We start from the raw sequence: 115,343 nt of genomic DNA, 5'->3' as shown, positions 1-115,343 counted from the left end.
CGGTCGAGGAGGTGGATGTATAGGGCGCGGCCGTTCGTGCCACACTGGCGGTCCGGTCAGCCACCCACCACGTCCCGCATGGATATCGCCCTGCCCCGCCGCGTCCCGATCTTCTACGGCTGGCGCGTTGTCGCCGTCTGCTTCATCGCCGCCGTCTTCGCCTGGGGCCTGGGTGTTTTCGGCGCCAGCGTCTACCTCAACGAGGTAACGCGAATACATGGCTGGTCGGTCTCCCTGGTGTCCGCGGCCATCACCGTCTTCTATCTCACGGGCGCCCTTTCGCCGACGATAACCGCCAGTCTCATCGGCCGCCTCGGGCCGCGGCCGGTTTTCATCGCCGGCGCCCTGGCCCTTGGCCTGGGAACCGCGGCTGTCGGGCGTGTGGCGACCCCGGGGCAGCTTACCGCCGCCTTTGTCCTGCTCGGTATCGGATATGCCTGCCTTTCGGTGACGGGGATCAGCACCACGCTCGCCCCATGGTTTGAGCGTCATCAGGGCCGCGGCGTCGCCATCGCGTTGATGGGCGCAGGCATCGGCGCGATGCTGGTCGTGCCGGCGTTACTGTCGGCCACGTCGTGGTTCGGCTTTTCCGCCGCCACGCTGGCGGGAGGCATTCTCGCCGTGGTGGTCCTGGTACCCCTGGCAGCTGTCGTTTTGCGCCATCGCCGGCCGCAGGAGATCGGGCTGGCGCCGGACGGTGCCCCCAATGTGGCGATGCCGAAAGCCGGTGAGGTGCCCGGGGCGCGGCCGTGGAGCCGGAGCATGGCGATCCGCACCGTCGCGTTCTGGAGCGTCGCGATCGGTTTCGCGCTGGGCCTGTTGGTGCAGGTCGGCTTCTTCACCCATCAGGTCGTGCTGGCCAAACCGCTTCTGAGCGTGGTCGGTGCCGGATGGCTGGTCAGCGGCACGGGTTTTGCCAATCTGCTCGGACGCCTCGTTCTCGCGCGGATTGCCGATCATGTACGGCTGCGTCCATATACCGCTTCCGTCCTTGGAACCCAGGCGGCGATGCTTGGCCTGATAGCCCTCGTTCCGACCGCGCCCATTCTGGTGGGTGCCAGCCTGGTCTACGGCTTTTGCCTGGGCCAGATCACCACGCTCTCGCCCATCATCATCAGGCGCGAGTTCGGCGCAGAGTCGTTCGGAACAGTCTACGGTGCGGCTGCGACGCTGATCCAGCTGACGTCGGCCTTTGGTCCGAGCTTCTATGGCACGCTCCACGATAGGCTGGGCGGTTACGGTCCGGTGCTCGCCATTGCCGCTGGCATCGAACTCACGGCGCTTGTGGTCATTCTGCTTGGCGGCAGGTCGGTGCTTGCCAGGCAGTCCTGAATCGAGGGACGGGGGCGTTGCGAGGCCGACAGCAATCCGGCGCGCGGAGACGTCACGATACTGGCCTGTCATCCACCACGTGACGATCGACGCCGCCTCGTCCTGACAGCGCCTCGTTCGACAGGTGAGGCCAAGCCGATACCGGCGAACTCATATCCCCTCCACCTGTCCCATGATCCAATCGGCAAATGCCTGGGTGGCGGGGTCGTCGGCCAGCCGCGTCTCATACAGCAGCACGAAGAACCGCCGCGTCGGCCGGGACACCTGGTGCGCCACGACGACTGTCCCGCGCTCCAGATCCGGCCGCAGCAGAGCCTCGATTCCGATCGCATAGCCCAGGCCCGCGGCGGCGGCTTCCAGGGTCAGCCCCAGGCTTTCATAGCTGCCCGCATTGCGCACCGGCACGTTGCCCATTCCAGCGTGACTCAGCCAGCGCCGCCAATCTTCCGGCCGCAACCTCGCATGCAGCATTGGAATGGTCGCGAAGTCCGGACCGCCGTCCGATATCAGGCCCGGCGCGCAGACCGGCACGGTGGAGATCGGCATCAGCCTGTGTGTGCGCATGCCGGGCTGATCGGAGCCATCCGCGACCGCGATCACAGCGTCATGATGCTCTGGCAGCAGGTCCAGCGGATTGGCACTGGTGTGCAAGCCGATTTCCAAGTCAGGGTGGGCCGCGCGCAGGGTCTTCCAACGCGGCAGCAGGAAGCGGGATGCGAAGTGGCTGTACACGCCGACCGTCAGGTGACGATAGCGTGTCATTCGCGCGCCGCTCGTCGCCTCGGCGATCCGATCCAGCGCCTCACCGACGGACCGGGCCAGCATATCCCCGGCAGAGGTCAGCTCCAGGCCGGTGGCGCGGCGCAGGAACAGCGGCGTCTCCATCTGCTGCTCCAGCCCGCGCACATGTCGACTGATCGCGCCGGGCGTGACATGCAGCTCATTCGCCGCGCCGGTCATCGACCGATGGCGCGCGGCCGCCTCAAAGGCGCGGATCGCATATAGAGGCGGCAGCCGGCGTCCAGGCATGATTGAGTTCCGGTCAAAGCCTACGCCGAAATAGTCGTTTGTGCGGCTTTTAAATTCAATCCAATTTGGCCGCGAGCCTACCATCGTGCATGCCAATGGCCGAGCGTTCGGATGCCGGCCGCGTTCGTCAGGGAGAAATGCCGTGAATCAGGTATCTGCAAGGCCGCCTGTCCGTCCTGCCTCGCTGGCCAGCCGGGAAGCCGTCGCCAGGCGCTCGGAATGGCTGGCGCCCGACTGTTCGGGCATGAACTTCTTCGAGGCCGATCCCGGCCTGCGCGGCCTGCTATCGCTGTATATGGACGAACCGCTCCGCACCCACCTGGAGCCGCATTTCAACGAATTGGGGGAACTCGGTGGCGGTCGTCTGGCGGAGCTGTCGGCGGCGGCGGAGCGGCATCCGCCGGAGCTGATCGCGCGCGACCGTTTCGGCCGCGACAACGAAACGGTTGAAAGCCATCCCGCCTATCATGCCATGGAGGCCATCGCTTTCGGCCGCTTCGGGATGCACGCGATGACCCATCGCGCCGGCATCATGGGTTGGCCGGACAAGTATCCGCCGCTGGCAAAGTATCTATTCCATTACATGTTTGCGCAGTCGGAGTTCGGGCTGCTGTGCCCGGTCAATCTCACCGACAGCTCCTCGGCACTGATCGACCGTTACGGCAGTGAGGAGTTGCGTCAGCGCTACCTGGACAAGATCTGGACCCAGGACATGGATCAGCTGCATCGCTGTGCCCAGTTCATGACCGAAAAAGCTGGCGGCTCCGATGTCGGCGCCGCGGAGCTGACGGCGGTGCGCGATGGCGCGCACTGGCGGCTGTGGGGCGAGAAGTGGTTCTGCTCCAACGTCGATGCTGAACTGGCGGTGCTGCTGGCACGGCCGGAGGGTGCGCCGGACGGGGGACGCGGCCTGGGCCTGTTCCTGCTGCCGAAGGTGCTGGAAGACGGCACCCGCAACAGCTACCGGATCACCCGGTTGAAGGACAAACTCGGCAGCCGCGGCATGGCGAGTGGCGAGATCATCTTCGAGGGCGCCGTCGCCTACCAGCTTGGCGAACTGGATCGCGGCCTGAAGCAGATGCTGGAAATGGTGAACTCCAGCCGCGTGTCGCATCTGGCCCGGGCTGCCGGTATGATGCGCCGTTGCCTGAACGAAGCGATGCAGGCCAGCCGGCACCGCTCCGCCTTCAAGAAGCCAGTCATCAACCATCCGCTGATGCAGCGGCAATTACTGAAGCTGATCGTGCCGACCGAACAGGCGTTGTCGGCGCTGTTCCATGTCGGCGGCTTCTCGGGGCGCGACGACAAGCATGCCCGCGCGATGCTGCGGATCCTGACGCCGATCTACAAATATCGCGCCTGTCGCGATAACGTCCCGGTCGCCGTCGGGTCCATGGAGGCACGTGGTGGCAACGGCTATATCGAGGATTGGCCGAATGCCCGCCTGGTCCGCGACGCACCGCTGGGACTGATCTGGGAAGGCACCAGCAACATCAACAGCCTGGACGCGATCCAGCGTGCTGTCGCCAAGGAGCGTGCCCATCTCGCGTTGCGGGAGGACCTGAACGACCGTCTCGATATGGCAACGGGCCTGCCGGGCCAGTTCCGCGACCGGTTGCGCGCCGGGATCGATCGCGCCATCGCCTTTGCCGAGGAAGTGGCCGCGCATCCGGAGCATGAGCGGTTCTGCCGGGTTGCCGCGAACCGGCTGTATCAGGCGACCACAGCCGCCTTGCTCGCCAACGAAGGCGTGCGGCTTGGCGGGGCCGGCGGCGACGCGCGGCGCCTGCTGCTGTCCCGCTTCGTGCTGGAACACCGGCTGGAGGAATCCCGTCAGACCAGCCTGGCCAGCTTTGCCTGGGAGGAGGAGGCGATCCCGCTGCTGCTGAGCGACGCACCCGTGCCGCTGGAACAGGCGGCGGCGTTGGCCGGTTACTGACGAAATGGGGATGGCCGGCCGGTCAATCGGCCAGCTTCCCCCCAAGCCCCGCGAACGGCACCATCACATGCGCGCGATAGGCCTATGGCGTAAACCGCCGGGTCGTCGGACCAGTGATGCCGCTGCTAATGAGTGGTGAGGTAGCGCAGGATTGCGTGGATGCTCCTCGATCATTCTTAGTTATGATATCGTTTTGAACTCTAAGCGCAACTTTTTTGATTCATCATCAGAATCCGCCAATCAATCCGCCAAAAAAGTTCTCTGCTACTGTCCTGATCGATAAATACGTACGCTACATTGATCCTGAGCCTTGCACAAAAGGGGGCGGGAATGTCGAGGGGGCGAACGGCGGTCAGCATCGTGCTGGATGATGCGGGGACCGCGGCACTGACGGCGCTGGTCCGCAAGCATGGCGCGCCGCAGTCGGTGGCGATGCGGGCGCGCATCGTGCTGGCCGCGGCGAGCGGGCTGACCAACAAGGAGATCGCGGCCAGGCTCGACGTTTGTGCCCATACCGCCGGCGTGTGGCGCAACCGTTTCGCCCGCGATGGCATGGACGGGCTGTATGATGAGCCGCGTCCCGGCGCGCCACGCCAGATCGGCGACGACGAGATCGCCGCCACCATCCGCAAGACGCTGGAGACACGCCCGCAAGGGGCGACGCATTGGAGCCTGTGGAGCATGGGCAAAGCGGTGGGTCATGCACCGTCCGCCCTCCATCGCCTCTGGCAGGCATTTGGTCTGCAGCCACATCGTTCGGAGAGCTTCACGCTCTCGTCCGACCCACTGTTTGTCGAGAAGGTGCGCGACATCGTCGGCCTGTATCTGTCGCCACCCGAGCGCGCCGTGGTGCTCTGCGTCGACGAAAAGAGCCAGGTTCAGGCACTCGACCGGATCCAGCCGCTGCTGCCGATGCGGCCCGGGCAGGTCGAGCGGCATAGCCATGACTATATGCGGCACGGAACCACCTCGCTGTTCGCCGCGCTTGACGTGAAGGCGGGGACTATCGCCGGCAAATGCATGCCGCGCCACCGCAGGCAAGAGTTCCGCAAGTTCCTCGATGAGGTCGAGCGCAACGTGCCTGCGCCGCCGAGACCATGCGCGCAGGACCCTGCCGATTGCTCGATGCTGTCGCAGCGCATCCGTCCCTGGCGCCGAGCCATCTATCGGTTCCGGCCGCGTTCAATCGAGGTGACGCGATCGATCTTCTCGTGCGCGGCGGTTTTCCGGAAATCCGGTCTCTCGGCGATCGTGACCGGATCGCCCGATACACTTCGTATATCGGCAGCATCGTCGAACGCGACATCGCGCCCGTCGCCGAAATCCGCCGGCCCGATACCTTGCGGCGGCTGATCAACCAGTTGGCGCACCGCACCGCCGAAGAGTTCAACGTGACGAGCCTCAAGGACGGCGGCTACCGCCGCAATCACCTCCGGCTGCTCGCCCAACGGGTCGAGGTCGAGGACAAAGAGGTCCGTATCATGGGGTCCAAGAATGGCCTGCTGCGGACCCTGACTGCGTCCGCCGGCGTAAGATCGGCGGCCGGCGGCGTTCGCAGTTTTGTTTGAGCGTTCCGACACATAGGTGACAGTTTGTTCCGGACACATGGGTGACGCCTCCTTGGCTGGCTAGCCAGCCAAGGAGGCGTTGATGCCGTGGAAAGTGTGTTCGGTCATGGACGAACGTGTCCGCTTCCTCGCCCGCCTGCTTGACGGCGAGAGCATGAGCGATCTCTGCCGAGAAGCCGGTACCTCCCGTAAAACTGGCTACAAAATCCTCAAGCGATACAAGGAAGAAGGCGTCACCGCGATCTCCGATCGGTCACGTCGCCCTGACCGCTATGCCAACCGGCTGCCACCCCAGCTCGAGGCCATGATCGTCGGTCTCAAGAAGGACAAACCGCACTGGGGCGCCCGCAAGCTGCGTGAACGGCTCCTCCCTCGACTGCCCAACGACATCAAGCCGCCGGCCGTCAGCACCATTCACGCCGTGCTCGACCGCAATCGGCTGGTCAGCCATCAAGGGCGCGCCCGCCGCCGTGCCGAGGGCACGAAGCTGTCCGCCGGTGCCGCACCCAACGATCTCTGGTGTGCCGATTTCAAAGGTGAGTTCAGGCTGGGCAACGGCCAACACTGCGACCCGCTCACCGTCACCGATCACGCCTCGCGCTATCTGCTGCTCTGCGAGGCGCTCGCGTCGGTGCGCGAAGACCCCCACCATCGCCGCCTCCGAGCACTTGTTCCGCGTGCGCGGCTTGCCGGCTGCCATCCGCTCCGACAACGGCGTGCCCTTCGCCAGCCCGAACGCCCCTCTTCAATCTCTCCAAGCTCTCACTCTGGTGGCTGCGCCTCGGCATCGCCATCGAGCGCATCAAGCCAGGCCATTCGCAGCAAAACGGCCGCCACGAGCGTATGCACCTGACCCTAAAGAAAGAGACGACGCGTCCGCCCGGCCAAAACGCCTTGCAGCAGCAGGCCCGCTTCGACGCGTTCGTGCAGGAATTCAATGCCGAGCGCCCGCATGAAGCGCTCGACATGCAGCGGCCGGCCGATCGCTGTACGCCCTCAGCCCGCCCGTATGTTGGCCTGCCAGACCTCAGCTATCCACTGCACCACAAACAATACATGGTCACCGCCTGCGGCCGAGTCTGTATGCACCGCAAGAAGATCAACATCTCAACCGTCTTGGCAGGCCAAATCGTCGGCCTCAAGGACGTCGAGGACGGCATTTGGCTCGTCAGCTTCAGGCACTATGATCTTGGCTACATCGACTGAAAGCAGAAAACCTTGCAACCCATCGACAACCTGTTCGGCACGAGCTTGTCACCCATCTCTTAGGAGCAGCGTGTTACCTGTGCCTCCGGATCGGACGGTTCCGAAGTGGCGGGCCAGGAACGACGAAGATGGGCACTATTCCCGCACCATAGTCACCTGAAGCACGCTATGGCTCTCTTGTGGCCCTCTGGCCTTCCCGTCCACTGGCCTTCCCGTCCACTGGCCTTCCGTTCTGGTCGTCGCCGTCTGGATATGCTACCAAGGCTCCAAAACGGAGGAGTTTTGGAGCCGATGCCTGTAAACCTATCGATCAAGAACGCCCCCGACAAGATCGTTGAGCGTCTGCGCCGGCGGGCAGAGCGGCATCACAGATCTCTGCAAGGTGAGTTGCTGGCCATTGTCGAGGAAGCTGTCCGAACGGAAGGAGAATTGAGCCCCCGCGAGCTTCTCGCAGAGGTCCGGCGCCTCGGTGTCCGCACGCCAGATGATGCGACTGCGATCATTCGGGCGGATCGTGACCAGCGTTAAGGTGGTAGACGCATCAGCGCTTGCCGCGCTGATTTTCTCGGAGCCGGAAGCGGACGCCATCGCCGGGCGGTTGGAAGGGGCCAGGTTGGCAGCGCCCTCTTTGCTCGACTACGAACTGGCCAATGTTTGCCTGGTCAAGATCCGGCGTGCGCCGGATCAGGCGAAGACGCTGCGGGCTGCATATGGCATGGCGCATCGGTTGAGGGTCGAGATCATCGCAGTCGATCCTCTCAGCGTACTGGAACTCGCCGAGACCACCGGGCTGACCGCCTACGACGCCAGCTATCTGTGGGTCGCACGCTCCATTGGCGCGGAGCTGGTCACACTCGACCGCAAGCTGGCGGCAGCCGTAAGGTGAAACCGATGGGTCTCACGGATCGGTGGAGTGCTGCGGGCAGTCACAGGATAGCGTGGCGCGCTGTAGCGTAGTTTGGCGGAGAGGGAGGGATTCGAACCCTCGGTACCCATAAGGGTACAACGGTTTTCGAGACCGCCCCGATCGACCGCTCCGGCACCTCTCCGTCTCGCCAGCGTCGAAGGCCGCCCATCTACAGGCTCCCCTCGCGCCGCGCAAGCTGTTCCCGCGCGCCGCCTACCGTCCAGCCGGCACGATCAGACCGTCCACCGCCGTGATCCGGTCCCCCGCGCAGATCAGCGGGTTCACATCCAATTCCGCCACCGTGTCGCGGTGATCGGCGACGAAGCGGGAAATATCGCTGATCACCCGCGACAGCCGGCCGATATCCACCGCCGGCATTCCACGGAATCCCTCCAGCAGCGCCATGCCCTTCAGCCGACGCAGCATTCCCTCTGCCTCCCACGGCGTCACCGGGGCAGGGGAGATCGCGGAGTCCTTCAGCACCTCCACCAGCACGCCGCCCAGGCCAACCACGATCAGCGGACCGAACAGGGCGTCATTCCGGGCGCCGACCACCAGTTCGACGCCTTGCGGCACCATCGGCTGCACCAGCACGCCATTGATCTGCGGCGGCGGTGAAACCTTCCCCGCATTTGCCATGACCGCCGCATAGGCGTCGCGCACCGCGTCAGCATCCTTCAGCCCCAGCCGGATGACGCCGGCCTCGGTCTTGTGCGGGATGTCCGGGGACTCAACCTTCATCACCACCGGGTAGCCCAGCGCCTCGGCCGCGGCGACAGCCGCCTCGGCGGACTGCGTCAGCCGCTCGCCGACCACTGGCACGCCGTAAAGCGACAGCAGCGCCTTCACCTCGCGCTCGGTCACCGTCTCGCCGGTGGCGGCGGCCAGCAGCGACTGTGCCTCGGCCAGCGTCGCGCCTGGCGTCGCGGGCACCGCCTGCACCCCGGCGGCCCGCTTGTCCGCCCGCCACTGCCAGGCCGCGACCGCCTGGAAGCACGCATTCATCGACCGGAACAGCGCCACCCGCTCACAGCCATTCGCCTCCACCACGCCGGGCCCGTCCTGCCATTCCGTCTGCCAGACGACGCAGGCCATCTTGCCATGCCTGATCGCCAGGTCATTGTAGACCAGCGGCCGCTTCGCCGAGGGCGCGTAGCCGTAGGTCAGCGGGGAGACCAGCACGCCGTATTGCGAATCCCCCAGCAGCGCACCGGCGCAGTCCTGCAGCGATTCCGGATCGCCCAGCACCTGGGCCGTCACGTCGCAGGGATTGCGGGAGGAACCGAATTCGGGGATCCGGCTTTCCAGCACCGCCTTCACCGCCGCCGATGGTTGTGGCATCGGCACACCGTTCTGCTCCGCTCGGTCCGCGCACATGATGGCTGCGCCGCCCGATGCCGCGATGACCGCCGCACCCGGCGCTTTTGGCGCCGGCGGGGCCTTGGCGAAGAACGCGGCGGTTTCCATCAACGTTTCGAAATCATCCACCACCACGGCACCTGCCTTGCGGAACACCGCGCGATAGGAGGCGTGGCTGCCAGCCAGCGAGCCGGTGTGGGACATCGCCGCCTGCGCGCCGGATTCGCCCGTGGCCATCTTGAAGATCACCAGCGGCTTGTCCGCCTTCCAGGCATTCTCGGCGGCCAGCAGCAGCCGGTCCGGCGTCGCCATCCCCTCGAACACGCAGGCGATCGCGCCGCAATTCGGATCGTCGACCAGGTAATTCACATAGTCGGCCATGTCGACGTCGCACGAATTCCCGGAGGTCAGCACGTGGCTGACCGCCAGGCCGCGTACCACGCCCTGGGCCAGCGCCATGCCCAGCGCGCCCGACTGGCTGATCACGCCCACCGCCTTGGGATGTGGCCGCGGGATCGGCGTGATGTCCATGAAGGTGATCCGGGCATCCAGCATGGCATTGACCACGCCGATGCAGTTCGGTCCGACGATGCGCATCCCGCTTTCGCGTGAGATCGCCGCCAACCGCTCCTGCTGCGCGATGCGGTCTCCTTTCCCGGTCTCGCTGTAGCCCGACGCGAAGATGATCGCCCCGCCCACGCCGGCCCTCACGCAATCGGTGACGATGTCCTCCACCGCCTCCCGCGGGGCGCAGATCACCACGCAGTCCGGCACCTCCGGCAGCGCGGCGATGGTCGGGTAGCAGGTCTTGCCGTCGATCGTTTCATAGCGCGCGTTCACCGGATAGGAGCGGCCGTCGTAATGCGCCATGTTGGCCAGTACCGTCTTGCCGAATGCGCCCGCGCGGGTGGAAGCCCCGACCACGGCAATGCTCTGCGGATGCAGAAGACGCGTGAGCTGATCGCGGGTGTAGACCCCGGTGCGACGGTATTGCATGTGTCTGCCTTGATTGACGTTCCTCGGGTGCGCAGCATACTCACCGGTAACAGCGCGGCAAGGTGCCGGCCAGCGCGCCACAGGGCTGAAGGAATGGATATGTCGTCATTGTTCGATCTGACCGGAAAGGTCGCCATCGTCACCGGTTCGACCAAGGGGATCGGCCTGGCCATCGCCACGCGCATGGCGGAGCATGGCGCCACCGTCGTGGTATCCAGCCGCAAGCCCGATGCGTGTGAGGCGGTGGCGGCGGATATCAAGGCAAAGGGCGGCAAGGCGGAGGTGATTCCCTGTCATGTCGGGCACAAGGACCAGTTGCAGAACCTGGTCGACCAGACGGTCGCGCGATGCGGCGGGATCGACATCCTGGTGGAGAACGCGGCGGTGAACCCGTATCTGGGTCCCGCCGCCAATATGCCCGACGATGCGTTCGACCGGGTGATGGGCACGAACATCCGCAGCCAGGTCTGGCTGGCCAACATGGCGATCCCGCACATGGTGCCGCGCGGGGGTGGGGCGGTCATCATCATCTCTTCGATCGGCGGCCTGCGCGGATCGGCGCAGTTGGGTGCCTACGGGATTTCCAAGGCCGCCGACATGCAGCTGGCGCGCAACATCGCGGTGGAGTGGGGGCCGAAGAACATCAGAGCCAACGCCATCGCGCCCGGCTTGGTGCGCACCGATTTCGCCCGCGCGCTGTGGGAGAATCCGGTGCTTTACAAGAAGCGCACGCGCGACACCCCGCTGCAGCGGATCGGTGAGCCCGATGAGATTGCCGGGGCGGCGGTCTTCCTGGCCTCGGCGGCAGGCAGCTTCGTCACCGGTCAGACCCTTGTGATCGATGGCGGAACGACCGCCGGATCGGTGATCCAACCCGATGACTAGGGATTGCTGCGCTCCTCCGGCGGTCGCGCTTGATCCCGCCAGCCGGAAGCGGGAATGATCGCCCGATGCAAGAGATGGATATCTTTATCGCCTCCGGTCTGGCCGGCATGTTGGGTGGGACGCCGGTGCCCCGCCGCGTGGACTGAGTTCGGCGGCTTCGCACCCATGCCCCGCCGTTTCGGACGGGGCATAGCCATCGGCGGCCCTCGTCCATCGGCTTGCTGATGGGAAGGGAATGAGATCGTGGCCCAGAACATCTACGACAATCCCGACTTCTTCGCCGGCTACAGCCGCTTGCCGCGGCAGGTGCTCGGTCTGGACGGCGCGCCGGAATGGCCGGCGGTGGCCGCGATGATGCCGGACCTGGCAGGCCGGCGCGCCGTCGATCTGGGTTGCGGCTTCGGCTGGGCCTCTCGTTGGATGCGCCAGCATGGCGCGGAGTCGGTGCTGGGCATCGACATTTCGGCAACGATGATCGCCAGGGCCAGGGCGGATACCGATGATCCGGCGATCGTCTATCGTATCGAGGACCTGGAGCATCTGGACCTGCCCCGGGCGGCGTTCGACATCGCGTTCAGCGCGCTCGCCTTCCACTATATCCAGGACTTCGCTCGGCTCAGCCGCATGATCTTCGCCGCCCTGACGCCCGGGGCCTGGCTGGTGTTCACCATCGAACACCCGATCTTCATGGCCGCCCCCGCGCCAGACTGGATCGCGGCGCGGGATGGCGGCCGGATCTGGCCGGTGCGGCACTACGCCGAGGAGGGGGAGCGGCGGACCGACTGGTTCGCGAAGGGCGTATTGAAGTATCACCGCACGATGGGGACGACGCTGAATACCCTGATCGACAGCGGCTTCGCCATCCGCCGGGTCGAGGAGTTCGCGCCGTCGCCACGGCAGGTGGCAGCCGATCCAAGGCTGGCGCAGGAACGCGAGCGGCCGATGCTGCTGCTGGTGTCGGCGCAGCGCTGAACGGCGGCCGCCTGCCGGTTATGATAGGCAGAGCGGCAAGACCGCGACGCCGCCTTTCACCGTCTCTCTCGCTGGCGGCCCTTGCTGGCGGATAGCTCAGGCCTACCGCCAGACGGGCTGCCGCCGGCCGGCAATTCCTATTCGCTTCCTGCTGGGCATGTGTCTGACGGCGGGCTGTGATGAAGGCAGGAGAAGCCGCGTTTCGATACCGGAGCATGGATGCGGCCTCGGTGCCTCAGGCCGCCGCGTCCAGCGGCACTCCGTAGACACGCGCCGCCGTGCCGGCGAACAGCGCCGCCTTGTCCGCCGTCGATGCGCCCGCCGCCAGCCGCTTGAACGCGTTCCAGGTCACCGCGTAGCTGCTCCAGCGCTTCTGCACCGGGAAATTGCTCTCGAACATGCAGCGCTGGGCGCCGAACAACGTGATGCTGGTTTCCATCCACGGGCGCCAGGCCTCGGCGATCTCCTCCGATCCGGGCGGCATCGAGCGGTCGGCCGGCGCGCCCGGCAGCCGGATCGGGATCGCTCCCAGCTTCACGGTGACATTCGGCCGGCGCGCCAGCTCCGCCATGCCAGCCTTCCAGTCGGCGAAGACCAGCGTCCGGTCGGCTGCGTAAGGACCTCCCAGGATCGGGCTGCCGACATGGTTCAGCACGATCGTCGTGTCGGGAAAAGCGGCCGCCAGATCGGCCACCTCGGATAGTTGCGGATGATACACCCAGGCGTCGAACACCAGCCCCAGCCGGTCCAGCTGCGCGAAGCCTCTCCGGAACGATGCCTCCGCCAGCATATGCGGTGTCGGCGCGACCTTGTGGATCTTGTCGCTGGCATCCCAGGCGGTGGACTGTCGAATGCCGGCGAAACGTCCGCCGCTGGCCTGGATGTGACGTTCCAGCAATGGTCCCGCCGCGTCGCCCAGGCGCAGGTCGACATTGCCGACCATGCGGGCGCAGAACCGGGTGGTACCGAACGTGCCGCTGGCGCCCATCGCGGCGAAGCCGGTGACGAATTCGGTCTCGCCCAGCGATGCCTCTTCGGCCGGCCCTGCCGCGCGGTACATCGAATGGCATTCTTCGAACACCGTCGCCACGATCCGGTGACCCGACCCAAGATCGGTCAGCAGTTCCGGCAGCAGGTAGGTGTTGTCGTTGCGGACCCACAAATGGTGGTGCGGATCGATGATCGGCAGATCCGGGTACAGGATCGGTTCGATCACGCGATCCAGCCAGACCTGGTCCACCGGGCCGGCAAAGCGGCTGTGCGGCTGCTGCGCCATGGCGGTCGTTTCCTCCGGTTCTTGTCTCGCCACGCAGCTTGGCACGCGGACGGGGCCGGGTCACGTCCGCCGAGCCGCCAGATCGTTTCCGCTCCGCCAGATCGTTTCCACCCGTATGTCTCGCAGGGCCGGTTGTCGGTGGTCACCGCGACGCCCAACTCCAGTGCCGCAGCTATCGGCATGCGGTCCATCTGGTTCTCATGATGCTGCGGCATGATGCTTGGAGCAGCCCGTTTGCGCGGTGTTCCCCCCTCAACGGCAGTGGCGGATGGCCGGCACTGCGCAACCAGGCCCGTCCAGCCCGGTCGCCGGGCGGCCGGGGCCGTGGCGCCGACGACGCGGGCAGCGGTGCAGCGATTGTCCTGCAAGGAAAATCCCTCTCTGCCCATCGCCCCTCGCTCGCGCTACGCTTCGCGCATGCCCGCTCTCTTCAACCCCGCCGACTTCCGCCTGCCGACCGGCGTCACCCATGTCTGCGCCGGCGGCGAAACCGCCGCGCTGCGGTCCCACGACGCGGCCATGCTGCGCTACCTGGCCGACAAATCCGCGGGATTTCCCGGCCGCACCAATCAGGAGGCCGAGGTCGAGGCCGCCCGGGCCGGCATCGCCCGGCTATGGCATGTGCGGCCGGAAGACATCGGCTTCGTGTCCAACGTCGCCGAGGGCGTGTCCATCGTCGCGGAGAGCCTGGACTGGCGGGAGGGCGACGCCATCGCCATCGACGCGGTCGAGTATCCCTCGGTTGTCGGTCCGATCGCGCTGCGCCGCCACCCGCCGGTGCGGCTGATACAGGCGCGTGGCAGCGATCCGGACCGGCTGGTTCAGGTTGCCGGTCCCGGCACGCGGATCATCGCCGCCAGCTATGTCTCCTACCTCACCGGAGAGCGGGTCGACCTCCATGCGCTGCGTCGGGCCGCCGACCGGATCGGCGCCCTGCTGGTGGTCGATTTCACCCAGGCCTCGGGATATCTGCCGATCGAGGCTTCCCTCGCCGATTTTGCCTTCTCCGCCTGCTATAAATGGATGCTCGGCATCACCGGCGTGGCGATCGCCTATTGGAACCGCACGCGCCAGCCGGATTGGGCGCCGGCCTCGGCGGGTTGGCACGCCTTCGCGCCAGGCGGGCGCGGCTACGATGTCCTGCCGCCGCTGAAATCCGACGCCATGCGTTTCACCCGTGGCAACCCGGCACATTGCCCGATCTACGTGCTGAACAACGCGCTGTCCTATCTGCACCGCTACGACCCCGCGACCGTCCAACGCCACGTCCAGGGCCTGACCACCGCCTTGCTGGGTCAATTGCACGATCTGCAAATCCCCACCACGACACCCGCCGATCCAGCCCGGCACGGCGCCAGCGTCTGTATCCCCTCGGTCCGCGCGGCGGAACTGGAGGAGACGCTGCGGGCCCGGGGCGTGTTCACCTGGAACGGGCAGGGCAGGGTCCGCATCAGCTTTCATGGCTACAACGACGCAGCCGATGTCGATCGCATCGTCGCCGCGCTGCGCGCCTGCGGCCCGGTCTGAGCCGCGCTCGGACCGCGTCGACCAGGGTGATGCCAATCACGGTGACGGTGATCAGGGTGACACGGTGCCAGGACCTGCCAGCGGTTGCACGTCGCCGGTGATCTGGTTGGCAGTCAGCGCCGCCGGTGTCTTCGCCGCGTTGCGCACGAAGACCGTGCGCACGGGCATGTCGTTGCGGAACTGGTTGTCGCGGATCAGCAGCCAATGGGTCGGGTTTGTGACCGCCTCCGTGCCGATCGAGATCGCGGTGCCGCGGTTCTCGCTGTTCGGGCCCTTTTCCAGCACAGTATGCTCCACCAGCAGGTCGCCGCCGTTCGGGGTTTCGATGAGGTAGGAGGCGGTGCCGCTGGGCCCGTCCTCGATCCGGCTGTCGCGGACGATGGTGGTATGCGCGCGGGATTTGATGTGATGCGCGGTGCGCGTATCCAGGAACACGCAGCGCTCGATCTCCAGCCGGTTGATCGGGGCGCCGGCGTATATGCCGTGCGCACAGGCAATGATGCAGGCGCCATTGCCGATGAAGCGGCTGTCGCTGACGCGCAGGACGCTGGCCGGGGAGCCGCCGGTCAGGATGCCGTTTTCATTGTGCAGGAACGCGCTGTGCCGGACCGTCAAGTTGTCGCCCAGCATCTTGATGCCGGCGCCGTTCCGGCCGGGAACGGTGGCGTCGCGGAAGGTCAGGCCCTGGATGGTGACGTTGTTGCCGTAGATGACGAACAGCGCCTGACCCAGGCAGCCGGGACCGGTGATCACCACCGGCCGGCCCGGTCCCAGGATCGTCAGCCCGGGCGCGCGCCATACCGCGCAGTCCACATAGGTGCCGGGGTCGATGCGGATCGTATCGCCGGGCCGAGCCGCGGTTGCCGCCTGTGACGGCAGCTTCAGTGTCCGCGTCGGGCCTACATGCAGGGTCCGCGCAAGGGCCGGCGGCACCCACGCCAGACAGGCCATCGCCAGACAGGCCATTGCGATCGAAAAAGCAATCAGGCTATGCCGGGTGCGGATCATCGCCGGCAGTTCGGCGAAAGCAGGGGATGCCGTCAAGGTGACAGAGCAGGCCGCGGCGCGGCAGGGTGAGCATGCGGCGCCTCTGGTCGTTCACATCTTTCCCACCTTTGCCGTTGGCGGCGCGCAAGTTCGGTTCGCTGCCATCGCCAACCATTTCGGCCTCGCCTTCCGCCATATCGTCGTGGCGCTGGATGGCAACACCGCCTGCCGCGAGCGGTTGCGCCCCGATCTGGATATCCGCTTCCCCGTCATCGAGGCCCCGAAGCACGCCATGCTGGCTAACGCATGGCGCTTCCGTCGCCTGCTGCGGGCATGGCGGCCGGACATGCTGGTGACCTGCAACTGGGGCGCCATCGAGTTCGCGCTGGCCGACCTGCTACCCGTCTCCCCGCATTTCCATGTCGTCGACGGGTTCGGGCCGGAGGAACGGGCAGCGCAAATTCCCCGGCGTGTGCGGCTGCGGCGCCTGGCGCTGGGCCGCACGCCGGTCGTGCTGCCCTCCCGCACCCTGGTGCGGATCGCCACCGACATCTGGAAGCTGCGACCGTCCCTGATCCGCTATGTCCCCAACGGTGTCGATCTGGCCCGTTTCACCGTCTCCACGCGGGCCGCCGTCGGGGAGCCGGTGATCGGCACCATCGCAGCCTTGCGGGAGGAGAAGAACATCGCCCGCCTGCTGCGCGCTTTCGCCCTGGCCACGCGCGGCCCGCCGGCGCGCCTGGTGATCGTGGGCGACGGGCCGGAGCGCGCGGCGCTGACCGCGCTGGCGGCGCAACTGGGCATCGCGGAGCGGGTGGAGTTCACCGGCCATCAGGCCGATACGCCCGCCTTCTATCGCCGCTTCGACATCTTCGCCCTGTCGTCGGACACCGAACAGATGCCGCTGTCGGTGATCGAGGCCATGGCGAGCGGCCTGCCGGTCGTGTCCACCGACGTGGGCGATGTGCGGATGATGGTGGCGGAGCGGAACGTGCCTTTGGTCACCAGGCTGGACGATGCCGCCCTGGCATCCGCGCTTGCCGCGCTGGCGGCCGATCCCGATCTGCGGATGGCCATCGGCGCCGCCAACCGCGACAAGGCCTGCCGCGATTTCGACGAGCAGACGATGTTCGCCACCTATGGCGCGCTCTGGCGTGGCAGCGGGCCGGCCAGGTGAAGGCGCCGGCGTCGTGACCGCGATCACGGTCGATGTCGTCCGCGATTTCGACGCGCTGGGTCGGCGCTGGCAGGCGTTGGAGCGGCGGGCCAGCGTCCCGATCTTTCGCAGCTGGACCTGGACCGGCTGTCTGGCCGAGGAGCGCTTTCATGATCCCGTCCTGGTGGAGGCTACGGAATCGGGCCGCACCATCGCCCTGGCGCTGTTCAATCGCGTCCGCTCGACATGGGGCCAGCCGGATCGGCTGTACTTGAGCGAAAGCGGAAATCCGAGCCTGGATTGCATCTATGTGGAGCACAACGGCGTGCTGGCGGAGCAGGGGCGCGAGGCGGAACTGACCCGAACCTGCCTGGCGGCCGTCGCGCGCGGGCATGTGCTGGTATTATCCGGCGTGGGCACGACGGAGCTGCATGCCGCCCGCGTCGTGGCGGGCCGGGTGTGGATCGGCAAGGATGAGGAGGCGCCCTGCATCGACCTGGACGCCGTGCGGCGCACCGGCGACGGCTACCTGGCCTCCATCAGCGCGAATACCCGTCAGCAGATCCGCCGCTCCGACCGTTCCTACGGCGCGCCGGACGGGCTGAGTGTGCGGATTGCCGCATCGGCGGAGGAAGCGCATGCGATGCTGGATCGGATGGCCGCGCTGCACCAGGCCACCTGGATCGCCCGGGGGCGTCCGGGCAGCTTCGCTGAACCATTCTTCGGCCGTTTCCACCATGCGCTGATCGATCGCGGCATCGCATCCGGTCAGGTCATGCTGATGGAACTGCGCGGTCGAGGCCGGCCGATCGGCGTGCTGTATACGCTCCGCGATGCCAGCGGCTGGCGCGCCTATCAGAGCGGGTTCGACTACGCCGTGGTCGATCCCAGGGCGAAGCCGGGCCTGACCTGCCATCACGCGGCGATCGGGCTCGCATTGCGGGAGGGCGCCGCCCGCTATGACTTCCTGGCGGGCGGTGACCGCTACAAGCGCAGCCTGGCGAATGCCTCTGTCCGGCAATACTGGCTGGAGGCTGGGCCCGGATGGGCACCCCGGCTGCTGCGCCGGCGCCTCGCGGATGCGATCCGGCGGCGATAGAGCGCGATCGCCTGAAGCCGGCGGTTGGAAGGCGTGAATCGCGCTCTTGAATTGGCGATAGAGCACGATCGCCTGAAGTCGGCCGCAGACCCGGTTCCCAGCGTGCCGAGCTCGCGGCCTTGGCGCGGAATCCTGATCATGACGGAAAATTTGCTGCCGCGCCCGGACAGGCCTCTGCTAAGCTGGATCCCTGTCTCCGCCGGCCGGGCCTGCCGCCAGGCCCATGGCCGTGGCCGGGGGCCGGTTCGCCGGTCGATCGCAGGAGTCACCGTGTCACGCTTTCGGATCGGTCTGATCGTGCTGCTGGCATGCACGCTGCCGGCCCTTGCCGCCGTTGCCGGACCGTCGGAGCCCGATCTGCGCAAGATCGGCGACATGGCGACGCGCCTGAACGCGGCCACCGATGAACAGGCTCGCGCGACGATCCAGTCGACCTTGGCGCCCATCGATCCCAGCGCGCTGGCGATGACCTTCAGCGGGCCGATGCGTATATATTACGACGGACCCAAGCGGCCGGACTACGCGACGGTCGGCACGGTCGCGGATGCGCTGGGTGACCGGCCAAGCGTGGCGGAAACCGGGGTGAGCGCGTCGGTGAAATACGGCACGCAGGAAGCCGCGCCGGTCGCCGGTTTCTTCGATCGCGTCGATGATTCAGGGGCGCCCCAGGCATCATCCCGCATGGCGGAGCGGCTGGCCGAGATTACCCAGCTTCCGCCCGGGGAGAGTGCCCCCACGGTACGTCCGGCTCGGCCGCCCGTGTCTCCGGCGCTACCCGTGTCTCCGGCGCCACCCGCCGGACGGGATGCGCCCCCGACGGTGGTGGTGACGGCGCCCGCGGGGACCGTGGCGGCGAACGGCTCCCGCCGGGACGGGCCATCAGGGGCCAGCCGGCCGCAGACCGGCGGGTCACAGTCCGTTTCACCGGTGACGGTTCCATTGGGGACGGTTCCATTGGGGACGGCTCCATCAGGGGCCGCTTCTGCATCGGGGGGCGGCGAATCATCGGGGAGTGCCGGGTCGGCAGGCGCTATGCTTGCCATCGAGGGCCAGGCCGCCTCGCCGCCCATGCGCTCCCGCAGCGTCTTCATGGACGCCGCCGGGACTGCCGCGGCGGTCGACGGCCCCGGTCGGGTGGCGGACGTCGTGGCGACCGGCTTCGCCAAGCGCCTGCTGGCGGAATCAGAGTATTTTCCCGGCGGCGCATTGCCGGTCACCCGGCCGCTGAGCGACGTCTTCCCGTTATCGGCCGCCGCCGCCCTGTCCATGCCGCCGCAGGGTACCGGTGGTCCACCCGATGGCGTCGTGATCCTGCCGGTCACGGTCTTCCCGGCCGTGGACGAGGCCCTGCCGGTGAACGTCCGGCTGTTCCGCGACCGGTTGCCGCGGCTGGACCTGGAAGGATGGCTGGACCTGATGATGGAGCGCATCCAGTCCCTGTCCGGGCCGGAAATCGTTTCGCTGGCCGTGGCGGCGATTGCGCTGTTCGGTCTCGCGCAGTTGTGGCGCGGACGACGCAGGCTGAACTGAGGCGGGCCGATCTGGACCGGACCGGCGTCTTTACGGCCGTTGTAGCGGCTGGCACGCTCTTCGGCATCGCGGAACTGCACAGGCCCGTCCCATGAAACTCGCCGACCTCGCCCAGGTCATCCGCAGCAAGAATGCCGGCCCGCGCCGGCTGACGCTGGATATCATGTTCGCCACCGATGCCGATTACCAGCGCGCGGCCCAGTCGCCGGCGCTTGGGCCCGAAGCGATTGGCCGGCTGTATCACCTGCCGCCGGAGCAGGTGACGGTCATTCCCTATCCGGTCGGGCGCGCCATCAAGGTGGTGATGGCGCGCACGATCATGGCGGGTGACCCGGGCGACTTCGACGTCTATGGCGCGCAGCAGCACGGACCGCTGCTGGGGGTGGAGCTGTGAGTGCCTCGGTGCACGCCTCCGGCCGCGTCATCGCCGAATTCCGCCGCAACCGCCGTCCGATGCGCCTGCTGGGGGCATCCGGCCAGCTAGGCTACGGCATTCCCGCCGCGTCCTTCGCGGCCGGCCTTGCCCGACGGCCGGACCTGATCGGCTGCGACATGGGTTCGATCGATATCGGCCCGACCTATCTGGGCAAGGGGGAGATGGCGACGGCCCCCGAATCCACGCGCCGCGACCTGCGCCGCGTGCTGCGCGCGGCGCGGAAGCTGGATGTGCCGCTGGTGATCGGCTCCGCCGGGTCGGCCGGCGCCGGACCGCATCTGGAAGCGACGGTGGGACTGCTGCGCGATATCGCCCGGACGGACGGACTGTCGTTCCGCATGGCGGTGATCCCGGCTGACATCGACCGCGCCTACCTGCTCGGTGCGTGCCGCGCCGGCCAGGTGGAGAGTTTCGACGGCATGCCGCCATTGACCGAGGCCGACATCACCGATGCCGCGCAGATCGTCGGCCAGATGGGCATGGGACCGTTTCGGAACGCGCTGGAAGCCGATGTCGATGTGATTGTCGCCGGCCGAGCCTGCGACACGGCGATCTTTGCCTGCTTGCCGGCGCTGCTGGGTTTTCCCGTCGGCCTGGCGATGCACATGGCCAAGATCATCGAATGCGGCTCCCTGTGCTGCGTGCCCGGCGGTCGCGATCCGATCCTGGCGGAGCTGGACGAGGACGGATTCGTGCTGGAAAGCATGAACCCCGACCGGCGCGCCACGCCGACCTCGGTTGCCGCGCACAGCCTGTATGAGCAGTCGGACCCGTTCACCGTGGTCGAGCCGGATGGCGCGCTGGACCTTGCGCAGGCGCGGTATGAGGCGGTGGATGACCGCCGCACGCGCGTCTCCGGCGCCCGGTGGCGGGACGCGGTCAGCTCGACGATCAAGCTGGAGGGGGCGTTGAAGATCGGCGAGCGGGCCGTTCTGCTGTGCGGCTCCGCCGACCCGCGCTTCATCGCCAACTGCAAGGACCTGCTGCCGAAAGTGGCCGATCTGGTGCGCGACCTGGTCTGCGAGGATCGGCCGGTGGATTACACGTTGCGCTTCCGCGTTTACGGCATCGACGGGGTGCGCATGGTGGTGCCAGAGCATGAGGCGCCGCCCGGCGAGGTCTTCATCATGGGTGAATGCATCGCCGCGACGCGGGAGCGCGCGTCGGAAGTGGTGCGCAGCTGCAAGCAGTACCTGCTGCATTACGGCTATCCCGGGCGGCTTTCCACCGCCGGCAACATCGCGTTCCCGTTCACCCCTCCGGAAGTATCGCTGGGTCCGGCCTATCGTTTCAATGTCTACCATCTGCTGCGCGTCGACGATCCGGATGCGCTGTTTCCGGTACGAATTGAAATGACCTGACACGACGCATCGCGTCATTCCGGTTGACCGCTTCCCGCGCACCTGCCCATGGTAGGTCGCCGGTAATCCCACGCAGAGGGGAATGACCGGCGCTATAATAGGGAGGCTTATCATGATCAGGCTTATGACGCTGCTGAGCGCGGCGGCCGTGGTGCTGCTTGCGTCTCAGGGGCCGCACGCGCATGCGGCAGGTCCAACCCAGGGGGTCACGGATACCGAGATCCTGATCGGTACCGTCACCGATCTGTCCGGTGTCACCGCCATCCAAGGCGTGAACAACGCCAACGCCATCCGGATGCTGTTCGATGAAGCCAACGCCAAGGGCGGCATCAACGGGCGGAAAATCCGCTACATCGTGGAGGACAGCCAGTACCAGGTGCCGCGGGCCGTGCAGGCGATGAACAAGCTGCTGAACAACGACAAGGTGTTCATGACGATCCAGGATGGCGGCACGCCGATGAACAACGCCACCTGGCCGATGGCAATCGAGAAGAATGTCCCCAAGCTCCTGCCGCTCACCGCCGCTCGGTCGATGTACGAACCGTTCCACCATCTGAAGTTCAGCCAGACCTCATCCTACGTCGACCAGATGCGGGCCGGGATCAAATATTTCGTGGAACAGCGCGGCAAGAAGCGGCTCTGTGTGATGTACCAGGATACCGATTTCGGAAAGGATGTGCTGGCCGGCGTGACCCTGCAGGCCGAAGCGGAAAACCTGAAGGTCATAGCGGTGACCGCGCACAAACCGACCGACACGGATTTCACCGCCAATGTCGCGAAGCTGCGTGAGGCGAATTGTGATCTGATCGGGCTGGGAACGATCGTCCGCGACACCGCGATCATCATCTCAACGGTCAAGAAGTCCGGTTGGAATGTCGATCTGCTGGGGCAGGCGGCATCCTATGACACGGCAATCGCCACGGCACCGGGTGGCATTGGCGAAGGCTTCTATTCCATGACGCCCACGCTGTACGTCTATCCGGACGATCCGCGGCCGGAGATCCGGGACCTGATGGCACGCTACAAGGCCCGATACGGGATCGAGATCAACTATATCGGCCAGACCGGCGTCACCTGCGCGGAGATTGCGCTGGAGGCCCTGCGCAGGGCGGGCCGTGACCTGACGGTCGACAGCCTGGTCGCGGCGATGGAGAGCCTGGACACGTTCACGGACATTTACGGCAACACCTACTCCTTCGGTCCGAAGGAGCATCATGGTTCGACCAAGGCGTTCCTGGCCGTCGTCAAAAATGGGCGCTGGGTGCCGGTGGAAACACGGGCCCTGGCGTATTGATCCGCGCGGTCCGCCGGTGCATGCCTGACAGGCACCGGCGGACCCACGTGGCGCGGCTACTTCACCTCGATGAAACGGTAGGGGAAGAAGTTGTCCGCCGGCTGCACCACCTGGACATTCTTCCTGGTGGCCCAGACGATGACCTGCTGGTGCAGCGGGATGTAGCCGACATCGTTCTGCATGATCTTGATGGTCTGGCGAATCATGTCATTCCGCCTGGTCTGATTCGCCTCGACGCCGATCTTTTCGGTCAGCGTGTCCAGCTCGGGGTTGGAATAACCGGCCGAATTGACCTCCCCGCGCTTGCCGTCCCGCGTGCCCAGGATGGTGAACAGCACGTTGTGCGCGTCGTAGGTGGAGGGCGTCCAACCCAGCATATAGAAATCAGTGTCGTAGTTCGGACCCAGGATCTTGGTGAAGAACTTGGTCTTGGTCTGCGCGTTCAGGTCGATCTTGATCCCGATCCGCGCCAGCATCGGCACGATCGCGGTACAGATCTGCTCGTCCATCACGTAGCGATCGTTGGGGCAATCCAGCGTGACCTTGAAGCCATTCGGATAGCCGGCATCCGCCAGCAGCTTCTTCGCCTCGGCCGGGTCCGGCTTCGGCCGCACGTCCAGGGCGGCGTTGTAGCCGTTCACCCCCGGGCCCCACATGATGTTGGTCGGGCGGCCCAGCCCCAGCATGACCTTGCTGGCGATCGCCTGCTCATCGATGGCGAGTTGCACGGCGCGGCGCACCCGCTGATCCTTGAACGGATTCTTGCCCTTGATGTCGGAGCTGGGGAGTTCCGTCCGGTACTGGTTCAATCCAAGGAAGATCGTACGCAGCTCCGGCGTCTGCAGAATCTGCAGCCCGTCGGTCTGGCGGATTCGCGCCATGTCCTGCGGCGGGACCGCATAGACCATGTCGACCTCACCCGACAGCAGCGCCGCCACCCGCGTCGGTGCCGAGGCGATTACCAGCAACTCGACCCGGTCGGCATTGCCCACCGGCTTGTCCCACCAGCCGGTGTTGCGCTCCACCACCGTCTTGCGGTCCGGTTCCCGGGAAACCAGCCGATAGGGGCCGGTACCCATCGCGTTGTGCAGGGCGTAATTGTCGTCCTTGCCGATGATCGCCGGCACGGTGGCATTATGCGCCTCGCACCACGCCTTGGACATGATCAGCAGGTTGGTCTGTTCCTGCGGAAAGATCGGATCGGGCGCAACCGTCTCGAAATCGACGGTGTCATCATCAACTTTGCGGGCTTCCTTGACCACCGACATCGGTGCGCGCAGGGAGGAGGTAGGCTCCTGGATTCGCTTCAGGGAGAACAGGACGTCGTCGGCCGTAAAAGGCGAGCCGTCCTGCCACTTCACGCCTTGGCGGAGCTTGAACCGCCACACCGTCGGACTGATCTGCTCCCAGGACGTGGCCAGCGCCGGCTCCAGCGTCAGGTCGGCCTTGCGGCGAGCCAGCGGTTCGTAAATGTTCGACAGGAAGGATAGTTGCACCGTTTCCTGCCGGGTCGCCGGATCCATGGCATTGACGTCGCCGTCGTTAGCCCATCGGAATGTCGCCGCCCCGGCGCTGCCGCCGGCCAGTCCGACAGCGCCCAGTCCCAGGACCGAGCACAGTAGCAAAGATCGCAGTCGTCTCATATGAAGGCTCCCCACCCCGCACCATTCGCAACCATTCGTAACCCGCCAGCGGGCGCAGTGCCAGTGAGACCAGCATGGAGATCAGCATGCGGATCGATATCGCGCACGATATTCTTGGCCTCGTGGATGTGCAGCCGACATTCATGCCGGGCGGCGAATTGCCGGTGGCCGGCGGCGATGGGATCGTCCCGGTCGTCAATCGGCTGCTGACGACATTGCCGCGTGCCTTTGCGACCCAGGACTGGCATCCGGCCGACCACGTATCGTTCGCCAGCCAGCACCGTGGCCGCGCGCCGTTCGAGATGATCGAGCTGTCGTACGGGCCGCAGGTATTGTGGCCCGACCATGCCATCGCCGGTAGCGGCAACGCCGCGATTCATCGCGATATCGACCAGGGTCCGATCGAGGTTATCATCCGCAAGGGTTGTGATCGCGAACTGGATAGCTACTCCACGTTTTTTGAGAATGACCGACGCACACCGACGGGCCTGGACGGATGGCTGCGCCAGCGCGGGCTAAGCCGGCTGTTCCTGTGCGGACTCGCCACCGATTTCTGCGTCGCCTGGTCGGCCGAGGATGCCGTTCGTCTGGGTTACGAGGTGTTCCTGATCGAGGATGCCTGCCGCGGCATCGGCCTGCCCGCTGCCCCCGGTCGCACCACCATGGATGACGCGCGGCAGCGCCTGCTGGGGCTGGGCGTGACATTCATCAACAGCGACGGCATCGCGTGACCGGCTCCGTGTCGCATGTCGCGGCCGTGGCGGCCCTGCTGGCGGCCGGCCTCGGTCCGGGATCGGCCGGGGCGGAGGATGCCGCCTCCGGTCCGGCCGGGTTGTGGTTGACCCAGGACCGCGGGGGCGTGATCGCCGTCAGCCATTGCGGCGCGCATCTCTGCGCCCGCATCGTGGGGATCGTGCTCGATTCGCCAACGGAACCGACGCCGCGGGATGTCACCGGCCGCTCGCAGTGCGACCTGCCGTTGTTCAGCGACGCGGCGCCGACCGGGCCGGATTTGTGGCGCGGCCACATCCGCGATCCGCGCAACGGATCGATCTGGGACATGCAGATCTGGCTCAACCCCAACGGTACGCTGTCGATGCGCGGCTTCCTGGGTGTCTCGCTGCTGGGCCGGACGGAGACGTGGACCCGCTATCCGGGCCCGGTCCCGGCCGATTGCCGGCTGTCACCGGCGGATGTGCGGGCGGCGGCCGGTCCACGCTGATCGGCCTGCCCCGGCCTCCCGTCTTCGAGCCCCCCGTCTTTGAACCCCCGTCTCGGGTCCGCCGTCGCCGATGTGTTTCGGGCCGATCATCATCGCGCGGCGGGGCGGCTTGCCATGCGCGCGGGAACGGGAGAAACCCCCTGGACCAGACCCCGCTGGACCAGGGCGTAACCACCACGGAGCGGCCAGGGGAACCGGCTGGCAACCGGCCAGGGATCGGCCAGCGACCGGAAGGAGAAGACGATGCAGATGAAAGCCGCCGTCCTGCGCGAGCAGGGGCGTCCCCGCCCATATGCGGTCAGCCAGCCGATGACGATCGAGACGGTCGACCTGGATCCGCCCGGCCCGGGCGAGGTCCTGTACAAGATCATCGGCGCCGGCCTGTGTCATTCCGACCTGTCGACGATCGAGAATCTGCGCCCGCGCAAGCTGCCCACCATCCCGGGCCACGAGGCGGCCGGCATCGTCGAGGAAACCGGGCCCGGCGTCACCGGCCTGAAGAAAGGCGATCACGTCATCAGCGTGTTCGTCACCAGTTGCGGCGATTGCCGCTACTGCAACGGCGGCCGGCCCAATCTGTGCCAAAGCTCCAACAAGTCGCGTGCCGACGGCACGCTGATCTCGGGCGAGCGGCGGCTGGCCTTGAACGGAGAGCCGATCAACCACTACAGCGGCCTGTCGGTGTTCGCGCAGTATGCGGTGGTCTCCCAGAACGCGCTGATCAGAATCCCGGATGACGTGCCGCTGGAGGACGCCACCATCTTCGGCTGTGCCGTGGTCACGGGCGTCGGCGCCGTGCTCAACACCGCCAGGGTTCCTCCGGGCGGCCAGATGGCGGTGGTCGGCCTGGGCGGCGTCGGCATGAACGCGCTGATGGGCGGTGTCGTCGCCGGCGCGGAGAGGATCGTCGCCGTCGACCTGAACCCCGAGAAGCTGAAGATCGCCAGAGAGCTGGGCGCTACCGACACCTTCCTGGCCGGCAATGCCGACGTGGCGCAGGAGATCCGGGAGGCGACGTCCGGCGGCCTGGACTATGTGATCGAGACGGCGGGATCGATCCCGGCGATGAACCTGGCCTATGCCATCGCGGCGCGCGGCGGTGCCGTGGTCAGTGCCGGCCTGCCGGCGACGACGGCCACCTTCTCCTACCCGCACGCGGCCCTGGTCTCCGACGAGAAGGCGATCATGGGCAGCTATATGGGCAGTTGCGTGCCGAAACGCGATATTCCTCGTTTCATTGCGCTCTACCAGCGTGGCAGACTGCCGGTGCAGAAGCTGCGATCGGGATTCATTACATTTGAGCAGATCAACGAAGGGTTCGATCGCCTGTCCGACGGCGCGGTGCTGCGGCAGGTTTTGCGTCCGCACGGCTGAGCCGAGGGGCCGCCCGCCGGTTTCAGCCGTGTCGGCATGCCCGGTGTCGGCATGAGTGTCTGGCTGGTGACCGGCGGGGCGGGCTTCATCGGCTCGCATCTGTGCGACGCGCTGACCGGGCGCGGCGACACGGTCCGGGTGCTGGACGATCTGTCGACTGGTCGGCGCGACAACCTGCCGGACGGCGTCGAGCTGCTGGAAGGCGACGTCGCCGATCCCTCCCTTGTGGCGCGGGCGCTACGCGGCGTGGATGGGTGTTTCCACCTGGCCGCGATCGCCTCAGTGGAGAAGGGGGTCACCGACTGGCCGGGCACCCATCGCGTCAACCTGACCGGCACGATCACCGTCCTCGATGCGGTCAGGCGGTCGGGGCAGGAAACCGGCCGCATGATCCCGGTGGTCTATGCATCCTCGGCGGCGGTCTATGGCGACGTCGTCGCCATGCCGATCACCGAGGCGACGCCGTGCCGGCCGCTATCGGCCTACGGGGCTGACAAATACGGCTGTGAGCTGCATGCCCGCGTGGCGACCCATGTGCACGGGATTCCCACCGTCGGGTTGCGCTTCTTCAACGTCTACGGGCCGCGGCAGGACCCCAAATCACCATATTCCGGCGTGATCTCCATCTTCTGCGAGCGGATTCTGGCCGGCCATCCGGTGACGATCTTCGGGGACGGGCACCAGACACGCGATTTCGTCTATGTCGGCGACGTGGTGCGTGCGTTGCTGGGTGCGATGGATCGCCGCCCGCCGGATGCCCCGGTGTTCAATGTCTGCACCGGGACACCGACCTCGGTGGAGGGGTTGGCGGCTCTGATCGCCGAGCTGGCGGGGTGCGACCCGGATATCCGCAAGGGACCGCCCAGGGCGGGCGAGATCCGACATTCCCTTGGCGACCCCGCTCCGGCCGATACGGCGCTGGGCATTGCCGGCCGGACCAGCCTTCGGGACGGGCTTGCGTCGGTGCTGGCCTGGCTGACGCCGCCGGCGCGATGACCAGCCGGTGAAGCCTCTGCTGCTCAGCCTGGCCATGCCGCCGACCGGGCTGTTGACTCTTCTGCTCGTTGGCTTGCTGCTGGACCAGGCTCGCGATCCCCGGCCACGGCGCTGGGGCCGGGTTTGCGCGTGGGCCGGGGCGATCGGGCTGTATCTGCTGGCGACGCCGCTGGTATCCCAGACCATGCTGGTGGGGCTGGAGCGGCACCTGCCGACCCATCCGCCGGCGGACCATCCGCCACGGGCGATCGTCGTGTTGGGCGGCGAGTTGATCCGCACCCCAAGCATGACCGGCGGGGTGCGGCTGGGCCCGCTCTCGGCGGAACGTGCGCTGAGCGCTGCGGCGCTGGCGCGGAGCACAGGCCTGCCGATCCTGGTCTCGGGCGGGCTGATCCATCCGGATGTCCCGGCCGTGAGCACGGTCATGGCCGAGTCGCTGAAGGACGATTTCGGGCTTGCGCCGCGCTGGACGGAGGATCGGTCCGCCGATACGTGGGAGAATGCCCGGCTGAGCGCCGCGATCCTGAAACAGGCCGGGATCGACTCGATCTATCTGGTGACCACGGCTTGGCACATGCGGCGCGCGCTGCTCGCATTCCAACGGACCGGCCTGATCGTCACCGCCGCGCCGACGCCGCTTGACCGGGAGGTCAGGCCGTTCCTGTCGGACGTCCTGCCGCTGCCCGGCGCTTGGCAGACCAGCTATTACGCGCTGCACGAATGGATAGGGTATGCGTGGTACCGCGTCCGCTGATTCCGGCGCTTCCGGGCCTTCCGCTCTGACCGTGACCGAGGCGGCTCGGCCCGACCGGTTGCCGGCGGATGCGCAGGCGCTGCTGGCGCCGCCATGCCCGCCTGCCGGGGGACCGTCCGGCGGGGTGCTGTTTTCCAGCCGGGTGTGGTGGGACCTCGTGCTGGACCATGCCATGCCGCCGGATGATCGCGCGGCCTTCGTTTCCGTGCGGTCGGGAGACCGCGTCTTGCTGCTGGTGCCGATGCTGCGCCGGACCGCCATGCCGCGGCTGTGCAGCCTGACGACGCCCTATACCTGCCTGTACGCGCCGCTGTTTGCCGCCGGGCTGGACGCGCCGGCGCGGCTGGCCGCATGGCGGGCCTTCGCCCGGTTCTGCCGCCCGGCCGGAGTGATCCGGCTGGACGCCATGGCGGCGTGCTGGCCGGAGCTGCCGGCACTGGAGCAGGCAGCCGCACAGGTCCGGCTGCGGCCGCTGCGGTTCGACCATTTCGGCAACTGGCACGAGGATGTCGCCGGCCTGGGCTGGGCGGGCTATCTGGCGCGGCGTCCCGGCGCGCTGCGCGAGACGATCCGCCGCCGCCTGCGCAAGGCGGAGGCAGTGCCGGATGCCGCATTCGAACTGTTGTCGAGCCCGGAGGAGATGCCGAGGGCCACTGATGCGTTCGAGGCGGTCTATGCGAAAAGCTGGAAGAATCCAGAACCGTTTCCTCGGTTCAACACCGCCCTCATGCGCGCCGCCGCGGCGCGGGGGATTCTGCGGTTCGGCCTTTGGCGGATCGGCGAGCAGCCCGTCGCGGTGCAGATCTGGGTGGTGACGCAGGGTCAGGCGACGGTGCTGAAGCTGGCGCATGACGAGGCGTTCAAGCCCTATTCGCCCGGCACGGTGCTGACCGCGCTGATGCTGCGCCACCTGCTGGACCGGGAGCAGGTGGTCGAGATCGATTTCGGCCGCGGCGACGATGACTACAAGCGCAATTGGGCCGCCAGCCGGCGCCAGCGCATCGGCCTGCTGCTGGTCGATCCGCTGCATCCCGCCGGGCTGATGGCCTATGCACGCCACGCCGCCGGGCAGTTTCGGGCACGCCTGCGCCGTTGAGGCGCGGGCGTGCATGCGGTCCGCCCGCCCCCCGGCAGCCATGCGGTGGCTTGCCGGGAACGCGATGGCGAGACGGCAGTGGCGAGACGGCGGTGGCCGAGAAGGCGACGGCGGAAACCCGATGGCGGGCCTGTTACCACAAGCCGCCTTGCCGAAGCCTGGCTCGCGCGGCATCTACCCGGATCATGATCGAGCCTGTCTCCACGCCTATCCCGCGCATCCGCATCCGTGGCCTGACCAAGCGCTTCGGCGACAAGGTGGTGCTGGACGGCGTCGACCTGGATGTGATGCCGGCGTCCTCCCTGGTGGTCATCGGCGGGTCGGGTTCCGGCAAATCGGTGCTGCTGAAATGCGTCCTGGGTCTGCTGGAGCCGGATGGCGGTGTCATCGAGATCGACGGCGTCGACGTCCTGACCCTGCCGCGCCGGCAGCGGGAGCAGCAGCGTGCCCGCATCGGCATGCTGTTTCAGGCCGGGGCGCTGTTCGACTCCCTGCCGGTCTGGGAAAACGTGGTTTTTGGCCTGCAGGCGCGCCACAAGGTAACCCGCAATGCCGCGCGAACGACGGCGAACGACTTCCTGCAGCAGGTCGGGCTGGCACCCACCGTCGGGGACCTGTATCCGGCGGAGCTGTCGGGCGGCATGCAGAAGCGTGTCGCCCTGGCGCGCGCCATTGCCTCCCAGCCCGACATCCTGTTCTTCGATGAGCCGACCACCGGCCTGGACCCGATCATGGGCGCGGTGATCGATGGGCTGATCGTCGATTGCGTGCGCCGGCTGGGCAGTACTGCCGTCGCGATCACCCACGACATGGCTAGCGCCCGCCGCATCGGCGACCAGGCGGCGATGTTGCTGCAAGGCCAGATCATCTGGCGCGGCCCGGCGGATACGCTGATGGACACCGGCAATCCGGCAGTCGACCAGTTTACCCACGGCCGTCGCGAAGGACCGATTCACATGGAGCTGCGCCGCTGAGAGTTGCGCCCCTGAAAGCCATGCTCCCGAAAGTCATCCCCCCGAGAGTTGTGCAAATGGTGTTCCGGTGCCTGCCATTCCGGTGTCAGCCATCCCGCGGCCTGGTTGTGTTGGTGTTGAGCGCCATGGTGCTGCGGCCGGCCAGCGCGGATTCCGGTGGCGCCGCCGCCAGCGCCGCCGACAAGGCGGCCGCCCTGGCCGGGCTGTTCACTCAAAGCTGCCTGACCTACGCCGGGGATCCGGCCGGGCTGCGCGCCTGGGCCGCCGGCAAGGGCCTGCCGCCGGTGCCGGAGCAGGCGCGCAAGGCGTTTCTGCTGAACGCACCCGGCCAGGTCTTCGATGCCTCGGACGACGAGGGAAAATTCGTCGTCGTGTCCTCGGATGACGGGATCTGCTCCGCCGTGACCGACGTGCTGACCCAGGCGGCGGCCGTTCCGGCGCTGGAAGCGGCCCTGCGCGCCAACAATATCGCGTTCCGGCTGGTGATCGAACGCGATGACAAGGAGATCCCCGAAATCCATGACCGGGAATACCTGGCGACGCGCGATGGCCGTATCTGGCGGATTCTGCTGGCCACGGTAAAGGGCGCCGCCGGCGGCCGGGCGATGATGACCGGCGCGGTGTCGCCGTAACATCCGATCATGGTTGGCGCGCGATGCTCCGCGTCCTGGGGAAGCCGCCAGCCTCCCGGTTTTGCCAGGCGGCTTCGACAGGCGGCTTCGACAGACGACTCCCGAGGGAGGGATCGAGGCTCCGGCACGGTCACGACAGCGTCAGCTTCGTCTGTCCGCATGGCTGCTTTCACGCTGAAGTGCTAAAGAACACAGTGCCGTAGGCGCAACCGTGGCCCGCGTCGCGGCGTTGGTGCCGAACTCTCTTCGAGAGTCTCGAAAAGGAGCATGAGCCATGAATTACACGACCGAGGCGCGAGAGACGTTGAGTGATGCCCAATCGCAGATCGATCGCCTGCGCGAGCAGGTCGAATCGCTGATGAAGGACCGTGTGACGCCGGCCGTGGCGCAGTTCGCCGGCAAGGCCGAGGCGGCGTACGGTACCGCTCGGGACACCGTGAAGCAGCAGGCGGATGTGATGTCCGGCCGGGTGCGGCAACAGCCGCTGGTGGCCATCGCGGTGGCCGCCGCGGTGGGGTGGGTCATCGGCCGCGTGATGCGTTGAGGTGATGCAGCCAGTCCGGCTTGTGCAGATCGCCGCGGAGGCTGAAGCCCTCCGCTGGCATGGATTTGCCGCGCGCACGATGACGCGCGTGTTGTGCGCTGCGATCGGCCTGCTTTTCGCGGCCGGTGCGTTGGCGGTTGCCCACATCGCCGCATGGTACGCGCTGCGCATCGACGCCGGACTGGCCTTCTACTGGGCAGCCCTTCTGATCGGCGGCTTTGACGTCCTCGTCGCGGTCGTTCTGCTGGCCTATGCCTGGAATTCCACGCCAGGCCGGGTGGAGCGGGAGGCGGTTCAGGTCCGCAAGCAGGCATTGGCCGGCGTGGCCGCGACGTTGAGCCTGGTGCAGCTGGGCATGATCGTGATGCGCTTCGCCCGATCGATGGGCAGGCGCGGCCCGAAAGCGTAGCCCGGCTGGATGTCGCGGACCCGGAACAAACCGTTCCGCGCCCGCGCCTGTTCGAGCCGGGGCGGGACCCACAACCCCAGCCGCCGCGCCGGAAGGCAGCGGAACACGGCCGGGCTTTGTGCCGCTGCGATCACACGGAGAAATACTTGGCGTGCGGGTTGATCACCACGATGGCGCTGGTCGATTGTTCCGGATGCAACTGATATTCGTCGGATAGCGAAACGCCGACCCGGTCCGCCCCGAGCAGCGAGAGAATCGGCGTCTGATCCTCCAGCCGCGGGCAGGCGGGGTAGCCGAAGGAATAGCGGCTGCCGCGATAGCCCTGGGCCAGCATCTTTTCCATGTCGCGGTCATCCTCGGCCGCGAAGCCGAGTTCCGCGCGGATGCGCTTGTGCACGTACTCGGCCATCGCCTCCGCCATCTCCACTGACAGGCCGTGCAGGTACAGGTAGTCCTGGTAGCGGTTGTCCTCGAACCATATGCGCGCGGTGTCCGACGCCTTCTGGCCCACCGTCACGACCTGCAGGCCGATCACGTCGCGCTCGGCGTCGTCCACGTCGCGGAAGAAGTCGGCAATGCATTCGCCATCCTCCTTCGGCTGGCGCGGCAGCGTGAAGCGGGTGAGCTCGGTCTCACCGTCCTGGCCGAAGATGATCAGCTCGTTGCCCTGGCCGGCCGCCTTCCAATAGCCATAGGCGGCCTGCGGCCTCAGGATGTCCTGGTCGTCGCACAGCGCCAGCATGCGCCGCATCACCGGTCGCAGTTCCTGCCGAGCCCAGCCTAGAAAGTCTTCCAGTGAGCGGCCTTGCTTGCGGAATCCCCATTGGAACTGGTACAGGCTGCGTTCATTCACAAACGGAACGATCGCCTTCGGCGCCGCCTCGATGACGCGCGAGCCCCAGAACGGCGGTTCCACGACCGGAACGTCACGGGTCAGTCGGCGGCGGCGTGCCTGCACCGCCCCGACATCCACCGGCTGAAAGGCGCGCGTGTCCGCCTGGCCCAGGGTGCGGGACGTGTTGCGCGCCTTGCCGACACGCTTGGCCTGTATCGCGGCCAGGTAGTCGTCGAACCCGTTGCCGGTGACGCGGTCCATCAGGTGCAGCCCGTCGAAGGCATCGCGAGCATAGGCGACGCGGCCGCAGCCATACGCCTTGACGCAGTCATCCTCCACATAGGTGCGGGTCAGCGCCGCGCCGCCCAGCAGCACGGGGATTTCGACGCCCTGGCGCGACATCTCCTCCAGGTTCTCCCGCATCACCACGGTGGATTTCACCAGCAGGCCGGACATGCCGATGGCATGGGCGCGATGCTCCTGCACGGCATGCAGCATGTCGTGCAGGGGAACCTTGATGCCCAGGTTGACGACGCGGTAGCCGTTATTGGTCAGGATGATGTCGACCAGGTTCTTGCCGATATCGTGCACGTCCCCCTTCACCGTCGCCAGCACGATCGTGCCCTTCTCCTGGCCTTCCACCCGTTCCATGAACGGTTCGAGATAGGCGACGGCCGTTTTCATCGTCTCGGCGCTTTGCAGCACGAAGGGCAGCTGCATCTTGCCGGCGCCGAACAGGTCGCCGACCACCTTCATGCCGTCCAGCAGCACATTGTTGATGATGTCCAGCGCCGGCATCGTCTTCAGCGCTTCGTCAAGGTCTTCGGTCAGGCCCTTGCGGTCGCCGTCCACGATACGGTCCTTCAGCCGCCCCTCTGCGGTCGCCGCGCGCTCCTTCTTCACCGCATCCGCGGCCTTGCGCCCTGCGAACAGTTCCAGCAGGCGCTGCAGCGGGTCGTAGCCTTCGCGCCTGCGGTCGAAGATCAGGTCCTCGGCGACCTGCCGTTCCTCCTCGGCGATCAGGTGCATCGGGCGGATCTTGGATACGTGGATGATCGCGCCGGTCATGCCGGCCCGCCGGGCATGGTCCAGGAACACGCTGTTCAGCACCGCGCGGGCGGCGGGATTGAGGCCGAAGCTGATATTGGACAGGCCCAGAATGATCTGGATGTCCGGAAACGCGTCGCGGATCGCCTTGATCCCCTCCAGCGTCCACAGCCCCAGCTTCCGATCATCCTCATTGCCGGTGGCGATGGTGAAGGTCAACGGGTCGATCAACAGGTCGGATTGCGGCAAGCCGTATTTGTTGCAGGCGAAATCGACCAGGCGGCGCGCGATGCGCAGCTTGTCCTCGGCCGTCTTTGCCATGCCGACCTCATCGATCGTCAGCGCGATCACCGCGGCACCGAACTGCCTGGCCAGCTTCAGCCGGTCGGTCGCGTGGCCTTCGCCATCCTCGAAATTGATCGAGTTGATGATCGGCTTGCCGCCATGCAGTTTCAGCGCAGCCGCGATCACCGGCGTCTCCGTGCTGTCGATCACCAGCGGGCTGTTCACCGCGGCGGTGAAACGGCGCACCACCTCGGACATTTCCGACAATTCGTCGCGGCCGACGAAGGCGGTGCAGACATCAAGCGCGTGGGAGCCTTCGCCGATCTGCTCCCGCCCCATGGCGACGCAGCCGTCCCAGTCCTGGGTTTCCTGCAGTTCCCGCCACTTCTTCGACCCGTTGGCGTTGCAGCGTTCACCGATCGCGAAGATGGCGTTTTCCTGCCGCAACGGCTGCGCCTGGTACAGGCTGGCGACACTGGGGATCCAGACCGGGTTGCGCGCCACCGGCGCCGGGCGGAACCCGGCACCGTCGCGCTTGCGCAACATCGAGTCCAGCCCCTGGATATGCGGAATCGAGGTGCCGCAGCAGCCGCCGATCAGGTTCACGCCGTCCTGCTCGACGAAGCGTTCCAGCCAGGAAGCCAGTTCGGCGGCGCCCAGCGGGTAATGCGTGCGGCCGTCGACCAGTTCGGGCAGGCCGGCATTCGGCTGCACCGAGATCAGGCCGGGCCAGTTGGCAGCCAGCCAGCCGACATGCTCCGCCATTTCCTGCGGACCGGTTGCGCAGTTCAAGCCCAGCAGCGGCACGTCCAGCGCGTGCACGACGGCGGCGGCTGCGCTCATGTCGGGGCCGACCAGCAGCGTACCGGTGGTTTCGACCGTGACCTGCACGAAGATCGGGGTATCCGTTCCGGCCTCGTTTCGGGCGATCTTGGCGCCGTTGACGGCCGCCTTGATCTGCAGCGTGTCCTGGCAGGTCTCGATCAGGATGGCATCCACGCCGCCGGCGATCAGGCCGCGGCACTGTTCCGCCAGCGCCGCTTCAAGCGGGTCATAGGCGATGTTGCCCAGCGACGGCAGTTTCGTGCCCGGACCGACGCTGCCCACCACCCAGCGGTCGCGGCCGTCGGCGAACTGCTCCGCCGCCTCGCGCGCCAGTTCGCCGGCGCGCCTGTTCAGTTCGAACGCCTTGTCCGCCAGGTCGAATTCGCCCAGCGTGACCGGCGTGCCGCCGAAGGTGTTGGTCTCCACCATGTCGGCGCCGGCCTCGAAGTAGCCGCGATGGATCTCCCGCACCAGGTCGGGGCGTGACAGCACCAGCACGTCGGTGCAGTTCTCCCGCCCCCAGAAATCCTTCTCGATATCGAGGGTCAGGGCCTGCACGCGGCTGCCCATGCCGCCATCGCATAGCAGCACGCGGTCGCGCAGGGCTTCAAGCAAATGGGGTCGCGCCATGGTGGTCTTTCAGTCGGATCGGGAGCCAAACGGGAGCGGGTCGAACGGAGCAGGGTCCCGTGCAACAGCGCCAGCCGGGACAGGACCATGCCGGCCGGTATCCGGCGCGACGGCAGGGACCGACGCGGTCGCCGGCCAGATGCGGACGGATAGCGGGCCGGGAATGGTAACCGGGGCGGCCGGGGTCAGGGATGCCGCGCCAAACAGCGCGGTGATCGCCTCGTCCGAGAAACCCGGCCAGCGATGCGCCAGCCGGTCCGTCAGGTCCTTGCGGTCATGCTCCGCCAGGTCGACCAGCAGCAGCCGCCCTCCGGGACGCAGCACGCGCTCGGCCTCCGCCAGCGCCAGGCCCGGATCCTCGGCATGATGCAGCACCATCTGCATCACCACGATGTCGAAGGCGGCGCTGGGCAGGGGCAGGCGATACATGTCCGCCAGCCGCACCGAACAGTGGCCCAGCGACGGTTCGGCCAGCCGAGCGCGGGCGAGGGCGAGCATCGCCTTCGAGGCGTCGACGCCGAGACCCTGGCGGATGCGCGGCGCCAGCAATTCCAGGACCCGGCTGGTGCCGGTGCCGATATCCAGCAGCGCGCCGCTGCCCGCGGGCACCAAAGCCAGTAGGGCGTCCTCGGTGGCTTGGGCCGGCAGGCCCAGGGCGCGCATTTCGTCCCAGTCGGAGCCCTTCTGGCGGAAGCTTTCCGACGCAATGCGGGCGCGTTCAGCCAGCACGCGGGCGGCCTGCCGCCGGTCGGCCTCCAGCACCGGGTCGTCCGGCGGCAGGCGGGCGATCAGGTCGCGCGACAGGGCGCCGGCGTCCCCTGGCGGCAGGGTGAACCAGACATTGGAGCCTTCCCGCACCCGTTCCAGCAGCCCGTTCTCGCAGAGCAGCTTCAGGTGCCGGGACAGGCGCGGCTGCGACTGGCCCAGGATGTCGGTGAAGTCCATGACACAGAAGGCGCCGCGCTGCGCCAGGGCGAGCAGGCGCAGTCGGGTCGGTTCGGCGGCGGCACGCAGGCTGGCGAGCAAGGTCTCCATCGTGGCCATCTATGACATAAACATATCCTTATGTCCAGGCGGTCTCAGCGGTGATGGAAACGGGCCACAGCAGAGCTGGTTCGCGCCGCCGGCGCGCGTCCCCCGCCAGCCGCACTGGCGCCGCGATCCGCGCGGACGGCGGCCGCGCGAGCCACATGAACAGCAGTCCGCCCGCGCGACGCGGGCACGGTTGATCAGAGGCTGGCCAGCAATCACCGGCAGTCCGCGCTCATGACGCGGGAACGCCGCGGCGGCGGCTGGCATCACGCGCCAAAGGTGACGCAGACGCACGCGCATGCGGGCGGATGGCAAGGACAGAGGCGTCCGGTTGATCGGCGGAGGCGTCCGGGCGATATGGAAGTCCATGATCAGCGTTGATGAAGCCCGCGACCGCATTCTTGCCGCGCTGCGGCCGCTGCCGGCGGAAACGGTCGGCCTGTCCGCCGGCTGGAATCGCGTCACCGCGGCGCCGGTCGCGGCCAGGCTGACCCAGCCGCCGGCGGATGTCTCGGCGATGGACGGCTATGCCCTGCGGGCCGCCGATGGCGGGCTGGGCGCAACCCTGCGTGTCATCGGCGCCGCGCCCGCCGGCCATCCGTTCGGCGGCCGGGTCGGTGCCGGCGAGACGGTGCGCCTGTTCACCGGCAGCGTCGTGCCGGAAGGCGCCGATGCAATCCTGCTGCAGGAGGATGCGACGCGCGATGGCGATCGCGTCAGCGTCAACGAAGCGGTCGTCGCCGGCCGCCATATCCGCCGCGCCGGCCAGGATTTTTCAGCTGGCGACATCGTCGTGCCGGCCGGCCGCCGCCTGACCGCGCGCGATATCGGCCTCGCCGCCGCGGCCAACCATCCGTGGCTTGTCGTGCATCGCCGGGCGCGTATCGCCATCCTGGCCACCGGCGATGAGATCAGCCTGCCGGGCGAGCCGATCCCGCCGGGCGGCATCGTGAGCTCCAACTCCCATGCCCTGGCGGCGCTGGTGCGCGCCCTGGGCGGGGAGCCGGTCGTGCTGCCGGTGGCGCGCGACGATGAGGCAACGATCGCCGCGACCGCCGACCAGATCCATGGCATGGACATGCTGGTGACGACGGGCGGTGCGTCGGTCGGCGACCACGATCTGGTGATCAAGGCGCTGCGGGCACGCGGCATGACGCTGGATTTCTGGCAGATTGCGATGCGCCCCGGCAAACCCCTGCTGTTCGGTCAACTCGGTGCCACACCGGTACTGGGCCTGCCGGGCAATCCCGTCTCGGCGCTGGTCTGTGCCATCCTGTTTCTGCTGCCCGCCATGGCCCGGCTGGGCGGGCTGCCAGCCGCCGCGCCGCCATCCATGCCGGCCATTCTGGGCGCTGCGCTGAAGGCCAACGACCACCGCGCCGATCATCTGCGGGCGACCGTCTCCTCCGATTCGCAAGGACGGCTGGTGGCGACCCCGTTTCCGGTCCAGGATTCGGCCATGCTGCGCCGCCTGGCGCTGGCCGATGCGCTGATTCTGCGTGCCCCGCACGCGCCCGCCTTGCCGGAAGGGGCGGAGATTCGCGTCATTCGCCTCGATTCGCTGGGCTTGTGAGCGGCTTTTTCGCTGAAATCAGCCGAGAAACCAAAGGGTTCTTGGTTTTTTCCACAGTTTCGCTTGACGAAGATATGCGAACCTACATAGAACGGCATGCAGTTGCCGGTTTGTTCCGACGACGCTGAACGCCGCAAAGGTTCTCGCGATGTTGACTCGGAAGCAATACGAATTGCTCGTCTTTATCGATCGTCATCTGAAACAAACCGGTTTCTCGCCCAGTTTTGAGGAAATGAAGGAAGCGCTGGACCTGAAGTCGAAGTCCGGCATCCATCGGCTGGTCTCAGCGCTGGAGGAACGCGGCTATCTCGCGCGGCGGCACCATCGTGCCCGGGCGCTAGACGTGCTGCGGCTCCCGGAAAATCTGGCCGCGACGGCGCGGGAAGCGCCTGCCGGCATGGCGGAGCCGCAGGCGGAGTTTTCCGCCGCCGGGTTCTCCCCCAATGTGATCCGGGGCGATTTCACCCCGCGCATCAGCGGCGCCCAGGCGGCACAGGAAGCCGGCGCGATCGAGTTGCCGCTCTATGGCCGTATTGCCGCCGGCCTGCCGATCGAAGCGTTGCGCGACCCCAGCACCACGCTGGACGTGCCGACGGCCCTGCTGGGCGCGGGTGAACATTTCGGGCTTGAGGTCGCGGGCGATTCGATGATCGAGGCCGGCATTCTGGACGGCGACTTCGTCATCATCCAGCGCACCGAATCCGCCGAAAACGGACAGATCGTCGTCGCCGTGGTGGACGACAGCGAGGTGACGTTGAAGCGGCTCCGCCGCCGGGGCAACTCGATCGCGCTGGAACCATGCAATGTCCGCCATGAAACGCGGATCTTTCCGGCCGACCGTGTGAAGGTGCAAGGACGGCTGGTTGCCTTGATGCGCAAATACTGATCGCCAGGCGGGAACGACCGGCTGGCCTCACCCCGGCTCCAATAGGTCCGTCTCCTCCGGTGCCGCCGCTGCGGCGCGGGTTTCGGCCGGCGAGGGGTGCCGGCTGAGGTTGAATGCGCTGTTGATCAGCGCCAGGTGCGACAACGCCTGCGGGAAATTCCCCAGCTGGCGCCGAGCGACCGGATCGTATTCCTCGGCGAGCAGGCCGACATCGTTGCACAGGCCCAGCAGCCGCTCGAAGATCATGCGGGCTTCGTTGCCGCGCCCGATCAATGCCAGGGCGTCGACGTACCAGAAGGAACAGGCGAGGAAGGTGCCTTCCTCGCCGCGCAATCCTTCCACTTTTTCCTCGACCAGGTAGCGGCGTATCAGCCCGTCGGCCATCAGCTCCCGGCCGATCGCCTCCACCGTCCCGATCACGCGCGGGTCGTCCGGGGGCAGGAAACCGACCTGCGGGATCAGCAGCAGGGATGCGTCCAGCGCCTCGCCGCCAAAGAACTGGGTGAAGCTGTTCTTGGCCTCACTGAAGCCCTCGCGGCAGACCTTGTCGTGGATGCGCTGGCGGATAGCGCGCCAGCGGGCGACCGGCGCCTGCATCCCGAACCGCTCTGCACCGCGGATGGCGCGGTCGAAGGCCACCCATGCCATGACCTTGGAGAAGGTGAAATGCCGCGGATCACCCCGTACCTCCCAGATGCTGCGGTCGGGCTCGTCCCAGATGCCTTCCAGGTGGCGTACCAGGGCATATTGCAGGTCCCAGGAGGCGGATGGCCGCGCGAGGCCCAGCGCCGCTTCCTGGTACAACGCATCGATCAGCTCACCATACACGTCGATCTGCAGCTGGGTGCTGGCACCATTGCCGATCCGCACCGGCCTGGCGCCGTGGTAGCCGGGTAGCCACGGGACCTCCCATTCCTGAATCCAGCGTTCCCCGCGGAGGCCGTACAGCGTCTGCACCTGGCTGGGCGATCCCGCCACGCTGCGGTGCAGCCATGCGCCCCAGGCCTGCGCTTCTTCCCGATATCCCGCCTGCATCAAGGCCAGCAGCGTGAAGGTGGCGTCCCGCAGCCAGCAGAACCGGTAATCCCAGTTGCGCTCGCCGCCGAATTCCTCAGGCAGGGAGGTCGTCGGCGCGGCGACGATGCCGCCCGTGGGATTGTAGGTCAGCGCTTTCAACGTCAGCAAGGAACGGACCACGGCCTCATGGTAGGGCCCCTGATAGTCGCAGCGGTTGGACCAACCGCTCCAGACCGCGTCGGCCTCATCCAGGGCGGCGTCGGCATGCGGTGGGCGCGGCACCTCCTCGTGGGATTCCGCGTGGCTCAGAATGAAGCGGGTTCGCCGATCCGCCTCCGCGGTGAATTCGGCCCGGGTGGTCATGGCTCTGTTCCGCAGCCGGACTTCGCTGTACAGCACCAGCTGGTCGGGGCCGGCCACCGCCCGGATTCCCTGGTTGAACCGCGTCACCCAGGGCTCCGCGGAGCCGTAGACGAAGCGGATCACCAGATCGAGCCGCATCGGTACCGACCCGCGCCGGCCCTCGACGATCCGGATCAGCGCCTGCTGCTCCACGGCCATGAAGTCGATGATGGCAACCTCGCCGGTAGCAGTCTCATAGACCGTCTCAAGGATCAGGGTGCCGGGCCAGTAGTGGCGCGTGACCTTGGCGTTCGGGTCGACCGGGCGGATCAGCCAGCGTCCGTTGTCCGGCGTCCCCAGCAGGGCGGCGAACACGGCGGGACTATCGAATCGGGGCAGGCAAAGCCAGTCGATCGACCCGCCACGGCTGACCAGCGCTGCTGTCCGGCAGTTGCCGATCAGGGCGTAGTCCTCGATCGCCGCGGGCATCTCGCCGGAGCTGGCGGCACGGCGCCGCTTCACCGCCATCCGTCTATACCCTTTCCGGCATCCGGCCGCCCCCTCACGCGGGGTGGTCCGCGCACGTGCCGCGTTTCAACCGGCATGATCTCGTCATGCGTTCATCCTCGCAGGTCATCGGATGCGCCACTATGGCGGGACGAACGCCGACATGCGAGGGGCCCGTTGCGAGGGAAATCGTCGGGGCCGTGCGGACACCTCGGGGGAACGGCGGCCGGGGGGGCGGCCGCCGCGGCATGTGGGGCAGGCTGGCTCAGGCATGCGATCGGAACGCCGCCTGCGCACAGGCGTTCAGCGGCCGGCACGCTTTTCGTTTTCGGATGACGAATACATCATTTTACGGTCATATTGCGGTGCAGCATTTCTATTGACCCCCGTTTTTAATCGTGCGAGATCGCCTGGTGCTGGCAGCGCGCCTGCATGGTCGCGGCAATGGGTCGGCCGGCCCGATGTGCCTTTGACCAGCCGCAATGGCGGGACGCAGGAGGATCCATATGTCCTCGCCTCACGCATGACAGGACGATGCACATGACCGACCAGACCCCTCACGTCGGCTCTGACCCGCAGAGCTGGTTCGGACCCGCTTCCTTCATGACTTTCGCGAAGCAGGTCTCCGACTACTGGACGGATGCCGCGCAGCGATCGGTGCTGTTCCTGGACGTGCTGCGCCAGCGCGGCAACATCGCGCAGGCGCACAGCGCCCGCCGCGCCCCGAACGTCCTGCACTACCAGGCGGAGCCGCTGATCGACGGGCGGACGCTCGCTCGTCCGGTGAACTATGCCCTGGTGCGGATCGTGCCTCCGGCGGATGTCGTGATAGACCCGCATGCCCGTCCGTTCGTGGTTGTGGATCCGCGCGCCGGCCATGGCCCGGGTATCGGCGGGATGAAGCATGACAGTGAGATCGGAGTGGCGCTGCAGGCCGGGCACCCGTGCTATTTCATCGGTTTCCTGCCCAATCCGGTCCCCGGCCAGACGATCGGGGATGTCTGCGAGGCCGAGGCGCTGTTCATCAGGACCGTCGCCGATCGCCACCCCGAGGCCGATGGCAAGCCGGTCGTGGTCGGCAACTGCCAGGCCGGCTGGCAGGTGATGATGATGGCGGCCGCCAATCCTAACCTGTGCGGACCGATCCTGCTGGCCGGTTCGCCCCTGTCCTACTGGGCCGGCGTGCGGGGCAGGAACCCGCTCCGCTATCTCGGCGGCGCGCTCGGCGGCACCTGGCTGACCGCCCTGGCCGGCGATCTGGGGCACGGCATCTTCGATGGCGCCGATCTGGTAAAGAACTTTGAGCGGATGAATCCGGCCAATACGCTGTGGGAGAAGCAGTACAACGTCTATTCCAAGGTCGACACGGAAGCCGAACGCTACCTGGAGTTCGAGACCTGGTGGGGCAGCCCCGTTCTGCTGAACGCCGAGGAGATGCAGTGGATCGCCGACAACCTGTTCGTCGGCAACAAGCTGACCGCGGGCGAACTACGCACAGGCGACGGAACGCGCCTGGACCTGCGGAACATCCGCTCACCGATCATCGTGTTCTGCTCCTGGGGCGACAACATCACCCCGCCGCAGCAGGCCCTGGGCTGGATCACCGACCTGTATGAGAATGAGGCGGAGATCGTCGCCAACGGCCAGACGATCGTTTACACGACGCATCAAAGCATCGGCCATCTGGGGATTTTCGTCTCCGGCAAGGTGGCGACGCGCGAGCATCAGGAATTCGCCGGCGCCATGGGCATGATCGATCTGGCCCCGCCCGGCCTGTATGAGGCGGTGATTACGGATGTCGGCGAGGATACGGCCAATCCGGAATTGATCCGAGGCCGCTATCTGTTCCGGCTGGAGCGCCGCTCGCTGGATGACATCCGGGCATTCGGCAATAACGATCCGGAGGACGACCTGCGCTTCGCCACCGCCGCGCGCGTGTCGGATGTCAATCTCGCCCTGTACCGGGCCACGCTGGGGCCGGTCGTCCGCATGATGGCGACGAAACAATCCGCCGAGATGATGCGGGCTCTGCATCCCGCGCGGCTCGGCTACAACATCTTCTCGGACAACAATCCGGCGATGCTGCCGGTTCGCGACCTGGCGGAGCGCATCCGCGCCGAGAGGCGGCCGGTCCCGGCCGACAACATGCTCCTCGCAGTGGAAAAAACCGTCTCGGACTGGATCGTCCGCTGGCTGGAAACCGCGGGCAGTGTCCGCGATGCATTGGAGGAACATGCGTTCCTGACGATCTATGGCAACCCGCTGCTGCAGGCGATGGTGGGGTTCCGCGCCGGTGCCGAGGCCACGCTGCGCCGCGCCGACCGCGATGTGGTGCGCGAGGCCATGGAAGCCCACCGCCAGGCGGAGCTGGAAACCAAGTTCGCCGCCGGCGGGCTCGCGGAGGCCATCGTTCGCGCACTGATCTATGTTCGCCTGCCGGATCGCAGCATCGATGAGCGAGGCTTCAATGTTGCCAAGGCGCTATGCGATGCCCAGGCGCAGGGCGCCCGGCTGAGCCAGGCGCGCCTGAAGGACGTGTTCCGTGATCAGTTCCTGTTGCTGACCATGGACGAGGAACGTGCCGTCGCCACCTTGCCGGATCTGCTGCCGGCCGATCCGGCGGCGTGCCGGCTGGCGCTGGCCGATATCCGCAAGGTGCTGGACGCGTCCGGCAGCTTGTCCGAGGAGGCAAGCGGCCGGCTGGCACGGATCGCGGCGATCTTCGAGGCCGGCGCGGCGGCGGCCGATGCACCGGCCGCGCCGCAGCCCGGCGCCGCCAAGGCGGTCCCGGCGGTCCCTGCGGCCGTCCCGGCCCGCGTACCGATGGCGACCAGGCGGGCGCCGGCACGCAACCCGGCCGCCAAGGCACCCGTGGCGAAGCAGGCGGCCGGTTCCAAGGACCGCTCGGATGCCTAACGATCGAATCGTGCCCGCCGATGCCCCCCATCACCGCAAATATGACCGGCTGATCGCCGCCGCTCGGGTGCTGCCCCCCACGAAGACGGCGATCGCCCATCCCTGCGACTTCGTGTCGCTGGAATCGGCGATCGAGGCGAAGAAGCTGGGATTGATCGAGCCGATCCTGGTGGGACCGCCGGCTCGAATCCGGGACGTTGCGGCGCAGTACAAGCTGGATATCGCCGGGATGCCGATCGTCGGTTCAGAGCACAGCCACGATTCCGCGGCCAAGGCCGTCGAGCAGGTCCGGTGCGGCGTGGCCGATGCGCTGATGAAGGGCAGCCTGCACACCGATGAGCTGATGGGCGCGGTCGTGTCGAAGACGGACGGAATCCGGACCGGGCGGCGCATCAGCCATTGCTTCGTCATGGATGTGCCGGCCCATCCCGACCCGCTGGTGATCACCGATGCCGCCGTCAATATCGCGCCGACCCTGGATGAGAAGGTGGACATCGTCCAGAACGCGATCGACCTGGCGCATGCCCTGTCGTTCCCCGAGGTGCGCGTGGCGATTCTGAGCGCGATGGAAACCGTGACCTCCAAGGTGCCTTCGACGGTCGAGGCGGCGGCGCTGTGCAAGATGGCCGATCGCGGCCAGATCACCGGCGCCCTGCTGGACGGTCCGCTGGCGCTGGACAATGCGATCAGTGCCGACGCGGCGGCGGTCAAGGGGATTGTCTCGAAGGTGGCCGGTCATGCCAATGTGCTGGTCGTGCCCGACCTGGAATCCGGCAACATGCTGGCGAAAAGCCTGTCCTTCCTGGCTGGTGCGGATGCCGCCGGGATCGTGCTGGGCGCGCGCGTGCCGATTGTGCTGACCAGCCGTGCCGATTCGCTGACGACACGGCTGGCATCCTGCGCCGTTGCCGCCCTGGTGGCCGAGGCGCGGCGCAGGGCGGTTTCCGTGAGCGGGGATTGAGACCAGCGGCCCGCCCGCATTGACCTGGCACGCGCTTCGTCGCGTGATGGTGCCATGACCGACCACGTCGTTGTCCTGAATGCCGGTTCGTCCAGCATCAAGTTTGCCATCCATGGCCTGGCCGATGGCCCGGCGGCCTATCGTGGCCAGATCGAGGCGATCGGCGTTGCACCGGCCATGAAAGTGCGCGACGCCGCCGGCAAGACGGTGGTGGATGAGAAGCTGGCCGATGTCGGCGGCGACCACAGTGCGGCGGCCAGAGCGCTGGTGCAGGTCATCATCCGGCTGATCGGGGAAGGGAAGGTGGCGGCGGTCGGCCATCGCGTCGTGCATGGCGGCGTCCACTACGCCGCCCCCGTGCGCGTGACCGAGGCGGTGCTCGAGGACCTCGAGAAGCTGGTGCCGCTGGCCCCGCTGCACCAGCCGCACAATCTGGCGCCGATCCGGGCCATCGCGGCGCATCGGCCGGATATGCCGCAGGTCGCCTGTTTCGACACGGCATTTCACCGGCACCAGGCCCCGGTCGTGCAGGCATTCGGCCTGCCGCGCCGCTATTACGACCGGGGCGTTCGCCGGTACGGCTTTCACGGCCTGTCCTATGAGTATATCGCGAGTTGCCTGCCGCCGGAGATCGCCGGTGGCCGGGTCGTGGTGGGACATCTGGGCAACGGCGCCTCGCTGTGCGGCATGCACGATCGCGCCAGCGTCGCCAGCACCATGGGGTTCACCGCGGTCGAGGGCCTCGTGATGGGCACGCGGTGCGGATCGGTCGACCCGGGGGTGCTGATCTACCTGATGGACACCGAGGGTATGGACGCGCGCGCCCTGGAAGCGCTGGTCTATCGCGAATCCGGCCTGCTGGGGGTTTCCGGCGGTCTTTCATCCGACATGCGGACGCTGCGCGCCTCGGAGGCGCCTGCGGCGAAGGAGGCGATCGCGCTGTTCGTTCACCGTATCGTGCGTGAGACGGGATCGTTGGCCGCCGCGATGGGCGGGCTGGATGGCATGGTGTTCACCGCTGGCATCGGTGAGAACGACGGCGCCACGCGGATGGAAGTGATGCAGGCATGCGCGTGGCTGGGTATCGCGCCCGATGAAAGTCGGAACGCCGCCGGCAAGGGAAGGATTACCAAGGACGGTTCCCGCGTCGGGGCCTGGGTGATCCCGACGGACGAGGAGCGCATGATCGCGCGTCATACCAGGAAGGTTATCGGACTGACGTGAGGGAAGGCGGCGGCGCTTGGCCGCCAAGCGTCGGGTCGACCGTCGTGCCGCGGTGGCGATGCGGAACCGCGGAACGCCGGGTCGTTTCTGATGCAGTCCAAATTTGACGATCGTCGGGGTGGCGTGGCCATGGCCGGTCATCGGGGGTGCGACCGCCGATGTCCGCGCACGGTCCCGCCTGAAGACCGGGAAAGGTCCCTGGTGCCCTCGATCGCTCTCGTTTGTCCTCCGTGCTGAATCCTTTACGCCCTGCTTCGCGTATCCTGTGGTGCAATGCGGTATTCACGGTGACCCGGAATCCCCCATTGCACGCGCGCTTCAGGTTCCTCATTGTGCGGGAAAGGTGAAAGGGATCGCGATGAGTATCCTGCGCCGGGAGGAGAAGCGTCGGAGAGATGCAGGAAGCGCTTTTGGATGTGCGTGGCGTAGCGATCCGCTTCGGCGGTGTGGTCGCGTTGGATTCGGTTTCGTTTGATGTTTATCAGGGACAGATCGCAGGTCTGATCGGCCCGAACGGTGCCGGCAAGACGACGCTCTTCAACTGCCTCAGCCGCCTTTACCAGCCGCATGAGGGTGAGATCCTCTTTGAAGGGACCTCGGTTCTTTCGACACCGCGGCATGCGATCGCCAAGCTGGGCATCGGCCGTACATTCCAGAACGTCGCCCTGTTCGATCGCATGACGGTTCTGGAAAACGTCATGGTCGGGCTGCATGGCGAAACGTCCGCCACCTTGTTTGCCAGCGCCTTGCGCCTGCCGTCGGCGCGCCGCGAACAGCAGGCGGCGAAGGAGCGGGCATGGGAGCTGATCGATTTCATGGACCTGCGCGCTTATGCCAACTGGCTGGCTGGCGGCCTGCCGTTTCCGATCAGGAAGCGCGTCGAATTGGCACGGGCATTGGCCGCGCGTCCGAAGCTGCTGCTGCTGGATGAGCCGGCCGCGGGATTGAACCACGATGAGGTCGCGGTGCTGGAAGGCCAGATCCGTCGCGTCCGCGATGAGCAGGGTGTCACGGTGCTTCTGGTGGAGCACCACATGTCGCTGGTCATGTCGGTCTCGGACAAGGTCGTGGTGGTGAATTTCGGCCGCAAGATCGCCGATGGGCGGCCGGATGAGGTGCGCCGCGATCCGGAGGTGATCCGCGCCTATCTCGGCGGTGCGGTCTGATGGCGGCGTTGCTTGAGATACGCGGCGTGAGTGCCTGGTACGGCATGATCCGCGCGCTGTACGATCTGAACCTGACGGTTGAGGAAGGCGGCGTCACCGCGCTGCTGGGCGCCAACGGGGCCGGCAAGACCACGACCTTGCGGGCGATCATCAACATGGTTCGCCGCAACGGCACGATGGTGCTGAGCGGGGACGACATTTCGAAGTGTGCGACAGAAACGATCGTGCGCCGCGGCGTCGCCCAGGTACCCGAGGGGCGGGGCACGTTCGTCGGCCTGACGGTGGAGGAGAATCTGCGTCTCGCGCTGCACACCCGCAGGAGCCGCGCCGCCGCACTGCGTGACATGGAGATGGTGTACGACCTGTTTCCCCGCCTGCGGGAACGGCAGAAGCAGCAGGCCGGAACCCTGTCCGGCGGAGAGCAGCAGATGCTGGCGGTCGGTCGGGCCTTGATGCTGTCCCCGCGCCTGATGTTGCTTGACGAGCCGTCCTTTGGACTCGCCCCTCTTGTCGTCCGCGAAATCTTTCAGGTTCTTGCCCGGATCAACACGGAGCAGAAGGTGGCCATGCTGATCGTCGAGCAGAACGCCGCATTGGCGCTGGAACTCGCGGACACGGTGTACCTGCTGGAGACGGGCCGGGTGGTGGCGTCGGGACCATCGGACCTGGTCCGCAACGACGAAGCGTTGCGTAAAGCCTATCTGGGGTATTGAGATGGAGTTTTTCGTCCAGCAATTGGTTGCGGGGCTGACCAGCGGCTCGATCTACGCCTGTGTGGCGCTCGGCCTCGTCATGATTTACGTATCCACGGACCACATCAATTTCGCCCAGGGCGAAATGGCGATGTTCGCCACCTATATCGCCTGGGCGATGATCAACGCCGGGCTGCCGTACTGGGTCGCGTTCGGCGCCACGATCCTGATCGCCTTCGCCGGCGGCCTGTTCATTCAACGTGTCATCCTGAAGCCGTTGGAGGCCGCCCCCGTGCTGTCGCTGGTGGTGTGCTTCATCGCGCTGCTGTCGATCTTCAACGCGCTGGCCGGGATGATCTGGAGCTACACCATCAAGCAGTTTCCGACGCCGTTCCCGGCCCGCGACCTGTTCGGCAGCGGCCTGGTGAGCGTCCAGCAGATCGGTGTCGTCGGCGTCACGTTGCTGATGCTGGGTCTGCTGACCGTTTTCTTCCACTATACCACGCTGGGCCTGGCGATGCGCGCGGCGGCACAGAACGCCGCCTCGGCGCGCATGATGGGAATACGGGTCTCCTGGATGCTGGCGCTTGGTTGGGGACTCGCAGCCGCGATCGGCGCCGTGGCCGGCATGCTGGTGGCGCCGATCGTGTTTCTCGACCCGAACATGATGACCGGCATCCTGGTCTATGGCTTCGCCGGGGCGCTGGTGGGCGGAATCGGCAGCCCGTTCGGCGCCGTGATCGGCGGCTTCATCGTCGGCGTGCTGGAAAACCTGGTCGGTTCCTATATCATCGGCAACGAACTCAAACTGACCTTCGCGCTGGTGATCGTCGTGGGGGTGCTGCTGGTCAAGCCGGCCGGGCTGTTCGGCCGCGTCGTGGTGAGGCGCGTCTGATGGCGGCGGTGACGAATAGCTGGGTCAACAAGCGCGGCCCGGGCGGCATCGCGATCGCCTTCTGGATATTGCTGGCCCTGTTGCCCTTCGGTGAGCGTTTCGTTGCCGAGGGCAGCTTCGACTATTACATGTTCATGGGCCAGGCGATGCTGATCAATGCCATCGCCATCCTCGGGCTCAACCTGCTGATCGGCTTCAACGGACAGATTTCCCTGGGCCACAGCGCGTTCTTTGCGGTCGGCGCCTATACGGCCGCGATCCTGATGAATTTCGCCGGTTGGCCGTACTGGGCGACGCTGCCCGTGGCGGCGGTCGTCTGTTTCGTCGCCGGGTTTCTGTTCGGCTTTCCCGCCCTGAAGCTTGAGGGCCATTATCTGGCATTGGCGACCTTCACCCTGGCGATCGCCGTGCCGCAATTGCTGAAATACAAGCCGATCGGCAAATGGACCGGCGGCGTCGGCGGCTTGTTGCTGGACAAGCCCGACGCGCCCGGATGGTCCGGCCTGGGTCAGGACCAGTTCCTGTACTATGTCTGCCTGCTGATCGCGATCCTGGCCTTCTGGGCGGTCCGCAACGTGCTGCGCGGACGTGGCGGCAGCGCGATGATGGCCATTCGCGACCACGTCATGGCGGCCGGCACCATGGGGATCGACACCGCGCGCTACAAGACCGTGACCTTCGGCCTTAGCGCGGCCATCACCGGCGTGGCCGGCGCGCTGTCAGCCATCACCGTCGCCTTCGTCGCGCCCGACAGCTTCACGCTGCAACTCGCCGTGTCCTTCCTGGTCGGGCTCGTGGTGGGCGGCATAGCCTCCTTGCCCGGGTGTCTGATCGGCGGCGCGTTCATCGTGCTGATCCAGAACTCATCGCAATCGATATCCGACTGGATGAAAGCGACGTTCTCCATCAGTTACGACGTGCCGGCCTGGGCCATCTATGGCGTCCTGCTGATCGCGCTGATGTATTTCATGCCGCGCGGCATCATGGGCGGCGTCGAGGCCGTGACTCAACGCATCGTCAACAGAAGGGGAACGTAACCATGAAAGCGACACGACGCACCGTCCTGGCTGGCGCCTCGCTGGCGATCCTGTCCGGACGGGCCCGGGCGGCCGGGAAATACAGCCCGGGCGCGAGCGATACCGAGATCAAGATCGGCCAGACGATGCCCTATAGCGGCAATGCCTCCGCCTATGGTGTCGCCGGGCGGCTGCACGCGGCCTATTTCCGGATGCTGAACGAAACCCAGGGCGGCATCAACGGGCGCAAGATCACGTTCATTTCGCTGGACGATGGCTACAGCCCGCCAAAGACCGTCGAACTGACGAGGCAGCTCGTCGAGCGCGACCAGGTTCTGATCGACTTCTATCCGCTGGGCACGCAGTGCAACACGGCGATCCAGAAATACATGAACCAGAAGAAGGTGCCGCAGCTTTTCGTCGCCACCGGCGCCTCGAAATGGGGCAAGCCGAAGGAGTTTCCGTGGACGATGGGCTGGCAGCCCGACTACCACACGGAAGGCGTCATCTACGCCAAGCACCTGCTGGCGAACGTCAAGGACCCGAAGATCGCCATCCTGCGGCAGAATGACGACATGGGGAACGACTACCTGGATGGCTTCCATGAGGGGCTGGGGGAAGCGGGGAAGAAGGCCATCGTCGCGGATGTGACGTATGAAGTCACCGATCCGACCGTCGATTCCCAGATCCTGCAGCTGCGCAACTCCGGCGCGAACACGTTCTACAACGTCACGACTCCGAAATTCGCGGCACAGGCGATCAAGAAGGTCGCCGAGATCGGCTGGAAGCCTTCACATTACCTGGTCGCGGTCGCCGCATCCCTGGGCGCGGTGATGCGGCCCGCCGGGTTCGACAATAGCCAGGGCATCATCACCTCCCAGTTCCTGAAGGATGTGACCGATCCGCGCTGGGACAACGATGAGGACGTGAAGACCTGGCGCGTATTCATGGCGCAGTGGAATCCGACGGCCAACGTGCTGGAAGGGTCCAATGTCAGCTCCTACGTCGTCATCAAGGGGCTGGAGCACGTGCTGAAGAATTGCGGCGACAACCTGACGCGCGAGAACATCATGAAGCAGGCCGCCAGCATCAAGGACCTGGAGCTGCCGCTGCTGCTGCCCGGCATCAAGGTGAACACCAGCCCGACGAACTTCTATCCGATCAGCCAGCTGCGCATGGCGAGGCTGGAAGGCGAGCACTGGGTGCCGTTCGGGGAGACCATGACGCGCGACGGGGTCTGAGCCGGCGGGTGGCAAGGCCCAGCGGACCTGTACGAATGCAGCACCCTCCCGGCGGGAGGGTGCGACCCCGCTGCGGCGTGATCCCTGAACCGCTAGCGTCCAGCGACCGCACTGTACAATACTTCGAGAGGTGATTTCTCGCTCTTCGCCCTCCGCTGGCTTCGGGCGACCGTGCTTTGAGAGCGTGATTCACGCCCTCCGGCCGCTGGCCTCGGGCCATCGCATTCTATGATGGTGACTGAAATGGTCGGAGTGAGAGGATTCGAACCTCCGGCCCCTGCGTCCCGAACACAGTGCTCTACCAGGCTGAGCTACACTCCGAACCGGAGGCGCGCATATAGCCGCCGGCCGCCCTCTCGGCAAGGCTCTTTCTGCGCACGCTGTCATGCCTCCGCCGACGGCCCCGTCGGGTCGGGGGCGGATTTGCGCCGCTCGTGCCAGGCCTCCATCAGCTGCAGGACCGTCGCGGCGGTTTCCTCGATCGACCGCCGGGTGACATCGATGGTGGGCCAGCCCTGCGCCGTGCAGAACCGCCGAGCCCAGAGCAACTCGGCCTTGACCGCGTCCTCGTCGACATAGTCGCTGCTGTCCTGGCGCATCAGGCCCGTGGTGCCGCCGCCACCAATCAGGCGCAGACGGTGGCGTCTTATGTCGATCAGCGCCTCGGGGGCCAAGGTCAACCCGATGACCGGGCATTTCACCTCCAGCAGGCCGGGCGGGACGGGCACATTCGGCACCAGCGGCACATTGGCGGCCTTGATGCCGCGATTCGCCAGATAGAAGCAGGTCGGGGTCTTCGAGCTGCGCGATACGCCGACCAGCACCACATCGGCCTCGGCGAGGCCCGGCTGGGCCTGACCGTCATCATGTGCCAGCACATAGTGCATCGCATCGATGCGGGAGAAGTAGTCGGCGTTCAGCACGTATTGCTTGCCGGGTCGAGCAGACGCCTGCGTGCCGATCCGCTCCTGCAGGACGTCCATGACCGGGTCCAGCACGTTCACGACGCGCACGTTCAGGCGCTGGCAGGCCGTGTCCAGCTCGCCCCGCAACGCGCGGTCCACCAGGGTGGACAGGACCGGGCCGGGCTCCGATTCGATGCCTTCAATCACCCGATGGAGTTGAAAGCGGGTCCGGATCAGGCTCCAGCGGTGGTAGGTGATATTGGCCTGGTCGAACTGCGCCGTGGTCGCCCGGACGATGGCGTTCAGTGTCTCCCCGGTCGCATCGGAGACCAGGTGCAGGTCGAGGCGGTTATTCTCCATCCCGCGACCATAGACCGGTTGGGTCAATTCGCGATACGGCACGTCTTCTCATGACCTTTTCTTCCGATCACGTCCTGCTTGGCCCGCTGCTGGTCATCCTGACGGTCCTGCTGGACCTGGCGACCATGGCGCGCATCCTGCTCCGCCGGCACCGCGATCCGGCGGCGCGGATCGCCTGGCTGATGGTGATCGGGACGCTGCATATCCTTGGCGTCATCGCCTATCTGCTGGTGGGCGAGGTCCGGCTCGGCCGCAGCCGCTCCATCCGCCGCCAGCGCGCCTTCCGCGTGTGGGAGGAGACGGCCGATCCCGGGCCTGCCCAAACGCCCGATTTCGCCGCCTCGGCGCCGGAGCGGTACCGCTACCTGTTCCAGCTTGGCCATGCGATCAGCGGTTTCGCCCCGGTGTCGGGCAACGCGGCCCATCTGCTGCCGGACTCGAATGCCACGATCGACGCGCTGGTCGCCGACATCGACGCGGCGCGGGACCATGTGCACCTGCTGTTCTACATCTGGCTGACCGACCACAATGGCCTGAAGGTGGTCGAGGCGCTGAAGCGTGCGGCGGCCCGCGGCGTGTCCTGTCGTGCCATGGCGGATGACCTGGGGTCGCGCGCGCTGATCCGGTCGCCACAGTGGCAGGCGATGCGGGATGCGGGGGTGCATGTCGCCCCCGGGCTGCCGATCGGCAACCCATTGCTGCGGGCGTTCAAGGGGCGCATCGACGTACGCAACCACCGCAAGATCGTGGTGATCGACAACCGCATCACCTATTGCGGCAGCCAGAACTGCGCGGACCCGGAATTTCGGGTGAAGCCGCGCTTCGCACCCTGGGTGGACGCGGTCATGCGCTTCGAGGGGCCGATTGCGCACCAGAACCAGGTGCTGTTCGTCATCGACTGGATGACCAGCGTCGAGGAGGATCTGACACCGCTGCTGCACCTGCCGCCCGCCCCGCCCTGCGGCGACATGACGGCACAGGTGATCGGCACGGGGCCGACACAGATCTATTCGGCGATGCCGGAGCTGTTCGAATCCCTGCTGTTCGCCGCTCGGCGCGAGGTGGTCATCACCACGCCCTACTATGTGCCGAACGAGCCGTTGCAGAATGCGCTGTGTACGACGGCGCGGCGCGGCGTGAAGACGACCATCATTTTTCCGGCGCGCAATGACTCATGGGTCGTTGCCGCGACCAGCCGCAGCTATTATTTCGATCTTCTGGATGCCGGCGTGCGCATCTTCGAATATCATGGCGGCCTGCTGCATACCAAGTCCATGACCGTGGATGGCGGCGTGACGCTGATCGGGTCGGCCAACATGGATCGCCGCAGCTTCGACCTGAACTTCGAGAACAATATCCTGTTCCATGACGAGACGCTGACCGCGGTGATGCGGCAGCGACAGGCCGCGTATATCGCGCGATCGGTCGAGGTCTCGATCCGGGACGTGGAGGCCTGGCCGATCTGGCGGCGGTTGTGGAACAATTCCGTGGCGATGGTGGGACCGGTGCTGTAACGGCGGCCGTTTGCATTGCGATGTGACGGACGATCCCCCATGTCATGCCCGCCAGTCGCTGCCCGCCTGTCGTGGCGGGCATTGGTCCGCCTCGACAGGCATGTCCATGAGTTTATTGATTCGCGTTTGAATACGGATAAATGATCTCCCCGTTCTTCAGGCTGGGAGGGTACAGGACGACTTCGGTTTTCGGATCCTTGAACTGCTCCAGATCATTCGGCTTCACGTGCTGGAACTGCACTTCCATCACCCGAGACTCGGTCCATTCGCCATCAGGGCCGAAGGTGATGTCGCCCGCCACCGTCCTGAAGCTGTGGGAGCGCATGTAGTCCGCCAGTTTCTGCTGATCCAGGCTGTGGGTTCCCTCGATCGCCTGCTGCAGCACCTGCATGTCGGCATAGGCAAAGGGCGGCAGGTAGAAGCCCAGCGCGTCGACGCCGGCCGAGGCCGCTTTCGCCTGGTAGGTCTTCAGGAAGTCCAGAGCTGCCGGCGTCGCGTAGGGGCCGACTGGTAGCCAGAAATCGTAGTCGACGATGCCATTGAGCAACGGACCGAGCTGGGTCTTTATGGCGGTGGCCTGCAGGCCGACCATGCCGCCGCCGAACAGTTTTGTCTTCAATCCGATTTCATGCGCGGCCCGGATCATGCCCACGGAATCGGGCGGATAGGATGCCACGAAGATCATGTCGGGGTTCGCCGCCTGGATGGCCCGCACGATCGGGGTGAAATCCGCCGTGCTGGGCGGATAGGTCTTGTCGTAGACGATCTTGAAGCCGGCTTCCTTCGCCAGTTCGCGCACGCCCTCGATCGCGTTGCGCGGGAATTCGGCGTCGGCACCGATGATCGCCAGCGTCTGCGGGCGGGGGTTCTGTTGTTTCGCAACCTCAAAGAAACCCTTGGAGAAGGCCTGTTTCGGCTTGTCGCCGCCGGTCGGCGCGATGGAGAAGAAATTTGGGTAATGGAACTCACTGTTCGCGGCGAGGCCAAGCAGGCCCAGGAACATCATGTTGTGCTGCATGGCGATCGGGATCGCCGGCGCCACCATGTTGGTGGCGTAGCCGCTGATGATGATGTCGGCCTTATCGACGTCCAGCAGCTTGGTGTAGATGCCCGGCACGGTGGCGGGATTTGACTGGTCATCGTAATAGATCAGTTTCACCGGGCGCCCCAGAAGGCCCCCCTTGGCGTTGACCTGTTCCTCCCAGATCTGCATCGCCAGCAGCGCCGCCTTGCCGTTCGGCGCCAGGCCGCCGGTCAGCGCCATGCCCAGGCCGATCTTGATGGGCTCCGCCGCCCATGCGTTCAGGATCGGGTTGACGAGCAAGGCGGCCGCCAGCAGCCCCCCGCGCAGCGTTTTCAGCATGTCCCGGACGTCCCTCTTTATGGTTTGCGGGCAGCAGCTTAAGGCAGGGCCGGCGGGTGGCAAAGATCAAAGCTTTCGGATAGGACTCGCTTTGAAAGCACTCAATGCGGAGGATCGCCACGATGCGGGATCTGGACGAATTCACCGTCACCGATGAGGCGTTGGCGCAGATGGCGGGCACGGCCAATCCGCGCCTGAAGGAGATCCTCGATGCCGCGGTGCGCCATCTGCACGCATTCGCCAGGGAAGTGAACCTGACGCCGCAGGAATGGCTGCAGGGCATCCAGTTCCTGACCGCGGTGGGGCAGGCTTGCACGCCGATCCGCCAGGAATTCATCCTGCTGTCGGATGTGCTGGGCCTGTCCGCGGTGGTCAATGCCCTGCACGACAAGAAGGCGAGGGAGCTGGGGACGCAATCCTCTCTGCTGGGGCCGTTCTATCGGGAAGGTGCGCCGGAAATGAAGCTGGGCGAGCAGATCGTGCGCGAGCCGACGGCCGAGGAGATCGTGATCTACGGCCGTATTACCGACAATGACGGCAAGCCGGTCCCGAACGCCACGATCCAGGTGTGGCAGACCAGCGAGCGTGGCGGGTACGACCTGCAGGAACGCAAGGGTGACGACATGGACATGCGCGGCAATTTCCGGTCCGCGGCGGATGGCACGTATTACTTCCGCACCGTCCGGCCCCTCGGCTACTCCATTCCGATGGACGGCCCGGTCGGGGGATTGGTGAAAACCCAGGGGCGGCATGGCATGCGGCCGAGCCATATCCACTGCCTTGTGGGGGCCGATGGATATCGGGAACTGGTGACGGCGCTGTATTTCGGCGACGATCCCCATATCGACAGCGATACGGTCTTCGGGGTGTCGGAATCCCTGGTCGTGCAGGCCAAGCCGGACCCTGGCTGCCCGATCCCCGGCTTGCGGGCCGTGCATTACGATTTCCGGCTGGCCAAGGCCGCGCCCGGGGAGAATGGGCGTGTCGGCGCCGATCCCACCAGGCTGGCGAAGGAGATCGCCTGAATGGCCCGCCGCATCGTCGACATTTCGACGCCGCTGATGGCCGGAATTCGCAGCGATCCACCGCACATGCTGCCGAAGATCCGCTATTCCGACCATCACCAGACCGCGCCGCAAATGGCCGAGTTCATGGGAATCCGCGTCGACCAGCTGCCCGAGGGCGAATACTGCGCTCGGGAGGATGTGGAGATCACCACGCATAGCGGCACCCACATGGACGCACCCTATCATTTCTTCAGCCGGATGAATGAGGCTTTGAAGCCGGGCGGCGAACCGTCCTGGACGATCGATGAGGTGCCCTTGGACTGGTGCTTCCAGCCGGGCGTGAAGCTGGATTTCCGCCACCTGCCCGATGGTTACGTCGCCACCCCGGCTGACGTGGAGGCGGAGCTGAAGCGGATCGGGCATGTGTTGCGGCCACTGGACATCGTGGTGGTGAATACCGCCGCCGGTGCCCGCTACGGTCATGACGACTATATCGACCGTGGCTGCGGCATGGGGCGGGCCGCGACGCTGTACCTGCTGGAACGCGGGGTCCGCGTCGTCGGCACGGATGGATGGAGTTGGGATGCACCGTTCTCCTTCACCCAGAAGCGGGTGCGGGAGACCGGGGATGTCAGCCTGATCTGGGAAGGCCATCGCGCGGGACGCGATATCGGCTATTTCCAGATGGAGAAGCTGAATAACCTGCCTGACCTGCCGGGGAACGGGTTTCACATCGCCTGTTTTCCCGTAAAGGTGCACAAGGCTTCGGCCGGCTGGACGCGGGCGGTGGCGATCTTCAACGATTAGCCGGCCCGTCCGGTCTGACGCGACCGTGTTGCGCTGGTTGAAGCGAGGTGCGTCCGGCTCTACACCGGGCGCATTGCCGCTTCCGGAGAATCCCGATGGCCTCATTGACCGGAAAGACCGCCTTCGTCACCGCCGCCGGGCAAGGCATCGGCAGGGCCACCGCGCTGGCCTTCGCCGCGGCCGGAGCACAGGTGATCGCCACCGACGTGGATACCGCCAAGTTGGCTGGACTGGAGTCTGGCCAGATCCGGACCGCGCCCCTGAACGTACTGGACGCAGACGCCATCAAGCGCGCCGCCGAGGCCGCGGGTACGGTCGATATCCTGTTCAACTGCGCCGGATTTGTTCATCAGGGCACGCTGCTGGAGGCGACCGAGGATGAGTGGGCCTTCGCCTTCGATCTGAACTGCCGGTCCATGTTCCGCACGATGCAGGCCTTTCTGCCAGGCATGCTGAAGCGGGGGCGTGGCGTGATCCTGAACATGGCGTCGGTCGCGTCCAGCCTGAAGGGCGTGCCGAACCGTTTCATCTACAGCGCGACCAAGGCCGCCGTCGTGGGCATGACGCGGTCGGTCGCCACCGACTATGTAGTGCGCGGTATCCGCTGCAACTGCCTGTGTCCCGGCACGGTGCAGACGCCCAGCCTGGATGAACGGATTGAGGCGAACGCCTCCGGCGCCGGGTCGGCCAGCGCCGCCCGCGCCGCCTTCGTTGCCAGGCAACCCATGGGCCGCCTGGGCACACCGGAGGAGATCGCCGGCCTCGCGGTCTACCTAGCCGGCGACGATGCCCGGTTCATCACTGGCCAATCCATCGTTATAGACGGCGGCCTGACGCTGTAGTTCTTGGGAGAAACGCACGATGAAGCTGCTTCGTTACGGTCCGGCCGGCGCCGAAAAGCCGGGCCTGTTCGCCAATGACGGGACGATCCGCGACCTGTCCGCCTATGTGCGCGACATCGACGGTTTCGCGCTGTCCGATGCCAGCCTGGCGATGCTGGCCGGGATCGACTGGGAGAAGCTGCCGGTGGTGCAGGGCAATCCCCGCCTGGGCCCCTGTGTCGCGCGCCCGGTGAACTATGTCTGCATCGGGCTGAACTATGCCGATCATGCGGCCGAGACCGGTAATCCGATCCCGAAGGAGCCGATCATCTTCCTGAAGTCGCTCAGTGCCTTCAACGGCCCGAATGACGACGTGAAGCTGCCGCGCGGGTCGGTGAAGCTGGACTGGGAGGTCGAGCTGGGCGTCGTGATCGGCAAGCTGGCGCGCTATGTGCCGGAGAATGAGGCGATGGATCACGTCGCCGGCTACTGCGTCTGCAACGACGTCAGTGAGCGTGACTTCCAGACAAACCGTGGCGGCACCTGGGACAAGGGCAAGGGCTGCGAGACCTTCGGTCCGACCGGCCCATGGATGGTGACGAAGGATGAGGTTTCCGACCCGCAGGACCTGCCGTTGTGGACCGAGGTCAACGGCAAGCGGTACCAGGATGGCTCGACTCAGACCATGATCTTTGGCGTGCGGGCGCTGGTGAGCTATGTCAGCCATTTCATCACCCTGTACCCGGGCGACGTGATCGCAACCGGTACGCCGCCTGGCGTGGGCGCCGGCATCAAGCCGGAGCCGGTCTTCCTGAAGGAGGGCGATGTGATGCGGCTGGGCATCGAGGGGCTGGGGATTCAAACCCAGCGGATCGTTGCAGGCTGAGCCGCGGGCTGACGAGACAGAGACTCCGCGTCGGCGGAGCCTCCTGATCCGCATGCGCCTCATCCGCACGTGTCTCAGCGACCGTGACCGTGTCGCGCGGGCAGCGGAGTGAGGCCGATCTGCCGGCCGGTTGAGCGCAAGCTATGACTCCTGGTCCGGCAGCGGCACGCCGGCGAGCGGGCCGAACCGCTGGTGCCGCAGCTTCAGCAGGGTGACGTAGTCGGTGACGCCCGGCAGCACCGCGGCGATCCCGCAATGCGGGCAGGTCGGGGTTTCTCCGTCATCGATCCAGTCGATGACCTCACCCGGGTCGAAGGTTTCCAGGCAGCAGAAGCAGCCGCAGCGCATGGGATCGTTGGCGGTGGATGTGCTCATGCCTTCGATTTAGGGCAAACTGCCTGCGGATCGACAGGGCCAAGGCATCATGATGTCGCACTTCGCCATCCCGACACTGCGGACGCCGCGCCTGCTTCTCCGGCCCTTCAGCGCCGCTGATTGGGATGGCTTCGCGGCGTTGAACGCCGATGCCGATTTCCGTCGCTTTCTGGGGGATGGGCGCGTGCTGTCGCGTGACGAGGCCTGGACGCAGATGGAACGCATTCTGGGCCAATGGGCGTTGTTGGGCTACGGCCTGCTGGCGGTCGAACATGAGGGACGGTTCGCCGGCCGCGTCGGGGTCCTGCGCCCGGCCGGATGGCCGGAGCCTGAGTTGGCCTGGGGCATCGCACCGGCCTTCTGGGGTTTCGGCTTGGCTGCGGAGGCTGCCGCCGCGGCGCGGGATTGGGCGTTCAAGGCGTGCGGCTTCACGCAACTGGCCAGCTTCATCCTTCCGGCCAATGCCCGTTCGGCGCGTGTGGCGGAGAAGCTGGGCGCGACCCGCGCCGGCGAGATCACGATCCTTGGCCGGACCGTCGATCGGTGGGTGCACCGGCGCGGCACGTAGCCGGGATCGCCGAGGCGGATAGCCGGTTTCCGGCCCTGGCGTTGTGAGCGTGCCACCGGCGAGGCGCGACCTCGGCGTTGCCGTCTTCGCCGGTCCGCCGCGTGGCTGCGGGCATCCGCCCGAGGCGCCTGCCCTGTACGCCGCCAGCGAAATGGCGTTGTCCGCCGATCCCGCGGGGCGTGGCGCTGTCCGCAATGGAGAGTGGGATTTCCCTATGCCGCCTCCGCATGGACGACGCCCAGCAGGCGGGTTTGCAGGGCTTCGTCCTGCTCCAGCGCGCGTGCCGTTCCTTCGAAAGCGACGCGCCCGTTGACCAGGACATAGGCGCGGTCCACCAGCGGCAGCACGGTTTCGGCATGATGCTCCACGATCACCATCGCCACCCGGCCCCGGAGTTGCGCCAGCGCATCCATCACCTCCTTGACGATGGTCGGCGCCAATCCCTCGAACGGCTCGTCCAGAAGAATCAGTTTGGCCGGCACGACCAGCGCTCGGGCGATCGCCAGCATCTGCCGCTCGCCGCCCGACAGGCTCTCCGCCTTGGATCGTTGCAAAATCCGCAGTTTCGGGAAGAGGGTGAACACTTCCTCCAGGGAGGCGCCGCCCGGCCGCGTCGCGAGCTTCAGGTTGTCCAGCACGGTCAGGTTGGGGAACAGGCGCCGGCCTTCGGGCACCAGGGAGACGCCGCGCCGGTTGATCTCGTAGGACCGCGCATTGGTGATGGGGGCGCCGTCGAAGGTGACGGCTCCGCCGGTGCTGCGGACGGTGCCGGTGATGGCACGCAATGTCGTGGTCTTGCCGACGCCGTTGCGTCCCAGCAACGCAACCGCCTCGCCCTCGTGGACCGTCAGCGACAGATCCTCCAGCACGACGCTGCCCGCATAACCGGCCCGCAGACGGTCCAGCACCAGCAATGGCTTGCCCGCGGCGTGCTGGCGCTGTTCCATGTCAGACGGCGGCGGCGGTGCCAGGATCCGCTCCGTGCCCAGATAGGCGGCGACGACGTCGGGATTGGCCGCGACCTCATGCGGTTTGCCGTCGGCGATCAGACGGCCCTGGTGAAGGACGGTGATGCGGTCGGACAATGCCAGGACGCGGTCGATATCGTGCTCGATCAGCAGCACCGCATGGGTGTCGGCCAGCTTGCGGATCAGCGCTCCCACCACCTCGCGGTCGGCTTCGGCCAGGCCGGCCAGCGGCTCATCCAGCAGCAGCAGCTTGGCGTCGGTGCCCAGGGTGATGGCGATCTCCAGCAGGCGCCGCTGTCCGTGGCTGAGATTGGCACAGGATTCGGCCGCCCGGTCCTCCAGGCCGACGGCGGCCAGCAGCGACCAGGTGCGGGCGTTCAGATCCTCATAGCTGTAGGCGTCGCGCCACAAGCCCCAGCGCCGCGCCTCCTGCGCCTGGACGGCAATGCGCACATTCTCGAACGCCGTCAGGTTCGGGAACACGGACAGGATCTGAAACGACCGTGCCAGGCCCAGGCGGATGCGCTTGTGGACCGGCAGGGCGGTGATGTCGTTTCCATCGAAACGGATGCGTCCGGCGTTCGGCTTCAGGATGCCCGTCAGCATGTTGAAGAAGGTTGTCTTCCCCGCGCCGTTCGGTCCGATGAAGCTGTGCAGGCGATACGGATAGACCTGCAGCCCGATATCGTTGGCCGTGACCAGGGAGCCGAACCGTTTCGACAGATGCTCCACCGCCAGGATCGGCGTTTCCGGATCCATCTTCACGTGGTCGGCATAAAACGGTTCGATCCGCCCTGGCCGGGGCGGTATGCCGCGCCGCGTCAAGGTCCAGTCGCTGCGGCCCATCAGCCGGAACACCAGGCCCTGGATACCCTCGGGCGAGGCGAGGGCGAACAGGATGACGATCGGCGCGAATATCAGCCACCAGCTTTCGGTGATGGCGGACAGCCGGTCCTCCAGCAGGATGAAGGCGATGGCACCCCATAGCGGCCCGAGGAAGTGGTGCACGCCGCCCAGCACCGCCATCAGCAGCGAGTCCCCGGCGTGCTGCCAGGACAGGTTGTCGGCATAGGCGCCCTTCAGCATGAAGGACAGCAGGCCGCCAGCATAGCCGATGAAGCCGCCCATCAGCACGAAGGACACGAATTTCAGGCCGAACGTGGAATAGCCTAGGCTTTGCGCCCGCTGTTCATTGTCGCGCAAGGCCTGCAGGGAACGGCCGAACGGCGAATGCGCGATGCGCCACAGCAGCCACATGCCGATCGTGACGGTGACGACGGTAAAGATATGGAACGACCAGTCGGAGGCGAAGATCGGCCGAGCGACGCCCTGCAGGCCGTTTTCGCCGCCGGTGACGGAGGTCCACTTGTAGCTGATCTCGAACGCGATCTGGGAAAATGCCAATGTCAGCAAGGAGAAATAAAGACCGCGCCGGCGCAGGATGATCAGCGCGATGATCGCCGCCAGAATCAGGGAGAACACGATGCACCAGGCCAGGGCGGCGAATTCGCTGCTGCCGCCGCGCAGCATGAAGAAGGCGACGGCATAGGACGCGCAGCCGAAGAAGACCGACGCCCCGAATGGGACGAGGCCGGTGTAGCTGACCAACATGCAGACGCCGGCGCCATATAGCATGTAGATGGCGATCTGGGTGATCAGCGTGATCGGCGCGCCGATCATGGTCCACAGGGCGCTGAGCGCGATGAAGACCAGAAGGATCAGCAGGATGGGATGGCGGAGCGGGGTCATTCGAAGCGCTCCCACCGCTCACCCAGCAAGCCGCGTGGCCGCAGCAGCAGCATGAGCGCCATGAACAGGTACATCACTGCTCCGGACATATCGGGTTCGAACTGGATCGTCAGGGCGATGACGACGCCGACCATCAACCCCGCGATCACCGCACCGGCGAAGGAACCCAGGCCACCGATGGCGACGATGACGAAGGCCGGCATGATGGCGTTGGTGGCCATGGCGGGTGTCACGGTCCATAGCGGCGCGGCCAGCAGCCCGGCGATGCCGGAGATGGCGCAGCCCAGGCCGAATACCCAGGTGAGGACGCGCGGCAGGTTGATGCCCAGCAGGCCGACCATTTCCGGGTCGCGGGACCCGGCGCGCAGGATGCGGCCGAACGGCGTGTATTCCAGGAACAGCCACAGCGCGATCAGCACCGCCGCGGTCGTTGCCAGCACGAAGACCCGGTATTTGGTGATCAGCACCGGCCCCCAGATGTAGAAGCCCGCCAGGAAAGGCGGCGGGCTGAAGGGTTGGCCGATGCCGCCATAGATCAGGCGCACCGACGCCTCGATCAGCAGGGCCAGGGCGAATGTCACGATCAGGCTGATCAGCGGCTCCTTGTCGTACAGGCGCCGGATCAGCAGTCGTTCCGCCACGATGCCGACGATGCCGACCAGGATCGGCGACAGGATGACCGCCGGCCAGCCGAACAGCTGGTACAGCGTCAGCGCGAAATAGGCGCCCAATGTGAAGAAGGCGCCGTGCGCAAAGTTCACGATGCCCAGCAGGCCGAAAATGATCGAGAGGCCGATGGCGATCAGCACATACAGCCCGCCCAGGACGAGGCCGCTGGCGATCTGGGACAGCAGGATTTCAAGCATCGCGCGGCAAGTCTCCCCTGGCGGGAGCAGGACAGGGGCCGACAGGCCCTGTCATGCTCCGCAGCTCCTTGGTTGGAGAACACGATTGGCGCCTTCCGTCCGCGGCGACCGCATTCTCCGCCGGCACCCGCCGGTGGCTCATCTCAATCGGTGGGTGCCGGCTTGTCCCGTCATTCGCGTTTGTTTTTGGGCCGGAATACATCGGCCTGGCCAGCCAAGCCGGACCTTGCCACCAGGTGGCGACGGCAGGCCGGTGGTTGGGAACACGCGGTGGCCGTCATCGCGACGGTCGTTCGCGATCGGCCCCAGGGCGATGGATGGCGCCCCGGGACCGCCCGCTGCTGTCCCTATCCCATCTTGCAGCCGACTTCCTCCTGCGTCCCGAACACCTTGTCCAGTTCGGCAGGGTCTTCCGGCAGCGTGGCCTTTACGTCGAAATAGTCCCATTTGTCGGTGATCTTCGGCTTCACCGCCACCGCCAGGTTACGCACCAGCATCTGGTGGTCGAACTTGCGATAGCTGTAGGAGGACGGTCCGACCTGAACTTTCCAGCCCTCCAGCGCTTCGATGATCGGCATCGCCTCGGTCGACTTGGCCGTATCGATCGATTCGAACAGGGAACGTGCCGTGATCCAGCCCATCCAGGCCTTGTCGGCGGCCGGCTTGCCGTATTTCTTCTCGTACGCCGTGGCGAAGGCCTGTTCTTCCGGCGGATTGGCCGGGTTCTTGTAGTACCACATCTTGGTGAAAGTGCCCGTGGCCGCCTCCGGTCCGACCGACCAGATGTCGGTGTCGCCGATGGCGATCTCCAGGAACGGGATCTTGTCCTTCATCCCCAGCTCGTTCCATTGCTTGAGAAATGTGGACAGATCGCCGGCCGACAGCCCGCCCATCACCACGTCCGGCTTCGCCTGTCGGATCTTCAGGATGAAGGAGCTGAAATCGGCCGTGTTCAGCGGCACTTCGTCGGACCCGACCTCGGTCCCGCCCGCGGCCTTCAGCAGTTCCCGCGAGTTGCGCAGGATGTCCTGTCCGAACGCATAGGATGCGGTGATGTTGTACCACTTCTTGCCGTATTTCAGCGCGTATGGCGCCAGCATGCGCATCTGCACCGCGACCGGCGTATTCAACCGGAACGTGTAACGATTGCAGTTCTTGCCAGAGATTTCCGTCGCCGCCGCGTTGTTGCAGACGAACGGAATCTTCAGCTGCGCGGCCGTCGCCTCCTCGGCCAGCGCATTGGACGACAGCGAGCCGCCCAGCACCGCGCACACCTTGTTCTCCTGCACCAGCTTTTGCATGTTCTGTGTTGCCGCCTGCGGGCTGGGCTCATCCAGCCACACGAGTTCCGCCGGCTGGCCATTGATCGTGTTGTTACGCTGTTCCAGCGCCAGATAGGTGCCATTCGCCAGATATTCCGTCTGCCCGGCGATCTGTCCCGTCTTTGCCAGCAGCAGGCCGATGCGGATCGGTTCCGCCGCCCTGGCGATATGCGGCGCCGCCAATGGCGCGGCGGCGATCGCCGCTGCACCCTTCAGCAGGGTACGGCGCGGCAGATACAGGCTGGGCTTCGGCAAGGTCATGACGTTTTCCCCTGGTGCAATCTTGATTCTATCGAAGGCTTAGCGCGGCCCGGTCGAGCCAGCAATCATCATTTCCCGGCGATCATCATTTCACCGTCCCGCCCCGCCGTCAGCCCATCCGTCATCGTCCGCTCCTCATCATCCGCCCCCTCATCGTCCCCCGTCATCGTCCCTCGTCGTCGTCTCCCGTCATCATCCCGCTCGGCGTTTCGCTTGCGCGGCCATCCGCACCGACGCATTGGCCGCGCCATACTGGTTATAGCCGCCGATGCGCTGGACGATCTCGAAGAAGAAACGGTCGTCGAACGGGTCGGTATAGGCGTGCAGGAACTCGCCGTTGCCGTCACGATCGTAGAGCAGGTTGTGCTGGCGCAGGACGGCGACGCGATCATCATCCAGCCCCCAGCGTGCGGCCACGTCGTCATAGTAATTGCGGGGGATCGGCAGGAAGCGGGCGCCGCGGGCCGCCAGCACGGCCATCGTCGCCTCGATGGCGTCGGTGGCGAAGGCGACATGCTGCACGCCGGCACCGGAAAATGTCGTCAGAAACCGGCCGGTCGCCGTTTCCCGGCTTTCCGAGATGTTCAGCGGCAGCCGCACCGATCCGTCCGGACTCGTCATGGCCCGGCTTTGGATCAGTCCCATCGTGTCGGGGATTTCCCAAAGCTGCTCCGGCTGGAAGCCGAAGATCGCGCGGTAGAACAGGATGAAATGATCCATCCGCCCGACCGGCAGGGCCTGGGCCACATGGTCCACCGCCACTAGGCCGCCGGCCTGCGTCTCCTCTGGGACCAGCAGGAAATCGGCATCATAGATGGTGTGGCCCGGCGCGGCGGGTTCGATCAGATAGATCAGTGTGCCGTCCGGTGCGCGCAGAGCCGGAATACCGGCCTCGCCAGGGCCTGTCCGTTCCCGCCATTCGGGGCACAGCAAGGCCTCGGCGCGCGCGACCGCCTGCTTCGCGTCATCCACGCGCAGGGCCATCGCGCAGACGGAGGGGCCGTGGAACTGGAAATGTTCGGCGGCGGCGCTGTCCTGCTCACTGTTCAGGATGCAGTTGATGCCGCCCTGCCGGAACAGTTCCACGGCCTTGGAGCGATGGCGTCCGGCATAGCGGAACCCCAGCGCACGCAGGGTCTCACCCAGGCGGCGGCCGGCCTCATCGTCAACGGCGAATTCCAGGAACTCCACCCCGTGGAAGCGGGGCGGGTCCGGCAGGGCAGTCAGGCCCGCCTCGGCTTCGGTCAGCAGCAGGGAGCGCAAGCCGTCGCGTGCCATCAACCGGGCGGGCGCGGCGCGGAACTCGTCGTTGAAGATTTCCAGGGACAGCGGACCCCGATAGCCGGCGGCCACCAGGTCGCGGACGAAACCGGCGACCGGCAACTGGCCCTGACCGGGAAAGTTTCGAAAATGACGGCTCCAGGACAGCACGTCCATCGACAAGGACGGCGCGTCGGCAAGCTGGGCGAAGAAGAGTTTATCGGCAGGGACATCGGACAGGCCGGCCAGGTCATCGTGGACCGCCAGCGTATGAAAGGAATCCAGGATCAGCCCCAGGGCGGGATGGTCGGCTTGTTGAACGATCTTCCAGGCGTGACGCCATCGGTTGACATGCCGCCCCCAGGCCAATGCCTCGTAGCCGATGCGCAGCCCACGCCGCGCCGCGTGTTCCGCCATCTCATGAAAATCCGCGGCGGCGCGCGCATCGTCGTCCAGCGCCGCCGGATGGGTGTTGCTGCACACCAGCAGCAGGCTGGTACCCAGCGCCTGCATCACGTCGAATTTCCGTTCAGCGCGCTCCAGGTTGCGGCCGCGCTGTGGTTCCGGCATCGCCTCGAAATCACGGAACGGTTGAAAGCAGGTGATGGTCAGGCCCAGGCTTTCGGCGAGATAACGCACGTCCTGCGGCGACCCCTCATACGTCAGCAGGTCGTTCTCGAAGATTTCGACCCCGTCGAAGCCGATCGCCGCCGCGGCCTCCAGTTTCTCCGCCAGCGTTCCGCTGAGGGAGACCGTGGCGATTGATTTCGGCAGCGGAGGAAGCGAGGCCATCTCGTCTCCGATCAGATGTCCAGGAACACGGTTTCGTTCTCGCCCTGCAGCCGGATGTCCAGGGTCCAGGCATCCACCCCCGTCGGCGCCGCGATCAGCGTCGCGCGGTCGGCCGGACTCTCGATCAGCGACAGGACCGGATCGGTGTCGTTCAATGGCTCGTCCCGGAAATACAGGCGGGTGGTCAGGCCACGAAGCAGCCCGCGCGCCAGGATGGTGATCGCGATGTGCGGCGCCTGCTGCGCATTGCCCAGGCCGGGAACCGGGCCAGGTTTCAAGGTGCGGAAGCTGAACCGGCCATCGGCATCCGTGCGGCAGCGACCATAGGCGGGAAAGCTGTCACTGACGGGCGGGCTGGCCTGCCAGATCTCCACCGCCGCGTCGGTGACCGGCTGGCCGGCGCCGTCGGTGATCCTGCCGGTGACGGTGATTGCCGGCCCGCTCGCGCCAAAGCGCAGCAGGTCGGCCATCTCCGGCTGCTCGATCAGGTGCCAATAGGGACCGATGGTCTGGCTGGCGGTTGCGATCAATGGCGGAGCAGCCATCAGCGATTCTCCATCGGCGTGGCATTGCGCCCCCGCAGCACGAAATCGAACCGGTAGCCCAGCGCCCAGCCGGGGCGTGTGGTTGCCAGATCGAAGCGGGCGATCAGCCGGTCGCGCGCCGCGGCGTCGGGCGTGGCCAGGAAGATCGGGTCCAACGGCAGCAGCGGGTCGCCGGGAAAATACATCTGGGTGATCAGGCGCTGGCCGAAGCCGGTGCCGAACAGCGAGTAGTGGATATGGTTCGGCCGCCACGCATTGTCGTGGTTGCCCCAGGGATAGGCGCCGGGCTTGATCGTGGCGAATTGGTACCAGCCATCGGCATCGGTGAAGACGCGCCCTTCGCCATGGAAATGCGGGTCCAGCGGGGCGTCATGCGTATCCCCCGGATGGTCGTAGCGGCCGGCTGCGTTCGCCTGCCAGATTTCGACGATGGTGTTAGGGATCGGCCGCCCGTCCTCATCCATGACCCGGCCACGGATGATGATCCGTTCGCCCATGGCCGGCGCGCCGGTCACGGTCGACAGGTCGGGCATCGGCGGGAAATGCGCCGGGGACAGCACAGGCCCGGTGGCTTCCGTGACCGAATGCGGGATGCGCACGGGTTTGCGGGTGGGATGACGCAGGCGCGTGCTGCCATAGGCCGGCGTGTCGTTCGCCGGCTGAGTCCCCGGTTGCAATGGCCGGAATCCAGTGCCGTCCACGGTCATCGGTTCAGCCTCCTCCTGTCGGTCCGCCGGTTGGCCGGTGGCTGCGTGTTTGGATTAACCAGTTAGTTAATAGATCTGTCCCACCTGGCGCAAGCAGGCCTTCCCGATGATTCACGCGCCAGGACGTATTGCCAAGTGCCAATGACACGCGCCATCGGACCGTCGCGGCTACCGCCCGTCGCCCGCCGGCGTGTCGCCGCGTAGCCCGAACCGGCTGCCGCCTGGGTGTGTCATCCCGACTTCAACCAGGTCAGGATCATGTCCGTCACCAGGGCGCGGTGGGCGTGCCGCATCGGTGGCGCATCCAGGTCGCGGCCGAAGATCGCGCCAAATGTGTGCCGGTTGGACACGCGATAGAAGCAGGGTGCGCTGATCATCATGTGCAGATCGACCGGGTCGACCGCGCGCCGGAACACGCCGGCTTCGCGGCCGCGCGCGACAATGTTCTCCAGGGAGCGGATGATGCCCGCATTCACCTCGCCGATGGTGCCCAGCTGCTTCAGGTAGTTCGCCTGGTGGATGTTCTCGATCGATACCAGGCGAACGAAATCGGCATGGGAATCATGGTAGTCGAAGGTCAGGTCGATCAGCCTCCGCATCGCCTTCTCCGGGTCCAGATCGTCCAGCGCCAGGGCCGCCTCGGCCGCTCGGATTCCGGCATAGGCCTGCTGCAGAACGGCAGAATACAAGCCCTCCTTGCTGCCGAAATAGTAGTAGATCATCCGTTTGGTCGTCGCCGTCCGCTGCGCGATCGCGTCGACGCGCGCGCCGGACAGGCCGTGTTCGGCGAACTCGGCCCTAGCGATGTCCAGGATGTCGCGGCGGGAGCGTTCGGCGTCCGGCCTGCGCGCCGGTTCAGCCTGGCTGCTTGCCGTCATAGCCTTCGATGATCAGCATGTCTGCTTCCGCCCTGCCGTCCCGCTTCGCCTTGGCGGCGGCATATTCGGGGGAGTGATAGCAAGCGAGCGCGGTATCGTAGTCCTTGAACTCCAGCACGACGTTGCGGCTGCGCGCGGTGCCCTCCGGAGCCTCGAACCGGCCGCCGCGCACCAGGAAACGGGCCCCGTATTTGCTGAAGACGGCGGCATTGGCGGCGATATACTCCTGGTAGCCGTCAGGGTCGGACACGTCGACGCGGGCGATCCAATAGGCCTTGGGCACGATGTTTCCTCCGATTGCCGGGTTGGGTTGCGGATCAAACGCCAACGACGCCTGAACGCCAAGAGGGGGACGCCAAGAGGGGGACGCCAACCAGGCACATCCGCGCACGGCGATGATGGCAAGGCCGGACTGCCCGGTTCAGCCGTGCGGCCGGTCGCCCAGCATGGCCGACAGCACCGGCTCCATCGTCTGTGACATCAGCGCCTGCCCCTGCGCGGTGGGATGCAGCGGCGCCTCGGGCGGGCTCAGCAGCGGATCGTAGAACAGCGACCGGTTCAGGGTGTTGCCCTTCATGAAGATGGGGGTCAGGTCCAGATAGGTCACCATCGGGACGCTTTTGTAATTCCGCGCCAAGGCCTTGTTGATCGTCGCCGTCTGCTCCGTCACCCAGGGGGAACGGTCCGATGGCAGCACGCCCAGCAGCAGGATCTTGGTGTCCGGCAGGCGCTTGCGCAGCTCGCCGATGATGGCGTCGATGCCCTGGACGGTTTCCTCGGCATCCCAGTGGACCCGGCCGAAATTGTTGGCACCGATCAGGACGACGGCGACTTTCGGCTTGATGTTGGCGACCTCGCCGTTGCGGATGCGCCATAGCAGGCTGGCGGTGGTGTCGCCCTTGAAGCCCAGGTTGACCGCCTTGCGATCGCCATAAAAGCGCTTCCAGGCCTGCTGGAACTCCTGCCAGTCGGGCGGCCCCGACTTCTCCCAGTTTTCGGTGATGGAATCGCCCAGGAAGATCAGCGTCGGCTGGGTGTCCGCCAGTTCCTTCAGCTTCTCTTCATGGCGCTTCCGCCACCAGGGCAGGTCCATGCGAGAGATCGGCGCGGCCGCCAGGACCGTCCTGGTGGCGCCGAAACCGGCCGCCAGTGGCGCGGCAGCCGCCAGGGTGAAGGCAGCGGCGCCGCGAAGGGTGGAACGGCGGGACAGAATGTTCATGCGCTTGGCCTTGCTGACGTGCCGGATCGCGGCGTGTGCGGTCCGCCGCCACTCCTTGACTGCTGGGACGGTGACTATCGGAACGGTGCGTGTGTGAAAAGCGGCGGTGCGGAGATCGAAGCGCCCGGGCGCCTAGGCGTGCACGTGAGGCGGGGTCGCAGAACGGGGGCGGCGGATCCGGCGCGGAAACACCAGTGGCAGCAGGACGGTGACGCCGATCCCCCACAGCAGATACGCCATCGCGCTGCGGGCCATCGGGGCGACGTCGCCGCCGAACGCGATCGGAAGCCCCTTCAGCGGCAGGAACACGAACCAGGACATCGCCAAGGCCGCCAGGCCAAGCGGGATGCCGTACCAGATCAGACGGCCGGGCAGGCGGATGCTCACGAAGCCGAACAGCGCACCGTAAACCGCGCCCCAGAAGGTCAGGCTGACCACCATCGGCATGAAGAACGGGGGAACATGCGCCAGCCGGAACGCCGGTTGCGGGGCAAGGCCGATCCAGAACAGGATTTGCAAGCTGGTCTGATGGAACAGCAGGACCGACAACGCGCCGGCCACGCTGCCGAGGAAAACGCGATTGGGCGATCGGTTCATGAGCACTGCTCCGCACAGACAGTGGCGAGAGGTTTTTCCGTAATATAGGCCGCCGTCAATCGTGCAACGCACAATTTTAAGGCATTGTAATCTTGATGAACGCGCTTGGAAATCGCTCTCGTTTCTTCAAATCCACATCATCCTTCGCCTTGTGCGGACCTGCCGCCATGATGTCGATCAAATACGATCGGCAACAGCCGGCAGCCTCGACATGGACACGGAGAACAGGCGTCAGATCAGGGGGGCGGGTTCGGCGCAGCCATCCCAGCGCGATCAGGCCGATACCCAGCAGGATGGCGGCCGCGGTTCCGGCACCGGCGCGAAGGCAATGCCGCGCACGCTGGCGTCGGCTGGCGCGGTAGATGGCGCTGAACACCTCATCCGATGGCAGGGTCAGCGCCGACAGTGAATCGCTGATGGCATAGACATAAGTCTGGTCAAGGTCGCCCAATGTGGCGTTGGTGGCGAACAACTCGACCAGATCGCCGATCACGTCGCCGGCCAGGCCGATCAGTCCCGTCGTCCCGTAACCGATCTGGTGCGACCCGCAGGCCGTGGTGTCAGGCATCAGATTCAAGCCGGCGGACAACGTGTAGTCCAGCACCCAGACGCCGTTGACGAGGGACCATTTCTGCAGGCCGCCATCGCTCAACCCCTGCATGGTCTTGCCGCTGCCGTTGTTGTCGTCCTTCGGGTTGCCGCTATCCGCCACATACAGCGTCATGGCGTTGGCGAAGAAGTGGTTCTCGAGCGTGTCATCCGTCCTGGTCGGCAGGTTGGCGGTGGTCCCGAGGCTGGAGACGTTCTCCGGCACGCCGGACCTCATGGTGGCGTCGGTCCAGGCGACCATGGACCCTGCGCCCAATGCCGTGTCGGGTGCCATATCGAGGGGTGAAAGAATCCGCTGGACAGCGGGGGCGCGGGCGCCTATACGCGCCGCTCTTTGGAACGCGGGAGACCGTGGGCCGCCGCTCGGGCGCCTGGTCGCATGCACCGCGGTCCCTTGGACCAAGGAGCCAGGGATATGGCGAAGAAGATCGTCGGCTATATCAAGCTGCAGATTCCGGCGGGCAAGGCGAACCCATCGCCGCCGGTGGGCCCGGCGCTGGGCCAGCGCGGCCTGAACATCATGCAGTTCGTCAAGGAATTCAACGCGGCGACGCAGAATGTCGAGCCGGGGACGCCGCTGCCGGTGGTCATCACGGCCTATGCGGACCGCACCTTCTCCTTCATCACCAAGACCCCGCCGAACACCTATTTCCTGAAGAAGGCGGCCGGCATCGACAAGGGCAGCACCAATGTCGGCAAGGGCGCCGCGGTGGGTCGGGTGACGATGGCCCAGCTGCGTGAAATCGCGCAGACTAAGATGAAGGACATGAACGCCAACGACCTGGACGGGGCCGTGCGCATGCTGATGGGCAGCGCCAAGTCCATGGGCCTGACGGTGGTGGAGGGCTGATCGATGGCGAAGAACAAGCGTCTGGCTGCCGCGCAGGCCCAGGTCGACGGCAGCAAGGCCTATCCGCTGGCCGATGCGCTGAAGCTGATCAAGTCCCTGTCGAAGGCGAAGTTCGATGAGACGGTCGAGATGTCGATGAACCTCGGCATCGATCCGCGCCATGCCGACCAGATGGTCCGCGGCCTGACCAGCCTGCCGAACGGCACCGGCAAGACGGTGCGTGTGGGCGTGTTCGCCCGCGGCGCCAAGGCCGAGGAAGCACTGGCCGCCGGGGCCGATGTGGTGGGCGCCGAGGACCTGGCCGAGAAGGTGCAGGCGGGCGACATCCAGTTCGATCGCTGCATCGCGACGCCGGACATGATGGGCATCGTCGGCCGGCTGGGTAAGGTGCTGGGTCCGCGCGGCCTGATGCCGAATCCGCGCCTGGGTACCGTCACCATGGATGTCAAGGGCGCCGTGGGTGCCGCGAAGGGTGGCCAGGTGGAGTTCCGCGCCGAGAAGGCCGGCATCATCCATGCCGGCATCGGCAAGGTGTCGTTCGATGAGGACAAGCTGCTGGAGAATGCGAAGGCCCTGGCCGACGCGGTGATCCGCGCGAAGCCGACCGGCGCCAAGGGCACCTATGTCAAAGGCGTGGCCATCAGCTCCACCATGGGGCCGGGCGTGAAGGTCGACATCTCGACCCTCGCCTGAACGGAATACGCCGGCCCGGTTCAAGGGTCGGCGGGCAGGGGGCGTCGCTGACGTCCCCGAACCTGTCCGAGACCGCTCGTCCCAGCTGCCGGTTCGCCGGGGGCGGGTTAATGGACCCCCAGCCATGGAAACAGGGTCCGCGCGCGGGAGACGGGGATGCCGAACGTTTCGGGGCGAGAGTCCCGCAGGGTTTGGTGGTTCCTGGGACAGGCGAACCGGACCGGTCCGGCGCAGGCCAGACCGGTTCTTGGGCAACCTGGCGTGTAGCCCCGAGGGCTGCAGGCCAAACGGAGACGAAACGTGGACCGTACGGAGAAGCGGGAGTTCGTCACCGAGCTCAATCAGGTGCTGTCCGAGACCTCGATCGTCGTCGTCACCCGCAATGCGGGCCTGACGGTGGCCGAGGCGACGGAATTGCGCCGGAAGATGCGAGCTGCGGGTGCGACCTTCAAAATCGCGAAGAACCGGCTGACCAATCTCGCTCTGGAAGGGACCCCGTTCGATGGCATCCGTCCCCTGCTGAAGGGCCCAACCGCGCTTGCGTGGTCGAGGGACCCGGTGGCGGCGGCGAAGGCGGCCGTCGAGTTCGCCAAGACCAACGAGAAGTTCGTGCTGGTCGGTGGTGCGCTTGGCTCTCAGACGCTGAACGCGGATGGGATCAAGGCGCTGGCCGAACTGCCGAGCCTGGATGAGCTGCGGGCACGTCTGGTGGGCATGATCGCCACGCCGGCCACGCGCATCGCCGGCGTCCTTCAGGCTCCGGCCGGACAGCTTGCTCGGGTCTTCGGGGCCTATGCCAAGAAGGACGAGAGTGGCGCAGCCGCTGCCTGACCAGACTAACGCATGCCCCGATCGGGTTTGGGGCTTGCATCGAACCAACCGAACTCTAGATACTAGGAACTTATCAAATGGCCGATCTGCAGAAACTGGTTGATGAACTGTCGTCGCTGACGGTTCTGGAAGCCGCCGAGCTGTCCAAGCTGCTGGAAGAAAAGTGGGGCGTGTCAGCCGCCGCGCCGGTTGCCGTCGCCGCGGCCGCGCCGGCTGCTGGCGGTGGCGGCGCCGCGGCGGCTCCCGCTGAGGAACAGACCGAATTCACCATCATCCTGGCGGACGCCGGCGACAAGAAGATCAACGTCATTAAGGAAGTCCGCACGATCACGGGCCTGGGCCTGAAGGAAGCCAAGGACCTGGTCGAGTCCGCGCCGAAGCCGCTGAAGGAAGGTGCGAACAAGGAAGAAGTGGCGAAGATCAAGAAGATGTTGGAAGACGCTGGCGCCAAGGTGGAGGTGAAGTAACGCGTCCCCAAGCGAGTCGACTTCCGGTCGGGCGTCTCCGCCGAGACGCTCGGCCTACGGCACAGGGGCGGGTGGAAACCAGGGTTGGTTTCCGCCCGATTCCTGTTTTCGGCGGTTTGACTGACGCCCTCCCCGCCAGCGGCGGCGGGTCCGGGGCAACAACGGTGCAGACGGCATAACGGCAGGCAGGATCATCGATGAACGCCATCACACGGTCATTCACGGGGCGCAAGCGCATCCGCAAGAGCTTCGGGCGGATTCCCGAAGTCGCGCCGATGCCGAACCTGATCGACGTGCAGCGCGCCAGCTACGAAGCCTTTCTGCAGATGAACGTCAATCCGGATAACCGGACGCATTCGGGGCTGCAGGAAGTCTTCAAATCCGTCTTCCCGATCGACGACTTCGCCGGCCGCGGCCGGCTGGAATTCGTCCACTATGAGCTGGAAGAGCCGAAATACGACGTCGAGGAGTGCATCCAGCGCGGCATGACCTTTGCGGCGCCGCTGAAGGTGATCCTGCGCCTGATCGTGTGGGACCTGGATGAGGATACCGGCGCCCGCTCGATCCGCGACATCAAGGAACAGCCCGTCTACATGGGTGACATGCCGCTGATGACCGATAACGGCACGTTCATCATTAACGGTACCGAACGCGTCATCGTCAGCCAGATGCACCGCAGCCCGGGCGTGTTCTTCGATCACGACAAGGGCAAGACGCACTCATCCGGCAAATACCTGTTCGCCGCCCGGGTGATCCCGTATCGCGGGTCCTGGCTGGACTTCGAGTTCGACGCCAAGGACCTGGTCTATGTCCGCATCGACCGGAAGCGGAAACTGCCGGTCACCACGCTGTTGTACGCGCTGGAGGGCGCCTGGTCGCAGCAGATGCGCGCCGCGCGGGAAGCGCAGGGCGAGGAGGTCGATCCGGCCGATATCCGCGGCATGGATCAGGAGGAGATCCTGTCCTACTTCTATGGCCAGGTGGTGTTCGATCGCACGCCGAAGGGCTGGGCGCGCCCGTTCGATCCCGAGGCGTTTCGTGGTGTGAAGCTGCTGGAGCCGCTGGTGGACGCCGCGACCGGGGAAGTGGTGGCCAAGGCCGACGACAAGCTGACCGCGCGCCAGGCCCGCCGCATCGCCGAGACGACCAAGGAAGTGCTGGTCGGCCGCGCCGACCTGCTGGGCCGCTACGTTGCCGTCGACATCGTCAACGAGGAAACCGGTGAGATCTACGCCGAGGCCGGCGAGGAGCTCGCCGAGGCGCGTCTGGCGGCGCTGGAGGATGCCGGCATCACCACGTTGCCGACGCTGGCGGTCGATCAGTCGAACGGGCCCTGGATTCGCAACACGCTGGCGGTGGACAAGAACACCAATCGCGACGACGCGCTGATCGACATCTACCGCGTCATGCGCCCCGGCGAGCCGCCGACCCCGGAAACCGCCGAGGCGCTGTTCCGCGGCCTGTTCTTCGACCCGGACCGCTACGACCTGTCCGCCGTGGGCCGCGTGAAGATGAACATGCGCCTGGGCATCACCGACACCCCCGACACGGTGCGCGTGCTGCGCAAGGACGATATCCTGCGCACGGTGAAGACCCTGGCCGATCTGAAGGACGGCCGCGGCCAGATCGATGACATCGACAATCTGGGCAATCGTCGTGTCCGCTCCGTCGGCGAGTTGATGGAGAACCAGTACCGCATCGGCCTGCTGCGCATGGAGCGGGCGATCCGGGAGCGGATGGGTTCGGTCGACATTGACACGGTGATGCCGCACGACCTGATCAACGCCAAGCCGGCGGCGGCCGCGGTGCGGGAGTTCTTCGGATCTTCCCAGCTTTCGCAGTTCATGGACCAGACCAACCCGCTGTCTGAGGTGACGCACAAGCGGCGCCTGTCGGCGCTGGGGCCGGGCGGCCTGACGCGTGAGCGCGCCGGGTTCGAGGTGCGTGACGTGCACCCGACGCATTATGGCCGCATCTGCCCCATCGAGACACCGGAAGGCCCGAATATCGGCCTGATCAACTCGCTGGCGACCTATGCGAAGGTCAACAAGTACGGCTTCATCGAGACGCCGTACATGCTGGTGAAGGACGGCGTGGTGCAGCGCGACGCCCGCTACCTGTCGGCGATGGAGGAGGAGCGGCTGGTCGTCGCCCAGGCCGACGCGCCGATGGACACGGAAGGCCGCTTCACGCAGGAGCTGGTGTCGGTCCGCAAGCAGGGCGATTTCCGCTTGGTGAAGCCCGAGGACGTGACCGCGATCGACGTGTCGCCCAAGCAGCTTGTGTCGGTGGCCGCGGCGCTGATCCCGTTCCTGGAGAACGACGACGCCAACCGCGCGCTGATGGGATCCAACATGCAGCGTCAGGCGGTGCCGCTGATCCGTGCCGACGCGCCACTGGTCGGCACCGGCATGGAGGGCGCGGTGGCGCGCGATTCCGGTGCCACGATCGTGGCCCGCCGCGCCGGCGTGGTGGACCAGATCGACGGCGCCCGCATCGTGGTGCGGGCGACCAATGACGACGGCACGACCAAGGGCGTGGACATCTATCGGCTGCGGAAGTTCATGCGCTCCAACCAGTCGACCTGCATCAACCAGCGCCCGCTGGTGAAGGTCGGCGACCGGGTGGCCGAAGGCGACATCATCGCCGACGGCCCGTCGACGGAGCTGGGTGAGTTGGCGCTGGGCCGCAACGTGCTGGTCGCGTTCATGCCCTGGAACGGCTACAACTTCGAGGACTCGATCCTGATCTCGGAGCGGATCGCCCGCGACGACGTGTTTACGTCCATCCACATCGAGGAATTCGAGGTGATGGCCCGCGATACCAAGCTGGGCCAGGAGGAAATCACGCGCGACATCCCGAACGTGGGCGAGGAGGCGCTGAAGAACCTCGATGAGGCCGGCATCGTCTATATCGGCGCCGAGGTGAACCCGGGCGATATCCTGGTCGGCAAGGTCACGCCGAAGGGCGAGAGCCCGATGACGCCGGAAGAGAAGCTGCTGCGCGCCATCTTCGGTGAGAAGGCGTCGGATGTGCGGGATACGTCCCTGAAACTGCCGCCCGGCGTGACCGGCACGGTGGTGGATGTACGCGTGTTCAGCCGCCGCGGCGTCGACAAGGATGAGCGCGCGATGGCGATCGAACGCGCCGAGATCGAGCGTCTGGCCAAGGACCGTGACGACGAGAAGGCGATCCAGGAGCGGTCCTTCCTGAACCGGCTGCGGGAGAAGCTGCTGGGCCAGAAGGCGTCGTCCGGCTTCAAGGGCATCAAGGCCGGGACCGACATCACCGATGAGGTGCTGGCGGAGCATCCGCGCGGCGCGTGGCGCCATATCGGCGTGCAGGACGACGCGGTGATGGCGGACATCGAGACGCTGAAGCGCGAATACGACGTCGCTGTCGGACGCCTGGAAGCCAGGTTCAACAGCAAGGTCGAGAAGCTGCAGCGCGGCGATGAGCTGCCGCCCGGCGTGATGAAGATGGTGAAGGTCTTCATCGCGGTGAAGCGCAAGCTGCAGCCCGGCGACAAGATGGCCGGCCGGCACGGCAACAAGGGTGTCGTGTCGCGCGTCGTACCGGTGGAGGACATGCCGTTCCTGAACGACGGCACCTCGGTCGACCTCGTGCTGAACCCGTTGGGTGTGCCCTCGCGCATGAACGTGGGGCAGATCCTGGAGACCCACCTGGGATGGGCCTGCGCCAATCTGGGCAGGCAGGTGGGTGAACTGGTGGAGGAATACCGCCGCACCGGGGCACGCCGGGAGGAGTTGCTGGAGACGCTGAAGAGCGTCTATGGCGACGAGGTCTACAGCCAGCAGATCGCCAACCTGGACACCGACCAGTTGGTCGAGCTGTGCGAAAACCTGCGCAAGGGCATCCCGATCGCCACGCCGGTGTTCGATGGTGCCCGTATGTCCGATATCGAGGGCATGCTGCAGCGGGCCGGCCTGGATACCTCGGGCCAGGTGACGCTGACCGACGGGCGGACCGGCGACATCTTCGAGCGCAAGGTGACGGTGGGCTACATCTACATGCTGAAGCTCCATCACCTGGTCGACGACAAGATCCACGCGCGCTCGATCGGGCCGTACTCGCTGGTCACCCAGCAACCGCTGGGCGGCAAGGCGCAGTTCGGCGGCCAGCGCTTCGGTGAGATGGAGGTCTGGGCGCTGGAAGCCTATGGCGCGGCCTATACGCTGCAGGAGATGCTGACGGTGAAGTCGGACGACGTGTCCGGCCGCACCAAGGTCTACGAGGCAATCGTGCGCGAGCAGGACAATTTCGAGGCCGGCATTCCGGAAAGCTTCAACGTGCTGGTGAAGGAATTGAAGTCGCTGGGCCTGAACGTGGACTTGGACAACCGGGCAGCCTGATGCGACGTGGAGGCGCGGGCGGACCTCTCCATCATGGCGGGCGGGGGCCCGCCATCCACGCTTGCGGTGCCGGAACAGGGAAAGGCGTGGATGGTCGGTCTCCGCCGACCCATGACGAAAAGCCGGCCTTCGCCGGCGATGACGACGGTGGCGAGATTGGTCGCCTGGAACGAATTGCGTAACCCGAGTACAGAAGGGTATCGACCGCATGAATGAGCTGATGAAGATCCTCGGCCAGACCGGCCAGGCGATGACATTCGATCAGATCAAGATTCAGATCGCGTCCCCGGAACAGATCCGTTCCTGGTCATATGGTGAGATCAAGAAGCCGGAAACCATCAACTACCGCACCTTCAAGCCGGAGCGGGACGGGTTATTCTGTGCTCGTATCTTCGGCCCGATCAAGGACTATGAGTGCCTGTGCGGCAAGTACAAGCGGATGAAGTTCCGCGGCATCATCTGCGAGAAGTGCGGCGTCGAGGTCACCTTGGCCAAGGTGCGGCGGGAACGCATGGGTCATATCGAGTTGGCCTCGCCGGTCGCGCATATCTGGTTCCTGAAATCATTGCCCAGCCGCATCGGCCTGATGGTCGACCTGACGCTGAAGGAGCTGGAGAAGATCCTGTATTTCGAGAGCTATGTCGTTCTCGAACCCGGCACCACCGACATGAAGCTGCTGCAGCTGCTGACCGAGGACCAGCTGATCGCCAAGCAGGACGAGTTCGGTGAGGACCAGTTCGAGGTCGGCATCGGCGCCGAGGCGATCAAGAAGGTGCTATCGCGGATCGATCTGGACGCGGAAAAGGTCAAGCTGCGGGCGGAGCTGAAGGAAACCTCATCGGAGGCGAAGCGCAAGAAGCTGGTAAAGCGGCTGAAGCTGATCGAGGCGTTCGGCGAGTCCGGCTGCCGGCCGGACTGGATGATCATGGATGTGATCCCGGTCATCCCGCCGGAACTGCGGCCGCTGGTGCCGCTGGATGGCGGCCGCTTCGCGACGTCGGACCTGAACGACCTGTACCGCCGGGTGATCAACCGCAACAACCGCCTGAAGCGGCTGATCGAGCTGCGCGCGCCGGATATCATCGTCCGCAACGAAAAGCGCATGCTGCAGGAATCCGTTGATGCGCTGTTCGACAATGGCCGTCGCGGCCGAGCCATCACCGGGGCCAACAAGCGGCCGCTGAAGTCGCTGTCCGATATGCTGAAGGGCAAGCAGGGCCGGTTCCGGCAGAACCTGCTGGGCAAGCGCGTCGATTACTCGGGCCGGTCGGTCATCGTCGTCGGGCCGGAGCTGAAGCTGCACCAGTGCGGCCTGCCGAAGAAGATGGCGCTGGAGCTGTTCAAGCCGTTCATCTACTCCAAGCTGGAGAAGTACGGCCACGCAACGACCATCAAGGCCGCCAAGCGGATGGTGGAGAAGGAGCGGCCGGAGGTCTGGGACATCCTGGAAGAGGTGATCCGGGAGCATCCGGTGATGCTGAACCGAGCACCGACCTTGCATCGGCTGGGGATTCAGGCGTTCGAGCCGGTGCTGATCGAGGGCAAGGCGATCCAGCTTCATCCGCTAGTCTGTACGGCCTTCAATGCCGACTTCGACGGTGACCAGATGGCGGTGCACGTGCCGCTGAGCATGGAAGCGCAGCTGGAAGGCCGCGTGCTGATGATGTCCACCAACAACATCCTCAGTCCCGCCAACGGCAAGCCGATCATCGTGCCGTCGCAGGACATCGTGCTGGGCATCTATTACCTGTCGCTGGAAACCCCGTTGTTCAAGCAGGTACCGGATGAGCAGGCGCCGGTATTCGGCACGATCGGTGAGATCGAGCACGCGCTGTTCGCCAAGGTGGTCGGCCTGCACGACAAGATTCGTGCCCGCTACGAAACCATCGATGTCGGCGGCAATCCGATCAAGCAGTCGGTGATCACCACGCCCGGCCGGATGATGATCGCGCAGATCCTGCCGAAGCATCCGTTCGTTCCGTTCGATATGATCAACCGCCAGTTGACCAAGAAGAACGTCTCCGACGTCATCGACATCGTCTACCGCCATTGCGGCCAGAAGGAATGCGTGATCTTCGCCGACCGGCTGATGGGCCTCGGCTTCGCGCAGGCGGCGAAGGCCGGCATCTCCTTCGGCAAGGATGACCTGATCATCCCGAAGGAAAAGGCGGAGCTGATCGCCAAGACCCAGGCGGAGGTGAAGGAGTTCGAGCAGCAGTATCAGGACGGCCTGATCACTGCCGGCGAGCGCTACAACAAAGTGGTCGATGCCTGGTCGCGCTGCACCGATGAGGTCGCCAGCGCGATGATGAAGGAGATCAGCAAGCAGGAGGCGAACAAGCCGACCAACTCGGTCTGGATGATGTCGCACTCCGGCGCGCGCGGGTCGCCGGCGCAGATGCGCCAGCTTGCCGGCATGCGCGGCCTGATGGCCAAGCCGTCGGGTGAGATCATCGAACAGCCGATCATCGCCAACTTCAAGGAGGGCCTGTCCGTCCTCGAATACTTCAACTCCACCCACGGCGCCCGCAAGGGCCTGGCGGACACGGCGTTGAAGACGGCGAATTCCGGCTATCTGACCCGCCGGCTGGTCGACGTGGCGCAGGACTGCATCATCGTCGAGGAGGATTGCGGCACCGAACGCGGCCTGACCGTGCGGGCGGTGATGGATGGCGGTGAGACGGTGTCGTCGCTGTCGGAACGGATTCTGGGCCGCACCACGGCCGAGGACGTGACCGATCCGACCACCGGCACGGTGATCCTGGCGCGGAACACGCTGATCGAGGAGGCCGAGGCCGAGGCGATCGAGAAAGCCGGTGTCGAGGCGGTGAAGATCCGTTCCGTGCTGACCTGCGACGCGGCGGTGGGCGTCTGCGGCCATTGCTATGGGCGTGACCTGGCGCGCGGGACACCGGTGAATATCGGTGAGGCGGTGGGCGTCATCGCCGCCCAGTCGATCGGTGAGCCGGGTACCCAGCTGACGATGCGCACCTTCCACATCGGTGGCGCGGCGCAGCGCGGCGCCGAGACTTCATCGGTCGAGGCGAGTCACGAAGGCACGGTGTCGGTGAAGAACCGCAATGTCATCATCAACAGCGCCGGCGCCCAGGTGGTCATGAGCCGCAACTGCGAAATCGTCCTGTTGGACGACAAGCAGCGCGAGCGTGCCCGCTTCCGTGTCCCCTATGGTGCGCGGCTGTTGTGTGACGATGGCCAGGCAGTGTCGCGTGGGCAGAAGCTGGCCGAATGGGATCCGTTCACCCTGCCGATCATCACCGAGCGTGCCGGTAAGGTCGAATATATCGACCTGATCGAGGGCGTGACGCTGGTGGAACGGATGGACGATGTCACCGGTCTGACGTCGAAGGTCGTCGTCGACTACAAGCAGGGCTCCAAGAGCGTGGATCTGCGGCCCCGCCTGCAGTTGAAGGACGAGCAGAACGAGGTGATCCGGCTGGAGAACGGCACCGACGCCCGCTACTTCCTGGCGCCGGACTCGATCCTGTCGGTGGACAATGGCGCGACGGTGCAGGCCGGCGACGTGATGGCCCGCATCCCGCGCGAGGGTTCCAAGACCCGCGACATCACCGGCGGTCTGCCCCGCGTCGCCGAACTGTTCGAGGCTCGGCGTCCCAAGGATCACGCGGTGATCGCCGAGACCGATGGACGGGTGGAGTTCGGCAAGGACTACAAGGCGAAGCGGCGCATTATCGTGAAGAACGATGAGACGCTGGAGGAGACCGAGTACCTGATCCCGAAGGGTAAGCACGTCTCGGTGCAGGAAGGCGACTTCGTACGCCGGGGCGATCCGCTGGTCGACGGCCCGCGCGTGCCGCACGACATCCTGAAGGTGCTGGGCGTGGAGGCGCTGTCGGACTACCTGGTGAACGAGATCCAGGACGTCTATCGGCTGCAGGGCGTGAAGATCAACGACAAGCACATCGAGGTGATCGTTCGCCAGATGCTGCAGAAGGTCGAGATCACGGATCCGGGCGACACGACGTTCCTGACCGGGGAGCAGGTGGACCGGACGGAGTTCGACCATGTCAACGGCAAGCTGGCGAAGGACGAGCGTCCGGCGGTGGCGATGCCGGTGCTGCAGGGCATCACCAAGGCCTCGCTGCAGACCAACAGCTTCATCAGCGCCGCGTCGTTTCAGGAGACGACCCGCGTGCTGACCGAGGCGGCGACGGCCGGCAAGACCGACACGCTGCTGGGGCTGAAGGAGAACGTGATCGTCGGCCGGCTGATCCCGGCGGGCACGGGTGCGGTGATGAACCGCCTGCGTGCCATTGCCGCCGGCCGCGACCAGCAGCGGACGCTGTGGGAGGAGACCCCGCGGATTACCGGCGACGCGGCCGAATAACGCGCGCAACGAGGATCAAAGAAGGGCCGGTGGCAGCGATGCCGCCGGCCTTTTTTCTCCTGGCCGACCTGCGCCTGCCCTGCCGCCGACCCGGCTCGGCCGGCATGGGCCCTGAACCGGGGTGAATGATCGATCCGGGATCGACACCAGCCGTGCGTCGTGGTCACGCGCCACGGGCTATACGGCGCCGGTGTCGCTCCTTGCCTCGGGCTTCCGCTTGCGCCCGCGAAGGCGCAGCACGCCGGCCCCGACCAGGCTGACGCCCAGCAGTGCCAAACTCGCCGGTTCGGGCACCGGCGTTGCGTTGATACCGGCCAGGAAGACGGTTGGCGGCAGGTTCTGGGTCGCGCCGCCGTCGCCCCAGGCCAGGAAGCTCAGGGTCTCGGTGCCGGCCCTGGCGGTAAACTGCATGGTGACCTCATTCCAGGCGGTCGTGCCGCCCGATGGCGTGGTCATCAGCGCGGAATCCAGTTCGGTCGTCGTGGTGTGGTCGTAGGCGACCGTACATGGCGATGAGGAGCAGGATACGGTGGGAGTGTCGCCAAAGAACACTTTCCACTGCTCTGCCGTGTTGCCGGTGAAACCGGCCTGCTGTCCCGCGGCCTGCCAGAATGACAGCGTATAGGTCATTCCGATGGTCAGGCCGGATATCGTCTGCCCGAACCAGGCCCCGTACAGCGGATTGCCGTCCGCCTGGACAAGATTGCCGCCCGTCGGCGGATTGGTGAACGGGCCCCAGATCGCGTAGGAGTTGGCGCCGCCGCCGGTCTGGGTGGCGGTGCCGGGACCGTCGATGAAAACCAGATGTCCCTGCTTGCCGGACTGCAGAACCCAGCCGGTCGGATTGACGTCGCTGAAATAATCCTTCGGCTGCGTCCCCGAAAACACCGTAAACAGGCCGTTCGAGACGGGCAGGATCGCGGTGGCATGCGCGGCATCGGCAGTGCCCAGGCCAAACACGAGAGAAGCGATTGCCGGCCAGTGCCGCCCCAACCGTTGCCCAAACGTAACGTATTCCCAGGTGACGCGAGATGCGCGCACCATCCTGGGCACCGGAGACAATGGCCTTGTAGCAGAACCGGACGAACAGGCAACGAAAAACGAAATTGCTTCTATTTTCTGACATTGGCGTGTGAGAAAACGGACGGATCTTCCTACGCGGATTTTATTGACGATACGCTGTGCATATACATGTCACCGGCTCGCCGGCGGCACGGCGTATGACACGCCGGCGGATCGTCCGGTGGCCAGCGCTCGCAGGTCGTCGGCGATGCCGGTCATGACAGACTCCCAATCCGTCAGGCTGGGCTGACGATAGATCCGCATCGTCGGATACCAGGGGCTGTCGCGCCGCTCGCGCAGCCAGCGCCAGCAGGCGACGTGCCGGTCCATCAGCCAGACCGGCTTGCCCAGCGCACCGGCCAGATGCGCCACCGAGGTGTCGATCGAGATGACCAGATCCAGCGCCTCGATCAAAGCGGCGGTGTCGGCGAAATCCCGCACCTCCGCCATCATATCGGTCAGGCCGAAGGCCGCGGGCGCCGGCACGCCATCCTTTTGCAGGCTGAAGAACCGGATGCCCGGAATGGCGATCACGGGCGCCAGCAGGCACGGATCGATCGACCGGCGGCGCCCGATGGCCTTGGCCTCGATCGGCTCCTTCGCCGTGCCGCCCTGCCAGACCAGCCCGACACGCAGCCCCTCGCCGGTCGCGAGCCGAGTGCGCCAGGACGCGGCCTGGACAGGATCGGCGCGCAGATAGGGCGTCGTGGCGGGGATCGTGTCCAGCGTCGTGTTCAGCGCCAGCGGCAGGCTCATGACCGGGCAGACGAGATCGGCCACCGGCAGATCGTCATCGCTTGCGGCCACCTGGACCACGCCATCCAGGCTGTGCATCAGCCGCACCAGGGAGGCCGGCACCTGCATCACCACGCGTAGCCCAAGGGCGGCGGCCAGCGGCGCGTAGCGGCAGAATTGCAGTGTATCGCCCAGCCCTTGTTCCGCGCGGATCAGCAGGGTCTTGCCAGGCGCGGCCTCGCCCCGCCATTGCGGCCGAGGATCGGCGAGCGCCGGCTGGCCTGTCAGGGCTCCGCGCCAGCGCCATTCATGCCGCTCCCACCCGGTGGGCATCTCCCCCAGCGCGAGTTCCAGCAGAGCGAGATTGTAATGGGCCTGCGGATCGTCCGGATGCATCGCCAGTGCCTTGCGGTAGGCGATGCGGGCTTCCTCGGGCCGCTGTTGGGCGCTCAGGGCATTGCCCAGGTTGTTGATGGCCTGGCTCAACCGCGGCTGCAGGCGCAGTGCCTTCCGGTATGCCGCGACCGCATCGTCCAGCCGACCTTGATGGGCCAGCACATTGCCGCGGCTCACCTGGATGGTCGCATCCCGAGGGTCCGCCGCCGCGGCCTTGTCGAGCCAGCCCAGCGCGGCATCCGTCCGCCCGGTCTGGTAGAAGATGATGCCCAGGACGTGCAGTGCCGCGGCGTCCCGCGGCGCCGCCGCCAGCACCTGGTGCAGCATTCGTTCCGCGTCGGACGGGTAGCCGGCATCCAGGGCTTGCAGCGCCAGTCTGAGCATGTCCCGCGATGCGGACGCCACCGGGCGCGGGCCGGCGGACGGAAGCACGGTCCGCGCTCTGCGTTGCTGTCTGTTCATCACGGCCGATCCTATACGCGATCGGGCCGGATCGTCGCCATTCGCACGATTGCCGCGCGTCGGATTTAGAACTGCATTTCGATTGATGGCACTCTATACATCGCAACACCGGCCGGAAGCCGCCGACGCAACCGGCATGCTCCAGGACCGGCGATGGTGTCCGGTCACCGCGCTGCAAAAGGGAAGTCCGATGCGCCTGTTCGATCGTGCGGTTCGCGGGGGTGGCTCTGCCCGCCGTCTGACCGGGGGCGCCGGCATGGCCCCGGTGGCCGCCCTGCTCGCCGCGATGGGAACCGCCGTGGCGGCGCCGTCATCGCCGCCGGTCAGCGGGGACAACGCCGGCGGTCCGGTGTCGATCCTGCCGCAGAGCTTCGTTGCGCCACCGCTGGTGCCCAATGCCGGCAATGGGGGACAGGCAAGGGAAGCACCCGCCGCGGCGCTGGAGGATCTGGCCAATCTGCTGGAGCGCAATCCGGACGCCGTGGCCGCCGAGGTCGACGGGACGCCGATCACCATGGGCATGGTGGCCGAATCGGTACGCGACCTGCCGCCGATGTGGGGAGCGACGCCGTCGCGCCAGATATTCGACGTGGTCCTGAACACCCTGATGCAGAAGCGTCTGCTCGCCATCAAGGCTCGCAAGCTCGGCCTGGAGAAGGACAAGGTCGTGCAGGACCGGATTGCCAATGCCACCGACCGCGAATTGGCGGCGGTTCTGCTGCGCAATGAGACGCAGGCCAAGGTGACCGACAAGGCGGTCGAGCAACGCTACGTCCAGGAGTATGCCGGCAAGCCCGGACCCGACGAGGCATGGCTGCGCGTGATCGGAGCCGATTCCAAGAACGCCGCGCAGGAGGCGCTGCAACGCCTGAACAGCGGGACCGACTTTCCGACCGTGGTTCAGCAGTACAGCCACGACCCGTCGCGCGATGCCGGCGGCGATCTGGGATATGTCACACCGGATGTCCTGCCACCGGAACTGCGGGCGGTCGCCTTCGCGTTGCCGGTGGGTGAGATCTCGGCCTTCCCGATACAAAGCAACGGCTTGTGGTACATCATCGAAGTGGAAGGCCGCCGCCAGCGCGCGGCGCCTCCGCTTCAGGACGTGAAGCAGCGGTTGAAGGAACAGCTGGGCTTCGAGGCTGGGCGCGACTTCATCGAGCAGGCCCGGCGAAGCGCGGATATCAGAGTCTATGGCCCTGTTGGCCTGACCGGCGACGAGGCGAAGGCAGCGACGAAACCATAGCGGCGGGCGGAGCGTCCGCCCCACGCCCTCAACCCCCACGCCTTCAACCCCCCAACGACTTCAACATTGATCCTGCGACGTCAGGCCTTCGAAACGGCCTGGCTGGTTGCGATCGGCTTGGCCGCTTCCTCCGGCTTGGCATCCCGCGGATCGAACGGATACAGCAGCTGGCCAACGACGGAGCCGGGCAGTTTGTCGTCGATGCCGTAGTCCTCGGGGTGGTGCCTGGGCAGGTAGAGGGTCCCGAAGAGCCAGTCGATCCAGGGCAGGGTGGGCGCGTAGTTGCGGTCGCGCAGGCCCGAGTTGGTATGGTGCCACAGGTGGAAATGCGGCGTTGCCACCAGGTACTCCAGCGGACCGAAACGCCAGTTGATGTTGGCGTGGATGAAGAAACCCCACAGCAGCAGCATGATCACGATCAGCGCCGCGATGGCCCCGCCCTCGGGGGTCAGCGGAGTGATGATGCCAAGGGCGAAAACAGGCACCAGCCCGCAAAGCTTGTTGAACGCGTTGTCGATCGGATGGGCGCGCGCGCTGATCAGGAAATACAGCTCTTTCGGCGCGTGATGCAGGCAATGGAACCGCCACAGGAATGGGATCGTGTGCGACCAGCGGTGGCCCCAGTAGAAGCCGATTTCGGCGATCACCAGCGTCGCCAGGACGCGAAGCCACAGGGGCTGCATCGCGACCCAATGATAGTAGCTGTATGGCCCCAACCGGTGCGCCGCCCAGACGGTCCAGCCCAGGATCGGTGAAATGATCAGGGCCGGAATCAGGCCGGCCAGGAAATAGAACGCCATGTCCCCGAGCAGACGGCGGTTGAAGAAGCGCCGGCGGTGGACCGCGAACACATGCTCCAGCGGCATGAAGACGACCGCCAGCAGGACGAGCCAGATTGCCTGCCTGAACGGTCCCATCAGGAACATCGGGATGTGATATGTGGCGAAGAACGATTGTATTGTCATGACTTCATCAACCGGCGGCCGACCCGGCCGAGAGGAGCCCTTCGTTCATATTCATATAGGACGGTGGCTTGCCCCGGTCACATAAATTAGTGTGGTGTCAACAATTGTCATGCCGCGCCTGCTGTCCCGGGAACTGGCACCCCGTGGGATTGACGATCCCAGGAAGCCTGCGCACCGACCCGGAAAATTCCATCAGCCGTGCCCGCCATGCGGATTTGGCACGCATGGCGGGCGCTTGCCCGCGAGCGGGCCGGGCGGAATTTGCATGCAGGGTCCTGGCTAGATATTGAAGAAACGTGTCAGAAAATTTTACACCTGCCGAATTTGGCAGTGGACGACCCGTGGAAAAGCCAATGATTTCGGCACGATATGGGCTTGGCACATCAATTGCAAAAATTGGCATCCAGAATGATTTTTTGGGCGCCTGGCAAGGCGTCGCGAAGGGACGCGGATGATGCAACGACGGTTCGTGAAAGCAGTTTGTCTGGCCAGCACGGCACTGTCTCTGACCTTCCTGGCGACGGAAGCGGGTGCAACGCCTCTGCCGGTTCCCGGGAACTTCAACTTCCTCCAGCAGGATGCGGGTGGCACGGCGGCCAAGTCGCCTTTCACCAGCTTCAAGCCGACCGGCTGGTCGTTCGGCAACGCGGGAGGTCTTGTCTTCATCGCGTCTTCCTCGAACTCGCAGCTGAACCCCAGCGCGCCATGCGGCTCGACGTATTTGCAGACCTATACCTGCCCTGGCGTGCTTTCGATTTCCGGCGGCTACAACGTCGTCGAGGCCGACGGCAACCCGCATTTTGAAAGCAGCTTCAGTGCGCTGGTGAAGAATCTGGTGCCCGGCACCACGTACACGCTCAGCTTCTATCAGGCCGCCAGCCAGCAGGTCGGCTATTCCGGCGCGACGACGAACCAGTGGATCGTGGCTCTCGGTTCGGTCGGCTCTTATCTTTATACGGCTGATGCAAACAATCCCGGCGGCGGCCAGAACATCAACTGCAAGAACCACTGCACCTATGTCGACACGGACAGCAACGCGTCGATCGCCGCCTCTCAGCTCATGAACGTGCCGAGCCAAGGCGGTGTAGGCTGGCAGTATGTGTCGGTCAGCCTGACGGCGAAGAGCACGACCGAAACGATCAGCTTCCTGGCCTGGGGTAATAACGGCAATACCACCAACATGCCGCCGATGGCATTCCTGACCGGCGTGAACGCGGCGCCTGGCCTGGTACCGGAACCGGCGAGCCTTGCCGTCATGGGCATCGGTCTGGCAGGGCTGGGCGCCGTCGCGCGTCGCCGCCGGAAGGCCAAGCCGGCCGCCACCGAGGAATAGCGCTCGCGGCATTTCCTTCCACGCCGCCCACGCGACGCCCATTTGGAGCGCGATCGCATGAAGCCGGCGATCAGAGGGCGCGCACCACGCTGTTGAATTAAAGCATGACGGGGTCAACCTGGCCCTGCCATGCTTTAGAACCGCCCTCCGGCAGACGGTTCTTCCGTTTGCGGGCGCACCTCAACCGATTCCTGTCGCCAGCGCTGTCTGCAACGGTTCCAGCAGGGCCGGCTTGGGCCGCCAGCGCCCCATCGAGCTGCGATAAATCGGCTGGCGAACCTGCGTCATGCTCGCCGTCCGCACCGACCGCTCGGTTCTATGGAATTCCAGGCAGGCCGGGTCCCAGTCCAGCCCGCAATGGGCCACGATCCGCCGGGCCTGCGGCTCAAAATCCTGCACCATGGTTTCGTAGTCGACATCGATCATGACGTCCGGTGGCAGGATCGCTCGCCAGTGTGCCATCAGACGCTGGTAGCCGGCATGATAGCGCCCGAGTTCGGCCAGATCGTAGCTGAACGGCTGATCTCCCGAGAACAGCTTGGAGAAGATGGACAGGCAGGTGTCCACCGGATCGCGCCTTGTGTGGATGATTCTGGCATTCGGCAGGATCATGCGGATCAAACCCGCATACATGAAGTTGACTGGCATCTTGTCCACTATGCGCAGCGCCCGAGGTGCCAAACGCCGCAACGCGGTGACGTAGTCGCGTCCCAGCTTCGTAAGATCCACCTGCGCCAGTAGCGGCACCACTTCGGGGAAGGGGGCGGATCCCAATCGTTGCATCGTCATCGCGCGGACTACCTCGCCCAGTTCCAGCCGCTCGCCGGCACCGAACACGGCGTGGTGGCTGGCCAGAACCTGTTCCACGAGGGTCGTGCCGGATCGTGGCATGCCGATGATGAACACCGGCTCCGTGGCGGGATCTCCCCAACCGAGACGGCTCGCCAGCAGGTGTGCGTCGAAGACCTGCGCGATCCGCGTCATCATGCGCAGGGCGGCGTCCTCTCGATAGGTGATGTGTTGCCGCTTCAGCGCATTGCCGCGCAGCAGAAGGTCGAAGCTGCGGTCCCGTTCGCCGATATCGTCATACGCCTTGCCGAGGGCGAACAGCAGCTGGCACTGCTCCTCGGGCAAATAGGTCCCGATGCGGCTCAGCATGTCTTCCAGCCGCGCGATGACCTCGTCGTCCCGGCGCACCCTGGCGATCTCCGTGAGGTGATAGGCCAGGTCGGTTCGGTCGGGTGCCAGGCTGAGAGCACGCCGGAAAGCCGCCTGAGCCTCGGGGATGGCGCCGGTCTCCGCCAGAACGGCACCGCGCAAACCGAGGGCGGCGGCATGGTCGGGCTGGATCGCCAGGATACGCCCGATCAACGCCAGCGCTTCGGCCGGTTCACCCAGGTTCTTCAATGCCGTCGCCAGGCCCCCCATTGCGTCGGTGTCGGACGGGTGCCGAGCGAGGATGGCGCGATAATGGGCCGCCGCTTCGGCATCCTTGCGCTCCTGGCCCAGGATCGTGCCGATCCCGTTCAGAGCCGCCACGTTGTCCGGCTCCGCCGCCAGGACGGCGCGGTAGGCGGCGCGGGCTTCGGTGTGCTGCCGCAGCATCGTCAAAGCATCCGCCAGGGCCAGCCGCGCCTCCAGATAGTCGGGATCGACGTCCAGGGCCTGCCGGAAGCAGGCCACGGCCTCGGGCAGGCTGGCCCCGCGCGCCAGCAGCCGGCCCAGCCCGAGACTTGCTTCCGCGAAATCCGGATCGGCCGCCAGGGCAGCCCGATACTGCGTTTCCGCCTCGCCGCGCCGGCCGATGCCAACCAGCAGGGTCGCCAGCCCGAAATGGCCTTCCGGATGATCCGGCGCGTATTGAAGCAGCGTATGATAGGCGTCGACCGCGTCATCGATCCGCTGCTCGGCCTGCAGGCACGCCGCCAGCGCGAAGCGCGCGTCGGTCATGCCGGGGTCGAGCGCCAGGGCTCGCCGAAGCTGATCGGCGGCTTCTCCATGCCGTGCCTGTGCCTGCAAGGCGCTGCCGAGGTTTGCCAGCGCCACGGCCGACTGTGCTATCGCCGACTGCGGTGCGGCGGCAACCGCGCGGCGTAGCAGCGTCTCGGCGGCCGGGGCGGCGCCTTGGCTCAGCCGCAGGACACCCAGATGGATCAGCGCATCCAGGTGCGTCGGGTCCCTTGCCAGCAGCCCCTGATAGGCGGTGGCGGCCTCTTCGAGACGGCCCGCGTGATGAAGCTTGATCGCGTCCTGGAATGTCATGCGCCAGTATCCGATCGCAGAAGGGCGCGCGTGACACGCATCAACATCTCGCGGGCGAGCCGCCCGATCTGGTCGATCGCGTCCCACACTGCATATATCCTGCGTATATCGGGTGTTGCATGGCGCGCAACGATCCTGATCGCGGCGAGGAATGCCGATGTTACTCCCACAGCGCCGCCGATCGCGCTATCCTGGCCGAATGGCAAACGCTTCCGCTGCTCTCGATCACGCTGACGATCCGTCGATCCAGGACCTTCTCGCGCTGCGTCCGTGGCTGAAATACGATGTGGTGGACGGCCTGCTGATGGACGGCGTGCCGCTGGCGGCGATCGCGCGCCAGGCCGGAACGCCCACCTGGGTGACTTCGGCCGCCGTGTTGCGCGGGCGTTGCCGGGCGCTGGCCGATGCCTTGGCCGCCACCGGCCTGGATGCCGGCATCCACTACGCGGTGAAGGCCAATGACGGCCGGGCGGTGCTGGATCTGATGCGGCGCGAGGGCCTGGGCGCCGATGTCGTCAGCGGCGGGGAACTGCGCAAGGCACTGGCGGCCGGGATGCCGGCGGCGGATGTCGTCTATTCCGGTGTCGGCAAGTCGGCGGCGGAGCTCCGCCTGGCGCTGGCCAGCGAGGTCGGTCAGATCAATGTCGAGAGCGCCGAGGAACTGGCGATGATCGCCGCCATCGCGTCCGAGCTTGGGGTCACGGCGCGTATCGCGCTGCGAGTCAATCCGGATGTGGATGCCGAGACCAACGACAAGATCAGCACCGGCCGCGCGCGTGACAAGTTCGGCATCGCCTATCAGGACGCGGTGGCGCTGTACCGGCATGCCGCGACCTTGCCGCATGTCCAGCCGGTCGGGCTGGCAACGCATATCGGCAGCCAGATTACCGGCCTGGCGCCGTTTCGGGCTGCCTTCGACCGATTGTCGACGCTGATCGTCGCGCTGCGCACCGAGGGTCTGCGTGTCGCGGTGATGGATTGCGGTGGCGGTCTGGGTATTCCTTATCGCAATGAACCGGTACCGACTCCGGCTGGCCTGGCCGCGGTGATCAAGGGCGCCTTCCATAACCTGGACGTTCGCGTCGCGGTGGAACCGGGCCGCTGGCTGGTCGGCCCGACCTCGGTGCTGCTGGCCTCGGTGATCCTGGTGAAGCAGACGCCGGCGACGCGGTTCATCGTCCTGGACGCGGCGATGAACGACCTCGCCCGTCCGGCCATGTATGACGCCTGGCATGGCATCGTGCCGGTTTCGGCCGCCGATGCGGCCCGGCCGGTTTTCCCTGCCACCGTGGTCGGGCCCGTGTGCGAGAGTTCCGATACCTTCGCGCGCGGCCGGGCGCTGCCACCGCTCGGGCAGGACGCCGTTGTAGCGATCCTGGATGCCGGGGCGTATGGTCGCGTCATGAGCTCCACCTATAACGCGCGTCCCCTGGCGGCCGAAGCCTGGGTCGATGGCGGCCATTGGTGCCTCACCCGCGAGCGCCAGACGATCGAGGCGCTGTGGGACGGTGAGCGCCTGCCGACATGACCGATCCGGCGGGACTGCCGCGGCGTCTCGCCTCACGGCGCTGGCTCGCACGCGCCGCGCTTCTGTTTGAGGCGGTCTGGCCGGCCGTGTGGCCGCCGCTGGGTGTCATTGGGCTGTATCTATGCGCCGCTTTGCTGGGGCTGCCCCAGATGCTGCCGATGCGGTCCCGTTTCGCCCTGCTGGTGGCCGTCGGCGTGATCGTGGTCGTATTGGCCTGGCACGGCCTGCGGACGGTGCGGATACCGGACCGGGCCATCGCCGACCGGCGGTTGGAGACCGATTCCGGCCTGCCGCATCGCCCGCTCTCGGTGCTGACCGATCAACCGGCCGGTGGTGACGACGTGACGCGGGCGGTATGGCGGGCGCATGTCAGCCGTGCCGCCACGCGCATCGGCCGGTTGCGGGTCGGCTGGCCACATCCGGGCCTCGCGCGACGCGATCCGCGCGCCTTGCGGTTTGCCGTGCTGCTGGGACTGATCGCCACGCTGGTGATCGCGGGGGCCGAGGCGCCATCGCGGATCGTGGCGGCGCTGACCCCCTCTCTGCCCGCCGAGGCGCCAGGACAGTCGACGGAGCTGCAAGCGTGGATCACGCCGCCGGCCTACACCCGTGTCGCGCCGATCTTTCTGAAGGCACAGGGCGGCAGCGTCGCGGTGCCGGCCGGGTCGCACATGACGGTGAATGTGTCGGGCGGCGAGTCCGTGCCGACGCTGTCTCTGAACGATCATGCGGATCACTTCACCGCCCTGGACCGCAACAGTTTTCAGGCGGAACGCGACCTGCAGAGGGGTGGCGTGCTGACCGTGCGGCGGGATGGGCAGACCTTGGCGACCTGGGCGCTGACGGTGATCGCCGATGAGCCGCCGATGGCGGCCTGGGGCGAGCAGCCTGGCCGGCAACCGTTGAACCAGCAGGTCAGGCTTCCGTGGAAGGTGGCCGACGACTACGGCGTGACCAGCCTGCAGGCGGAACTGCGTCTGAAACCGCGTCCCGACGCGCCGCCGCTGGTCGTGGCGATCCCGCTGCCCGGCGGCTCGCCCAAGGAAGCGCGTGGGCTCAGCCAGCAGGATCTGACCGCGCATCCGTGGGCCGGACTCGCCGTGACCGCCCGGTTGGTGGCACGCGACGCCGCTGGCCAGGCCGGGACCAGCGGCATCGTCACCTTCGAACTGCCAGAGCGTCCGTTCCACAATCCGATTGCCCGGGCGCTGATCGCCGCGCGCAAGACGCTCAGCGTCAATCCCGATGACCGCGGAGACGCCCTGGCGATCCTGGACGGGCTGATGCAGGCGCCGGATGCGTTCCATGGCGACATCGGCGCCTTCGTCAACCTGAGCGCCATTTACTATCTGCTGGTGCGCAACCCATCGCCCGCCGTGGTCTCCGAAGCGCAGCAGGAGATGTGGGACCTCGCCCTGCACCTGGAGGAGGGGCAGGCCGAACAGACCGCGCGGGCGCTGGAGGAGGCACGTCAGGCGGCCAAGGATGCGCTGGACCGGGCCCAGCAAAACCCGAATGACGCGACCCGCCAGGAACTGGACAAGCGGCTGCAGGCGTTGCGGGATGCGATCGATCGCCATTTGCAGGCACTGGCCGAGGAGGCGCGGCGCAACAACGCCTTGCAGCCCTTCGATCCGAATGCCTTGCAGATGACCAACCGTGATCTGGACCGGATGGTGCAGCAGGCGGAACAGGCAGCGCGGGAAGGCCGCATGCAGGACGCCCAGAAGCAGATGGACGCGCTGCAGCGCATGCTGGACCGGTTGCGCAACGCCCGTGTCGGCCAGGGGGACAACAAGCAGGCGAATTCGGAACGTAAACGAGGCCGGCAGCAGATGGGGGTGGTGCAGGACCTGATCCAGCGCCAGGCCGGGCTGATGGACCATGCGCAGCAGCGTGGCGACCAGTCCGCACCGCAAGCCGCACCCCAGGGCGGCGCCGACCCGGCCGCGCAACGGGAAGCCGATCGCCGTATCCAGCAGGCGCTGCGCCGTGCGCTTGGGGAATTGATGCAGCAATTCAGCGATCTGACCGGGCAGATGCCGCAAAGCCTGGGCGACGCCGATCAGGCGATGCAGGAATCAACCAGGCGGCTTGGCCAGGGCGATGACGACGCCGCCGGCCAGGCGCAGCAGCAAGCCATCGAGGCGCTGCAGAAGGGCGCGCGGGAGATGGGCCAGACCATGGCGCAGCAGTTCGGTCGCCAGCCCGGTAACGGACAGGAGGGCGAGGACGGCGATGGTGACGGCGGTGAGTTCGGCTTCGGGATGATGATGCCGGATGATCGCGGGCCCGGTCACGGCGCGGGACCAATCCCCGGTGAGCCTCAGCGCGCGGACCCGCGCGGGCGAGACCCTCTGGGCCGGACGGTTCAGGGCCAGTCGCCCGACACCAACGATACCATGGTGCCCGAGGAACGGGAGCGGCAGCGGACCCAGGCGATCCAGGAGGAATTGCGCCGCCGCGGCGCGCAGCAGCAACGGCCGCGGGAAGAACTGGACTATATCGACCGCCTGCTGAAGCAGTTCTGAGATCAGGCGCAGACCGGCATCGTATGACCAACCCGATAGCAGTCCTCGTTCGTCACGCCGGGCCGGCGGCGATCGGTGTGTTGGCCTCCGCCGCGCTTCGGCTTGCCATATGCGTGAACTGCCCAACCGGCGAGCTCGCGGCCCTGGAACAGGCCCATGGCGGTCCCCCGGCGCGAAGATAGTGTGAAGTGTTTCATAGGGTGCCGGTTCGTTACATGGCTTGCTCTTTTCGACGTTCGTGCGGGGGAGAGCGAGGATGTCTGAACCAGGCGTGGCTGGTGAATGGGGCGCGCGTCGCCGCGACGCCGATGCCGTTGTCCCGCTTTGGACGAGCCAGACGCGATGGACGCCCCGTCGGCAGCGCCATCCGGCTTTCGATCTGCAACTTCCGAAAGCCGAATCGCATGCAGATTTGAAACATGCGTGGATCGTGTCGGTGGCCGCGCTGGCAGGCCGGCGACGGAGCGGCTGAGCGACGCCTACCTGACCGTCGATTGGTGCAGCGAGCCCGACGCTCATGTCCTGTGTGGTCCAGGCGCGTGGATCGCCCCCCTCTGCGGATCGTGGTCTAGCCGGCCACCACCTGGATGGGCGCCCGCGCGTCCCGGATTCGGTGCGGCATGAAGCCGGCCGGGTCGCCGTCGGTCTGGGTTGGGACGTGAACATTCCCCAGGAAATCGATCTCCGCCGCGCGCATATGCCGTACGCCGGGCGCACTGCCCAGCAGATGCATGGGCAGCATCGCCCCGTATAGCGCGGCGGCCGCGGGCCCGGCCCGGTCGAACAACACCACCGAGAAGCCTCGCGCCGAGGGATTCGTGTCCCGAGCGAGAGGAAACGTCCCGCCATACAGCCGGCCCTTGCTGATGACGATGCTTGCGGCTTCGGTTTCCCGATCGTCGATGCGTAGCCGGATCATCGGAAAGTCGTAGCGGGCCATCTCCCGCAGCGACTGCATGACATAGGCGCCCTTGCCGAACACTTTCTTCAGTGAAAACCGCAAATTATGCACCACGGCGGCGTCGAAGCCGATGCCGGCCATCTGCACGAACAGACGGGCCTCCTGGTCGCGCATGATCTGACCAGGCCACAGCTGCACCGTGCGGCCAAAGGCGAGGGCCGCGGCGACCGCCGTCGGCGAGAACGGCAGCCCCAGCTCATGCGCCAGGACATTGGCGGTGCCCAGGGGGATGACGCCCAGATGCGTGTGGCTGCCGATCAGCCCGTTCGCGACCTCTGCGATCGTGCCGTCACCGCCGGCGGCCACCACCATCGGCTCCCCGCGGGACGCCGCTTCCCGCGCCAGCTCACTGGCATGGCCGGGCCGGTGCGTCTCCGCCAGGTCGAGCCGTACGCCGTTGGCGACCAGAACATCCAGAACGCGCCATAGCAGCTGGGCGCGTCGGCGGCCGGCGACAGGATTGAAGACGATCATCATGACGCGCGGACCATTGATAAAGAAACGAATCGACCGGACAGGAGACGCGAGTCTCTTGGATAATCTGGTTGCGCGTCAATCCCGTGTCGCTTTGATGACCATCCAATGACTTTCGAAACTTTATCGATTCTTCCGGCGATTCATCGAAGTTTCACGGACGTGGCGTGGGGCGCGCTGTATCTGCTGGGGCGCGGATGAAGGATCGGCAATGAACGCACTATCCCCCGTCGGCGGCCCGCGCATGGAGCGGGCGGAATACCGGGCGGTTTTCATTTCGGATACGCATTTGGGGACGCGGGGCTGCCGCAGTGACTTCCTGGCGGATTTCCTGAGCCGCACCAACTGCCAGAGGCTGTTTCTCGTCGGCGACATCATCGATGGCTGGCGATTACGGAAATCCTGGTATTGGGACGACTCCCACGACAACGTCCTCCGCCAGATCGTCCGTCTCGCTCGGTCGGGGACCGAAGTGATCTACATCCCCGGCAATCACGATGAGATGTTTCGTTCGTGGCTACCCATGGGGTTGGAGATCTGCGGCATCCGGCTTTGCCGCCAGGCAGAGCACGAGACCGCGGATGGCAGGCGGCTGCTGATCATGCATGGCGACGAGTTCGACAACGTGGTGCGCTACGCCCGGTTCCTCGCGCTGCTGGGCGATTGGGCCTATACGGCGGCGCTGGAGGTCAATCGCTGGTTCAATGCCGCGCGCCGCCGCCTGGGCTATCCGTACTGGTCGCTGTCGGCGTGGCTGAAGCGGCAGGTGAAGGAGGCGGTGAAGGCGATAGATCGTTTCGAGGTCGCCCTGGCCGGTGAGGCCAGCCGGCGCGGCTTCGACGGGGTGGTCTGCGGTCACATCCATCACGCCGAAATGCGGGAGGTCAATGCGGTTCAATATCTGAACTGCGGCGATTGGGTGGAGAGTTGCACGGCCCTGGTCGAGCATCATGACGGACGGCTGGAACTGATCGACTGGGCGGCGCTGAACCGCCTGTCCTTCTATCAGCCACGGTCGGTCGGGATGCCGCAAGCTGCCTGACTCCCTGGCAACGTCGGAGATTGTCCCGGCCGCGGCTATGGCGGAGAGCCGTCCGGCCGCGCCATGGCCCCAGCGCGTGATGGTCGTGACTGACGCATGGAAGCCGCAGGTCAACGGCGTGGTCCGCACCATGACCACGGTGATCGGCGAGCTGGAAGCGATGGGCCACACGGTCGAGGTGGCCGGACCGGACCGGTTCCGTACCATTCCCTGTCCGACCTATCCGGACATCCGGCTGTCGCTGTTTCCTGGTCGTGCCCTGGCGCGGATGATCGAATCCTTTCGGCCGGATGCGCTGCATGTGTCGACCGAGGGGCCGCTGGGCCTGGCGGCCCGAGCCTGGGCGCGGCGGCACAGCGCGGCGTTCACCACGGCGTTCCACACCCGCTTTGCGGAATATATCCATGCCCGGACGGGCATCCCCATCAGTCCGATCTATGCCTGGATGCGATGGTTTCATGGCGCCGGGTCGGGCATGATGGTGGCGACGCAATCGTTGCGAGAGGATCTGGCCGCTCGGGGATTTCGCCATATCCGGCCATGGACGCGCGGTGTCGACCTGGCCCTTTTCCAGCCTTATGAACGCAGCGACTTTCTCGATCTGCCACGACCGGTCTTCGTGTACATAGGCCGTGTCGCCGTCGAAAAGAATATCGGGGCCTTTCTGGACCTGGATCTGCCGGGATCCAAGGTGGTGGTCGGTGGCGGCCCGCAGCTCGACGCACTGAGGAAGGCCTACCCCGCGGTGGTATTCACCGGCCCGCGCTTCGGGGAACCGCTCGCCCGCTCCTATGCCAGCGCGGATGTGTTCGTGTTCCCGAGTGTGACCGATACGTTCGGGCTGGTGCTGCTGGAAGCGCTGGCTTGTGGGACACCGGTCGCAGCCTATCCGGTGACGGGTCCGCGCGACGTGCTGGCGGGGACGGCCGGGATGGTCGGGGCGGTCGACGCCGACCTGCGGAACGCGGCCCTGATGGCGTTGAACGGCGACAGGGCAGCGTGCCGTATCCATGCCGAGACCTATTCGTGGCGCGCCTGCGCCGAAACATTCGTCTCGCACCTCGTACCGCTGGGTATGCGTTGGCCATCGTGAAGCGCGTGGACCTCGCCGGCGATGGCATCGGTGCCGCGTACCGCCGCGGGGATATGGACCCAGGTCGGCCATCATGTAGCCGGGCCGGCCCGATCGTGCCGGTAGCCATGACCGTCGTGCCGTTCATGACATGGTCGTTGCGGAAACCCCGCTTGAACGAGCCATGGGCGAAGACGGTCTCGGACACCCGTGCTTCTCCTGATCGTGCACAGGGATGATAGCGGCCGGAGAGGCTGCTTGCGGTCCACCGCGCCGAGGTCCATCGTTGCCGCCACAAACAAGACAGGGAGGAGCCAAGATGGCCGCATTGCTGTCCCGCCCGCCGGAACGCCTGCATCATCACGCCTATGTCGTGAAGGACCAGGAGCGGAACCGTCATTTCTTTGAGGACGTGCTGGGTATCCCGCTGACCGCGACCTGGTGTGAGAAGCACTTCAATCCCTGGGTCGGACGGGAAGTGGCATTCTGCCACACCTTCTACAGCATGGGGGATGGCGGGGCGCTCGCCTTCTTCTCCTTCGCCGATGAGGAGGTCTATCGGAAGACGCAGGCCGAGCGGCCGGCGGAAATCGGAAATTTCGACCATATCTCCTTCAAGGTGGATGAGCCGACCTTCGAGGAACTGGTGGCCCGGGTCCGCGGCGCTGGGCTGGCCGTGCGCATTACGGATCACGGCTACTGCAAGTCGATGTACTGCACCTCGCCGGATGGGCTGGTGATGGAGTTCACCGTCGATCCGCCGGACGCCGCCAGGATCGACGCGATTCGCCGGGCGGACGCGCATCAAGAACTGGCGCGTTGGATGGCCGGCGACCACCGTACCAACAACGACCTGCGGATACGGGAACAGGCGTAACCAAAACCCGTCCGCCATTGCGTCCACGACGGGTCTGGTGTTTCCTGGCGTGATAAGGCGTCCAAATATCACGACGAACCAAACCCTGGGTGGAGGAAACCGTATGCTCAAGCGTGCTGGCGGCATCACGCGCCGTACTGTTCTGCAATCAGCCTCGGTTGTGCTGGCGGCACCCGCGGCTGTCCGTGGAGTGGTTGCCGCCGACCCGATCAAGATCGGCATGCCCTGCGCCGTCACCGGTGCGGCCGGCAGCGTAGGCACGCAGATGCGTCGCGCCTGTGAGTTCTGGGCCAAGCAGGTGAACACGAAAGGCGGCCTGCTGGGCGGCCGGCAGATCCAACTGCTGTTCGAGGATACGGGCGGCAATCCCGCCACCTGCGTGCGCAAGGCGCAGGAGATGGTGGAGCGTGATGGCGTCCGCATCCTGACCGCGATCGTCGCGTCGAACGAGGCACTGGCCACGGTGCCGAAACTTGCCGAATGGGACGCGATTTTCGTCTCCGGCGACAATGGTGATGGGCGGCTGACGGGTGAATCGCTGGTGCCAAACTTCTTCCGCCCGAACGTATCGGGTCCGATGGGCACCCGCGTCGTGGCACTATGGCTGCGCGATTCTCCGCTAAAGGCGTTCTACGGCATCGGCATGGATTATGCCTGGGGCCATAATTCGATGGATGTGTTTGAGCAGGAGGTGAAGAAGTCCGGCCGGACCTTCCTCGGCGCGGTCTATTCGCCGATCGGCACGAAGGATTTTTCCACCTACATTACCAAGATCCGGCAATCCGGCGCCGATGGCGTGTATCTGGTTCTGTCGGGCGACGACTACAATGCCTTCCTGACGCAAGCGAAACAGTACCGCCTTGGCGACAAGATGCAGATGCTGACCGAGATCGCCGACGAGCTCGTGCTGCAGGCTACGGGGGATGCCTCGCTCGGCCTGATCGGCTCGTCGCGCTATCCGAACTCGCTGGACAATCCGAAAAGCAAGGAATTCGTCGCCGCCTGGAAGGCCGAATACGGCAAGGAGCCCTGGATGTTCGAGGGCGATCAGTACCAGTCCTGCATGGTGCTCCAGGCGGGCATCGAGAAGGCGGGGAGCGTCGAGACCGCGAAGCTGCGCGCGGCGCTGGAAGGCTTGCAGATCGACAGCATCAAGGGCCCTATTACGATCAGGGCCTGCGACCACCAGGGCGAACAGCCGGGCTTTGCGGTGAAGGTGGAGAAGGGACCGGACGGCAAGCCGCGTCCCAATGTCATTGCCTCTTATCCGGCCTCCAAGGTGACGCCGGCCTGCAAGCAGATGACCTATACCGACTGATCGGGGATGGACCTGCTCGGATTCCTGGTCACGCAGTGCCTGAACGCGTTCTCTCAGGCGGCGTTGCTGTTCTTCCTAGGCGTGGGGCTGACGCTGATCTTCGGCATCATGCGGATCGTCAACTTCGCCCACGGCACATTCTATATGCTGGGGGCGTTCATCGGCTTCACCACCGGCCGTATCACCGGCAGCTTCTGGATGGCGCTGATCGTGGCGCCGGTGGTTGCCGGTGCCATCGGCGCGGCGTTCGAACTCGGGCTGCTGCGACGGCTATACAAGCGCGACGCCAGTGCTTTCCTGATGGTGACGTTCGGTCTGACCCTGGTGCTGGAGGAACTCATCCGCCTGACCTGGGGCGTGCAGCCGCTGGAAGTACCGGTGCCGGACCTGTTCTCGGGCATCGTCTTCCTGTTCGATGAGCCGTTCCCGATCTACCGCCTGTTTCTGGCCGGGGCCGGCGTCGTCGTTGCGATCGCGATCTGGCAGTTCCTGGAGCGTACGCGCCTTGGCCTGCTGATCCGCGCGACGAGCCAAAACGCGGAGATGGTGCACGCGCTGGGCGTGGACGTGAACATGGTGCGGTCGGCGATCTTCGGTATCGGCTGCGGCCTCGCCGCTCTGGGCGGGGTGCTGGCGGCGCCGCTGGTCACGGCCTCTCTGGGCATGGCGGCGAATGCCATCATCGACGCCTTCGTGATCGTCATCATCGGCGGGATGGGCAGCTTCCTGGGCTCCCTGATCGCCGCGGTGCTGGTCGCCTTCGTCCAGGTCTTCGGCAACTACTACTTCCCCGATTTCGCCCTGGCGGCGATGTATATGCTGATGCTGCTGGTGCTGGTCATCCGGCCGGGCGGCCTTCTCGGCAAGGAGGCCTGATGCCGCTGTTGTTGGTGCTGGCCGCGGCGCTGCTGGCCGCCGCGCCGCTGGTTTTGCCCGTGTTCGCGCTGACCCTGCTGACCGAGGCGCTGATCCTGGGTTTGCTGGCCATGAGCCTGGACCTGATGGTCGGCTACACGCGGCTGGTCAGTTTCGGCCATGCGGCCGCCTATGGGCTGGGCGCCTACACGGCCGGCTATATCCTGCTGCATTTTGCCGTCCCGCTGCCGTTTGCCATCATTGCCGCCGCGGTCTTCGCCGGTGTCCTGGCGATCGGCGTCGCCTGGGTCTGTACCCTGGCGACAGGCATATCGTTCTCCATGCTGACGCTCGCCTTCGCGCAGCTGCTGTTCGCCATTGCCTTCAAGTGGACGTCGGTCACCGGTGCCTCGGACGGCCTGGCGGGCATCCCGCGCCGGCCGGGGCCACTCGGCCTGACCGTCTTCGAGACGAGGGTGGGATATTACGAGCTGGTGCTGTTCTGCCTGGCCGCCGCCTATGTGTTCTGCCGGGTGCTGGTGAATGCACCGTTCGGGGCGGTGCTGCGCGGCATCCGCGAGAACGAGGCCAAGATGCTGTCGCTGGGCTTCAATACGCGGCTGTACAAGGTCGCGGTCGTGGCGATTTCCTTCGCCTTGGGCGGCCTGGCGGGGGCGCTGTACTCGCCCTTCGCCGGCTTCGCCAACACCGACCTGCTGTACTGGCTGTTCTCGGGTCAGGTGCTGATCATGGTGATCGTGGGCGGGCAGGGGACCCTGCTCGGGCCGATCCTGGGCGCTGGATTCTTCATGATCGTGCAGCAGGTCCTCAGCCAGTGGACGGAATCCTGGGCGCTATTCTTCGGCCTGATCTTCATCGGCTTCGTCATGCTCGCCCCCGAGGGGATCTGGGGCCTGTTGACGCGGCGACGGGCGCGGGTCTGATGGCGTTCCTGGAGCTGCGTGGACTGACCAAGCGCTATGGCGGGTTGCTGGCGGTCAACGACGTGTCGATGCAGGTCGAAAGCGGCGAGGTGCGAGCGGTGATCGGCCCGAACGGTGCCGGGAAGACCAGCCTGTTTCACCTCATCACCGGCGTGGTGAAGCCGACATCGGGGGAGGTGCGATTTGGCGGCCGCTCATTGACCGGGTTGTCGTCCTACCAGGTCTGCCAGGCCGGGCTGTCGCGCACCTTCCAGCTCACCGCCCTCTTCCCCGAGATGACCGCGCGGGAAAACTGCCGCACCGCAGCCCAGGCGCGGCTGGGCGGGCGCTGGCGCCCCTGGGGCGGCGGGCCGGTGTTTCGCGAAGCCTCCCGCCGCGGCGACATGGCGCTGGAACGGCTCGGTCTGGCCGACGTCGCCAACCGTCCCGCCGGACTGCTGTCGCACGGGGATCAGCGGCTGCTGGAAGTGGCGATGGCTCTGGCGCAGCAGCCGCGCGTGCTGCTGCTGGACGAGCCGACGCAGGGCCTGTCGGTGGAGGAAACCGGCACGGCGGTCGAGACGCTGGAGGCGGTGCTGGCGGACGGTAGCCTGACCGTTCTGCTGGTGGAGCATGACATGGAGGTCGTGTTCCGGCTGGCGCGGAAGATCACCGTGCTGCATCGGGGCACCGTGATTGCCGATGATGTGCCGGAGGCGGTGAAGGCCAACCAGGCGGTGCAGGACGCCTATCTGGGTGGGTATGCCTGATGGGATACGCGTGATGTTGCGGATCGAAGGGCTGAACACGCATTACGGCAGCAGCCACGTGTTGCAGGGCGTGGACCTGGAGGTTCCGGCCGGAACGATCGGTGCCGTGCTGGGTCGTAACGGCGTCGGCAAGACGACCACGGTGCGCAGTATCATGGGGCTGGTGCGTCCGACATCCGGGCAGGTGCTGCTGGATGGCCAGGACATCGCCGGCTGGCCGCCGCACCTGATCGCGCGTGCCGGCGTTGCCTATGTGCCGGAAGGGCGGCTGATCTTTCCCGATCTGTCGGTGCTGGAAAATATTCGCGTCGGCGAACGCAGGCCCGCCAGGGTGTGGACGCTGGAGCGGCTGCTGGACCTGTTTCCCTCGTTGCGGGAGCGGTCCGGCAATCGCGGCTGGCAGCTTTCCGGCGGTGAGCAGCAGATGCTGGCGATCGCCCGCGCGCTGGTCAGCGATCCGCGCGTGGTGCTGCTGGACGAGCCGAGCCAGGGGCTTGCCCCGCTGGTGGTACGGGAACTCGGCGGAGTGATCCGCCGCCTGTGCGATGAAGGGGTCACGATCCTGCTGATCGAGCAGAACATGAAACTGGCCGAAGCGGTGGCCGATCAGCTTCATGTGATGGTCAAGGGCCGGATCGTCTATGCCGCCACCCCGACGGTGTTTCGCGCCGAGGAAGAAACCATCCGCGGCAAGTATCTGACGCTGTAGCGGTGGCGTCGGGCGGCTCGGTCGCGCATGGGGTGTGCAGGTCCCACCGGATGCGCGGCGCGCGCGGCGCGGCGGCACCGTTGTGATGCCGTCACGGCGTGCCGTGGGCCATCCACGGCTTCGTCCAGGACACTCCGCTGTGGCCCGGCACTGCCTACCGCCCCGCTAGGCGCGAGCAACAGAGACAACAGGCCCCCAGCAGCAAGTGCTGGAGGCCCGTGCTTCGCGCGGTCAATGCAAGCGGCGCGAGGCGATCAAGCCAACTCGAACCGATCCGCGTTCATCACTTTCGTCCAGGCCGCCACGAAGGAATCCGTGAAGAGGCCCGCCGCGTCATCGGTCGCATAGGCTTCGGACAGTGCGCGAAGCTGCGAGTTCGACCCGAAGACTAGGTCTACCCGCGTCGCGGTCCACTTCTTCGCGCCCGTCTTGCGGTCGGTGCCGACGAAGGACCCGTCATCCTGCGCCTCCCAGATCACGCTGGTCCCGCTCGCCACCAGGTTCCTGAAGAAGTCGTTCGTCAGCGTCTCCGGCCGGTCGGTGAACACGCCGTGCCTGGATCCGCCGACATTCGCGCCCAGTACCCGCAGGCCGCCGAGCAGCACCGTCATTTCCGGTGCCGTCAGGTTCAGCAGGTGAGAGCGGTTCACCAGCATCTCCTCCAGCGAGTACGGCGACGGAACGCCGGCAAAGTTGCGGAAGCCGTCGATCTTCGGTTCCAGCACCGCGTAGGACTCGACATCGGTCTGTTCCTGCGATGCATCGGTCCGGCCAGGGGTGAAGGGCACCGTCACCGTCTGGCCGGCCTTCTTCGCCGCCGCCTCGATCGCGGCGCAGCCGCCCAGCACGATCAGGTCTGCCAGCGAGACCTTCTTGCCGCCCGTCTGCGCGGCGTTGAAGGCTTTCTGGATGGCTTCCAGCTTGTCCAGGGCGACGGCCAGCTCCTTCGGCTCGTTCACCGCCCAATCCTTCGCGGGGGCAAGGCGGATGCGCGCTCCATTGGCGCCGCCGCGCTTGTCGGAGCCGCGGAACGTGGAGGCGGAGGCCCAGGCGGTAGCGACCAGGCGGGAGATGGACAGGCCGCTGGCCAGGATCTTCGTCTTCAGGTCGGCGATGTCGGCGGCATCGATCAGCGTGTGGTCGACCGGCGGGATCGGGTCCTGCCACAGCTTCGCCTCGGCCGGGACTTCCGGCCCAAGCAACCGTACATGCGGCCCCATGTCGCGATGGGTCAGCTTGTACCAGGCATCGGCGAACGCCTTGGCGAATGCGTCCGGATTCTCGAGGAAGTGTCTCGAAATCTTCTCATACGCAGGGTCGAACCGCAGCGACAGATCGGTCGTCAGCATGGTCGGTGCGTGACGCTTCGACGGGTCGTGGGCATCCGGCATGGCCTCGGACGGGTCGTAGTTCTTCGCCACCCACTGGTGCGCACCCGCCGGACTCTTGGTGAGTTCCCATTCGTATTTGAACAGGTTCTCGAAGAACAGATTGCTCCACTTGGTCGGCGTCTGAGTCCAGATGACTTCCAGGCCGCTGGTGATGGTCTGGTCGCCGTTGCCCTTGCCATAGCTGTTGCGCCAGCCCAGGCCTTGTTCCTCCAGCCCGGCGCCTTCCGGCTCCGGCCCGATATACTGCGCCGGGTCGGCGGCGCCATGGGTCTTGCCGAAGCTGTGTCCGCCGGCGATCAGGGCGACGGTTTCCTCATCGTTCATCGCCATGCGCGCGAATGTTTCGCGGATGTCGCGCGCCGCCTTCACCGGATCGGGTTCGCCGTTGGGGCCTTCCGGGTTCACATAGATCAGGCCCATCTGCACCGCGGCCAGTGGGTTTTCCAAGTCGCGTTCGCCGCTGTAGCGCTTGTCGCCCAACCACTCGCGCTCCGGCCCCCAATAGATATCGTTCTGCGGCTCCCACACATCGATGCGGCCGCCGCCGAAGCCGGCGGTCTTGAAGCCCATCGATTCCAGCGCGCAGTTGCCGGCCAGGATCAGCAGGTCGGCCCAGGACAGCTTGCTGCCGTATTTCTGCTTGATCGGCCATAGCAGGCGGCGGGCTTTGTCCAGGTTGGCGTTGTCTGGCCAGCTGTTCAGCGGCGCGAAACGCTGCGTGCCGTACCCGGCGCCGCCGCGGCCGTCGCCGATGCGATAGGTGCCAGCGCTGTGCCAGGCCATGCGGATGAACAACCCGCCATAGTGGCCGAAATCGGCCGGCCACCAATCCTGCGAGTCGGTCATCAGCGCGTAAAGATCCTGCTTCACCGCCTGAAGGTCGAGCGACTTGAACGCCTTGGCGTAGTCGAAGCCCGCCGGCATCGGATTGCCGGCCGGCGGGTTCTGATGCAGCACCGACAGGTCAAGCTGGTTCGGCCACCAGACCCGATTGGTCATCTCGAACAGGACGGCGTGGCCTTGCATCTGGCCGCCGTGCATGGGGCATTTGCTTTCGACGTTCATGACTACCTCCGCAGTGTTGTGGTGTTGGTCCCGCGCCAGGACATCGCACCCTTCTGTCTATTCGTCCAATCGATTAAATTTCTTAATGTAATCGATTTTAGCTATCACCAAAGATCGGTCAATCGCAGATCGATGACAGTATCGCCGGCTTCAACCCGTTAGAAGCCGCCTTCGGTCCGCGGCCATCGGTTTTACGCTGCCTCGCGTATCGTCAATCAAAATCCGCCGGAAAGCGACGTCAAGAGTGAAGCTGCCGGCGCACCGCCCGTCCGCCCCGACCCTGGCGTTTCGCCCCGCCGAGGCCACATAGGCGACCGTCAGGAAATCCGCTTCCCACCCTGCCGGGTCTCTGGCAAAACGGGAACGCAGGATGAACACGCAGCCCCAAAAAAGGGATCACACGCCTCATGGCCGGCAACATCCACGTGCGCGGCGCGCGGGAACATAACCTCAAGAATATTGACGTCGTCATCCCGCGTGACTCGCTGACGGTGCTGACCGGACTGTCCGGATCGGGCAAATCCTCTCTGGCCTTCGACACGATCTACGCCGAGGGGCAGCGTCGCTACGTGGAGTCCCTGTCCGCCTATGCGCGGCAGTTCCTGGAACTGATGGGCAAGCCCGATGTGGACAGCATCGAGGGTCTGTCGCCGGCAATTTCCATTGAGCAGAAGACGACCTCGAAGAACCCGCGTTCCACCGTCGGCACGGTGACCGAAATCCACGATTACATGCGTCTTCTCTGGGCCCGCGTCGGCGTACCGTATTCGCCGGCCACCGGTCTGCCGATCGAGGCGCAGACCGTCAGCCAGATGGTGGACCGCGTCATGACGATGCCGTCGGGCACGCGGTTGCTGCTGCTGGCGCCGGTGGTGCGTGACCGCAAGGGCGAATACCGCAAGGAGCTGGGGGAGCTGCAGCGTCGCGGCTTCACCCGTGTCAAGGTCGACGGCACGCTGTACGAGATCGGTGACGTTCCCGCCCTGAACCGCAAGATCAAGCATGAGATCGAGGCGGTGGTGGACCGCATCGCCGTGCGGGACGGCATCCAGCCGCGCCTTGCCGACAGTTTCGAGACTGCGCTGGGCCTGTCGGACGGCGTGGTCTACGCCGAGAACGCCGATAACGGTGAGCGTACCGTGTTTTCCTCACGCTTTGCCTGCCCGGTGAGCGGCTTCACCATCGAGGAGATCGAGCCGCGGCTGTTCTCGTTCAACTCGCCGCAAGGGGCCTGTCCGGCCTGCGACGGCCTGGGGGTCGAGACCTTCTTCGATCCGGACCTCGTGGTGCCCGACGAACGGCTGGGGCTGGCCGATGGTGCCATCGCACCCTGGGCCGGCGCGCAATCGCCATACTACGACCAGACGCTGCAAAGCCTGGCGAGGCATTTCAAGCAGACGACAAAGACCCCGTGGCGTGACCTGCCAGCTTCGGTGCGGGATGCGATCCTGAACGGCACCGGCGAACCGGTCGCGTTCACCTACAAGGATGGGGTCAGAGCGTATACCGTAACGAAACCGTTTGAGGGCGTGCTGAAGAATCTGCAGCGCCGCTGGCAGGAAACCGATAGCGCCTGGGTGCGCGAGGAGATGGCTCGTTACCAGGCGGAGAAGCCCTGCGCCGCCTGCGCCGGCGCGCGCCTGCGGCCGGAGGCGCTGTCGGTGCGGGTCGCCGGCAAGAACATTGCCGAGGCCTCGGAACTGTCGATCCGGCATGCGCAGCCCTGGTTCGAAAGCGTGCTGCCGCAATTGACGCCGCAGCGGCAGGAGATCGCCGGCCGCATCCTGCGGGAAATCAACGACCGGCTGCGCTTCCTGGTCGATGTCGGGCTGGACTACCTGACCCTGGCGCGCGGCTCTGCCACGCTGTCCGGCGGTGAATCGCAACGCATCCGGCTGGCCAGCCAGATCGGTTCCGGCCTGACCGGCGTGCTGTATGTGCTGGACGAGCCGTCGATCGGTCTGCACCAGCGTGACAACGAACGCCTGCTGGGCACGTTGCGGCGGCTGCGCGACCTGGGCAACACCGTCCTGGTCGTGGAGCATGACGAGGATGCGATCCGCGCGGCGGATCACCTGGTCGACATGGGGCCGGCCGCCGGGGTGAATGGCGGGCATGTGATCGCCCAGGGCACGCCGGCCGAGGTTGCCGCGAACCCGAAATCATTGACCGGGGACTACCTGTCCGGGCGGCGGATGATCCCGGTGCCGGCGCTGCGCAGGCCGGTGCAGAAGGACCGCATCCTGCGGGTGGTCGGTGCCCGCGCGAATAATCTCAAGAACGTAACCGCTGGTTTTCCGCTGGGCACCTTCACCTGTGTCACCGGCGTGTCGGGCGGCGGCAAATCCACCCTGGTGATCGACACGCTGTACAAGGCGGCCGCCCGCAAGCTGATGGGCGCCGGTCTGGTGCCCTCGGTGCATGACCGGATCGAGGGGCTGGAGAACCTGGACAAGATCATCGATATCGACCAGTCGCCGATCGGCCGCACGCCGCGCTCCAACCCCGCCACCTATACCGACCTGTTCGCCCCGATCCGCGACTGGTTCGCCGAACTACCGGACAGCCGGGCGCGAGGCTACAAGCCGGGGCGGTTCAGCTTCAATGTGAAGGGGGGCCGGTGCGAGGCGTGCCAGGGCGACGGTGTGCTGAAGATCGAGATGCACTTCCTGCCCGATGTCTTCGTGACCTGCGACACATGCAAGGGAAAACGCTACAATCGCGAAACATTGGAGATCAGGTTTCGCGACAAGTCGATCGCCGATGTCCTGGCGATGACAGTGGATGAGGCAGTGCCGTATTTCTCCGCCCAGACCCGTATTCATGACCGGCTGAAGATCCTGCAGCAGGTCGGCCTGGGCTACATCGCGCTGGGCCAGCAGGCCACCACGCTGTCCGGCGGGGAGGCGCAACGGATCAAGCTGTCGAAGGAACTGGCCCGGCGCGCCACCGGACGAACACTGTACATCCTGGACGAACCGACCACGGGCCTGCATTTCGAGGATGTTCGGAAACTGCTGGAAGTGCTGCACGCCCTCGTGGACCAGGGCAATACGGTCGTGGTGATCGAGCATAACCTGGAGGTCATCAAGACCGCGGACTGGATTCTGGACTTGGGGCCGGAGGGCGGTGACGGCGGTGGCCGGATCGTCGCCGAAGGTACGCCAGAGGACATCGTGATGAACCCCGACAGCCATACCGGCCGCTTTCTGGCCCCGCTGATGCGGGCCGCGGAACCGGTGAAGAAGGCGCGCCGGCGCGCGTAATGTGTCGGCGGCGTTATTGATTGACGCCAAAAATATCCGATTGATGCAATTGAAATCAGACCGGCCGGTGTCCGGAGCAAAACGGATTCAATGGCTCGTGTTATGCTCTGCAACAGTTTGATTTAAAAATGCGATTCACGCCTGCTGACGCCCGGATCCTGGCCGCTGGACTATGGCATGTTGCACCTCGACTGCTGCCTGTGACAGTGTAGGCTGGCTCAAACGGCAAAACCGGGCGGGAACGGACATGTGGGCGGCACCAGGCGATAACCTTGGCATGAAGACGCTATGGACCGATGCGCCGGATGCCTTGGACCAGTTGGGCGTACTGTATCGCGACAAGCTGATCTCGGACCAAACCCGTGACGATCTCGACCACTTCATCCGCCATGGCTACCTGATCCGGCGCAATGCCATTCAGCCGGCCCTGATCGACGCCTTCGTCCGGGATATTAGGACGCATCATCTCACACCCGGCATGTTCGTCACCACGGATCACCGCAGCGGATCGTCAAAACTGAAACTGTCCGGAACGACACCCGAGACTTTCGAAAGCCTGTTCGACCTGTATGTGAACCTGGAATCGGCGCGGCGGGTCTGTTTCCATCCGTCCATCGTGGGCTTTCTGGCTACCGTATTCCGAACCAGGCCGGTGGCGATGCAGCAGCTGTTGTTTCAGCGCAGCAATGGACATCTGGTGCACCAGGATACGTCGGTGGTGGCGGTGGAAGACCCTCTGCTGCTGGTGGCGAGTTGGATCGCGCTGGAGGATGTGGTGGAAGGCGCCGGCGAACTCGCCTTCTATGGCGGCAGCCATCGCCTGCCACATTATCTGTTCAAGGATGGCACCAAGCGGTTCGACGGCCAGGTCGATGACGGCGCGCGCTATGCCCAGGAACTCGATCAGGCCTGCCGGGACGCGGGCTATCCTTATGAGCGGTTCATGGCAAAGAAGGGCGATGTGCTGTTCTGGACAGCCGATCTGGTCCATCGCAGCCATCCGCGGGTCCTGCCCGACACCACCAGTCGACTGTCCTGTGTGACGCATTATTATCCCGCCACGACCGAACCGTTCTGGTTCCGATATTACAAAGGTCACAAGACGATCGTGCCGTATGACAGTTTCGCTGGCTATGTCAGCATGTACTACCCTCTGGACCAGTCGGTCATGGGCATGATACCGCCGGTGCTGCAGCAATAGGCCAGTCCGCCGCCGCTCCGTAACCGGCACGGCCGTCGCCGGCGGCGCCTCCGCGCGCAGCCCACTGGGGCGGCGGCACTGCCGGTGACAGCGTCCGCGTCGCGGCGGCCACCGGTCGGGCAGGCAACCATTCGCTCCCTCCGCGCGTTCGATCCCTGACCGAGAGGAACCATGTCGCGGCGCATCCAACATGACCGGCAAGCGACCGCATGACGGCCGTCTCACCCATTCGCACCGATATTCCCGCCCGTATCGACCGGCTGCCCTGGAGCCGGTTCCATCTGCTGGTGGTGATCGCCCTGGGCATCACCTGGGTTCTGGACGGTCTGGAAGTCACCATCATTGGCTCGATCGGACCGATGCTGACGCATCCAGGCACCCTGGCGCTGACCGACCAGGATATCGGGACCATCGCGGCGTGGTATGTGGCCGGTGCCGTGGCCGGGGCACTTCTGTTCGGCTGGATGACCGACCGGTTCGGCCGGCGCTCGATCTTCTATACCACGATCGGCGTCTATATCGTCGGGGTGCTTGCAACCGCCTTCGCCTGGGATTTCTGGTCGTTTGCCCTGGCACGTGCGCTGACCGGGTTCGGCATCGGCGGCGAATACGCGGCGATCAACTCGGCGATCGATGAACTCATGCCCGCCCGGCTGCGCGGCCGTATCGCGCTGTTCATCAACGGCAGCTACTGGGCCGGCGCGGCTGCTGGGGCAGGGGCCTCGCTGCCGCTGCTGTCCGGGACCTTCGTCAGCGTCGATACCGGCTGGCGTCTCGGCTTCGGCATCGGTGCGGTGTTCGGCATCTGCATCCTGGCGTTGCGGCGCTTCGTTCCCGAAAGTCCGCGCTGGCAGGTAACCCATGGCTTGGCGGAGGAGGCTGAGCACACCACCCGGACCATCGAAGACCAGGTGAGACGCAGCGTTGCCTCGGCGTTGCCGCCGGCCGGCCGCGTGCTGACCATTCACCCGCGCCGGGTCTTCGGTTTCGGCCTGATCGTGCGGGCCATGCTGACCCGGCATCCTGGCCGCAGCGCCCTGGCCCTGGCGCTGATGGTCGCGCAGGCCTTCCTGTACAACAGCGTGTTCTTCACCTATGGCCTCGTGCTCACCAGGTTTCACGCCGTGCCGGCAGGCCATGTCGGCGCCTATATCCTCCCGCTCACCCTCGGGAACTTCCTGGGCCCGATCTGCCTGGGGCCGCTTTTCGATACGATCGGGCGGAAACCGATGATCGCCGGCACCTATGCGGTCGCCGGCGCGCTGTTGGCCGGCGTGGCGTTCCTGTTCGGGTTCGACATGCTGAGTGCCTGGGGGCAGACGCTGTGCTGGATGGTGATTTTCTTCGTCGCGTCCGCCGCGGCCAGCTCCGCCTATTTGACGGCGAGCGAGATCTTTCCGCTGGAAACCCGGGCCATGGCGATCGCGCTGTTCTATGCCCTGGGGACGCTGCTGGGTGGCGTTACCGCGCCGGCCCTGTTCGGCTGGCTGATCGGTACCGGCGACATGTGGCTGGTCGCATACGGATATCTCTTCGCCGCCGGACTGATGATCGGGGCGGCGATATGTGAGGTGATCCTGGGCGTGGAGGCGGCCGGGCGGCCGCTGGAGGATGTGGCGGCACCGTTGTCGGAGCACTGACAGCGGTGCCGCCACATAAGAGGGTCAGGCGATGGCGCCGCCGATCGGGCCGGCGTTCGCCGCCCCCATATTGGGTACCGGGGCGCCGGCCTGGTTGCGCCGAGCCTGCCACAGCGCCACGAAATCGATGGGTTGCAGCAGCACGGGGGGGAAACCGCCGTCGCGGGTGACATCCGCCAGGATATTGCGCGCGAACGGGAACAGGATGCGCGGGCATTCCACCAGCAGCACGGGCTCGATCGCGTTTTCCGGCAGACCGCTCAGCGTGAAGACGCCGGCATAGGTCAGCTCCGCCACAAATACCGTCGGCGCGGGCATATGCGCCGCGTCGCCCTGATTGGCATTGTCGTGCGCCTCGGCCCGGATGATGATCGACACTTCGAAGGCATTCTGCCCGTCGGTAACCCGCCGGGCCTGAACATCCAGGTTGATCGCGACCTGTGGCTGGCTGCGCAGCGTGGTGAAAATCGCCGGCGCGCCGGGAACCTCGAACGACAGGTCCTTCACATACTGGATGTTGACCACCAGCGGCGGCGTCTGCTGGCCGGGTGGCTGGGTGCCCTGGGGGTTCTGGGCGGTTTCGGACATCTGTTATCTCCGTGTCGGATGCGGCGCCCGGTAACACGGTTGAGTTGACATTTCCAGGATTACGGCGCGGACATCCGGCTTTCCGCCGCGCCAACACGATCGCAAGGCCCAGGCCGGCCCGAAGGCCCCGTGGGGTCGGACGTCACGCCTGCCGGATCAGGCTTGCCAGGTCAGGCTTTCGGGACCGGGTTGCGACGGATCGCACCGCAGCCATTGTCCGTTCATCACGCTGCGCCCGGTCATCGAGAGAATGAAGCCCCAGTGGCTGACGACCAGGGTCTCGGCCCAATCCTCCCGGGCCGCCAGACTCTCCCGGAAACGGGCCGCTCGGCCCAGGATGGAGGATTCGGACTCCTCCCGGTCCGGCCACCAGACATCGTCGAGGTGGGAGAAATCGTGGTCCGGCCATTCTCGCGAAAGGACAGAGCAGGGGGAGCCGATATCGCACGCATACGCATAGCGCTCGCGGATCAGCGGCTCGATGACGACCGGCAGTCCCAGCAGGCGGGCGATCGGGTGCGCGGTCTGCAGCGCGCGAGTGTAAGGGGAAGCGATGATGCGGGTAATGCCCTCGGCGGCCAAAGCCTCTGCCGCGGCGTCGGCCTGCTCATGGCCCAGCCGCGTCAGGCGGGGGTCGATGATGCCCGGGTCGCGGCGGGTGACGCCGAAATGCAGGTTGAATTCGCTCTGGCCATGGCGCAGCAGGATCATGGTCCGGCCATAGCAGCGAGACCGCCAGGGCACAACGAAACGCCGGGGCCGGCGCTGGCCGCCGCGTGGTCGACAGGACCCGGGATCGCTGCGCGGTGCTAGTGCGAGTGTATCTGAGCACCCGAATACAAACTCCCGGCGTTAACGAGGCTGACGCGCCGGTTTCGCGCCGGGTTTTAGGCCGAGACCGCTCTCCACCGCCAGACTGGAGCGAAGGCGCGCATAGCCGGCCGAGACCATCGGGTAATCCGGCGACAAGCCCCATTTGCTGCGGTACTGCTCCGGCGTGAGGCCATGCACCTTCTGCAGGTGCCGTTTGAGCATCTTCATCCGCAGCCCGTCCTCCATGCATACCAGGTGATCGTCGCACACAGTCTGGCCGTAGATCGGATGGATGAAGCCCTCATG

General features: G+C 66.0%; 96 protein-coding genes and 2 tRNA genes (2 of these 98 cut by a window edge). 65 read left to right on the top strand and 33 right to left on the bottom strand.

Annotated elements, in window-relative coordinates; translation table 11 throughout:
- A protein-coding gene (parE, locus tag VHC04_RS01010) for a DNA topoisomerase IV subunit B (protein ID WP_325677014.1) crosses the window boundary here: on the top strand, nucleotides 1-23 show its 3' end. The gene continues 2,017 nt to the left of window position 1, outside the view; the window shows 23 of its 2,040 coding nt (coding positions 2,018-2,040); its start codon lies off the left edge, out of view; it ends in the stop codon at nucleotides 21-23.
- Between the two features lie 55 nt (nucleotides 24-78).
- Nucleotides 79-1,332: an MFS transporter gene (locus VHC04_RS01005; protein ID WP_325677012.1), complete on the top strand. Its 1,254-nt coding sequence runs from the start codon at nucleotides 79-81 to the stop codon at nucleotides 1,330-1,332.
- Nucleotides 1,333-1,482: 150 nt separating this feature from the next.
- On the opposite strand, the gene VHC04_RS01000 is transcribed toward VHC04_RS01005, so the two are convergent.
- Nucleotides 1,483-2,361, bottom strand: a complete 879-nt coding sequence (locus VHC04_RS01000; RefSeq protein ID WP_325677010.1) for a LysR substrate-binding domain-containing protein — start codon at nucleotides 2,359-2,361, stop codon at nucleotides 1,483-1,485.
- Nucleotides 2,362-2,503: 142 nt separating this feature from the next.
- Here VHC04_RS01000 and VHC04_RS00995 point away from each other — a divergent pair, with 142 nt between their 5' ends.
- From VHC04_RS00995 to VHC04_RS00965, 7 genes are all read left to right on the top strand, one after another.
- Nucleotides 2,504-4,300 carry an acyl-CoA dehydrogenase family protein gene (locus VHC04_RS00995; protein WP_325677008.1) on the top strand — a complete coding sequence of 599 codons (1,797 nt, stop codon included), beginning with the start codon at nucleotides 2,504-2,506 and terminating at the stop codon, nucleotides 4,298-4,300.
- A gap of 360 nt (nucleotides 4,301-4,660) precedes the next feature.
- Entirely contained in the window at nucleotides 4,661-5,653 is a 993-nt protein-coding gene (locus tag VHC04_RS00990; protein WP_325677006.1) for an IS630 family transposase, read from the top strand.
- Entirely contained in the window at nucleotides 5,641-5,868 is a 228-nt protein-coding gene (locus VHC04_RS00985; protein WP_325677004.1) for a hypothetical protein, read from the top strand. Before VHC04_RS00990 ends, VHC04_RS00985 begins: the two co-directional genes overlap by 13 nt.
- A gap of 106 nt (nucleotides 5,869-5,974) precedes the next feature.
- Nucleotides 5,975-6,721 carry a helix-turn-helix domain-containing protein gene (locus tag VHC04_RS00980; protein ID WP_325677002.1) on the top strand — a complete coding sequence of 249 codons (747 nt, stop codon included), beginning with the start codon at nucleotides 5,975-5,977 and terminating at the stop codon, nucleotides 6,719-6,721.
- Nucleotides 6,712-7,074, top strand: coding sequence for a hypothetical protein (locus VHC04_RS00975; RefSeq protein WP_325677000.1), 363 nt, complete (start codon nucleotides 6,712-6,714; stop codon nucleotides 7,072-7,074). The genes VHC04_RS00980 and VHC04_RS00975 overlap by 10 nt, the downstream gene beginning before the upstream one ends.
- A 168-nt stretch (nucleotides 7,075-7,242) precedes the next feature.
- Complete coding sequence (locus VHC04_RS00970; protein ID WP_325676998.1) at nucleotides 7,243-7,602, top strand: FitA-like ribbon-helix-helix domain-containing protein; 360 nt, start codon at nucleotides 7,243-7,245, stop codon at nucleotides 7,600-7,602.
- Nucleotides 7,544-7,960, top strand: coding sequence for a type II toxin-antitoxin system VapC family toxin (locus tag VHC04_RS00965; RefSeq protein WP_325676996.1), 417 nt, complete (start codon nucleotides 7,544-7,546; stop codon nucleotides 7,958-7,960). Before VHC04_RS00970 ends, VHC04_RS00965 begins: the two co-directional genes overlap by 59 nt.
- A gap of 73 nt (nucleotides 7,961-8,033) precedes the next feature.
- Here the strand turns inward: VHC04_RS00965 and VHC04_RS00960 are convergent.
- Nucleotides 8,034-8,123: transfer RNA gene (locus VHC04_RS00960), tRNA-Ser, on the bottom strand.
- Nucleotides 8,124-8,194: 71 nt separating this feature from the next.
- Nucleotides 8,195-10,336, bottom strand: a complete 2,142-nt coding sequence (locus tag VHC04_RS00955) for an acetate--CoA ligase family protein (protein WP_325676994.1) — start codon at nucleotides 10,334-10,336, stop codon at nucleotides 8,195-8,197.
- A gap of 99 nt (nucleotides 10,337-10,435) precedes the next feature.
- On the opposite strand from VHC04_RS00955, the gene VHC04_RS00950 reads away from it, so the two are divergent.
- Together VHC04_RS00950 and VHC04_RS00945 are read left to right on the top strand one after the other, a co-directional pair.
- On the top strand, nucleotides 10,436-11,221 hold the full coding sequence (locus VHC04_RS00950) for an SDR family NAD(P)-dependent oxidoreductase (RefSeq protein WP_325676992.1): 786 nt from the start codon (nucleotides 10,436-10,438) through the stop codon (nucleotides 11,219-11,221).
- A 243-nt stretch (nucleotides 11,222-11,464) separates the two neighbouring features.
- Nucleotides 11,465-12,193: a class I SAM-dependent methyltransferase gene (locus tag VHC04_RS00945; protein ID WP_325676990.1), complete on the top strand. Its 729-nt coding sequence runs from the start codon at nucleotides 11,465-11,467 to the stop codon at nucleotides 12,191-12,193.
- Nucleotides 12,194-12,428: 235 nt separating this feature from the next.
- Here the strand turns inward: VHC04_RS00945 and VHC04_RS00940 are convergent, their stop codons facing one another.
- Nucleotides 12,429-13,469 carry an amidohydrolase family protein gene (locus VHC04_RS00940; RefSeq protein ID WP_325676988.1) on the bottom strand — a complete coding sequence of 347 codons (1,041 nt, stop codon included), beginning with the start codon at nucleotides 13,467-13,469 and terminating at the stop codon, nucleotides 12,429-12,431.
- A gap of 417 nt (nucleotides 13,470-13,886) precedes the next feature.
- On the opposite strand from VHC04_RS00940, the gene VHC04_RS00935 reads away from it, so the two are divergent.
- Nucleotides 13,887-14,996 (top strand): aminotransferase class V-fold PLP-dependent enzyme, encoded by a 1,110-nt coding sequence (locus VHC04_RS00935; RefSeq protein ID WP_325676986.1) that lies wholly within the window; start codon nucleotides 13,887-13,889, stop codon nucleotides 14,994-14,996.
- 51 nt (nucleotides 14,997-15,047) lie between these two features.
- On the opposite strand, the gene VHC04_RS00930 is transcribed toward VHC04_RS00935, so the two are convergent.
- Nucleotides 15,048-16,004 (bottom strand): right-handed parallel beta-helix repeat-containing protein, encoded by a 957-nt coding sequence (locus tag VHC04_RS00930; RefSeq protein ID WP_325676984.1) that lies wholly within the window; start codon nucleotides 16,002-16,004, stop codon nucleotides 15,048-15,050.
- On the opposite strand from VHC04_RS00930, the gene VHC04_RS00925 reads away from it, so the two are divergent.
- From VHC04_RS00925 to VHC04_RS00900, 6 genes are all read left to right on the top strand, one after another.
- Complete coding sequence (locus VHC04_RS00925; RefSeq protein WP_325676982.1) at nucleotides 15,994-17,160, top strand: glycosyltransferase; 1,167 nt, start codon at nucleotides 15,994-15,996, stop codon at nucleotides 17,158-17,160. The two genes, VHC04_RS00930 and VHC04_RS00925, sit on opposite strands and share 11 nt — an antisense overlap.
- Before the next feature lie 13 nt (nucleotides 17,161-17,173).
- Complete coding sequence (locus VHC04_RS00920; protein WP_325676980.1) at nucleotides 17,174-18,238, top strand: GNAT family N-acetyltransferase; 1,065 nt, start codon at nucleotides 17,174-17,176, stop codon at nucleotides 18,236-18,238.
- 270 nt (nucleotides 18,239-18,508) lie between these two features.
- Nucleotides 18,509-19,768 (top strand): hypothetical protein, encoded by a 1,260-nt coding sequence (locus tag VHC04_RS00915; protein WP_325676978.1) that lies wholly within the window; start codon nucleotides 18,509-18,511, stop codon nucleotides 19,766-19,768.
- Nucleotides 19,769-19,859: 91 nt separating this feature from the next.
- On the top strand, nucleotides 19,860-20,162 hold the full coding sequence (locus tag VHC04_RS00910) for a DUF4387 domain-containing protein (protein WP_325676976.1): 303 nt from the start codon (nucleotides 19,860-19,862) through the stop codon (nucleotides 20,160-20,162).
- Nucleotides 20,163-20,170: 8 nt separating this feature from the next.
- Nucleotides 20,171-21,565 carry an acyclic terpene utilization AtuA family protein gene (locus VHC04_RS00905; protein ID WP_325676974.1) on the top strand — a complete coding sequence of 465 codons (1,395 nt, stop codon included), beginning with the start codon at nucleotides 20,171-20,173 and terminating at the stop codon, nucleotides 21,563-21,565.
- A gap of 112 nt (nucleotides 21,566-21,677) precedes the next feature.
- Entirely contained in the window at nucleotides 21,678-22,859 is a 1,182-nt protein-coding gene (locus tag VHC04_RS00900) for an ABC transporter substrate-binding protein (RefSeq protein ID WP_325676972.1), read from the top strand.
- A gap of 56 nt (nucleotides 22,860-22,915) precedes the next feature.
- Here the strand turns inward: VHC04_RS00900 and VHC04_RS00895 are convergent, their stop codons facing one another.
- On the bottom strand, nucleotides 22,916-24,502 hold the full coding sequence (locus tag VHC04_RS00895) for an ABC transporter substrate-binding protein (RefSeq protein ID WP_325676970.1): 1,587 nt from the start codon (nucleotides 24,500-24,502) through the stop codon (nucleotides 22,916-22,918).
- A gap of 74 nt (nucleotides 24,503-24,576) precedes the next feature.
- On the opposite strand from VHC04_RS00895, the gene pncA reads away from it, so the two are divergent.
- The 10 genes from pncA (at nucleotide 24,577) to VHC04_RS00845 (ending at nucleotide 32,503) form a co-directional block, all read left to right on the top strand.
- On the top strand, nucleotides 24,577-25,233 hold the full coding sequence (pncA, locus tag VHC04_RS00890) for a bifunctional nicotinamidase/pyrazinamidase (protein ID WP_325676968.1): 657 nt from the start codon (nucleotides 24,577-24,579) through the stop codon (nucleotides 25,231-25,233).
- A gap of 8 nt (nucleotides 25,234-25,241) precedes the next feature.
- The gene (locus VHC04_RS00885) at nucleotides 25,242-25,724 is read left to right on the top strand and encodes a DUF2147 domain-containing protein (protein ID WP_325676966.1); all 483 of its coding nucleotides are present in this window, start codon (nucleotides 25,242-25,244) and stop codon (nucleotides 25,722-25,724) included.
- Nucleotides 25,725-25,973: 249 nt separating this feature from the next.
- Entirely contained in the window at nucleotides 25,974-27,098 is a 1,125-nt protein-coding gene (locus VHC04_RS00880) for a zinc-dependent alcohol dehydrogenase family protein (protein WP_325676964.1), read from the top strand.
- 51 nt (nucleotides 27,099-27,149) lie between these two features.
- On the top strand, nucleotides 27,150-28,094 hold the full coding sequence (locus tag VHC04_RS00875) for an NAD-dependent epimerase/dehydratase family protein (protein WP_325676962.1): 945 nt from the start codon (nucleotides 27,150-27,152) through the stop codon (nucleotides 28,092-28,094).
- 7 nt (nucleotides 28,095-28,101) lie between these two features.
- A complete protein-coding gene (locus tag VHC04_RS00870) occupies nucleotides 28,102-28,848 on the top strand; it encodes a YdcF family protein (protein ID WP_325676960.1) in 747 nt (248 codons plus the stop codon).
- A complete protein-coding gene (locus tag VHC04_RS00865; protein WP_325676958.1) occupies nucleotides 28,826-29,944 on the top strand; it encodes a GNAT family N-acetyltransferase in 1,119 nt (372 codons plus the stop codon). Before VHC04_RS00870 ends, VHC04_RS00865 begins: the two co-directional genes overlap by 23 nt.
- 185 nt (nucleotides 29,945-30,129) lie before the next feature.
- Nucleotides 30,130-30,918 (top strand): ABC transporter ATP-binding protein, encoded by a 789-nt coding sequence (locus VHC04_RS00860; RefSeq protein ID WP_325676956.1) that lies wholly within the window; start codon nucleotides 30,130-30,132, stop codon nucleotides 30,916-30,918.
- 125 nt (nucleotides 30,919-31,043) lie between these two features.
- Nucleotides 31,044-31,550 carry an NMCC_0638 family (lipo)protein gene (locus VHC04_RS00855; protein WP_408903766.1) on the top strand — a complete coding sequence of 169 codons (507 nt, stop codon included), beginning with the start codon at nucleotides 31,044-31,046 and terminating at the stop codon, nucleotides 31,548-31,550.
- 274 nt (nucleotides 31,551-31,824) lie between these two features.
- Nucleotides 31,825-32,094, top strand: a complete 270-nt coding sequence (locus VHC04_RS00850; RefSeq protein ID WP_325676952.1) for a hypothetical protein — start codon at nucleotides 31,825-31,827, stop codon at nucleotides 32,092-32,094.
- Nucleotide 32,095: 1 nt separating this feature from the next.
- Nucleotides 32,096-32,503 carry a hypothetical protein gene (locus tag VHC04_RS00845; protein WP_325676950.1) on the top strand — a complete coding sequence of 136 codons (408 nt, stop codon included), beginning with the start codon at nucleotides 32,096-32,098 and terminating at the stop codon, nucleotides 32,501-32,503.
- Between the two features lie 130 nt (nucleotides 32,504-32,633).
- Here the strand turns inward: VHC04_RS00845 and metH are convergent, their stop codons facing one another.
- Both metH and VHC04_RS00835 read right to left on the bottom strand, forming a co-directional pair.
- The gene (gene metH / locus VHC04_RS00840) at nucleotides 32,634-36,125 is read right to left on the bottom strand and encodes a methionine synthase (protein WP_325676948.1); all 3,492 of its coding nucleotides are present in this window, start codon (nucleotides 36,123-36,125) and stop codon (nucleotides 32,634-32,636) included.
- 9 nt (nucleotides 36,126-36,134) lie between these two features.
- Nucleotides 36,135-37,169: an ArsR/SmtB family transcription factor gene (locus VHC04_RS00835; RefSeq protein WP_325676946.1), complete on the bottom strand. Its 1,035-nt coding sequence runs from the start codon at nucleotides 37,167-37,169 to the stop codon at nucleotides 36,135-36,137.
- A gap of 355 nt (nucleotides 37,170-37,524) precedes the next feature.
- Here VHC04_RS00835 and glp point away from each other — a divergent pair, with 355 nt between their 5' ends.
- Together glp and lexA are read left to right on the top strand one after the other, a co-directional pair.
- Nucleotides 37,525-38,730 carry a gephyrin-like molybdotransferase Glp gene (glp, locus tag VHC04_RS00830; RefSeq protein ID WP_325676944.1) on the top strand — a complete coding sequence of 402 codons (1,206 nt, stop codon included), beginning with the start codon at nucleotides 37,525-37,527 and terminating at the stop codon, nucleotides 38,728-38,730.
- 148 nt (nucleotides 38,731-38,878) lie between these two features.
- Complete coding sequence (lexA, locus tag VHC04_RS00825; RefSeq protein ID WP_325676942.1) at nucleotides 38,879-39,616, top strand: transcriptional repressor LexA; 738 nt, start codon at nucleotides 38,879-38,881, stop codon at nucleotides 39,614-39,616.
- 27 nt (nucleotides 39,617-39,643) lie between these two features.
- Here the strand turns inward: lexA and VHC04_RS00820 are convergent, their stop codons facing one another.
- A complete protein-coding gene (locus VHC04_RS00820) occupies nucleotides 39,644-41,503 on the bottom strand; it encodes a glycoside hydrolase family 15 protein (RefSeq protein ID WP_325676940.1) in 1,860 nt (619 codons plus the stop codon).
- A gap of 519 nt (nucleotides 41,504-42,022) precedes the next feature.
- Here VHC04_RS00820 and VHC04_RS00815 point away from each other — a divergent pair.
- The 8 genes from VHC04_RS00815 to VHC04_RS00780 all read left to right on the top strand — a co-directional run bounded on the left by VHC04_RS00815 (nucleotide 42,023) and on the right by VHC04_RS00780 (nucleotide 51,593).
- Nucleotides 42,023-44,398, top strand: a complete 2,376-nt coding sequence (locus VHC04_RS00815; RefSeq protein WP_325676938.1) for a DUF3141 domain-containing protein — start codon at nucleotides 42,023-42,025, stop codon at nucleotides 44,396-44,398.
- Complete coding sequence (locus tag VHC04_RS00810; protein ID WP_408903761.1) at nucleotides 44,391-45,359, top strand: phosphate acetyltransferase; 969 nt, start codon at nucleotides 44,391-44,393, stop codon at nucleotides 45,357-45,359. Before VHC04_RS00815 ends, VHC04_RS00810 begins: the two co-directional genes overlap by 8 nt.
- A gap of 54 nt (nucleotides 45,360-45,413) precedes the next feature.
- Nucleotides 45,414-46,583: an acetate/propionate family kinase gene (locus VHC04_RS00805; protein WP_325676936.1), complete on the top strand. Its 1,170-nt coding sequence runs from the start codon at nucleotides 45,414-45,416 to the stop codon at nucleotides 46,581-46,583.
- A gap of 395 nt (nucleotides 46,584-46,978) precedes the next feature.
- Complete coding sequence (locus tag VHC04_RS00800; protein WP_325676934.1) at nucleotides 46,979-47,749, top strand: ABC transporter ATP-binding protein; 771 nt, start codon at nucleotides 46,979-46,981, stop codon at nucleotides 47,747-47,749.
- Entirely contained in the window at nucleotides 47,749-48,462 is a 714-nt protein-coding gene (locus VHC04_RS00795) for an ABC transporter ATP-binding protein (protein ID WP_325676932.1), read from the top strand. Before VHC04_RS00800 ends, VHC04_RS00795 begins: the two co-directional genes overlap by 1 nt.
- A 1-nt stretch (nucleotide 48,463) precedes the next feature.
- Nucleotides 48,464-49,336: a branched-chain amino acid ABC transporter permease gene (locus tag VHC04_RS00790; RefSeq protein ID WP_325676930.1), complete on the top strand. Its 873-nt coding sequence runs from the start codon at nucleotides 48,464-48,466 to the stop codon at nucleotides 49,334-49,336.
- Complete coding sequence (locus tag VHC04_RS00785; RefSeq protein ID WP_325676928.1) at nucleotides 49,336-50,373, top strand: branched-chain amino acid ABC transporter permease; 1,038 nt, start codon at nucleotides 49,336-49,338, stop codon at nucleotides 50,371-50,373. The genes VHC04_RS00790 and VHC04_RS00785 overlap by 1 nt, the downstream gene beginning before the upstream one ends.
- A gap of 2 nt (nucleotides 50,374-50,375) precedes the next feature.
- A complete protein-coding gene (locus tag VHC04_RS00780) occupies nucleotides 50,376-51,593 on the top strand; it encodes an ABC transporter substrate-binding protein (protein WP_325676926.1) in 1,218 nt (405 codons plus the stop codon).
- A 244-nt stretch (nucleotides 51,594-51,837) separates the two neighbouring features.
- On the opposite strand, the gene VHC04_RS00775 is transcribed toward VHC04_RS00780, so the two are convergent.
- Nucleotides 51,838-51,914, bottom strand: a tRNA-Pro gene (locus VHC04_RS00775).
- 62 nt (nucleotides 51,915-51,976) lie between these two features.
- On the bottom strand, nucleotides 51,977-52,858 hold the full coding sequence (locus VHC04_RS00770; protein ID WP_325677459.1) for a pyruvate, water dikinase regulatory protein: 882 nt from the start codon (nucleotides 52,856-52,858) through the stop codon (nucleotides 51,977-51,979).
- A 50-nt stretch (nucleotides 52,859-52,908) separates the two neighbouring features.
- Here VHC04_RS00770 and cls point away from each other — a divergent pair, with 50 nt between their 5' ends.
- Nucleotides 52,909-54,372 (top strand): cardiolipin synthase, encoded by a 1,464-nt coding sequence (cls, locus tag VHC04_RS00765; RefSeq protein WP_325676924.1) that lies wholly within the window; start codon nucleotides 52,909-52,911, stop codon nucleotides 54,370-54,372.
- 112 nt (nucleotides 54,373-54,484) lie between these two features.
- Here cls and VHC04_RS00760 read toward each other — a convergent pair whose 3' ends face one another.
- Complete coding sequence (locus VHC04_RS00760; RefSeq protein ID WP_325676922.1) at nucleotides 54,485-55,735, bottom strand: amino acid ABC transporter substrate-binding protein; 1,251 nt, start codon at nucleotides 55,733-55,735, stop codon at nucleotides 54,485-54,487.
- A 122-nt stretch (nucleotides 55,736-55,857) separates the two neighbouring features.
- Between VHC04_RS00760 and VHC04_RS00755 the strand changes: the two genes are divergently transcribed.
- From VHC04_RS00755 to VHC04_RS00740, 4 genes are all read left to right on the top strand, one after another.
- A complete protein-coding gene (locus VHC04_RS00755; RefSeq protein WP_325676920.1) occupies nucleotides 55,858-56,760 on the top strand; it encodes a dioxygenase in 903 nt (300 codons plus the stop codon).
- Nucleotides 56,761-57,549 (top strand): cyclase family protein, encoded by a 789-nt coding sequence (locus VHC04_RS00750; RefSeq protein WP_325676918.1) that lies wholly within the window; start codon nucleotides 56,761-56,763, stop codon nucleotides 57,547-57,549. It abuts the gene before it with no gap.
- Nucleotides 57,550-57,644: 95 nt separating this feature from the next.
- The gene (locus tag VHC04_RS00745) at nucleotides 57,645-58,391 is read left to right on the top strand and encodes an SDR family oxidoreductase (protein ID WP_325676916.1); all 747 of its coding nucleotides are present in this window, start codon (nucleotides 57,645-57,647) and stop codon (nucleotides 58,389-58,391) included.
- A 19-nt stretch (nucleotides 58,392-58,410) separates the two neighbouring features.
- On the top strand, nucleotides 58,411-59,256 hold the full coding sequence (locus tag VHC04_RS00740) for a fumarylacetoacetate hydrolase family protein (RefSeq protein WP_325676914.1): 846 nt from the start codon (nucleotides 58,411-58,413) through the stop codon (nucleotides 59,254-59,256).
- Between the two features lie 141 nt (nucleotides 59,257-59,397).
- Here the strand turns inward: VHC04_RS00740 and VHC04_RS00735 are convergent, their stop codons facing one another.
- Complete coding sequence (locus VHC04_RS00735) at nucleotides 59,398-59,631, bottom strand: hypothetical protein (protein WP_325676912.1); 234 nt, start codon at nucleotides 59,629-59,631, stop codon at nucleotides 59,398-59,400.
- Between the two features lie 49 nt (nucleotides 59,632-59,680).
- Here VHC04_RS00735 and VHC04_RS00730 point away from each other — a divergent pair, with 49 nt between their 5' ends.
- Nucleotides 59,681-60,199 carry a GNAT family N-acetyltransferase gene (locus tag VHC04_RS00730; RefSeq protein ID WP_325676910.1) on the top strand — a complete coding sequence of 173 codons (519 nt, stop codon included), beginning with the start codon at nucleotides 59,681-59,683 and terminating at the stop codon, nucleotides 60,197-60,199.
- 212 nt (nucleotides 60,200-60,411) lie between these two features.
- Here the strand turns inward: VHC04_RS00730 and VHC04_RS00725 are convergent, their stop codons facing one another.
- From VHC04_RS00725 to VHC04_RS00675, 11 genes are all read right to left on the bottom strand, one after another.
- The gene (locus tag VHC04_RS00725) at nucleotides 60,412-62,916 is read right to left on the bottom strand and encodes a branched-chain amino acid ABC transporter ATP-binding protein/permease (RefSeq protein WP_325676907.1); all 2,505 of its coding nucleotides are present in this window, start codon (nucleotides 62,914-62,916) and stop codon (nucleotides 60,412-60,414) included.
- The gene (locus tag VHC04_RS00720) at nucleotides 62,913-63,782 is read right to left on the bottom strand and encodes a branched-chain amino acid ABC transporter permease (RefSeq protein WP_325676905.1); all 870 of its coding nucleotides are present in this window, start codon (nucleotides 63,780-63,782) and stop codon (nucleotides 62,913-62,915) included. Before VHC04_RS00720 ends, VHC04_RS00725 begins: the two co-directional genes overlap by 4 nt.
- Before the next feature lie 347 nt (nucleotides 63,783-64,129).
- Nucleotides 64,130-65,365 (bottom strand): ABC transporter substrate-binding protein, encoded by a 1,236-nt coding sequence (locus tag VHC04_RS00715; protein WP_325676903.1) that lies wholly within the window; start codon nucleotides 65,363-65,365, stop codon nucleotides 64,130-64,132.
- A 192-nt stretch (nucleotides 65,366-65,557) separates the two neighbouring features.
- Nucleotides 65,558-67,417 carry a bifunctional sugar phosphate isomerase/epimerase/4-hydroxyphenylpyruvate dioxygenase family protein gene (locus tag VHC04_RS00710; protein ID WP_325676901.1) on the bottom strand — a complete coding sequence of 620 codons (1,860 nt, stop codon included), beginning with the start codon at nucleotides 67,415-67,417 and terminating at the stop codon, nucleotides 65,558-65,560.
- An 11-nt stretch (nucleotides 67,418-67,428) separates the two neighbouring features.
- Nucleotides 67,429-67,962, bottom strand: a complete 534-nt coding sequence (gene pcaG / locus VHC04_RS00705; RefSeq protein ID WP_325676899.1) for a protocatechuate 3,4-dioxygenase subunit alpha — start codon at nucleotides 67,960-67,962, stop codon at nucleotides 67,429-67,431.
- A complete protein-coding gene (gene pcaH, locus VHC04_RS00700) occupies nucleotides 67,962-68,669 on the bottom strand; it encodes a protocatechuate 3,4-dioxygenase subunit beta (protein ID WP_325676897.1) in 708 nt (235 codons plus the stop codon). Before pcaH ends, pcaG begins: the two co-directional genes overlap by 1 nt.
- 230 nt (nucleotides 68,670-68,899) lie before the next feature.
- A complete protein-coding gene (locus tag VHC04_RS00695; RefSeq protein ID WP_325676895.1) occupies nucleotides 68,900-69,547 on the bottom strand; it encodes a TetR/AcrR family transcriptional regulator in 648 nt (215 codons plus the stop codon).
- The gene (locus VHC04_RS00690; RefSeq protein ID WP_325676893.1) at nucleotides 69,525-69,830 is read right to left on the bottom strand and encodes a DUF1330 domain-containing protein; all 306 of its coding nucleotides are present in this window, start codon (nucleotides 69,828-69,830) and stop codon (nucleotides 69,525-69,527) included. Before VHC04_RS00690 ends, VHC04_RS00695 begins: the two co-directional genes overlap by 23 nt.
- Before the next feature lie 138 nt (nucleotides 69,831-69,968).
- Nucleotides 69,969-70,766 carry a GDSL-type esterase/lipase family protein gene (locus tag VHC04_RS00685; RefSeq protein WP_325676891.1) on the bottom strand — a complete coding sequence of 266 codons (798 nt, stop codon included), beginning with the start codon at nucleotides 70,764-70,766 and terminating at the stop codon, nucleotides 69,969-69,971.
- 132 nt (nucleotides 70,767-70,898) lie between these two features.
- Nucleotides 70,899-71,363: a hypothetical protein gene (locus VHC04_RS00680; protein WP_325676889.1), complete on the bottom strand. Its 465-nt coding sequence runs from the start codon at nucleotides 71,361-71,363 to the stop codon at nucleotides 70,899-70,901.
- A gap of 76 nt (nucleotides 71,364-71,439) precedes the next feature.
- Entirely contained in the window at nucleotides 71,440-72,177 is a 738-nt protein-coding gene (locus VHC04_RS00675; protein WP_325676887.1) for a hypothetical protein, read from the bottom strand.
- A 210-nt stretch (nucleotides 72,178-72,387) separates the two neighbouring features.
- On the opposite strand from VHC04_RS00675, the gene rplK reads away from it, so the two are divergent.
- The 6 genes from rplK (at nucleotide 72,388) to rpoC (ending at nucleotide 83,552) form a co-directional block, all read left to right on the top strand.
- Entirely contained in the window at nucleotides 72,388-72,822 is a 435-nt protein-coding gene (gene rplK, locus VHC04_RS00670) for a 50S ribosomal protein L11 (protein ID WP_325676885.1), read from the top strand.
- Nucleotides 72,823-72,825: 3 nt separating this feature from the next.
- Nucleotides 72,826-73,515, top strand: coding sequence for a 50S ribosomal protein L1 (rplA, locus tag VHC04_RS00665; RefSeq protein ID WP_325676882.1), 690 nt, complete (start codon nucleotides 72,826-72,828; stop codon nucleotides 73,513-73,515).
- 300 nt (nucleotides 73,516-73,815) lie between these two features.
- Nucleotides 73,816-74,346, top strand: a complete 531-nt coding sequence (rplJ, locus tag VHC04_RS00660; RefSeq protein ID WP_325676880.1) for a 50S ribosomal protein L10 — start codon at nucleotides 73,816-73,818, stop codon at nucleotides 74,344-74,346.
- Nucleotides 74,347-74,423: 77 nt separating this feature from the next.
- On the top strand, nucleotides 74,424-74,813 hold the full coding sequence (gene rplL / locus VHC04_RS00655) for a 50S ribosomal protein L7/L12 (RefSeq protein ID WP_325676878.1): 390 nt from the start codon (nucleotides 74,424-74,426) through the stop codon (nucleotides 74,811-74,813).
- A 197-nt stretch (nucleotides 74,814-75,010) separates the two neighbouring features.
- Nucleotides 75,011-79,186: a DNA-directed RNA polymerase subunit beta gene (gene rpoB, locus VHC04_RS00650; RefSeq protein WP_325676877.1), complete on the top strand. Its 4,176-nt coding sequence runs from the start codon at nucleotides 75,011-75,013 to the stop codon at nucleotides 79,184-79,186.
- A 208-nt stretch (nucleotides 79,187-79,394) separates the two neighbouring features.
- Nucleotides 79,395-83,552 carry a DNA-directed RNA polymerase subunit beta' gene (gene rpoC, locus VHC04_RS00645; RefSeq protein ID WP_325676874.1) on the top strand — a complete coding sequence of 1,386 codons (4,158 nt, stop codon included), beginning with the start codon at nucleotides 79,395-79,397 and terminating at the stop codon, nucleotides 83,550-83,552.
- A gap of 177 nt (nucleotides 83,553-83,729) precedes the next feature.
- On the opposite strand, the gene VHC04_RS00640 is transcribed toward rpoC, so the two are convergent.
- Both VHC04_RS00640 and VHC04_RS00635 read right to left on the bottom strand, forming a co-directional pair.
- Nucleotides 83,730-84,593 carry a PEP-CTERM sorting domain-containing protein gene (locus VHC04_RS00640; protein WP_325676872.1) on the bottom strand — a complete coding sequence of 288 codons (864 nt, stop codon included), beginning with the start codon at nucleotides 84,591-84,593 and terminating at the stop codon, nucleotides 83,730-83,732.
- Between the two features lie 153 nt (nucleotides 84,594-84,746).
- The gene (locus tag VHC04_RS00635; protein ID WP_325676870.1) at nucleotides 84,747-86,129 is read right to left on the bottom strand and encodes a tetratricopeptide repeat protein; all 1,383 of its coding nucleotides are present in this window, start codon (nucleotides 86,127-86,129) and stop codon (nucleotides 84,747-84,749) included.
- A gap of 268 nt (nucleotides 86,130-86,397) precedes the next feature.
- Here VHC04_RS00635 and VHC04_RS00630 point away from each other — a divergent pair, with 268 nt between their 5' ends.
- Nucleotides 86,398-87,453: a peptidylprolyl isomerase gene (locus VHC04_RS00630; protein ID WP_325676868.1), complete on the top strand. Its 1,056-nt coding sequence runs from the start codon at nucleotides 86,398-86,400 to the stop codon at nucleotides 87,451-87,453.
- A gap of 80 nt (nucleotides 87,454-87,533) precedes the next feature.
- On the opposite strand, the gene VHC04_RS00625 is transcribed toward VHC04_RS00630, so the two are convergent.
- Nucleotides 87,534-88,418 (bottom strand): sterol desaturase family protein, encoded by an 885-nt coding sequence (locus VHC04_RS00625; protein WP_325676867.1) that lies wholly within the window; start codon nucleotides 88,416-88,418, stop codon nucleotides 87,534-87,536.
- Nucleotides 88,419-88,887: 469 nt separating this feature from the next.
- Between VHC04_RS00625 and VHC04_RS00620 the strand changes: the two genes are divergently transcribed.
- A complete protein-coding gene (locus VHC04_RS00620) occupies nucleotides 88,888-89,751 on the top strand; it encodes a PEP-CTERM sorting domain-containing protein (RefSeq protein WP_325676865.1) in 864 nt (287 codons plus the stop codon).
- Nucleotides 89,752-89,931: 180 nt separating this feature from the next.
- On the opposite strand, the gene VHC04_RS00615 is transcribed toward VHC04_RS00620, so the two are convergent.
- Nucleotides 89,932-92,013, bottom strand: coding sequence for a tetratricopeptide repeat-containing sulfotransferase family protein (locus VHC04_RS00615; RefSeq protein WP_325676863.1), 2,082 nt, complete (start codon nucleotides 92,011-92,013; stop codon nucleotides 89,932-89,934).
- A 199-nt stretch (nucleotides 92,014-92,212) separates the two neighbouring features.
- Between VHC04_RS00615 and lysA the strand changes: the two genes are divergently transcribed.
- Both lysA and VHC04_RS00605 read left to right on the top strand, forming a co-directional pair.
- Nucleotides 92,213-93,541, top strand: coding sequence for a diaminopimelate decarboxylase (gene lysA / locus VHC04_RS00610; protein ID WP_325676861.1), 1,329 nt, complete (start codon nucleotides 92,213-92,215; stop codon nucleotides 93,539-93,541).
- Nucleotides 93,538-96,072: a DUF4175 domain-containing protein gene (locus tag VHC04_RS00605; protein ID WP_325676859.1), complete on the top strand. Its 2,535-nt coding sequence runs from the start codon at nucleotides 93,538-93,540 to the stop codon at nucleotides 96,070-96,072. Before lysA ends, VHC04_RS00605 begins: the two co-directional genes overlap by 4 nt.
- Before the next feature lie 568 nt (nucleotides 96,073-96,640).
- On the opposite strand, the gene VHC04_RS00600 is transcribed toward VHC04_RS00605, so the two are convergent.
- Nucleotides 96,641-97,510 (bottom strand): diacylglycerol/lipid kinase family protein, encoded by an 870-nt coding sequence (locus VHC04_RS00600; protein WP_325676857.1) that lies wholly within the window; start codon nucleotides 97,508-97,510, stop codon nucleotides 96,641-96,643.
- A gap of 208 nt (nucleotides 97,511-97,718) precedes the next feature.
- On the opposite strand from VHC04_RS00600, the gene VHC04_RS00595 reads away from it, so the two are divergent.
- From VHC04_RS00595 to VHC04_RS00560, 8 genes are all read left to right on the top strand, one after another.
- Nucleotides 97,719-98,549, top strand: a complete 831-nt coding sequence (locus VHC04_RS00595; RefSeq protein WP_325676855.1) for a UDP-2,3-diacylglucosamine diphosphatase — start codon at nucleotides 97,719-97,721, stop codon at nucleotides 98,547-98,549.
- Nucleotides 98,550-98,628: 79 nt separating this feature from the next.
- The gene (locus tag VHC04_RS00590; protein WP_325677457.1) at nucleotides 98,629-99,642 is read left to right on the top strand and encodes a glycosyltransferase family 4 protein; all 1,014 of its coding nucleotides are present in this window, start codon (nucleotides 98,629-98,631) and stop codon (nucleotides 99,640-99,642) included.
- Between the two features lie 298 nt (nucleotides 99,643-99,940).
- Nucleotides 99,941-100,498 (top strand): VOC family protein, encoded by a 558-nt coding sequence (locus VHC04_RS00585; protein ID WP_325676853.1) that lies wholly within the window; start codon nucleotides 99,941-99,943, stop codon nucleotides 100,496-100,498.
- Between the two features lie 103 nt (nucleotides 100,499-100,601).
- Nucleotides 100,602-101,816, top strand: a complete 1,215-nt coding sequence (locus VHC04_RS00580) for an ABC transporter substrate-binding protein (RefSeq protein ID WP_325676851.1) — start codon at nucleotides 100,602-100,604, stop codon at nucleotides 101,814-101,816.
- 6 nt (nucleotides 101,817-101,822) lie between these two features.
- Complete coding sequence (locus VHC04_RS00575; protein WP_325676848.1) at nucleotides 101,823-102,692, top strand: branched-chain amino acid ABC transporter permease; 870 nt, start codon at nucleotides 101,823-101,825, stop codon at nucleotides 102,690-102,692.
- On the top strand, nucleotides 102,692-103,615 hold the full coding sequence (locus VHC04_RS00570; RefSeq protein ID WP_325676846.1) for a branched-chain amino acid ABC transporter permease: 924 nt from the start codon (nucleotides 102,692-102,694) through the stop codon (nucleotides 103,613-103,615). The genes VHC04_RS00575 and VHC04_RS00570 overlap by 1 nt, the downstream gene beginning before the upstream one ends.
- Entirely contained in the window at nucleotides 103,615-104,364 is a 750-nt protein-coding gene (locus tag VHC04_RS00565) for an ABC transporter ATP-binding protein (protein WP_325676844.1), read from the top strand. The genes VHC04_RS00570 and VHC04_RS00565 overlap by 1 nt, the downstream gene beginning before the upstream one ends.
- A 13-nt stretch (nucleotides 104,365-104,377) precedes the next feature.
- Nucleotides 104,378-105,073 carry an ABC transporter ATP-binding protein gene (locus VHC04_RS00560; protein WP_325676842.1) on the top strand — a complete coding sequence of 232 codons (696 nt, stop codon included), beginning with the start codon at nucleotides 104,378-104,380 and terminating at the stop codon, nucleotides 105,071-105,073.
- Nucleotides 105,074-105,327: 254 nt separating this feature from the next.
- Here the strand turns inward: VHC04_RS00560 and katG are convergent, their stop codons facing one another.
- Nucleotides 105,328-107,529, bottom strand: coding sequence for a catalase/peroxidase HPI (gene katG, locus VHC04_RS00555; RefSeq protein ID WP_325676840.1), 2,202 nt, complete (start codon nucleotides 107,527-107,529; stop codon nucleotides 105,328-105,330).
- A gap of 407 nt (nucleotides 107,530-107,936) precedes the next feature.
- Between katG and uvrA the strand changes: the two genes are divergently transcribed.
- The 3 genes from uvrA (at nucleotide 107,937) to VHC04_RS00540 (ending at nucleotide 113,636) form a co-directional block, all read left to right on the top strand.
- Complete coding sequence (gene uvrA / locus VHC04_RS00550; RefSeq protein ID WP_325676838.1) at nucleotides 107,937-110,795, top strand: excinuclease ABC subunit UvrA; 2,859 nt, start codon at nucleotides 107,937-107,939, stop codon at nucleotides 110,793-110,795.
- A 277-nt stretch (nucleotides 110,796-111,072) separates the two neighbouring features.
- On the top strand, nucleotides 111,073-111,996 hold the full coding sequence (locus VHC04_RS00545) for a phytanoyl-CoA dioxygenase family protein (protein WP_325676836.1): 924 nt from the start codon (nucleotides 111,073-111,075) through the stop codon (nucleotides 111,994-111,996).
- A 209-nt stretch (nucleotides 111,997-112,205) separates the two neighbouring features.
- Nucleotides 112,206-113,636, top strand: coding sequence for an MFS transporter (locus tag VHC04_RS00540; RefSeq protein WP_325676834.1), 1,431 nt, complete (start codon nucleotides 112,206-112,208; stop codon nucleotides 113,634-113,636).
- A 24-nt stretch (nucleotides 113,637-113,660) separates the two neighbouring features.
- Here VHC04_RS00540 and secB read toward each other — a convergent pair whose 3' ends face one another.
- The 3 genes from secB to VHC04_RS00525 all read right to left on the bottom strand — a co-directional run.
- Nucleotides 113,661-114,224, bottom strand: coding sequence for a protein-export chaperone SecB (gene secB / locus VHC04_RS00535; protein ID WP_325676832.1), 564 nt, complete (start codon nucleotides 114,222-114,224; stop codon nucleotides 113,661-113,663).
- 156 nt (nucleotides 114,225-114,380) lie between these two features.
- On the bottom strand, nucleotides 114,381-114,935 hold the full coding sequence (locus VHC04_RS00530; protein WP_325676830.1) for a histidine phosphatase family protein: 555 nt from the start codon (nucleotides 114,933-114,935) through the stop codon (nucleotides 114,381-114,383).
- Between the two features lie 141 nt (nucleotides 114,936-115,076).
- A protein-coding gene (locus tag VHC04_RS00525; protein ID WP_325676828.1) for a MucR family transcriptional regulator crosses the window boundary here: on the bottom strand, nucleotides 115,077-115,343 show its 3' portion. Its footprint extends 219 nt past the window's final position; only the last 267 of its 486 coding nucleotides appear in the window; its start codon lies off the right edge, out of view — the gene reads right to left on this strand; it ends in the stop codon at nucleotides 115,077-115,079.

It is taken from the genome of Rhodopila sp. (assembly GCF_035548095.1).
Taxonomy (GTDB): domain Bacteria; phylum Pseudomonadota; class Alphaproteobacteria; order Acetobacterales; family Acetobacteraceae; genus Rhodopila.
This window is presented reverse-complemented; position numbering and strand designations above follow the sequence as displayed.

What these genes read in the sequence shown, in the direction of transcription:
- VHC04_RS00755 (WP_325676920.1), top strand. Translation starts at nt 55,858, where the DNA reads ATGCGGGATCTGGACGAATTCACCGTCACCGATGAGGCGTTGGCGCAG.
- katG (WP_325676840.1), bottom strand. Translation starts at nt 107,529, where the DNA reads ATGAACGTCGAAAGCAAATGCCCCATGCACGGCGGCCAGATGCAAGGC.
- secB (WP_325676832.1), bottom strand. Translation starts at nt 114,224, where the DNA reads ATGTCCGAAACCGCCCAGAACCCCCAGGGCACCCAGCCACCCGGCCAG.
- VHC04_RS00710 (WP_325676901.1), bottom strand. Translation starts at nt 67,417, where the DNA reads ATGGCCTCGCTTCCTCCGCTGCCGAAATCAATCGCCACGGTCTCCCTC.
- VHC04_RS00875 (WP_325676962.1), top strand. Translation starts at nt 27,150, where the DNA reads ATGAGTGTCTGGCTGGTGACCGGCGGGGCGGGCTTCATCGGCTCGCAT.
- VHC04_RS00880 (WP_325676964.1), top strand. Translation starts at nt 25,974, where the DNA reads ATGAAAGCCGCCGTCCTGCGCGAGCAGGGGCGTCCCCGCCCATATGCG.
- VHC04_RS00530 (WP_325676830.1), bottom strand. Translation starts at nt 114,935, where the DNA reads ATGATCCTGCTGCGCCATGGCCAGAGCGAATTCAACCTGCATTTCGGC.
- VHC04_RS00585 (WP_325676853.1), top strand. Translation starts at nt 99,941, where the DNA reads ATGGCCGCATTGCTGTCCCGCCCGCCGGAACGCCTGCATCATCACGCC.
- VHC04_RS00575 (WP_325676848.1), top strand. Translation starts at nt 101,823, where the DNA reads ATGGACCTGCTCGGATTCCTGGTCACGCAGTGCCTGAACGCGTTCTCT.
- metH (WP_325676948.1), bottom strand. Translation starts at nt 36,125, where the DNA reads ATGGCGCGACCCCATTTGCTTGAAGCCCTGCGCGACCGCGTGCTGCTA.
- VHC04_RS00970 (WP_325676998.1), top strand. Translation starts at nt 7,243, where the DNA reads ATGGCTCTCTTGTGGCCCTCTGGCCTTCCCGTCCACTGGCCTTCCCGT.
- VHC04_RS00695 (WP_325676895.1), bottom strand. Translation starts at nt 69,547, where the DNA reads ATGACGGCAAGCAGCCAGGCTGAACCGGCGCGCAGGCCGGACGCCGAA.
- VHC04_RS00835 (WP_325676946.1), bottom strand. Translation starts at nt 37,169, where the DNA reads ATGGCCACGATGGAGACCTTGCTCGCCAGCCTGCGTGCCGCCGCCGAA.
- VHC04_RS00940 (WP_325676988.1), bottom strand. Translation starts at nt 13,469, where the DNA reads ATGGCGCAGCAGCCGCACAGCCGCTTTGCCGGCCCGGTGGACCAGGTC.
- VHC04_RS00750 (WP_325676918.1), top strand. Translation starts at nt 56,761, where the DNA reads ATGGCCCGCCGCATCGTCGACATTTCGACGCCGCTGATGGCCGGAATT.
- rplA (WP_325676882.1), top strand. Translation starts at nt 72,826, where the DNA reads ATGGCGAAGAACAAGCGTCTGGCTGCCGCGCAGGCCCAGGTCGACGGC.
- VHC04_RS00980 (WP_325677002.1), top strand. Translation starts at nt 5,975, where the DNA reads ATGGACGAACGTGTCCGCTTCCTCGCCCGCCTGCTTGACGGCGAGAGC.
- VHC04_RS00715 (WP_325676903.1), bottom strand. Translation starts at nt 65,365, where the DNA reads ATGACCTTGCCGAAGCCCAGCCTGTATCTGCCGCGCCGTACCCTGCTG.
- VHC04_RS00580 (WP_325676851.1), top strand. Translation starts at nt 100,602, where the DNA reads ATGCTCAAGCGTGCTGGCGGCATCACGCGCCGTACTGTTCTGCAATCA.
- VHC04_RS00615 (WP_325676863.1), bottom strand. Translation starts at nt 92,013, where the DNA reads ATGACATTCCAGGACGCGATCAAGCTTCATCACGCGGGCCGTCTCGAA.
- VHC04_RS00570 (WP_325676846.1), top strand. Translation starts at nt 102,692, where the DNA reads ATGCCGCTGTTGTTGGTGCTGGCCGCGGCGCTGCTGGCCGCCGCGCCG.
- cls (WP_325676924.1), top strand. Translation starts at nt 52,909, where the DNA reads ATGACCTTTTCTTCCGATCACGTCCTGCTTGGCCCGCTGCTGGTCATC.
- VHC04_RS00935 (WP_325676986.1), top strand. Translation starts at nt 13,887, where the DNA reads ATGCCCGCTCTCTTCAACCCCGCCGACTTCCGCCTGCCGACCGGCGTC.
- lexA (WP_325676942.1), top strand. Translation starts at nt 38,879, where the DNA reads ATGTTGACTCGGAAGCAATACGAATTGCTCGTCTTTATCGATCGTCAT.
- VHC04_RS00805 (WP_325676936.1), top strand. Translation starts at nt 45,414, where the DNA reads ATGACCGACCACGTCGTTGTCCTGAATGCCGGTTCGTCCAGCATCAAG.
- VHC04_RS00545 (WP_325676836.1), top strand. Translation starts at nt 111,073, where the DNA reads ATGAAGACGCTATGGACCGATGCGCCGGATGCCTTGGACCAGTTGGGC.
- VHC04_RS00790 (WP_325676930.1), top strand. Translation starts at nt 48,464, where the DNA reads ATGGAGTTTTTCGTCCAGCAATTGGTTGCGGGGCTGACCAGCGGCTCG.
- VHC04_RS01000 (WP_325677010.1), bottom strand. Translation starts at nt 2,361, where the DNA reads ATGCCTGGACGCCGGCTGCCGCCTCTATATGCGATCCGCGCCTTTGAG.
- VHC04_RS00605 (WP_325676859.1), top strand. Translation starts at nt 93,538, where the DNA reads ATGACCGATCCGGCGGGACTGCCGCGGCGTCTCGCCTCACGGCGCTGG.
- VHC04_RS00900 (WP_325676972.1), top strand. Translation starts at nt 21,678, where the DNA reads ATGATCAGGCTTATGACGCTGCTGAGCGCGGCGGCCGTGGTGCTGCTT.
- VHC04_RS00780 (WP_325676926.1), top strand. Translation starts at nt 50,376, where the DNA reads ATGAAAGCGACACGACGCACCGTCCTGGCTGGCGCCTCGCTGGCGATC.
- VHC04_RS00930 (WP_325676984.1), bottom strand. Translation starts at nt 16,004, where the DNA reads ATGATCCGCACCCGGCATAGCCTGATTGCTTTTTCGATCGCAATGGCC.
- VHC04_RS00730 (WP_325676910.1), top strand. Translation starts at nt 59,681, where the DNA reads ATGATGTCGCACTTCGCCATCCCGACACTGCGGACGCCGCGCCTGCTT.
- VHC04_RS00895 (WP_325676970.1), bottom strand. Translation starts at nt 24,502, where the DNA reads ATGAGACGACTGCGATCTTTGCTACTGTGCTCGGTCCTGGGACTGGGC.
- rpoC (WP_325676874.1), top strand. Translation starts at nt 79,395, where the DNA reads ATGAATGAGCTGATGAAGATCCTCGGCCAGACCGGCCAGGCGATGACA.
- VHC04_RS00760 (WP_325676922.1), bottom strand. Translation starts at nt 55,735, where the DNA reads ATGCTGAAAACGCTGCGCGGGGGGCTGCTGGCGGCCGCCTTGCTCGTC.
- VHC04_RS00795 (WP_325676932.1), top strand. Translation starts at nt 47,749, where the DNA reads ATGGCGGCGTTGCTTGAGATACGCGGCGTGAGTGCCTGGTACGGCATG.
- VHC04_RS00865 (WP_325676958.1), top strand. Translation starts at nt 28,826, where the DNA reads ATGCGTGGTACCGCGTCCGCTGATTCCGGCGCTTCCGGGCCTTCCGCT.
- VHC04_RS00590 (WP_325677457.1), top strand. Translation starts at nt 98,629, where the DNA reads ATGGTCGTGACTGACGCATGGAAGCCGCAGGTCAACGGCGTGGTCCGC.
- VHC04_RS00820 (WP_325676940.1), bottom strand. Translation starts at nt 41,503, where the DNA reads ATGGCGGTGAAGCGGCGCCGTGCCGCCAGCTCCGGCGAGATGCCCGCG.
- pcaG (WP_325676899.1), bottom strand. Translation starts at nt 67,962, where the DNA reads ATGGCTGCTCCGCCATTGATCGCAACCGCCAGCCAGACCATCGGTCCC.
- VHC04_RS00540 (WP_325676834.1), top strand. Translation starts at nt 112,206, where the DNA reads ATGACGGCCGTCTCACCCATTCGCACCGATATTCCCGCCCGTATCGAC.
- VHC04_RS00595 (WP_325676855.1), top strand. Translation starts at nt 97,719, where the DNA reads ATGAACGCACTATCCCCCGTCGGCGGCCCGCGCATGGAGCGGGCGGAA.
- VHC04_RS00740 (WP_325676914.1), top strand. Translation starts at nt 58,411, where the DNA reads ATGAAGCTGCTTCGTTACGGTCCGGCCGGCGCCGAAAAGCCGGGCCTG.
- VHC04_RS00810 (WP_408903761.1), top strand. Translation starts at nt 44,391, where the DNA reads ATGCCTAACGATCGAATCGTGCCCGCCGATGCCCCCCATCACCGCAAA.
- lysA (WP_325676861.1), top strand. Translation starts at nt 92,213, where the DNA reads ATGGCAAACGCTTCCGCTGCTCTCGATCACGCTGACGATCCGTCGATC.
- VHC04_RS00855 (WP_408903766.1), top strand. Translation starts at nt 31,044, where the DNA reads ATGGTGCTGCGGCCGGCCAGCGCGGATTCCGGTGGCGCCGCCGCCAGC.
- VHC04_RS00565 (WP_325676844.1), top strand. Translation starts at nt 103,615, where the DNA reads ATGGCGTTCCTGGAGCTGCGTGGACTGACCAAGCGCTATGGCGGGTTG.
- VHC04_RS00950 (WP_325676992.1), top strand. Translation starts at nt 10,436, where the DNA reads ATGTCGTCATTGTTCGATCTGACCGGAAAGGTCGCCATCGTCACCGGT.
- VHC04_RS00635 (WP_325676870.1), bottom strand. Translation starts at nt 86,129, where the DNA reads ATGCTCAGACTGGCGCTGCAAGCCCTGGATGCCGGCTACCCGTCCGAC.
- VHC04_RS00745 (WP_325676916.1), top strand. Translation starts at nt 57,645, where the DNA reads ATGGCCTCATTGACCGGAAAGACCGCCTTCGTCACCGCCGCCGGGCAA.
- glp (WP_325676944.1), top strand. Translation starts at nt 37,525, where the DNA reads ATGATCAGCGTTGATGAAGCCCGCGACCGCATTCTTGCCGCGCTGCGG.
- VHC04_RS00735 (WP_325676912.1), bottom strand. Translation starts at nt 59,631, where the DNA reads ATGAGCACATCCACCGCCAACGATCCCATGCGCTGCGGCTGCTTCTGC.
- VHC04_RS00725 (WP_325676907.1), bottom strand. Translation starts at nt 62,916, where the DNA reads ATGACCCCGCTCCGCCATCCCATCCTGCTGATCCTTCTGGTCTTCATC.
- rplK (WP_325676885.1), top strand. Translation starts at nt 72,388, where the DNA reads ATGGCGAAGAAGATCGTCGGCTATATCAAGCTGCAGATTCCGGCGGGC.
- uvrA (WP_325676838.1), top strand. Translation starts at nt 107,937, where the DNA reads ATGGCCGGCAACATCCACGTGCGCGGCGCGCGGGAACATAACCTCAAG.
- VHC04_RS00680 (WP_325676889.1), bottom strand. Translation starts at nt 71,363, where the DNA reads ATGAACCGATCGCCCAATCGCGTTTTCCTCGGCAGCGTGGCCGGCGCG.
- pncA (WP_325676968.1), top strand. Translation starts at nt 24,577, where the DNA reads ATGGAGATCAGCATGCGGATCGATATCGCGCACGATATTCTTGGCCTC.
- VHC04_RS00800 (WP_325676934.1), top strand. Translation starts at nt 46,979, where the DNA reads ATGCAGGAAGCGCTTTTGGATGTGCGTGGCGTAGCGATCCGCTTCGGC.
- VHC04_RS00785 (WP_325676928.1), top strand. Translation starts at nt 49,336, where the DNA reads ATGGCGGCGGTGACGAATAGCTGGGTCAACAAGCGCGGCCCGGGCGGC.
- VHC04_RS00850 (WP_325676952.1), top strand. Translation starts at nt 31,825, where the DNA reads ATGAATTACACGACCGAGGCGCGAGAGACGTTGAGTGATGCCCAATCG.
- VHC04_RS01005 (WP_325677012.1), top strand. Translation starts at nt 79, where the DNA reads ATGGATATCGCCCTGCCCCGCCGCGTCCCGATCTTCTACGGCTGGCGC.
- VHC04_RS00975 (WP_325677000.1), top strand. Translation starts at nt 6,712, where the DNA reads ATGCACCTGACCCTAAAGAAAGAGACGACGCGTCCGCCCGGCCAAAAC.
- VHC04_RS00600 (WP_325676857.1), bottom strand. Translation starts at nt 97,510, where the DNA reads ATGATGATCGTCTTCAATCCTGTCGCCGGCCGCCGACGCGCCCAGCTG.
- VHC04_RS00770 (WP_325677459.1), bottom strand. Translation starts at nt 52,858, where the DNA reads ATGGAGAATAACCGCCTCGACCTGCACCTGGTCTCCGATGCGACCGGG.
- VHC04_RS00815 (WP_325676938.1), top strand. Translation starts at nt 42,023, where the DNA reads ATGACCGACCAGACCCCTCACGTCGGCTCTGACCCGCAGAGCTGGTTC.
- rplL (WP_325676878.1), top strand. Translation starts at nt 74,424, where the DNA reads ATGGCCGATCTGCAGAAACTGGTTGATGAACTGTCGTCGCTGACGGTT.
- VHC04_RS00560 (WP_325676842.1), top strand. Translation starts at nt 104,378, where the DNA reads ATGTTGCGGATCGAAGGGCTGAACACGCATTACGGCAGCAGCCACGTG.
- pcaH (WP_325676897.1), bottom strand. Translation starts at nt 68,669, where the DNA reads ATGACCGTGGACGGCACTGGATTCCGGCCATTGCAACCGGGGACTCAG.
- VHC04_RS00860 (WP_325676956.1), top strand. Translation starts at nt 30,130, where the DNA reads ATGATCGAGCCTGTCTCCACGCCTATCCCGCGCATCCGCATCCGTGGC.
- VHC04_RS00955 (WP_325676994.1), bottom strand. Translation starts at nt 10,336, where the DNA reads ATGCAATACCGTCGCACCGGGGTCTACACCCGCGATCAGCTCACGCGT.
- VHC04_RS00625 (WP_325676867.1), bottom strand. Translation starts at nt 88,418, where the DNA reads ATGACAATACAATCGTTCTTCGCCACATATCACATCCCGATGTTCCTG.
- VHC04_RS00630 (WP_325676868.1), top strand. Translation starts at nt 86,398, where the DNA reads ATGCGCCTGTTCGATCGTGCGGTTCGCGGGGGTGGCTCTGCCCGCCGT.
- VHC04_RS00685 (WP_325676891.1), bottom strand. Translation starts at nt 70,766, where the DNA reads ATGAACATTCTGTCCCGCCGTTCCACCCTTCGCGGCGCCGCTGCCTTC.
- VHC04_RS00910 (WP_325676976.1), top strand. Translation starts at nt 19,860, where the DNA reads ATGAAACTCGCCGACCTCGCCCAGGTCATCCGCAGCAAGAATGCCGGC.
- rpoB (WP_325676877.1), top strand. Translation starts at nt 75,011, where the DNA reads ATGAACGCCATCACACGGTCATTCACGGGGCGCAAGCGCATCCGCAAG.
- VHC04_RS00720 (WP_325676905.1), bottom strand. Translation starts at nt 63,782, where the DNA reads ATGCTTGAAATCCTGCTGTCCCAGATCGCCAGCGGCCTCGTCCTGGGC.